Consider the following 114500-nt stretch of genomic DNA (forward strand, 5'->3'; position numbering starts at 1 on the left):
GTTTTAGTCGCGCTGTGGGCTGCGCTGGCTTTCAGGATTTAAAACTAAAGTTAGCGCAAAGCCTGGCTTCAGGGGCGAGCTTTGGTCAGTTTGAAATTAAAGAGTCAGATGCGGTTACTGATTTTTCGTTAAAAATTTTCGATACTACATTGCACACTTTGATGGAGGTACGTGAATCGCTCAATGTCGACGCCTTAGAGCGGGCGATTAAAGTAATGGCACAAGCACAACGGGTAGAGTTTTATGGTTTTGGTGCTTCAGGTGCAGTCGCCGCTGATGCCCAGCATAAGTTTTTCCGCTTATTGCTCACCGCTGCGGCTTACAGTGATCCGCATATGCAGGCCATGTCGGCGGTCACTTTAAAGCCAACCGATGTTGCCATTTGTATTTCGCAATCAGGTCGCTCGAAAGACTTGTTAACCACCGCTAACTTGGTGCGTGAAACAGGGGCGATTTTGATAACGCTATGTCCGAGTGAAACACCGCTGGCAGAGTTAGCCACAATTAACTTAGCGATTGACGTGCAAGAAGATACCGAAATCTATACACCGCTGACCTCACGGATTGCTCATCTAGTGGTGATTGATGTGCTAGCGATGGGCGTTGCCATGGCACGTGGGCCTGATTTAGTTAATCATTTGAAAAGCGTTAAACGCAGCTTGCGTAGTCTGCGTTTGTCGAATAAAACCAAGTAGAGTCGATATGTGTAAGGTTTCCCTGTGCTAAGAGCACAGGGAGTTAAGCGATTAGTCGTTCTTATTAATTTCGCGGTAGCGTTCATTCAGCTCTAGGCGAATTTGTCGACGTTGTTCTCCATTTTTAAAGCGGCGAATTTGCTCTGGAGTCTGTGGATTTAACGGTGGAACGGCCACGGGTTTGCGATCTTCACCCATGGCGACCATAGTAAAGAAACAGCTATTGGTATGGCGCACGTGTTTTTGTTGAATATTTTCCGTAATCACTTTGATACCAATCTCCATTGAGGTGCGGCCAGTGTAGTTAACTGAGGCTAAAAAAGTGACTAGCTCACCGACATGAATCGGTTGACGAAAAACCACCTGATCCACTGATAAGGTTACTACGTAACTTCCGGCATAGCGGCTAGCACAGGCGTAAGCAACTTCATCAAGGTATTTAAGTAAGGTGCCGCCGTGCACGTTACCTGAAAAGTTGGCTTTATCAGGGGTCATTAACACGGTCATGCTTAGGGTTGAAGCTCCAGGTGTCATCATCATCTCAGTTTTACAAAAGTAGTTAACAAATAAGCTCAAATTTAAGCATTGAGCCAGACTTCACTGCACCAGTCCCAGATCGACTCCCATTCTTCATCGGTGAGTTCTTGGGTGGCATAATCCCATGCATAAATAATCCCGTCAGGATCACTGGCATAAATTAGACTACCGGTGTCACAGACAGGCACTAAATAACGGGGTAAGCCTTGCTCCCAAGCTAAGGCAGTGACCTCAGGTAAATAGGTGTGGGAGTTGGGATCGCTGGCGGTGACTGGCTCAATCGAGCCATACACCACATCACTGACAGTGAGTAAGAATTGACGTAGATCATAAGGGATATGCAGTAAAATTTCCTCTTGAATTTCCACCAAAACTTCTTCATCAGGGAGTTCAAGGGGAACCGGTGTTGCTTCACAGCGCTCTCTGAGCAGCTCGATTACTTCTTCCATTACAGGGCCTCTAAGCACCACGGCAAATATTGCATGTGGTGTGTAATTAATCGGAAATTAGCTGAGGATTTTGCCTTTCTTTTTCAGCGCCCGTTGCCGCATGGTGATATTGAGCGCCTCAACGGCTAAGGAGAAGGCCATCGCAAAGTAGATATAACCCTTAGGCACATGCACATCAAAACTTTCTGCAATCAGTAAAGTGCCGACCACGATTAAAAATGATAAGGCTAATACCTTAAGTGATGGGTGTTGATCAATAAAATTACTAATCGGTGCAGCAGCTAACATCATTACCAATACGGAGCACATAATAGCTGCCACCATGACTGGTACATGCTGCACCAAGCCAACTGCGGTGATGACAGAGTCGAGGGAGAATACAATATCAATCAGTGCAATCTGTAGCATCAGCCCCATAAAGCCGCCAGTTGACGGTTTGGCCGTTTGTTCAGCGTTTTCGCCTTCAACGCTATGCCATACCTCGGTGGTACTTTTAAACAGTAAAAATAGGCCACCGAAGAATAAAATCAAATCGCGGCCAGAAATACTTTGTTCAAAGACGACAAAGAGCTCTTTGGTTAAGCCCATCACCCAAGAAATGGATAGTAATAATAAAATTCGCGTGATCATGGCTAATCCCAACCCTAGGGTACGCCCTAACTTTTGTTGGGTTTTGGGCAGGCGCGCGACCAAAATCGAGATAAAAATAATATTATCAATTCCCAACACAATTTCTAAGGCGGCTAGGGTAATGAACGCGACCCAAATTTCGGGATTAGTTAGCCATTCCATTTCAGGTTACTCATTGTCAGCTAAGGGAAGCGGACCGTTGGCACCACGCCAGCGGCGAATAATTTTTTGAAAAAATAAGCTATTAGGAATTTGCAGTAAGGCACCAGCATTACCTTCGGAAATATCTTCTAGGGTGGTGTAGAGCATATTAATAGCTACCACGCGCCCTTTAACGCCAGGCTTTTCTGCACTTTCTAAGACTTCCACATAGTCGCCAATCCGAAACGGGCCAACGGTAAAAATTAGTGCTGCACAGAGTAAATTCGAGAGCACACTCCAAGCGGCAAAAAAAGCAATGGCAGCAACGGCGACAAATCCGGTGAGTGCGGTCCAGAGCGCGTTGGCAGAAACCCCTAAGCGTTCCAAAATGAGCATAAAGGCACTACCGAGAATCAGCCAGCGAATGGCCCCACGCAGTGGCAGTAGCATGCTGGGTGGCATGTGATAACGCTCGGCTATGCGAGTGAAGGCGCGAGTTAAAATTCGTTGAATCAACCACGCCATCAGAATAATAAATAAAATTCTGCCACCAGGAATTAAAATGCCTAGCCAATCATTAGCCCAGACTTGAAAAGTCTCATTCATTCAGCTGTCTCCAATTGTTGCTGTAGCTCCTCTAATTGCTCAAGGCATTCGAGCCACGCCAGTTCGAGTTGTTCCGCTTCAGCTTTAAATTTAGCCTGCTCAGCGAGGCAGGTTTTAAGTTGATCCTTGGCTGCAGTTTCGTAGATTGATGGATTAGCTAATTGCTGCTCAATTCGCTGGAGGTGATTTTGGGTTTGATCCAGCTGCTGTTCTAACTTATCGGCTTGCTTGCGATAAGGCGCTAGTTGTTGGCGTAACGCAGCAGCTGCTTGACGTTGGGCTTTTCGATCAATTTTATTGCTTGCCTCAGTGGAGGCCACACTCGCTGGACTGAGCTGCTGTTGTCTGAACTCTGCCAGCCAGCGACTGTAGTCGTCTAAATCACCGTCGAAGGCTTGAACTCTACCATTAGCCACTAAGTACAGCTCATCGATGGTACTTTTGAGTAAATGACGATCGTGGGAAACCAGTAATAGCGCGCCTTCAAAAACTTGCAAAGCCATACTGAGGGCTTGGCGCATTTCTAAGTCAAGGTGGTTAGTTGGCTCATCTAGCAGTAGTAAATTAGGTTTGCCCCAAGCAATTAAAGCGAGGGCTAAACGGGCTTTTTCACCACCAGAAAAGTTGTGAATTGCCTGATCGCAGCGTTCGCCCCTAAAATCAAAACCACCTAAAAAGTCTCTAAGGGTTTGTTCGCGCTCACTGGGTGCGAGACGCTGTAAATGCAATAGCGGGCTAGCCTGCATATCTAAGGCATCCAGCTGGTGTTGAGCAAAGTAGCCAATTACCAGGTTTTCACCCAGCGTGAGTTCACCGCTTAATAGCGGCAGCTCTTGCACCAGGGTTTTAATCAGGGTGGATTTACCTGCACCATTAGGACCTAACAGGGCAATGCGTGCTCCAGGCACTAACTGTAATTGAATTTGCTGCAAAATAGTCTGCTGACCATGCCCCAGATCGGCATGCTTGAGACTTAGCAGCGGCATTGAGATTTTATCAGCTTCACGAAAACGAAAGTTAAACGGAGAGTCTAAGTGTGCGGGAGCTAAGGCCTCCATACGCTCTAGGGCTTTGACGCGGCTTTGGGCTTGCTTGGCTTTGCTGGCTTTGGCTTTAAAGCGGCGAATAAAATCTTCCATGTGCGCGCGCTGGGCTTGCTGTTTTTCAAAGGCTTGCTGTTGTTGCACGATGCGTTCGGCACGGGCACGCTCAAAGGCCGTATAGCCACCGCGGTACAAAATCAGCTTTTGTCGTTCAAAATGCACGATGTGATTGACTACGGCATCTAAAAAATCGCGGTCGTGGGAAATCAACAATAAGGTGCCAGGGTAACTTTGCAGCCAGCTTTCTAACCATAAAATAGCGTCTAGATCTAGGTGGTTAGTAGGCTCATCAAGTAGCAGCAAATCTGAGGGGCACATCAAAGCCTGGGCTAAGTTTAAGCGCATTCGCCAGCCCCCTGAAAAACTACTAACTGGGCGTTCCATTTGCGCCTCAGTAAAACCTAAGCCAGCCAGTAGTTTGCGGGCTCTAGAGTCAGCGGTGTAGCCTTGCAAGGCGTCAAAGCTGGCATGCAGCCCAGCGAGGGCTAAGCCATCGGCATTTGCCTCTGCGACTTGCAGTTGCTGTTGCACTTGGCGCAGCTCAGTATCACCGTCTAACACATAATCAATAGCACTACGCTCAAGGGTATCGACTTCTTGCTTCATATGAGCAATCCGCCAGTCAGCGGGTAAATCACAATGGCCAGCATCAGCCTGTAATTGACCACGCAGCAAAGCAAAGAGACTGGATTTTCCCGCCCCATTGGCTCCAATCAGGCCTAGTTTATGACCGGGATGGACGGTCAGTGAGGCGTCTTCTAGTAAGCGCAGTGGTCCGCGCTGTAGCGTCAGCTGATCAATTCGAATCATGAAAATACTCGTCGTAGAGTCAACCAAAGGCACCTAAGGGTGCCTTGGTAAAACTGAATTTTATCGAAAAAATAAATCCTGAGCTACAGGCGTAACCCCGTAGTTAGGCGAGTGACTAAGCTTTACGCAGAATCAGTAAGAGACTGAAAAGAGCGATTAAGCAGAAACTAAAAAAGCTTAGTTGAGCGAGGTTAAAGCCAAAAAAAGTCCAATCAATTTTGGCGCAGTCAGCTGTGCCATGTAAGGTTTTGTTAATCACATCAATTAAAGGAAATGCTTGAATCATATAGTCCATGGAGGGCAGGCAAGCAGGTAACTCATCAGCTGGTAAGGTTTGCAGCCACATTTGTCGTCCAGCAGTTGCCATACCTAAAGCACTAACCACTAATGTGCCCGCAGCATAGAGTTTACGACCTAAGGCTGCGGGATTATGCAGCGCTGCAATGAAAAAAATCAGACCTAAGGTAAATACTTCAATTCGTTGCACATAACATAATGGGCAAGGCTCTAAACCCACCACATATTGCAAATAATAGGCCCCAGCGATCAGGCCGCAGCAGCCTAGAAGACCAAGGATAAATAACGGGCGAAACGATGTGCTCATAAGGATAACCAGCAGGGATATAAGCGCCTTATCCTAGCGGTAAGAATAAGGCGCTGACAAGTTATTAAGAATCGGAGGGGGCCGGTAGTTGTTGGCTGCCTGCAGTAAGCTGCAAGCCTTCGCTGAACAGCTGATTACTGCGCTGAGTTTCACCTAGCTCACCGAGCAACTGTGCTAGCTCGACACAGGTCTGTGCTTGACGGGCATGCTGTAGGCTACGTTCAAAATAGTCTTTAGCTTTACCCCATAACTGATTTTTTACACATAAGCGGGCTAAGCAGCGTAATAAAATAGGATTGTTCGGTTGTTGTGGTAACCAGCTTTCTGCTAACTGTAGTTGTTTAGCGAGATCCGAGCCTGGAATACGGCCATAGAGTTCGATTAAACGATTATTTAATGACTGTTTAAGGGCTTGGCGTAGTAGCTGTTCAGCTTCGTTACTGGAGCCTAAACGATGTAGCTCAAAGCTGTAAGCCGCTAAGATTGCAGGATCATGACGTAACGAGTTAGAGAGCTGTTTCCATGCCTGTTGCAGTTTTTCGCGCGCAAGTTGTTGATCACTTTCTAACTCACAGCTTTGCTCAATCCGCCCAATCCAGGCTTTGCGCTCTAGCTCATCGAGCTGCTCTGGGGTCATGGTTTTAGCTTTACGTAGCGCTGGCAGTAAAGATAAAACCGTTGGCCAATCTTCTTGGATTTGCAGGACATGCTGCAATCGCTCTAAGACTTCTTTGTTGGTAGGGTAATTATGTTGCATGGCCATTAGCGTTTCCTGGGCAGCAAAACGATCATCCCTATACCATTGCAGCTCAGCATGGGTGAGTGCTACTGCTAGTTCGGCTTTTGGCTGGCGAGCGAGGGCTTGCTCTAAATAGCTTTCAGCCTCTTCAGAGTGACCTAGGCGCTCAGCGGCTTGGGCCGCGCCAAGTAGATAGACTAAAGGCTGTGGGTTATCACGGGCTGCTAGTTTTAAGTGGCGGAGAGCCGTTTCCCAACGACCTTCAGCTAGTTCAAGCATACCTTTTTCGGCCGCAATGCGAGCGCGACGACGGCGATTGAGGCTCGACCAAGGGTTTAAAACACCAGCAGAAATTAGCAACATAGTGAGTAACAGTCGTATGGCATATAGCGCTACACCAATAACCGCTAAAATAGCTAAAAAGACCCACAAACTGGACTCAAAACGATAACCTTTCCAAGCCAGCAGAACATAACCGGTGTGTTGGGTCATCATCACGCCAACGGCTGCGGCAATCACGATGGCGAGTAAAATAAATAAATAGGCGCGCTTCATAATTAATTAGCCTCTTGTTCAGTGGCTGCTTTAGGTTGTGCCCGTTGCTGAATATAGGTTTGCAGTGTGTGGATTGCGGCAGAAAGGTCAGGCATTTTCTGATTGACAGGTTGTTGGCTAAGTTCTTGTACCTGATTGCGTAAGGCTTGAGCAGGTTGATCTTCAGCGCTAAAAAACTCATCAATAATAGCTGCGGTTTGCTTGAGAGCGCCCTGATAGACCTCGGTTTCACCGTTTAGAGCGGCCCATTGCGCTTGTTCCAGCGCTAAGCTAAGGGATAGACGAACCTCAGTTAAACTTTTGCCGGCCAGCAGCGGCTTCAATACTTCACCGGTTTCAGTGCTGATGCGCACATATTTAGCCATTTCATCTTGCCATTCTTCCCAGCGTGTCGGTTGCTTAGTGGCTGATTTGGGGGCATCGGCTTGAAATTCAGGCAGAGCTGAAACCAAACTTTTAGCTTGGTCGCGTAGTGCACCTAAGCGCACAAATAAACCGGTACGATCCAATTTAGCTAGGCTATCTAGCTGGGTTAGATTTTTTGCTAGCGCTTCACGGGCGGCAAAGGCAGCAGGATCATTTTGGCTGTAGAGGATTTGATCTGCACCATCAATCAACACTCGAGCACTGCTAACATCTTGGAGGGCAGACAAACGTAAGCTGGCCATCCGTAATAAGTGCTCAGCTTCAGCTAAGCGCCAGTCTTGGCGACTTGAGCCTAATGCTAACTCGACCCGTTCCGCTAGTTTTTGCTGATCAGCTTGTAAGTGCGCCACTAGTTGACGCTCTTTGGCTAGCGCGTCGGCTTTAGGTAATGCGGCTAAGCGTTGCTCGAGCAGGCTCTGCTGCTCTGCTAATTGATTGTTTAATCCATCAATCGCTGTTAGCGCACTGTGTAACTCTGACTGTAGTTGTACAGTGCTGTCTGCTGGGTTTGATTGGCTTAAGCCCCAAGCCCCCAAGCCTAGACCTAAAATCGCGATGACTAAAGCGGCGCTGGCGAGGCCTTTAGCTGACTTTTCCGTGCTCTGAGTGGTTGCAGCGCTAGGTGCAGTATGAGCAGTGGTTGATTGCGAGCCAGTTGCATCTTTGCTGGAATGATTCGAGGCCGTCGCTGCAGTAGGCGCTTGAGCTGGCTTGGTTTCAGAATTAGGTGCTTGGCTCATGGCTTAATCCTTGTTCTTTAATAAAGATGAAGAGTGGTGCAGTGCGGCAATTAGTTTTTGGTTGCTTGCACCCTGACAATTAATAACCTGCTGCGCGCCTGCGTGTTTGGCGGTTGTCGCAACACGTGCACTGGGCACAAAAAGTGGCATGGCTTGCAGGAGGTTCCATTTATCTGCTGCTAACTTTAGCAAATTTAGTAGGCTTTGCTCACTACTAACGGCAATTCCATTGAGTTGCTCTTGGTTGATACGTTGAATTAACTCATCGGCTGCATAGTCAGGCAGATAGCGCTGATAAATCGGTAAAAAATCCACCTGTACTTGCTGCGCTTTTAACGTATTAGCTAAAAACTCACGCCCCGTACTACCGCGTACAATCAGTACCCGTGGCTGTACTGCTTGGGTTAGCGACTGTTGAAAGCTAGGTAGGGCCAGCAACGCTTCACTGTCATCCCCGTCATGGGGATCAGGCCAGTGCGTGACAAGTCCTTGTTGTTGCAGAATCTTTCCCGAAGCCGCGCCTACGGTAAACCAAGTTGGGTGTAGCGGTGGCTGCACCCAATAACGATCTAAGCGCTCAAGAATTAAGCGAGCAGCGGGTTTGCTGACCACCACAATGGCGTGATATTGATCTAGATTTAGCAATAGCGCGCGCTGCGCGGCTGTTTCAGCCAGTTCGCGCATGGCCAATAACGGCAAGCTGCTGCTATAAATTTGCTGCTCAGCCAGCTGCGCTGCTAGCAGAGCGCAGTCGGCAGCGGGCCGAGTGATCAATAAGCGCCATGCACTCATGGTGTTTCAGCGTCCTGATAAACTGCGGCTAAAATCTCGCCTGCGCCTTGGCTGAGTAAGTCTTCAGCGACCTGCACCCCCAATTGACTGGCTTGGGTGCGTGGAGCACGGGCTTGGGCCATCAGTAACTGACTGCCATCGGGCTGACCGACCATACCACGCAACCATAGTTGATCTTGTTCGAGTACGGCATAGCAAGCGATAGGCACTTGGCAGCCACCATTAAGATGCGTGTTTAGGGCACGTTCGGCGGTGACTCGATCAGCAGTATCGGGATCATGTAGCACAGCTAATAGTTGATGCAGTTCGTCATCATCGACGCGGCACTCAATACCTACCGCACCTTGGCCGCCAGCTGGAAGGCTATCTTCAACCGATAAATAGCTGCGAATCCGCTCAGCAAAGCCTAAACGCAGTAGACCCGCTGCAGCTAAAATAATGGCGTCGTACTCTCCCGCATCCAATTTGGCGAGACGGGTATTCACGTTGCCACGTAAAAAATTAATGGTTAGATCGGGGCGAAGTTTTAGTAGTTGGGCTTGGCGGCGTAAGCTGGAGGTGCCGACAATACTGCCTTGGGGCAGCTCGTCTAATGAAGAAAAATTATTGGAAACAAAGGCGTCGCGTGGATCTTCGCGCTCACAGATGCAAAATAACCCCAAGCCTTCAGGAAAATGCATAGGTACATCTTTCATTGAGTGCACAGCAATATCTGCCCGGTCTTCGAGTAACGCCAGCTCTAACTCTTTAACAAATAAGCCTTTACCGCCAATTTTCGCCAGCGGTGAGTCCAGTAGTTGGTCACCGCGACTAACCATAGGGACTAAGCTAACTTTAAGATTCGGGTGAGCTTTTTCTAACTCACTTTTAACAAATTCGGCTTGCCACAAAGCAAGCGCACTTTTACGAGTAGCAATACGAATTTCACGAGATGACATAGTTAAACATCCAATCCAAACAGTTCGGTGCGGCACAGCATGACACTCAAGGTCACACAACTAAATAAAGGATACAAGAATCACGAATGATAACAGGCAGCGCCAACGAATGCCGGATTCTTGTTTAACTGCCGTGCTCTTCAATGGCTTTACGGACTGCGCTGGCATGTCGGCGGCTAACATTTAATGGGTGGTCTAGCCCTTTAAGGTGAATTTGTAAGGCGTTACTGCTGGTTCGCTCTAGACGTTGAGCAGCATCTAAGTTAATCAGTGCATTGCGATGGATGCGTAAAAATTGATCACCCAGTTCTTCTTCTAAGAACTTTAAAGAGTCTTCGATCAGGACTTCTCCTTGGGTATGAATGACTGATACATACTTATTATCGGCAATAAAACAAATAACTGACTTAATGGGAACTAATTCATTGCCTTTGTGGGTTCTAGCTGAGATGTGAGTTCGTCCATGTTCTGTTGTAGTTTTGTTCTGTTTATTGAGTCGTAGTCGAATAAATTTAGCCGCGTTATCTAACGCCTTGTTTAGTTGCTCTAACCGGATAGGGGTAACTAGATAGCCTTCAGCGCAGGCATCAAAGGCTTGTAAGGCATACTCATCATGCGCTGTATAGAAAATAACAGCAGGGGGAGGGTTCAATTGTTTAAGTTGCGCGGCTGTTTCTAGTCCAGAAAGTCCTGAAATGTTGAAGTCTAACAAGACAACTTCAGGCACATATTGTTTAGCGAGATCAATGGTTTCTTGGCTGTTTCTAGCCTCTTTAGTCAAAACGTTATAGCTGTTGAACTGCTTTAAAAGGCGCAATAACCGCTCTTTTGCTAGAGGGGCGTCGAGAGCAATTAATACATTCATCATGATTGGATTCTCAGTCGGTTAAGGCATGGCTTGGTCTTTTTGAGCAGGCTTAATTTATGCACGAATCAAAAGGATTATTAGTAGCTAGCAGCATGTATAAGTAGCATTAAGCAAGGCTATTGCTCACACAAACTGGTTAATCACAGGTCAAAATATTGGCGCTTAAAGCCTGTAGGTGTCTTGCTTGAGACTTCCTTTTTGTTGGCTACGATGAGATAGCTTTAGCAATATAATCTTTGTTTTTGTTGATCGTTAAGTGTGCATTTAAACGATGCTGTTCAATAGTAGATAGCTTTAAGTCAGTGAGAGTTCCTGAGGCCTAGGAATAGAAGAACTGAGCAATAACACTTTTGAGTGTAGGGCCTAAGTTTTTTTAGGCTGTTTGAAAGCGTTATAGCGAGGCTAGCTATAGAAGGTTACACTCGAAATGGTTTGTACGTAAGGTAGAATGTGCTATCCAATTTAGGTGACTTGCATGCATAAAGATACAGCTCCTATTGACCCCGTTATTGGCGAGCTAACTACTCGTGAACTAGCTGATATAGGGCCTGGTCTATCCTCCAAGTGGTCTAGAGGTGGGACTAAGAAGAGGGGAGTGTACTGGCTTGCTGGGGGCCTTATACTGATAAGTGTTTGCATTGGGTTTTATTGGCAGCAACAAAGCATTAAACAGTTAAAGCAGTATTTACTTAAGGCAGAAAAAATAACACAGCAGAGACATGCGGTTGATGAAGAGCAATTCGCGTTGACTATTCAACAAGCTACGGCAAAACTGCAGTTATTGACATCACATTTAAAACAATTGAAACAGCAATTTGTAATGCAAGGGCAACAATATACCGTCATGCAGCGAGAGTTAACCTTGCTTAAAAATCAACAAGCGGAACATGCCTCTTTGGGGATTAGTCTTTCTAAGTTAAAGCAGCCATTTGCAGAGCTGAAAGCTGAGCAGTTAGAAATACAAAAAAAATTAGCTCAGTTGCAGCAGTTATATGAGCAGCAACAAACTGAGCAAAAGAGTAAACAGGAAGCGATGCAAGAGTTAGCAGACTCTTTGAGCAGGCAACAGTTGTTTCTATCAGAGCTCAAGAGGCAGCAGACAACACTTAGCGTAGATATAGCAGACTTCTCGTCGTCTCATGTCGAGCAGCAAGCTTTAGTGAATCGTATTTTAAAGATAGAGCAGCAGCTAGAAAAAGCATTGCAAGAGTCGCAAAGTCATGCTGATTTAGCCTCATTAAAAGCGGATAATTTGTGGCTTAAAATGGAGTTTGAGCAGTTACAGGCTCAGCATAAAAAAAGCTTGGACTTAGAAAAAGTAATCATGAAACAAGAGTTTGATGCTTATAAGACGCAGTTCAATCGACGCTTGTCTGAGCTTGAGCGCAATCAGTGATTGAGCGGATTTACTTTGCCACGGCATTCCGACATCACACGTTCAATACAGTGTATTAGTACGTTTATTTCTTGATTAATCTCGCCGCCCGGTTTTTTAAGTAAAGCTTCACAGAGTTTGCATTGCGCGCGCAACTGAGGGACTCCACAATATTTGGTAGCGCCATGTAAACGATGTATACGTTCCAGTAAATTGTCGCGCTCGCCTTCAGCTAGAGCTTGTTGAATATAATCACGATCAGCAGGCAATGAATCTAGTAATAACTCTAATAAGTCCAAAGCTAACTTTTTACGCCCCCCAGCTAGTTGAATGCTTTCTGAGAAATCAAACACAGCAAGTTGTGGCGTATGATTGGTTGCTGCAGTTTTTGATAGTGCGATATCGGTTTGAGCTGTGTGTGGCTGAGTGATTAGATGGCCTGTCCAGGTTAAAATAATTTGAATTAATGTTTGTTCATTTACAGGCTTAGTAATAAAGTCATTAAAGCCACGTTGTTTTAAGTCTCGGCGTTCTTCAATAAATGCATGGGCGGTGACTGCCACAATAGGAGTCGGTGAGCGGTTTGCTTCTGTTTCCCAAACGCGCATTTTGTGCATAGTTTGTTTGCCATCCAAGCCAGGCATTTTAATATCCATGAGGACTAAATCTGGAGTATTACTCTTGAAGGCTTCAAATGCTGACCAGCCATCACTAAAGCTGAGGACGTTAAGATGCATTTCTTGTAGCAGTGTGCTAATAAAAGTTAAGTTGGCTGCATTGTCATCGACACACATTATAGTGATAGCGTTAGTGGTTAACGGCTTTATTTGACGGCTTGTTAACTTGTGAGTTAAGAGCGGACTGGAGTGTTGATGAAACAGCTGCTGGATCTGACGTAAGGCAACAGGTTTATGAAAAATTTGTGCCGTATAGTCTGATAAATGCTGTTGATAGACCTCTAACTCAGTAGTTGAGCAAATGAGTAGGGTAAAACAATGCTCTGCTTTTAACGTGTCTAAATAATCTTTTAATAGATATGGAGAATGCCGACGCGTATTGACTGATAAAATTGCGTAGCGGATGGGAGAGGTACTCTTTTTAGAGTCTTGAACCTGTTGCACAAGATGTTTTAAATCATCAGCAACCATAGGTGTTAGTCCCAGCTCTTTTAGCTGTAAATGAAGGCTCTGTCGCGCTAATAAATGCTCTTCGAAAGTAATCACACAATCGTTCTCTAAGTGTGAGAGAAGAGTAGGTTCTGCGTCTGATAAAGACTTTTTAAGTGGTAAGGTAAACCAGAACTCTGAACCAATATTCGCTTGGCTTTTAACCCCAATAGCGCCTCCCATTTGCTCAATGAGATGCTTTGAAATGCTTAAGCCTAATCCTGAGCCCTGCGCATGATGGGGCATGTTGCTATGTACCTGCTTAAAGGCTTCAAATAAGCTTTTTAGCTCGCTTTCTTGCAGGCCAATACCCGTATCTTGTATACAAAAGCGGATTAATGAGGTGTCCCCTTGTTCCTCTTCTAGCATGACGCGTATTGCTACATGCCCCTCATGGGTAAACTTAATAGCATTACTGATTAGGTTAGTCAGTACTTGCTGGAGTCGTAGGGGGTCACCAATAAAACTATTAGGTGTGTCTTGATAAATGAGCTGAATGAGTTCTAATTGTTTCTCATGAGCGCTGGTGGAAAGTAGCATCAAAGTGTCATGTAAAATATCTCTTAAACTAAAGGGCATATTTTCAAAAATAACTTTGCCTGCTTCAAGACGTGAAAGATCTAGTACCTGATTTAGAATGCCTAGTAAGTTTTCGGCTGAGGTCTGAATGGTATCCAGGTAGTTCATCTGTCGACTAGATAGCTCACTTTTTTTCAAGAGGCTAGTAAAGCCTAAAATACCATTGAGCGGGGTGCGAATTTCATGGCTAATACTGGTTAAAAATTCGGTTTTAATGCGACTGGTCTCTACGGCTTCTTTACGCGCTTTATTCAACTCAATATTTTGTATTTCAATGGTTTCAAGGTTGTGGCGAATATCTAAGGTTGACTGTTCAATGCTATTTAGCATGTCTTCTTGCGCATCTTGAATTGCAATAAACATTTGATTGAGCTTTTTAGCTAGTTGGTCTAAGTCAGGGCACCCCACAGGAGCAATACGCGTACTAAGGTCTCCAGCACTAATTTGTGAGATGTTATGAGTAATAGCGCGTAATGGCTTAATCATTTTTTCGGCAAAGCGTGCAGCAAGAAAGCCTGAAATGGCAAGGCCTAGCAAAATGATAATTAAAGTAATTAGGCCAATACGATAGCTATCTAGCAAAGTAGCTATATGTGAAACTTCGAGCTCTAGCCAGCCTAGAGGTTGGTCTATAGGAGCTGCGCTTAAAGGTTCGGTGTGGAGTGGGTAAATCGGTAAAATCAGCATTGAATATTGATAGCCGCTTACAATTTGTAGGCTACTACTGTAATAGCTGGTTTTATGCTGAGTGGCTGGACCTACTTTAACAATGGGGTTTCCATGGGCATCATGAAAGTGAACAGCGCGCACATCATGATTACCTAATATCTGTTGGGCTAAGATATGTAAGGTTTCAGTATCTTTCTGGGCTAATGCTACATTGCTTAATCGAGCGGTTTGCTCAGCAATAATGTAGGAGCGCTGCATTAATTGGGCTTCTGCTTGATTAACCAGCATCCAAATAAAGCCAACACCTAGGCTCATAGCTAGTAAAGCAGCAGGGAGTAAAGTGAAATACAGTACACGACTTTTGAGATTCAAGCGGCTGAGCACAGACTTATTCCTAGTTGCGACTAAATGAGATAAAATCAAGGTGTTTATACGGTTTGGTTATAAGTGGCCGATAAGTGACATTATCAGTTAAAGCAATTAGGCGGTATTATGCCTGAATTATTTATTAGCAGATTTAGAAATCGACCATGAAAACTACCTATCCTACCGTAGCCGACTATGTGGGACAGACCCCTTTAGTGCGTTTGCAGCGCTTGCCAGGTCAAACCAGCAACACCTTATTAGTAAAGTTAGAAGGTAACAATCCTGCAGGATCAGTTAAAGATCGTCCTGCGTTGTCGATGATTGAGCATGCAGAGCGTGCGGGTAACATTGCACCGGGGGATACCTTAATTGAAGCCACCTCAGGCAATACAGGGATTGCCCTAGCAATGGTGGCGGCAATTAAAGGTTATCGTATGGTGTTAATCATGCCGGATAACTCCACTGCCGAGCGCAAAGCTTCAATGAGTGCCTACGGTGCTGAGTTGATCTTGGTTGAAAGTATGGAAGCAGCGCGGGACTTAGCCCTAGAGATGCAAGCTAAAGGGCAGGGTAAGGTGTTAAATCAATTTGCCAATCCGGATAATCCATGCGCGCATTATCTGAGTACTGGCCCTGAAATTTGGCAGCAAACCGACGGGCAGATTACCCACTTTATTAGCTCGATGGGCACCACTGGCACCATTATGGGGGTGTCGCGCTATTTAAAAGAACAAAATCCACAAGTACAGATTGTGGGTTTGCAACCCACCGAAGGGGCTTCTATTCCAGGTATTCGCCGCTGGGCTCCAGAGTATTTGCCAGAAATTTTTGAGCCAGCACGGGTAGATCAAGTGGTCGATATGAGCCAAGAGCGTGCTGAAGAGTGTATGCGTCGTTTAGCTCGTGAAGAAGGCATCTTCTGTGGCGTATCTTCTGGTGGTGCGGTTGCTGCTATGCTCGACTTATCCGAACAGCTAGAAAATGCAGTGTTGGTGGCGATTATTTGTGATCGTGGTGACCGTTATCTATCCAGCGGTTTATTTGCATGAGTCAGGGTAAAGGCGGTTTACGCTTTCAGCCAGCAGGTGGCGCTAGGCAGGCCAAAATACCCGTGGGGAAAAAACAAACGTTGCGCATTGAGCGCTTAGCCCACGATGGCCGCGGAATCGCTTTTGAGCAAGGGCGTACGTGGTTTGTAGCTGGCGCTTTGCCAGAAGAGCAGGTGCGAGCTGAGGTCTTAGCGGTGCGCAGTAAGGTTGTTGAGGCCAGAGCGGATCAAGTGTTAGCGGCTAGCCCGCAGCGTCAGGCTGCTTTTTGTCCACACTATGGCGTCTGTGGCGGCTGTACCTTGCAGCATTTATCCAGTGAGCAGCAGCTCATCTTTAAACAGCAAGCAGTACAGGAGTTATTGGCGAAAGAAGGGCTACAGCATTTGCCTTGGCAGCCAGCTATTACTGGGGCGGCTCAAGGCTATCGACGAAGAGCGCGGATAGCCTTGTATTTTTCACGTAAAACGCGTCAGCTTCAGGTTGGGTTTCGTGCTCTAGGCAGCACGCAGATTATCGCGATTGATAATTGCTCGATCTTAGAGCCAGCACTGCAGCAGCTATATCAAGCCTTGCTGCCGATATTACAGCAGCTAAAACAGCCAGAAGTATTAGGTCATTTAGAGCTATTTAGCGGTGATCAGCTGGCATTCTTTTTACGTTTAGTTAAGCCCTTAGCTACTGCTGATCAGCAGCAACTAGAGCAGTTCGCTAAGCAGCAGCGCGTGCAGTTTTGGTGGCAGCTTGAGGCTGAACCAGTACTAGCTGCAGAGAGTGGATCCAGTCCTGATTTAAGCTTTGCTGTAGAGCCAGGCAACCTACATTTGCAGTGGCGTCCGGGGGATTTTATCCAAGTGAATGCCGAAGTGAATCAGCAGATGATTCAGCAGGCGCTGGAGTGGTTAGAGTTAACGCCTAACAGTAAGGTTTTAGATTTGTTTTGTGGGCTGGGTAACTTTTCATTGTCCTTGGCGCAGCGGGCAAAACAGGTGCTAGGTATTGAAGGGGCAGCGGCCATGGTGGCGCGTGCAGCAGACAATGCTGTACGCAATGGATTGACGAATGTTGAGTTTATTCAGGCAGATTTAACGCAGCCATTATCTGTGCAATTACATCGAGCCGACTTTGATCGCATCTTACTTGATCCGCCGCGAGAAGGGGCTTATGAGTTGGTGCAGTCGTTAGCCGAGTTTAAGGCAGCCAACATTGTCTATGTGTCTTGTAATCCAGCCACTTTAGCCCGAGATGCAGCAGTCTTAGTGCAGCACGGGTATACTTTGCACAAAATTAGCGTGATGAATATGTTCCCGCAAACGGGGCACATTGAAACCATGGTGTCCTTTCGCTTGTCCGAGCACACCTAGGGTTTATTTACTGAAAGACGAAACAGGATTGCACAGCTATGGTACAGGTGCGCGCAGATCAGCCTTTGTTGGCTAACGGGCGAATTGATTTATCCCGTTGGGTAGAGCAACTTTGCGAGTTTGATGACACTCTTGATCATCAAGCCTTGCTAGAGGCATGCGAGTTTGCCGAGCAAGTTGAGCATAAACAAGGCGCCAGTGATAAAAAGTGGAGTGAAGATAGCTCGAGCCTAAAAACTGGCTTAGAAATTGCGCAGATTTTAGTTGATCTCAAACTGGATCAAGAAACCTTAGTTGCTGGGATCTTGTACCGTGCGGTGCGTGAGGGCCAAGTGCAGCTAGCTGAAATTACCAGTCAGTTTGGCCCGGTAGTGGCTAAGTTGATTGATGGCGTATTGCGCATGGCAGCGATTAGCAACAGCATGAATCCGAAGGACTCAGTGGTACTAAATGCCCAGACTCAAGTCGAGAATCTGCGCAAAATGTTAGTCGCCATGGTGGATGATGTACGGGTAGCCCTGATTAAACTGGCAGAGCGTACCTGTGCGATTCGAGCGGTAAAAAATGCGCCAGAAGAAAAACGCTATCGAGTTGCCCGCGAAGTATTTGATATTTATGCGCCACTGGCCCATCGGTTGGGCATCGGTCATATCAAGTGGGAGCTGGAAGATCTTTCATTTCGTTACCTAGAGCCGGTGCAATATAAGCATATTGCCGGTCTCTTGCATGAGCGCCGAATTGACCGCGAGCAGTACATCAACGCGGTGATGGACGAGTTAAAGCAAGAGTTAGATAGCGCCGGCATTGAGGCTGAAATTAGCGGCCGAGTAAAGCATATCTACTCAATTTGGCGCAAAATGCAGAAAAAAGGGCTGCGTTTTAACGAAATTTATGATGTGCGGGCGGTACGGATTTTAGTCCCACAGGTACGTGACTGCTACACCGCGCTGGGCATTGTGCATAGTTTATGGCGCCATATTGCCCGCGAGTTTGATGATTACATTGCCAACCCTAAAGAAAATGGTTATCGCTCCTTACATACCGCTGTGATCGGGCCAGAAGGTAAGGTGCTTGAAGTGCAAATCCGTACCCAAGCCATGCATGAAGAAGCAGAGCTTGGTGTTTGTGCTCACTGGCGCTACAAAGGCACCGATGTGAAGGGCAATTCGGATCATTATGAAGAAAAAATTGCTTGGCTGCGTCAGGTGCTGGAATGGCATGAAGAGTTGGGTGACATTGGCGGTCTAGCTGAACAGCTGCGCGTAGATATTGAGCCGGACCGAGTGTATGTGTTTACGCCCGATGGTCATGCGATTGATTTGCCGAAGGGTTCTACTCCGCTAGATTTTGCGTACCGGGTACATACCGAAATTGGTCATAATTGCCGAGGGGCTAAGGTTAATGGGCGAATTGTACCGCTGACCTATAACCTGCAAACCGGTGAGCAGGTAGAGATTATTACCGGCAAAAATGGCTCTCCTAGCCGTGATTGGCTCAACAGTAACTTGGGCTATGTCAATACCAGCCGTGCTCGGGCAAAAATTGTCCACTGGTTTAAATTGCAAGATCGCGATCAAAACGTAGTGGAAGGTAAGCAAATGCTTGAGCGTGAGTTAACGCGATTGGCTTTGCTACCCGTTAACTTTGAGCGATTAGCTGAGCGCTGCAATTTAAAAAACAGTGAAGACCTGTTTGCCGCTATTGGTGCCGGTGATGTGCGGTTAACCCATGCGGTCAACTTAGCGCAGCAGTTAGTTGAGCCAAAAACGCCGACTGAGCCAGCGGTGCCTTTAATCCCACGTAAACCAACCCAGCATGCCGGTAGTAAAGATGAGGTGCGAATTGAAGGGGTTGGCAACCTGATGACGCAAATGGCGGGTTGTTGTCAGCCGCTGCCGGGGGATGGCATTGTTGGCTATATCACCTTAGGACGCGGCGTTACTATTCACCGCCAAGATTGCGCTACCGCTTTGTTACTTGCCAGTAAAGAACCTGAACGCATGATTCAAGTGAGCTGGGGCAGTGAGCCGGTACAAACCTATCCGGTGGATATTCAGATTCGTGCTTATGATCGTTCGGGCCTGCTGCGTGATGTGACGCAGATTTTACTCAATGAAAAAGTGAACGTATTGGCGATGCAAACCCACGTCAATAAAGAAGAAAACCGCGTGCAAATTCAATTAACCATTGAAGTATCAGGGTTAGATAGCTTGGCGCGCTTGTTGGTGCAAATAGATGGCTTGCCGAACGTGATCGAGGCTCGTCGTCAGCGTTCATCCTAGTATTTGATGAGTGAGAGAAAATAACCATGGCTTGTTTGTCTGCAGCCGAGCAGCGTTACCAGTTACAGGATTTGTTATATTTAATGCAGCGTTTACGGGATCCTGAGCACGGTTGCCCGTGGGATCTTAGGCAAGACTACGCCAGTATTGTGCCGCATACCTTAGAAGAGGCCTATGAGGTAGCAGATGTCATCGAGCGAGAGGCATGGAGTGAGTTGCCAGGCGAGCTAGGCGATTTGTTGTTTCAAGTGGTGTATTACGCCCAGTTTGCTAAAGAGCAACGGCGCTTTGAGTTTGCCGATGTGGTGCATAGCGTGACGGCAAAATTAGTACGCCGCCATCCCCATGTGTTTCCTGCAGGTACGCTGTATGGCGCGCAGGATGCGCCGCGTCTGAGCGAACGACAAATTAAGCAGCGCTGGGAGCAAATTAAAGCCGAAGAGCGTGCTGAGCGCGAAGCGCAGGCCGGCGAAAGAATTCCACAGCAGTTGTCCTTATTAGATGATATTCCTCAGGGGTTGCCTGCGCTTACTCGCGCGGTAAAATTACAAAAGCGTGCGGCCAGTGGTGGATTTGACTGGGACCAATTGCCCCCGGTATTTGCCAAGCTGCAAGAAGAAATCGCCGAGGTTGAGCAAGCAGTAAGAGCGCAGGATGCGACGGCAATTCAGGATGAAATCGGTGATGTACTTTTTAGTGTGGTTAACTTGGCTCGGCATTTATCGGTAGATCCTGAACAAGCCTTGCGTCAAGCGGGGAAAAAATTCGAGCAGCGTTTTCGTTCGGTTGAGCAGCAAGCAGAGGCGACAGGTAAACGCCTGAGTGATTTTTCTTTAGTTGAATTAGAGGCGTTTTGGCAGTTAGCCAAGCAAGCGCAGTAATACTATTTTTGGGTTGAGACAACGTTTATGAGTTCTTTGCGTGATCAGTTATTAAAAGCCGGTTTAGTGAATCAAAAACAGGCGAAACAGGCAGAAAAACAGCAGCGCAAACAGCAGCGCTTAGTTAAAAAAGGGCAGGCTGAAGCGGATGTAACAGCACAAGAAATGGCACGTAAAGTTCAAGAAGAAAAAGCCTTGCGCGATCAAGAATTAAACCGCGAGCAGCAAGAAAAAGCCGAATTAAAAGCACGGCGTGCACAAATTAAGCAGCTGATCGAAAGTGCGCGTTTGCCTAAGTTTGAAGGGGATGATTTTTACAACTTTGTGGATAACAAAAAAGTAAAACGCATTGCAGTAAATGAGCTGGTGCGCAATAAGCTCAGTAATGGCAGCTTAGCCATTGTGAGTCATGGCGGTGGTTATGAAATTATTCCCCGTGAGGCGGCCGAGAAAATCGAGCAGCGTGACCCGCGGCGTATCCTATTACTCAATACCGCCACCAACGAAGTAGAGGCGGATGATCCTTACGCTGACTATCAAATCCCCGATGATCTTATGTGGTAATCAGTGTGAATTGCCAAGGCAGCTAACAGTTGATCTAAGCCCGCATGGAGTATAAGGAAATAGCTTATTATTAATTAAGTTCTGCACGCTAGCTGCAGGCGAATAATGATAATGAGGAAAAAGGAGTGGTACGGATGAAGGTGAAAAGTCAATTAACGACTGCCTTTGCAGCCCTGTTTTTAAGTATTACTGCTGCCCATGGACTTGAGGGTGACGCTAAAGCTGGGGAGCAAACTGCGGCAGTGTGTGTCGCTTGCCACCAAGCAGATGGCTCGGGAATGAATATTTCCGGTGGTGAGTCTTGGCCAAAGCTTGCTGGCGTCAATGCCAATTATCTGTACAAACAACTGGTGGATATTAAGGCGGGTAAACGCCAAAGTCCGACCATGATGCCGTTTGTTGGCATGTTTGATGAGCAGCAGTTAAAAAATGTTTCTCTTTACTATAGCCAGCTGGCGCCTACTGCAGGTAAAGGTGGAGAAGATGCTAGCGATGAGCAGTTAGCCTTAGGTGAAAAGCTTGCAACCCAGGGCGACTGGGATCGTTATATTGTGCCCTGCAGTAGCTGTCATGGCCCCGATAACTTAGGAGCAGGCGATCACTTTCCTGCTATTGCTGGCCAGCATGCAGGCTATATTTCCGATCAGTTACGGGCTTGGAAAAGTGGTAAGCGCGATAATGATCCGCAGCATTTAATGCTCGCCATTGCTGAGCGGATGACTGATGCCGATATTGATGCCGTTGCCAAATGGTTGTCACGTCAACCAGCACAGTCAGCTAAGTAAGGGGGAATAACACGATGAGTAATGTATTGATTAAGCGCAGCTTACCCTTAGCCATTGCGGCCAGTGTTTTTAGTTTAGGGGTGTATGCCGCTGAAGCAGAGCCACGGATGCCGCTCAATATTCCGCAGCCTAAAGAAGGGGAATATGTACATGTACCGCCGACTATGGAAGATTTAGAAAAAGCGGATATGCACCCAGAGCTAAAGCGTGTCATTAAGCGTGGGCATGACTTATTTGTTAATACGCAACAGCTACGTGGCAAAAATGTATTTAACAATATGAACTGTAACAGTTGCCACATGGGAGAAGGTCGTTTGCCTTTCGCAGGACCCGTTTGGCCAGCGGCAGTGGTACTACCAAACTATCGTCCGAAAAATGACCATGTGAATAATTTAGAGGAGCGTATCGCGGGCTGCTTCTCCTACTCAATGAACGGTAAACCACCCGAGTACGGCAGTGACGATATGGTGGCGCTGGCGACCTATCATCAGTGGCTAGCCAAGGGGGTGCCGATTTATCAAGACGGTAAAACAATGTATGGTCGCGGCTACCCTAAGCTGCCTGAGCCAGAACAAAAAATGGATTATGAGCGCGGTAAACAGGTTTACCAAGAAAACTGCAGCATTTGCCATGCTGAAAATGGTGAAGGCTTGGTCCAGAATGAGAAAGTAATCTTCCCTGCGGTTTGGGGAGATGGCTCTTATAACTGGGGGGCAGGCATTGCGCGACATTTTACCCTGTCTTCTTTTGTGAAGCACAATATGCCTTTGGGGCGTCCTAATAGCTTGACTGATCAGCAGGCGTGGGATGTGGCTTATTACATTAATAGCCAAGAACGTCCTCAAGAGCCACGTTACACAGGGGATGTTAAAGAAACCCGTCAGAAGTACCTAGACACCTTCCATACTCATACCAATTATGGGCTAGAGGTCAATGGCAAGCTGCTAGGGGATCATGATAACGTGGGCGAGAAGGATTTCTTAAAACCTGATGCATTACGAGCACGTACTTATACTGCAGAATAAGTACTGATTTTACCGATAGCCTCTACTGGAAACAGTAGGGGCTTTTTTATTAAGTCTGAACAGCCTATTACACGAGGGTATTGCCCAAACGTTAAGCACAAAAAAGCCGACTTTAAAAGTCGGCTTTTTAGGAGTCACTTGAATTAAGCGGCTGCTTGAGCGAGCTGCTTAACGCGCTCGTTCAGACGGCTCTTATGACGAGCTGCTTTATTCTTGTGCAGAATGCCTTTATCGGCCATACGGTCGATAACTGGAACGGCTTTTTTATAAGCGTCCTGGGCTTTCTCTAAATCTTTAGCATCGATGGCTTTGATTACATTTTTGATGTAGGTGCGCACCATTGAGCGTAAGCTGGCGTTGTGGCTGTTACGCTTCTCAGCCTGTTTGGCGCGTTTTCTGGCGGAAGGGCTGTTGGCCACAGTCGAACTCCTCGAAAAACAATTGGAATAAAATTAGGTCGCAAATGATGCCTATAGTTTTACGGCAAGTCAAGCAACTAACTGGTTTTAGCGATAAAAGCGCTGGAGGCGAACTTTTATAGCGGCTGCATTGTACCTGAAACCTTGGCTGAATAAACACGTGCATGTGCTTATTTATCGATTTTTAGTGCACTTCGCCCTACAAGGGGCTGGTCGCTCTGCTAGCAAATGACTAAACTGACGCACTTCCGAGGAGGCGAGATTCAGCATGAGTGAAGCAATAATAAAGCAGCCAGCTAGCAGCGCAAAGGGCAGCGGTTTACTACGATCCAGTGCCATTGTCAGTGTGATGACCTTATTGTCACGGGTACTGGGCATGGTGCGTGACATGGTAGTGGCTGGCTATTTTGGTTCAAGTGCGGCGGCCGATGCCTTTTTTGTTGCTTTTCGGATTCCAAACTTTTTACGTCGTTTATTTGCCGAAGGTGCATTTGCTCAAGCCTTTGTTCCGGTGCTGTCCGAGTATCGCACTAAGCGTAGTTTGGCTGAGGTTAAACAGTTAGTTGATCGTACTGCAGGAACTCTGGGGTTGATTCTCACGGCACTGACTGCCTTGGGCGTGGTGTTGTCGCCCTATATTATTATGCTATTTGCTCCTGGATTTCGGGGCGAACCGGCCAAGATGCAGTTGGCTGGAGAGTTACTGCAGATCACCTTTCCTTATTTAATGCTGATTTCGCTCACAGCGTTTTGTGGTGGTATTTTAAATAGCTACGGCCGTTTTGCGGTGCCGGCGGTAACCCCAGTGCTACTTAATATCAGCATGATAGGTTCCACCCTGTTTTTAACCCCTTATTTTGCCGAGCCAATTATGGCACTGGCTTGGGGGGTGTTTATTGCTGGGGTGGCACAACTCTTATTTCAGATGCCTTTTTTATGGAAAATTCGCCTACTGCCCTCGCCTAAGGTGGTGCGTAAGGATGAAGGGGTAAAACGTATTCTGAGGCTGATGCTACCCGCACTATTTGGAGTAGGCGTCAGTCAAATTAACTTATTGCTCGATACGGTTCTGGCTTCGTTTTTAGAAACGGGCAGTGTTTCTTGGTTGTATTACGCTGATCGTCTTTCAGAGTTACCGCTCGGCGCCTTTGGCATTGCGGTCGGTACTGTAATTTTACCCGCCCTGTCGCGGCATCATGCCAGTGATAATCCTAAAGAGTTCTCGGCTACCATCGATTGGGCGTTGCGTATGGTGTTATTGGTGGGGGTGCCAGCCGCTTTGGCGTTAGGCTTTTTGGCTGAACCCTTAATTGCTACTTTATTTTTATACGGCGCCATGACACCAGGTGCAGTGACCCAGTCTGCGTTAGCTCTACAGGCCTATTCCTTAGGGGTGCTGACTTTTATGCTGATTAAAGTATTGGCCCCTGGTTTTTTTGCTCGCCAAGATATGAAAACCCCGGTACGGATTGCGATTATTTGCATGGTGGCCAATATGGTCTTTAACTTGATTTTGATTTGGCCGTTAAAGCACGTGGGGTTAGCAATGGCGACCTCGATGTCATCGGTGTTGAACACCGGCTTATTATTGTGGGGCTTATATAAAGCCAAGGTATTTATCCCACAGCCAGGTTGGAGTAAGTTTGTGCTGCAACTTATAGTTGCTTGTGCTGCGATGTTGGCCGTGATTCTTTGGTTAAATCAACCGTCAGCCCAGTGGTTTGCTTGGGGCTGGCAGCAGCGAACAGTGCAAGTCAGTATTTTAGTCGTCGCCGGAATCACCACCTTTGTTATTGCTCTTGCACTGATGGGGTTACGCCCACGGGATCTGCGACGTTAATGTTGCTGAGTGTTACTTAGCAGATTCTTGGCGGCAGATAGCTGCGAAAGGGCAGGGATTGTGGTTATAATCGAACATTTTTAGAGTTAAGTAGCCGTTATGCAGCTGATTCGCGGACTTCATAATTTACCGTCTTTTGCACAGGGCACTGTTGTCACTATTGGTGACTTTGACGGTGTGCATCGTGGGCATCAAGCGATATTGCAGCGGCTCAAGCAAACGGCACAGCAGTTGCAAGCACCTACTTGTGTATTGATTTTCGAACCCCAGCCACGGGAATACTTTGCGCCAGAGTCAGCCCCAGCCAGACTAACGCCCTTAGCTGATAAGCTACAGTTACTGGAGCAAGCGGGGGTCGACTATGTGGTGTGTATCGCCTTTAATGAACGTTTTCGTCAACTCAGTGCCGAGCAGTTTGTTGAGCAAGTATTAGTAACCGGCTTGCATGTACGCCATTTACAAATTGGTGATGATTTCCGTTTTGGCTGTGATCGAAGTGGCGATTATGCTTTTTTATTGCAGGCAGGTCAGCATTATCAGTTTAGTGTAGAGCCGACAGCGACAGTGCAGCATGCGCAGTTAAGAATTAGCAGCACCCGGGTGCGCGAAGCATTGGCCGCAGGCGATTTGGCTTTGACTGAGCAGTTGCTAGGGCATAAATACTGGATTAAAGGGCGGGTGCTACACGGTAAAAAACTAGGACGCACATTAAATGCGCCTACTGCTAACGTACAGCTCAAGCGTAAAAAAGCCCCATTACAAGGGGTGTTTTTAGTTAAAGCAACGCTAGATAATGGCCAGCATTGGCCAGCGGTAGCTAATATTGGCGTTAGGCCTAGCGTGGAGACTGATGGCTTGCCACACTTAGAAGTGCATCTGCTAGGATTTCAAGGCGATCTCTATGGTCAACGCTTACGTGTTGAGTTTGTACACAAAATACGCGATGAGCAAAAATTTGCTTCACTTGATGCTTTGCAGGCAGCCATTGCCTCAGATATTAAAACTGCAAAAGATTATTGGCAAAAATTTCATACTCTTTGATTGAATGACTTGGAAACAACATGACCGACTATAAAGCGACACTTAATTTGCCAGCCACCGCTTTCCCGATGAAAGCTGGCTTGCCAACACGTGAACCCAAAATGTTGGAGCACTGGGACAGTATTAATCTGTACCAAAAAATGCGTAAAGTTGGTGAAGGTCGCCCTCGTTTTATTCTGCACGATGGCCCTCCCTATGCCAACGGCAGTATTCATATTGGTCATGCAGTCAACAAAATTATTAAAGATATGATTGTGCGCAGTAAAACCCTTTCAGGATTTGATGCGCCCTATATTCCAGGTTGGGATTGCCACGGTCTGCCAATTGAGCACAAGGTTGAAGTCACCCACGGTAAAAATTTACCGGCAGATAAAACCCGTGAGTTATGCCGTGAATATGCCGCTGAGCAAATTGAAGGGCAAAAGCAAGACTTTATTCGTCTGGGTGTATTAGGTGACTGGGATAATCCCTACTTAACCATGGATTACGCTAACGAAGCTGGTGAAGTGCGAGCGTTGGCGAAAATGGTTGAAGGCGGCTTTGTCTTTAAAGGTTTAAAGCCAGTGAACTGGTGCTTTGATTGCCGCTCTGCATTGGCTGAAGCAGAGATTGAGTACCAAGACAAACAGTCTGATGCAATTGACGTGGGCTTTATCTGTGAAGACCAGGACCTACTAGCCAATGCTTTTGGCTTAAGTCAGTTAGACAAGCCAGCGCAAGTAGTAATCTGGACCACGACACCTTGGACCATTCCTGCTAACCAAGCGTTAAATATTCATCCAGAAGCTGAATATGCACTGGTGGATGTGGGTGATAAGTATTTATTACTGGCCGATGCGTTGGTTGAGCATAACTTAGAGCGCTACGGTTTAACTGGCACTGTGGTGGCGCGGGCTAAAGGTGAAGCCTTAGAAAATATTCGCTTTAAGCATCCTCTGTATGAGCGCTTTTCGCCAGCCTATCTTGCGGATTACGTTGAGTTAGATGCCGGTACCGGTATTGTGCACTCAGCGCCGGCTTATGGTGAAGATGACTTCTATACCTGCAAAAAGTACGGCATGACTAATGACGATATCCTCAACCCGGTGCAAAGCAATGGGGTTTATGTGGATGATCTGCCGTTCTTTGGTGGGCAGTTCATTTGGAAGGCCAATGCGAGCATTATTGAAAAGCTGCAAGAAAACGGTGCGCTACTTAAGCATCAACCGATTCAGCACAGCTATATGCATTGCTGGCGCCACAAAACCCCTTTAATTTATCGTGCCACGGCTCAGTGGTTTGTCGGCATGGATAAGCAGCCCAATGCAGGTGAAACGCTGCGCGAGCGTGCACTTGAAGGTATTGAGCAAACCGTATTTACACCTGCTTGGGGTAAGGCGCGTTTGCACAATATGATTGCAGGGCGTCCAGACTGGTGTATCTCCCGTCAACGTAATTGGGGGGTACCGATCCCATTCTTCCTGCATAAAGCCACCGGTGAGTTACACCCGCGTACGGTTGAGCTAATGGAAGCAGTGGCAGAGCGTATTGAGCAACAAGGGATTGAAGCCTGGTTTAAGCTTGAGGCAGAAGAGTTACTGGGGGCAGAAGCGGCGGATTACGACAAAGTGACCGATACGCTGGATGTATGGTTTGACTCGGGTACCACTCACTGGCATGTGCTACGTGGTTCGCATCCGTTAGGTCATGCCGAAGGCCCACGGGCTGACTTGTACTTAGAAGGTTCGGATCAACACCGTGGCTGGTTCCACTCATCATTATTAACGGGTTGTGCCATTGATGGCCATCCACCCTATCGTGGCTTATTAACCCACGGTTTCACTGTGGATGAGAAAGGCCACAAAATGTCCAAGTCATTGGGCAACGTGATTATTCCGCAGCAAGTGATTGATCGTTTAGGTGCTGATATTTTACGTTTGTGGGTGTCATCGGCTGACTACTCCGGCGAAATGGCAGTATCTGACACCATTTTACAGCGCAGTGCTGATGCTTATCGCCGTATCCGTAACACCGCACGTTTCTTGCTTTCTAACCTTAACGGTTTTGATCCCGCAACCGACTTGGTGCCGTTTGAACAAATGGTGGATTTAGATCGTTGGGTAGTGGACGCTGCAGCACGTTTGCAAGATGAAATTATCGAAGCTTATGAAGAGTATCGCTTCCATAATGTTTATCAAAAAGTGCATAACTTCTGTGTGCAAGAACTGGGTGGTTTTTACTTAGATATTATTAAAGACCGTCAGTACACCACGGGGGCCGATAGCTTGCCGCGTCGCTCGTGCCAGACCGCGATGTACCTTATTGCTGAAGCTTTAGTGCGCTGGATTGCCCCAGTCTTGGCCTTTACTGCAGAAGAAATTTGGCAGAATCTGCCAGGCGAGCATAACGAGTCCGTGATGCTCAGTACTTGGTTCGAAGGCTTAGCCCGTTTACCAGAAGGCGCTGAGCTAGACCAAGGTTACTGGCAGCAGTTGATGCAAGTTAAAACTGCAGTTAACAAAGAGCTAGAAAATCAGCGAAATGCCAAGGTTATTGGCGGTAACTTACAAGCAGAAGTCACGCTGTATGCAGCGCCTGAATTAGCAGAGCAGTTAACTAAACTGAGCGATGAGCTGCGTTTTGTGCTGATTACTTCAACTGCCAGCGTTGCATCGTTAGCCGAGGCACCGACGGAAGCTGTGGAGACAGAGGTTGAAGGGCTTAAGCTGCTAGTGAAAAAGTCTGAGCAGCCAAAATGTGGTCGTTGTTGGCATCACCGTGCTGATGTGGGAGTTAATGCAGCACACCCAGAGATTTGTGGGCGCTGTGTGGATAACCTCGAAGGCGAGGGTGAGGTACGTCACTATGCATAACCTAGGCACTGGGTTAAGCACCGTTCAAGGTGGCTCGTTATGAGTCGCCTTGGGCAGCTGGGCTGGTTATGGCTCACTATACTGGTGATTGCACTAGACCAAGTCAGTAAGCATTGGTTTGTGGCAAATCTTAGTCTTTACCAGCAGATTCCGGTGATTGATGATCTGTTTAGCTGGACTTTAGCCTATAACCGTGGCGCAGCTTTTAGTTTCTTAGCCGCGGAATCTGGTTGGCAGCGTTGGCTATTTGCTTTAATTGCGGTGGTTGTCAGCGGTGTCTTGCTGGTGTGGCTAAAGCGCTTAAAAAGTAATGAACGCTGGACAGCCATTGCCTTAGCCTTAGTGTTAGGTGGGGCCTTAGGTAATTTATATGATCGCGTGTTTTTAGGGCACGTGGTGGATTTTATTTTGGTCCACTGGAAAAACCAGTGGTATTTCCCCGCGTTTAATGTGGCCGATAGTGCAATTACCGTGGGAGCCTTGATGCTGATTGTGGATATCTTTAAAAAGCCACAGCCAGCTAACGAATTGGAGCAGCCATGAGCGAGCAACGTATTGGTCACGACAGTCAGGTGACGTTGCATTTTGCGTTAAAAATTGATGAAGGTAATGTGGTTGACAGCACCTTTGATAAAGACCCAGCAACCTTTAACGTTGGTGATGGCAGCTTGTTACCCGGTTTTGAGCAAGTATTATTTGGCTTGAAAGCAGGGGATAAACGTAGTTTCACTATTTTGCCCGAGCAAGGATTTGGCCAGCCCAATCCCCAAAACGTACAAGTTATGCCCCGTAGCCAGTTTACTGATATGGAGCTAGATTACGGCGTGTTGGTTATTTTCCAGGATGCCGCCCAAGGCGAGTTGCCAGGGGTGATTAAAGCGTTTGATGAGCAGCAAGTGACAGTAGATTTTAATCATCCATTGGCCGGTAAAGACATTACTTTTGATGTTGAAATTATTCATGTAGGTTCTAAAACTGCGTAAGGCGCAGGGTGAATTATGCAAATTAAATTAGCCAATCCACGGGGTTTTTGTGCAGGCGTGGATCGAGCCATTGAAATTGTTAATCGTGCGCTTGAAGTATTTGAGCCACCGATTTATGTACGTCACGAAGTGGTACATAACAAGTTTGTAGTCGAGGACTTACGTGAGCGTGGCGCCGTATTTGTAGATGAGCTGGATCAGGTGCCTGATGATCAAATCGTGATATTCAGTGCTCACGGTGTTTCAAAAGCGGTACAAGATGAAGCGATTCGCCGCGGTTTAAAAGTGTTTGACGCCACTTGCCCGCTAGTGACGAAGGTCCACTTAGAAGTGGTGCGCTATAGTCGTGATGGCCGTGAGTGTGTGCTTATAGGTCATGAGGGGCATCCTGAGGTCGAAGGAACTATGGGCCAGTATGATGCCAGTAATGGTGGCCGGATTTACTTAGTCGAAGATGAGGCCGATGTGGCCAAACTTGAGGTGGAGAATCCGGAGTCTTTGTGCTTTGTAACCCAAACCACCTTGTCAATGGATGACGCTAGTCGTGTGATTAATGCCTTACGTGAAAAGTTTCCAAGTATCACCGGGCCGCGTAAAGATGATATTTGTTATGCCACACAAAACCGTCAAGATGCAGTAAAGCAGTTGGCTGCTGAGTGTGACGTGGTGTTAGTAGTAGGTAGCCCCAATAGCTCAAACTCCAATCGTTTACGTGAGTTAGCCGAGCGTATGGGTACCCCAGCTTATTTAGTGGATGGTGCTGAAGACTTGGCCCAAGACTGGTTTGCAGATAAACAAAGTGTTGGTGTGACTGCTGGTGCCTCGGCCCCTGAAGTGTTAGTGCAAGGGGTGATTCAGCAATTACAGGCATGGGGCGCAAACATGGCGCAAGAGTTAGAAGGACGGCCTGAAAACGTTACCTTCTCGATGCCGAAAGGGTTACGTATCGTTGCTGTAGACTAGTGGCAATAGACTAATTGATTAAGGATTGAGCCGAAACTCACTTTATAGTGAAGCGATAAAGGTGCTGCTTAGGTGCCGGTTCAGTTCAGCAAAATGAGGAAGGGTTGTGAAGAAAGTCGTTATTAGCGGAACTGGTTTATATACACCAGAACAGAGCATTTCCAATGATGAACTGGTAGCAGCGTTTAATCAGTGGGTTAATTTATATAATCAAGAGCATGCTGAAGCCATTGAAAAAGGTGAGCTAGAGTCGGCTCGTGAGTCAAGCTCGGAATTTATTGAAAAAGCTTCAGGAATTAAAAGCCGCTTTGTGATCGACAAAAAAGGTATTTTAGATCCGCAGCGGATGAAGCCTTATATTCCAGAGCGCAGTAATGATCAGCCAAGTATTATGTGCGAAATGGCAGTAAAAGCCGCGCAGGAGGCCTTGGCTGCAGCGGGAAAAACCGCGGCTGATATTGATGCAGTAATTGTGGCTTGCTCTAATATGCAGCGTCCTTACCCGGCAATTGCCATTGAAGTGCAAACCGCATTGGGTATTAATGGTTTTGCCTATGATATGAACGTAGCTTGTTCTTCGGCAACCTTCGGAATTCAGGCCGCAGTCAATGCTATTCAAACTGGGCAAGCCCGTGCCGTATTAATGGTAAACCCAGAAATCTGTACTGGGCACTTAAATTTCCGTGACCGTGATAGCCACTTTATTTTTGGTGATGCTTGCACCGCTGTCGTGTTAGAAGCAGCAGATACAGCCACTGCTGAGCATCAGTGGCAAGTGCTTTCAACTAAGCTGGTCACTCAGTTTTCAAATAATATTCGCAACAATGCAGGCTATTTAAATCGCTGCGATGAGTCAGGTATTGGCGCTGCTGATAAGTTGTTTGTGCAAGAGGGGCGTAAGGTGTTCCGTGAGGTTTGCCCAATGGTGGCGCAAATTATTGGCGAGCACTTAGCGGACAATCAGCTTGATGCACAGCAAGTCCAGCGTTTTTGGTTACACCAAGCTAATTTGAATATGAATCATCTAATTATTCGTCGCTTATTGGGACGTGATGCCAGCGAATCTGAAGCACCGGTGATTTTAGATACTTATGCCAACACCAGTTCAGCAGGTTCAATCATTGCATTCCATAAATACCAAGCGGATCTGCCAAGTAACAGCCTAGGTGTAGTGAGTTCCTTTGGTGCTGGTTATTCTGTGGGTAGTGTAATTTTGCAGAAAGTTTAAGTACGTTTTAAGCGCGTTGCAGATAGATAAAAAATGGGACTTTAAGTCCCATTTTTTATGGTTGTTTGACTAGTTTGCCCACTAGTTTTTGAATTCGTGGTGCACCGATGATCACTAATACAAAAGCAATTGGCCAAGCAATCAGGGCAGCATTTAACCAGCGCTCAGCGAAGCCGGCAGACAGGCCGGTATTAGCCCAAGTCACCACAAAGGTCATTCCAGTGACCATATACAAGGACATCAGCAAGGCAAAGAGTAAACGGGCAAAACGAGCAGGTATCATAGAGTCTCCACAACAGTCGCATTAAACGCTCGTTAGTATACCCGATGGAGTATTTGTATGTATCAGTTATGTGTTTATGTACCTGAGTCGCACTTAGCAGCCGTTAAACAGGCGCTCTTTGCAGCAGGGGCGGGTACCTTAGGTGAGTACAGTCAGTGCTGCTGGCAAACCTTAGGTACTGGGCAGTTTCAGCCATCAAGTGCGAGCCAACCCTTTATTGGCGAGCCCCAGCAATTAACGCAAGTGGCAGAGTGGAAACTTGAGCTAGTCGTGGAGCGGGCTTTGATTAAGCCTGTGCTCGAAGCCTTAGTGGCCGCTCATCCTTATGAGGAGCCGGCTTATCATGTGTTGCCGATCTTAACCTTGGCTGACTTTTAAGCCGGTCAAAGGATAAATGTCATGTAACTGTCATGGATTAGCCGCTAATTCGTCATATTAGCCGCGCAAGATACTCCCCAGCAGCCGAACTTAAGAGGCTGATTTATTTGCCAAGCCTTAGGGGAGTTACTCCATGTATAGCAAGCCACGTCTTGTTGCTTTAAGTAGTTTTTCAGCCAGTTTATTATCACTGTTTGTTGCCGCCCAAGCGGTAGCCGGTACGGTAACCACCGATGGCCCAGATATCACCATTAAAACCAAAGGTGGGTTTGAGGCAGCGACCAGTGATAAGGCTTTTTCTTTTAAGTTGGGCGGCCGTTTACAAGCCGACTATGACCACTTTGATGGTATTTATACTAAAAATGGTAAAACCGCCAACGAAGCTTATTTTCGCCGGGCAATTTTAGAGTTATCAGGTACGGTCTACCAGGATTGGAAATACGTGATGAACATCGACTTTAATGAGTCGGGTTCTAGTAAGTGGGACGAAGCCTCGATTGCCTATACCGGCTTTAAGCCAGTAAATATCAAGGTGGGTCGTTTTGACCCAGACTTTGGTTTAGAAAAAGCCACCAGCTCCAAATGGATTAGTACCATTGAGCGCTCCATGCTGTACGACGTAGCTGACTGGGTCAATGATAAGCGCGATGGTATGGGGATTCAGGTAAGTGGCACCCATGATATGTTCTACGGTTCGGCCGGAATTAATCGCCCCGATGGTGAGGAAGATAAAAACGGCAAAAACAAAAACACCTATAACCTGCGTGCAGTAGTAGCACCGATGGCCGAAGCAGGCAACGTACTGCACTTTGGGGTGAACTACGCTAAGCGTAATGTGGATGAGTTTGATGGTCGTATTCGCTCACGAATGGGTGTTCGTGGTACCACTGAAGACAGTAAGAATGGCCATCGTCCAACCTTCTCTAGCGCTCAAGATGGCCAGTTTGATGGTGATTCTGCCTGGGGCTTAGAAGCGGCTTATGCGGTGGGCCCATTCTCGGTGCAGGGTGAGTACTTACGTCGTGCGATTGATGCGAAAAGCGGCTCGGCCTATAAAGACCGTAAAGTGGACGCCTATAACGTGCAGCTTGCCTATACCTTAACTGGCGAACCCCGTGGCTATAAGTTAGATGGTGGTAAGTTCGATAGCATTAAGCCCAATGACAAAGACTTAGGTGCGTGGGAGTTAGTCTATCGCTATGATCACGCTAAGGTGACTGACGCTGATATGGATCAGTCTGGCAGCTTCTACGATACCAAAGGTAAGGTGCACACCTTAGGCGTGAACTGGTATGCCAACGAGTCGATTAAAGTGTCAGCTAACTACTTGAAAGCGAAAACCACGAAAGTAACTAACGGTAATGACGATACTAAAGGTGATGGTGTGAGCCTGCGCGTACAGTACGCGTTTTAATTAAGCACACTGGCTTCAGCTTCTACTGGTTTGCCCCGCTTGATGCGGGGCTTTTTTTATCTTGAGGATAAATTTTTGCCCTCTTCGCAGATACCGTACAATAGGGCAAAACCAGTGATTGAGTTAAAGAGGTTGTTATGCAGCATCCTGCTGAGTTATCGCCGTTAGGCAAGCACAGTGCTTATGTGAGTCATTATGATGCAAGTTTACTGTATCCTATTGCTCGTGAAATTAAATGGGCGGCAATGGGGTTGGAGGCCGAGCAGTTGCCCTATGTGGGCGAAGATATTTGGAACTGCTATGAATTGTCTTGGTTAATGCCAACTGGTAAACCCTGTGTGGCGATGATGAGTGTACGGGTGCCGGCTAACTCACCCAATATTATTGAGTCTAAGTCATTTAAGCTGTATTTAAATTCATTCAATCAAAGCGTATTTTCCAGTACTGAACAGTTGCAGCAAGTGCTTGAGCAAGATTTATCTGCTACTGTAGGTGCTCCGGTTCAGGTTACGATCAGCTCATTAAGTGAAGCGGCAGCAGCCGGTCTGCAACAATTGGCGGGAGAATGCATTGATCGGTTAGATATCACCGTAGCTGACTATCATGCGCCAGCCCCTGAATTACTACGTTGCCAGTCAGAGGCACAGGTTGAGGCGGCTTTGCATAGCCACTTACTCAAATCCAATTGTCCTGTAACCGGTCAGCCGGATTGGGGCAGTGTAGAGGTAGTGTATCGTGGCAAAGAGTTAGATCAGGCCAGTTTTTTGGCGTATTTGGTCAGTTATCGCCAGTGTCAGGACTTTCATGAACAGTGCGCTGAGCGAATTTTTATTGATTTGTACCGATTATTACAGCCGGAGTATCTACGGGTAACCGCGCGTTATTTACGTCGTGGGGGGATTGATATTAATCCGGTGCGCTGTACCCATGCCGAAGCCTTTGCTAATCCACGCTTGGTGAGGCAGTAAGTTATGCGTCAACGCCCAGTACAATTAGAAGACAGCTGGAAGGCAGTGCTTGAGGGTGAGTTTACGCAGCCCTATATGGTGCAGATTTCGCAGTTTTTGCGCGATGAAATAGCTCAGGGTAAGCAAATTTATCCACCAGGGCCTTTAATGTTTAATGCCTTTACTTTAACGCCCTTGCCGCAAGTGAAGGTGGTTATTCTTGGGCAGGATCCTTATCACGGCGAAGGCCAAGCCCATGGTTTAAGCTTTTCGGTGCCTGAAGGCATCGCTATTCCGCCATCGTTATTGAATATCTATAAAGAGTTGCAGCGTGATTTAGGCTTGGCGATTCCGAATCATGGAGACCTCACCGCTTGGGCTCAACAGGGCGTATTGTTGCTTAATACCAGCTTGAGTGTTGAGCGGGCGAATGCTGGGTCCCACGCAAAGTTGGGTTGGCAGCAGTTTACCGATAAGGTAATTGCTGCAGTCAGTGCCCAGCAACAGCACGTGGTCTTTATGCTGTGGGGGGCTCATGCTAAAAGTAAGATCGGCTTAATTGATCGCACTAAGCATCTGGTGCTGACCTCAGTCCATCCTTCACCGCTATCGGCTTACCGTGGCTTTATCGGTTGTGGGCATTTTAGCCGCTGTAATCAATTTCTCCAGCAGTCAGGTTTAACACCAATCGATTGGCAGTTAAGTTAACTCAGCCTATGAGTATCGCATTCGCCGCTGGGTATGCAGCGGCGAATGGGCGTCTGTATTACTTGAAGCGATCAAGTAATTTGCTGGCAGCCGAAGTGGCCGCTTCAGCTGGGTTTTCACGCAGATAAGCTTCTTTATCACCCAATACCTTAAATAAGCCATCTAGGGCTTGATCGGTAATGTAGCCCTCTAGCGAGGTATCTTGTTGTTTAACCAGGCCTAAGCTTGAAGCTTGTGCTGCTAAGGCATTGTATTGCTGTAGCGCGCCGGTTTGATTGGTGGCTTGCTGAATTTTTGGCAATAGCTGTTGCTTAAGCTGGCTGCGGCTGGTTTTTTCTAAATACAAAGTGGCCGAGTTATTGGCGCCACTTAAGATTTGCTTAGAATCCGCTATAGTTAACTGATTAATGGACTGCATCAATAATTGTTTGACGGCTGGAATAGAGGCTTCGGCGGCTTGGTTAATTCCTTGTTCTAGGGTATTAATTTGCTTGCCTAAGCCCATGTTTTTTAAGGTTTTTGCCGCTTTTCCTATGTTGCCCGGAATTTCAATGCGAACCTCGGGGTTATTGTTATAGCCGCCGGGTTGGCTTAGCTGTTTAATGGCCATGTCGGCACCTTGTTCTAGTACGGCATTAATTCCAGCTCCGGCGGTATTTTGGGTGAGGTCGCCTAAGGTCAGGGCATGGGCTTGCCAGCTAAACAGTAAACTGGCGCTTAAAAGCAGAGCTTTCTTCATCATATAGATTTCCTTGAGTTAAATTGCGGCAATGGCTTACTGGCGTTGCAGTCCAGGATAAGCACAGCCTTGCAGTTGTTGAGCCTGAGCAAATTGCACCTTGGCTTGCCAAGCACTGGTAGTGCCAGACATGGAGTCAATACATTGCGTAGGGGTAAGGAGTAATTGAAAATTAATTTGTGGGTCACTGCTGCTAATACTGATAGCGCCGCTGGGCAGGGTGGTTTCGATAAAAGGAATGGCTTCTGCCGGCTGATTAAACTGCTCAAACAGTAAGCCATTTTTTTCTAGGGTAATCATCCAGCCTGGCTCATTGCCGTAAGCGCGGAAAAATAGCTGTTTAAACTTAGGGTCAGTACAGTCATGACCTTCGGCTTGTAGGCGGTGCAAGGTGCTAGGAATGAATTGCTGTTGTTCGATGCGGCCGCTGCTGTCGAAAAAGCTGCCTGAGCGAATAATTTCCTCAGGTGCACCTTGGCTGATAGCTTGTAAATCAGCATTACTGAGCGTTAGGGGTGGCTGATCCCAACACGAGTTGAGTTGCCAGCTACCATCACTTTTTTGCTCTAGCATGCCCTGTACCCGTGATTGATGATCAGTTGCTGGGCGAGAGGAGGGTGTTAATAAATTACAACCGCTTAATAGGGTAATGGATAACCAAGTAATGAGAGAGAGCTTAACAGGCTTCATGAATGACCCAATAAATATAGGAAAGAGAAGAGTATAACCCTGATCTAGACCAGTACTGCTGTAGATAGTTTAAGTTGGAATTATCTACTGTGGTTAACACAGCTGCTGTAGATCATGCAGAAACTGAAACGATATTTTTAATCAGGCATAAAAAAAGCCCTTAAGATATTTAATCTTAAGGGCTTTTGTTTGGAGGCCGAGGTCGGAATCGAACCGGCGTTGACGGATTTGCAATCCGCTGCATCACCACTCTGCCACCCGGCCTAAAACTAAAACGCCGCCATTATTATAGCGGCGCTTACAAAACTTGGAGCGGGAAACGAGACTCGAACTCGCGACCCCAACCTTGGCAAGGTTGTGCTCTACCAACTGAGCTATTCCCGCATGTCTTGGTAACAGGACGACATTATAGAGGCTAAAATTAATTCGTCAAGTCTTTGATTTAAAAAAGTTACTTTTCTAAATCAGTAGCCAATTGCTCAAGGCTATGGGCTTGGGTGGTGTGCTCATCACCGCGCCAGATACGGTATTGCAGCTCAATATCTTGTGGTGTGTAAACCACTACCGGCAGTTTGCTGTTATAGCGAACTAAGCCAAGCCCCGTATTGACTTGAACAAAGGCTGGTTTTTTTTCTTGATCAGGTGGACAAGCCATTAAGGTTGAAGCAGGACCCTTCACTTCGGATAATACATAGTAGCTATAACCCCAGCCTTGCAGATCTTTTTCTTCTAGGTCGCCACCAAAAAACTGGCGATTGCAGTCAACTTCAAGGGTTTTGCCAGGAATTAGCTCCAGCTTTAACAATTCTTCTTGCTCAGCTTGTGGGAGTTGAATCACATGCCGAGTCATTCCAGGCTCTGCATTGGGAAAGGCATTTAATTGCTTTTTAAAATCAGACTCAGCCATCACTGCACTACTCGCAACTAATAAGGATAAGGCTAAAATACGTTGCATGGACATTCTCCAGTATCGGTCTTGATTAAATAACAGTGGCTTAGACCAAGGACTTGGTTAAAGGTTTATTTTTTATTTGGCGCTGTAGGCTTTAAGTGGGGACCCGCAGCAATGAGGTACACCAGCATCGACCACAGGGTTAAGATTGCTGAAATCACTAATAACCCATAACCCAGTTTCACCCAAAGGGTAGGTTTGGGAGGATTGGCCAATAATACGAATAAAGCGGCCATTTGTGCTGCAGTTTTCCATTTGCCAATATTAGAAACAGCTACTTGGGCGCGGGCGCCTAACTCAGCCATCCATTCTCGTAGGGCCGAGACCACAATTTCACGGCTAATAATAATCGCCGCCGGAATCGTCAGCCACAACGTCGAGTGATGTGCAACTAACAGCACCAGAGCAACCGCAACCAGTAATTTATCGGCAACGGGGTCTAAAAAAGCGCCAAAGGGGGTGTTTTGCTTCCAGCGCCTAGCTAAATAACCATCGAGCCAGTCGGTAATACTGGCTAAGCCAAAAATAGCCGCTGCCGTCCAATAGCTCCAGCTAAAGGGTAGGCAATAAAAGAGCACTAAAAAGGGAATTAGCAGTACTCTCAGCGAGGTTAAAATATTTGGGATATTCATAGAGAAAGTGATTAAGACCAAACTAGTGACTATGAAGGGCTGCGTAGATAGTTTCCGCTAGTGTACGACTTATCCCCGGTGTTTTGGAAATTTCTTCAATACTGGCGCGGGACAACTCTTGCAAACCACCAAATTGTTTTAACAGTTCACGCCGTCGCTTTGGCCCCACATTAGGAATGCCTTCTAAAGGTGAAGTGCGTCGTGCTTTACCACGTCGTGCGCGGTGTCCAGTAATAGCAAAGCGGTGCGCTTCATCACGAATATGTTGGATTAAGTGCAAAGCAGGTGAGTGGCTAGGCAGGGTGAACTCATGCTCAATTGAGTTAAGGTACAAAGTTTCAAGGCCAGGTTTACGGGTCACACCTTTAGCAATGCCAAGTAATGTAATGTCATTTAAAGCCAGTTCGTTAAGTACCGCTTTGGCCATTTGCAATTGACCTTTACCACCATCAATAATCAACAAGTCCGGCAATTTAGCGTCAGCTTGCTTACTAGCTTTAGCTAAACGGCGCTCTAAGGCTTGTTGCATAGCAGCATAATCATCACCGGCGGTTACACCTGCAATATTGTATAGACGGTAGTCTGACTTCAGTGGCCCATCTGGGCCAAATACGACACAAGAGGCCACGGTTGCTTCGCCACTGGAGTGACTAATATCAAAGCATTCTAAACGCTCGGGTGTGCTGTCTAGCTGCAGTGCTTGGGTGAGCTTATCAAAGCGATCGGCGATTTGTGATTTGTCGGCGAGCTGAGTTTGTAGGGCATGTTCGGCATTGGTTTGGGCCAGTTGTAGCCAGCGCAGGCGATTGCCGCGAACCGTATGCAGTAACTCAATTTTTTTCTGGTGCTCGGCTGATAATGCCTCGGTCAGGGCGGTACGGTCGTCCAGAGCTAAGTTAGTGATTAAGGTATTGGGTAGGTCACGTTCAGCGCCTGTTAGGTAGAGCTGGGCAATAAAGGCCGTAAGAATTTCGCTATCAGTTGATTCTAAAGCAAGTTTTGGATAGTAATTTTTACTGCCTAAGACTCGACCATCGCGTACCTTAATCAGGTGTACTGAAGCAACGCCGGCATTGCTGGCTAAGGCAATCACATCGACATTGCCATGGCCGCCTTCCATCGATTGCTGATCTTGCACACGTCTAAGGGCTGAAATTTGGTCACGAATCACCGCTGCCTGCTCGAAATCTAGCTGCTTTGCCGCTTGCTCCATATGGGTTTTTAACTCATCAGTTAGGGCATGACTGCGACCGGTCAAAAATAATTTAGAGTGCCTTACATCTTGAGCATATTCATCGGCCTCGACTAAGCCGACACAGGGTGCTTTGCAGCGTTTAATTTGATACTGCAGGCAGGGGCGGCTGCGATTTTTAAAAAAAGTGTTATCGCACTGGCGAACCTGAAAGGTTTTTTGTAGTAAGTTTAAACTTTCGCGAATGGCTACGCGGCTTGGGTATGGCCCAAAAATTTCACCTTGGGGTTTTTTCTTGCCTAGATGGATACTGAGACGGGGAAAAGGGTCATTAGAGAGCAAGACATAGGGATAAGACTTATCATCGCGCAGCAAAATATTATAGGGCGGGCGAGATTGCTTAATCAGCGTTTGTTCAAGTAATAGCGCTTCGGTTTCATTATGAGTGAGTGTGACTGCAATGCGCGCTATTTTTTTGACTAAGGCTGCGGTCTTCGGCGCTAGCTGTTGGGTTTTAAAGTAACTGCTGAGCCGGTTTTTCAGGTTTTTGGCTTTGCCGACATAGAGAAGTTGGTCATTTGCATCAAACATTCGATAGACGCCAGGGTGCTGGCTGCAACTGGCAAGAAAAGCTGAGACATCAAATACAGTCATAATTTTATGATTGGACTTCAATAAGCCCATGCTTAATCGCCAGATGAGTTAGCTTAACATCACTGTCGATAGCTAGTTTTTCAAAGGCGCGATAGCGATAGGTGTTAATCGTCTTGGGCGAGACACAAAATAAGTCGGATAATTCTTGTGCCTTATGACCTTGAGCAATCATTAAACAGACTTCTAGTTCACGACTGGACAAGGTTGAAAATGGACATTCAGGAGCACTCTTTAAATGATTTAAGGCTAAACGATGGGAGTGCTCAGGGCTCAGATAGTACTCATTTTTTATCACTTTGTTAATCGCAGAGATTAGCTCTTCTGGCGGCGCGCCTTTAGTCAGAAAACCTTTGGCGCCAATCTCAAATAAGCGTTCGAGATAAGTTTGATCATCGCAGGCAGTGACCGCGATAATCTTGGTATCAGGTAAGCGCTCCATGATTTTACGGGTCGCTTCTAAACCGCCCATACCCGGCATGCGAATATCCATCAAGATAACATGGGGCTGCAATTGACTGGCCAGCGTGTAAGCCTGCTCACCGCTGTTGGCAGTTCCAACCACATTAAATGTTGGAATACCTTCTAGCATACTGGTAATTCCAAGACACACCAGATCATGGTCATCAACGACTAAAACTTTTATCACTAACCACCTCGCAAATAGGATAGAGATTGCTAGAAAGTGAGCGAGTTACTTAGAAAACATAACGACCTGAGTGGGCTAAACTAAGATGCGCTTTTCATTATTTGGCAAGACTAACCAAATCTCTCAAAGACCGCTCTTCAACTAAATACTAAGTCTGTAGTGACTACTTTTGTAAAGTTGGTCATGCATTGTAACAAAATCCTAGCTGAATCCTAGCTGAACGTCAGTTAGACGCGGACCAAAGCTATTAGGGCACTTAGCTGCTGGAAGAACTACGTATTTAGCTCGAGATAGGTATAATCGGCGGCCTATTAGAGGAGTGAAATCAGTGTCTATAGATATTCAATGGGTGACTAGCGATCAAGAGCTAAGTGAGAAGTGTGCGCAATGGGCAAAATTAAGCTACTTAGCCGTCGACACTGAGTTTATTCGAGTGAGTACCTTTTATCCTATTGCTGGCTTAATTCAACTCAGTGATGGGCAGAGTGTTTTTCTGATTGACCCTTTGTTAATTACAGACTGGCAGCCTTTTAAAGAGCTATTAGAAAGCAAGCAGGTGATCAAGGTGTTACATGCTTGCGGTGAAGATTTGGAAGTCTTTGCTAGGTTAATGGAGGCAAGGCCACAGCGTCTTTTTGATACTCAGATTGCGGCTGGGTTATTAAATATTGGCTTTTCTATGGGCTACTCACGGCTGGTGCAGGCATTGTTACATATTGAACTGCCCAAGGGAGAAACCCGTTCTGACTGGCTCCAGCGTCCACTGAGTGAGACCCAAGTGCTGTATGCAGCTCAAGATACGTTGTACTTAGTCCAGGTTTATTTGCAGTTAGCTGAGCGCTTATCAGCAGAAAAGCTACAGTGGCTATTTGAAGATGGTGATACCTTGGTGCAGCTACATACAGCCAAGTCAGAGCCCGAGCTGCGCTGGCAACTGATTAAGCAGGCTTGGAAGCTAAATCGTCAGCAGCTAGGAGTGCTGCAGCATTTAACGGCGTGGCGTGAAGAGCAGGCGATGAGCCGTGACGTGCCGCGTAGTCGCGTACTGAAAGATAGCTCGTTATATGCTTTAGCTGAACAGCAGCCGACTAGCCTCTATCAGCTATCAGACATTGTAGATATGCATCCTAATACCATACGCCGTGAAGGGGCTAAGGTTTTAAGCTTGATTCAGCAAGCGCTAAAAAAGCCCGCCGAGCAGTGGCCAGAGTCACTGCCACAGCCGTTAACAGTGACCGAGGCTAAGCAGCTGAAGAAGCTTCATCGTTGGGCAAAACTACAGGCGCAGCAGTTAGACATTGCGCCAGAAATGATGGTGAAAAAGAAATGCCTAGAGGCATTGCTAAGAAGTGGCTTGGAAACAGGATACTATCAGTTACCCGAAAGTTTATCGGGTTGGAGAAGACAGCAGCTAGGTGATTTACTCCTAGACCGTTTGCAGGAAAACGTCTGATGAAAATTATTTGTTCGATTTATCAAAGCACTAAAAAACCAGGGATGTATTTATATGTGCCCAAAGCGGATGAACTTAATAAAGTGCCGGAGGCTTTATTAAGCTTATTTGGTCGGCCAAAATTCTGCTTTAGTTTACTGCTTACGCCAGAGAAACAGTTAGCACGAGAAGACATCTCCCAAGTATTAGAAAATTTACAGCAGCAAGGTTTTCATTTACAGATGCCTCCCCCGGAAGAAGAATACATTGAGCATCTACCGGAGGAGTTATTGCGTCGCAATGACCCTATTTAGTTGAAGGAGAGTTAGAGCGATAATTTATCGCGATTTTTTTCCAGTGTGGCGTTATCGATACCTTTGACCCCGGAGCGCGACAAGCCCCGTCATTCAGGGCGGGGAAGGATAGCACGGACGGCAGCCGTCCTTAGGTCTCAGTGTGGAGTCTGCTGCTGTTCGATGTACTGACGCACGATGGAAGTCGGCGCGCCACCACAGGATGATGTGAAATAGGACGGCGACCAAAGAGCGCCTTTCCAGTAGCGTTTCTGGATGTCGGGCCGGCTCCTTGCGTAGCAGGCGGCTGGACACGCCTTTGAGGCTGTTCACGAGGTTGAAAACAGCCACCTTGGGCGGATACTTCACCAGCAGGTGGACGTGATCGTCTTCGCCGTCCATTTCGATCAGTTGCGCCTCGAAGTCGGCGCAGGTCTTGGCGAAGATGGTGCGCAGCCGACAGAGGACGTCGCCATCGAACACTCCGCGGCGGTATTTCGCCACAAAGACCAAATGGACGTGCATCTTAAAAGCACAGTGCCGTCCTTATCGAATATCGGTGTCATTGCTCATGGACCAAGAGTATAATTGGGTATGCGACGACTTCAAGCCTACAAATACGAATTGCGGCCAGACGGCCAGCAAGAGCGACAAATGCGCCGCTTCGCTGGCTCTTGTCGGTTCGTGTTCAACCAGGCGCTGGCGTTGCAGAAGGAACGCTACGAGCAGGGCGAGAAGAAGCTCGGCTATGCGGGCTTGTGCAAGTTGCTTACCGAGTGGCGCAACAGCTCAGAGACGGCTTGGCTGGCCGATGCGCCCGTTCACCCGTTACAGCAGACGCTCAAGGACTTGGAGCGGGCCTATAGCAACTTCTTCGCCAAGCGGGCCGACTTCCCGCGCTTCAAGAAGAAAGGCCAATCGGATAGTTTCCGCTATCCCGACCCGAAGCAAGTCAAGCTCGATCAGGCGAACAGCCGCGTATTCCTGCCCAAACTGGGCTGGCTACGCTACCGCAACAGCCGCGAGGTGCTGGGCGCGGTGAAGAACATCACCGTCAGCCAGTCTTGCGGCAAGTGGTTCGTGTCGATTCAGACCGAGAGAGAGGTTGAGCAACCGCTACCGCAAGGCGGCGCGGTCGGCATCGACATGGGTATCACCCGCTTCGCCACGCTCTCGGACGGCACGTGCTATTCGCCGCTCAACAGCTTCAAACGGCATGAAACCGCCTTGCGCCGCGCGCAGCAGTCGATGAGCCGCAAGACCAAATTCAGCAACAACTGGAAGAAGGCGAAGGCCCGCGTCCAGCGTATCCATTCCCGCATCGGCAACGCCCGCCGCGACTACCTGCACAACGCCACGACCACGATCAGCCAAAACCACGCGATGGTGTGTATCGAGGATTTGCAGGTACGGAACATGTCCAAGTCGGCGGCGGGTACCACCGAAAAGCCGGGTAAGAAGGTTCGGGCCAAGTCCGGCCTAAATAAGTCCATCCTCGATCAAGGCTGGTTCGAGTTCCGCCGCCAACTGGATTACAAGCTGGCCTGGAGTGGCGGCTATCTGATTGTCGTGCCGCCACAGAACACCAGCCGCACCTGTCCGGCTTGCGGGCATGTGTCGGCGGAGAACCGCACCAGTCAGGCAAAGTTCGCCTGCGTGGAATGCGGCTTCGAGGAAAACGCCGATCTGGTCGGCGCGATCAATATCTTAAGGGCGGGACACGCCCGGTTCGCCTGTGAAGTGAGCGATGCGGTAAGGTCGCCAGCAGCAGGAACCCACCGAAGCGACTCAGAGGCGGTTCAATGCCGCACCTGAGCGCCGTAGGAATCTCCGGCCTTCAGGCCGGGGAGGATGTCAATTCTAGTAACTCATCAATGTGCTCCAAGGGCCCGTTAGCTTCTCGATAAGCAATAATGGCTTGGGCTTTGGCCATACCAATGCCAGATAAGTGTTTGGCTAAGGTTTCTGCATCAGCTTGATTTAGGTTAATAGTTTGAGTTTGTTGTTGAGTGTTAGCTACAGCAGGAGCAGGCTCCTCGGCAAGTACTAATGCAGGGGGTAAACCTAGTAGAGTGCTGCAGAGCAGAGCTTGGATTAATCGTTTCATAGTTTACCGTCCTTAGATCAGATTCGAGTTGCAACAGAAGTGTAGGTGGGGAATGATCGGCCGTAAGTTTTTTGATAAAAGAGGTGCGTATGGATCAGGAGTTTTGGTTAGAACGCTGGGAGAACAACCAAATCGGTTTTCATTTACGGGATCGAGCAAATCCTTGTCTAGATAAGTATTGGCACCTCACCAAACTAACGCCAGGGGCTACGGTATTTGTGCCGTTGTGCGGTAAGAGCTTAGATTTGCTGTGGTTCGCTGAACAAGGCTATAAAGTAATAGGGGTAGAGCTGGCGGAAAAAGCCGTGCAAGATTTTTTTAAAGAGCACCAGCTCACGCCTAGCCTAGTTGAAACGGCAGAGTTTAAGTGCTACCAAGCGGCGAATATCACGCTGTATAGCGGAGATTTTTTTGCTTTAACTAAAGCTCACTTAGCACAGTGCAATGCAGTTTATGATCGGGCAGCTTTAGTGGCTTGGCCACCTGAGTTGCAAGCACGCTACGCTGCGCATTTGTTCAGTATTTTGCCCCAAGCATCCACTGGTTTAGTGGTGGTGATGGATTACTTGCAAAGTGAAATGGCTGGGCCCCCCTTTGCTGTAAGTGAGGCGCAATTAAATAGTTTTTTAACGAATGACTATCAGATACAGAGAGTTGGACAACGCGATATTTTACGCTACGAGCCTAAATTTGTTGAACGTGGGCTTACCAGTTTAACGGAGAATGTATTTTTACTTAGTGCTCAAACACAAACTGCAAGTGCAAACTAAGCCTTGTGTTTATAACGAATAAAGGTACAATAAGCGCCGCCCCAAGGTCTTTGGGGCGCGTGTTATGGTGGCCCTACCGGTCCCCTCGCAACGATTACCTGTTAACCTGGTCAGGCCCGGAAGGGAGCAGCCATAGCAGGGACATTGTGTGCCGGGGTGTGGCTGGTAGTGGTCACCTCCAATCTTTGCAGTTATCTGCGCCTTTTCTATATCTCGTTTAATTGTTTAGCTAATGCCTTAATCTGTGGCTAAGGCAGTGCATTTTTGTCTCTGCTCCGTTAGCATACCTACGTATTTTTAATCCCTTGAAACAGTAGGTGACGATGAGTTATCAAGTGCTGGCGCGTAAATGGCGTCCTAAAAATTTTGCAGAAATGGTCGGGCAAGCCCATGTGCTCAAGGCCTTAATTAATGCACTTGATAGTCAGCGCTTACACCATGCCTATTTATTCACCGGCACCCGTGGCGTAGGAAAAACTACCATTGCGCGGATTATGGCCAAGTGCTTGAACTGTGAGCAAGGCGTCAGTTCAACGCCCTGTGGGCAGTGTTCAATTTGCCGCGAGGTAGATGAAGGGCGCTTTGTTGATTTAATCGAGGTGGATGCGGCCAGTAAAACCAAGGTCGAGGATACCCGTGAGTTACTCGATAATGTGCAGTATATGCCCAGCCGTGGGCGTTATAAGGTATACCTCATTGACGAGGTGCACATGCTATCGACCAGCTCATTTAATGCGTTGCTAAAAACCTTAGAAGAGCCACCGAGTTACGTTAAGTTTCTATTGGCTACCACTGATCCACAGAAGCTACCCCCTACGATTTTATCGCGCTGCTTGCAGTTTTCTCTAAAAAATATGCAGCCTGAGCCTATTGTTGGGCATTTGTCTGATGTGTTAAGCGCTGAGCAAATCCCCTTTGATACCGACGCTTTATGGTTGCTTGGGCGCGCGGCTAACGGCTCTATGCGTGATGCGATGAGTCTAACTGATCAGGCGGTAGCTTTTGGTCAGGGACAGATACGTGCTGAAGATGTGCGAGCAATGCTTGGTTCGATTGATCAGGGCCATACTTACAGCATTTTACAGGCGTTATTACAAGGTGATGGCGCGCAATTATTGCAGGCGATTGGCCTGCTGGCTGACCAAGGTCCAGATTGGGCAATGGCGCTCAGCGAGTTATTAAGTATTTTGCACCGTGCCGCGGTAGCGCAATTGGTCCCTGATGCGATTGATAATGGCCAAGGTGATCGTGAGCAAGTTTTAGCGATTGCGCAAACGGTAACGGCTGAAGATTTACAGTTCTACTATCAAGTTGGGTTAATTGGGCAGCGAGATTTACCGTTAGCTCCTGATGGGCGCAGTGGTTTTGAGATGGTTTTGCTGCGTATGTTAGCGTTTCGTCCGGCTGCTCTAGCGCATCAGCCAAGTGTGACTTTAGTCACTGCTGCAGATAGGGTTGATCCCAGCGCAGAAAAAAAAACTGAAAAAAACACCCTAGGCGTTAGCCTTTCTTCGCAACCGCAACCGCAACCGCAACCGCAACCGCAACCGCAACCGCAACCGCAAGCAGAAATCAGTGGGGAACCGGCGCCTTGGGAAGATGTACCTCAGCCTTCTGCAGCGCCAGCGGCTGAACCTGTAGCGGCCACTTTAGTAGCGCCTGAGCCACTCGCTCAGTTAGAGTCAGAGGACACAGAGGCTGACTCAGAAACTGATGAGATCGATGACGGCGCTCTCGATTCCTATGCCTATTTAATGGATATCCACCAGCATTATGCTGACTTACAGCAGTCTGAGGCCCAGCAAGCACCGGTGGGAGCAGTGGCTGATGAAGTCTTAGCTGAAGATTTACGGTTACAGATTCCAAGTGCCAGTGGGGTGGCTGCGGAGTGGCTCGAGATTTATCCACAACTCGAGTTAGCAGGAATGACTGCTAGCATTGCCGCGAACTGTGCGTTGATCGAAAAAACGGCAGAGCAGCATTGGTTAATGCATATTGAACAAGGACGTAGCTCATTACTGAATGCTAATCAGCAGCAGAGAATTGAGCAGGCAATCAGCGACTGGCTAGGGCAAAAAATTCAATTGGTAATCGAAAAACAGCCAGAGCAAGAGGTGGAGACCCCGGCTTTAGCCGAGTTACGGCGTAAAGCCCAAGCTCAGCATCAAGCGCATCAAGAAATTTTAAAAGATCCTATTGTAGTGCAGCTAATGGAGCAGTTTGGCGCTACAATTGTCCCCCAAACCGTTGAGCCAATTTAACAAGCAACTCAGAGGAAAAAGTTATGTTTAAAGGTGGAATGGCGGGCTTGATGAAGCAAGCTCAAGAAATGCAGGAAAAAATGCAAAAAGCTCAAGAAGAGCTAGCCAATGCAGAAGTTACGGGTGAGTCAGGTGCTGGTTTAGTCAGTATTGTGATGACCGGTCGACATGATGTACGTCGGGTTAATATTGATGCCAGCTTACTGGAAGAAGACAAAGAGATTTTAGAAGACTTAATCGCTGCTGCAGTTAATGATGCGGTGCGTAAAGTAGAGCAAAATACCCAAGAAAGCATGGCCGGCATGACCGCAGGTATGCAATTACCGCCAGGCTTTAAAATGCCTTTCTAAGCGTTAGTTAAGGTTCACGCCTGCACCTTGCTGCAGGCTTTTTTTTGTAGATTGATTATGTCTTTTAGTCCTTTAGTTCGACAGTTGTTGGATGCATTACGTGTATTGCCAGGCGTGGGACAAAAAACCGCCCAACGCATGGCTTTACAACTATTAGAGCGGGATCGAGGCGGTGCTTTACGTTTGGCAGAAGCCTTACAAGCAGCGATGCAGGGCGTTGGGTATTGCCAGCAATGCCGTGCGCTCAGTGAAGCAGATATTTGTGCTATTTGTGCCGATCCGAAACGTGAACAGCAGTTGCTGTGTGTAGTGCAAAGCCCAGTGGATGTGCATTTGGTAGAGCAAACCGGTTATCGCGGCTTGTATTTTGTCCTCAAGGGGCATCTCTCTCCATTAGATGGACTGGGGCCAGACTCCGTAGGTATTCCTGATTTGATCGAGCGTATTGAGCAAGGTCAGTTTAGTGAAGTGATCCTCGCCACCAACCCCACCGTAGAAGGTGAAGCAACCGCCCATTACATTGCCCAATTGTTACTCGGTGAGTCGCTTGTGGTATCGCGCTTAGCCCATGGCGTGCCACTGGGTGGAGAGTTAGAGCTAGTGGACGGCAGCACCTTAGCCCACGCTTTTGCCGGTAGAAAGCCTCTACTTCGTTAAATTCTGTGATAAAACCCAGTGATAAAAAACAGTGGGGAGTGTTGATGAGAGGACGCGCTTAACCAAATTTGTGACTAAGGTGTTGCTAGATTTATCGCTCAAACAAGTGTTTTAATGGGCTCATCAAACTTCATATTGTCAGCAGGTTGGGTTGGGTATGCCGTATCGTTTTTCTCTTATACTTGGGCTTATCAGTAGCGTCTGGCTGGTAGGTTGTCAGCAAGAGCCAGAACCAGCGGCGGTAGTGCGGCCGGTACTGGTCGCGCAACCTCAGGTAGGAGTTAGTCATAACGAAAGCTTTCCCGGTGAAGTCAGAGCCCGCTTTGAGCCTGAGCTGGCATTTCGTATCGGTGGTAAAGTCACCGAGCGCTTAGTCGATGTGGGGGCACGCGTTAAACAAGGCCAGCCGCTAGCTAAACTAGATGCTCAAGACGTTAATTTACAGTTGCAGTCAGCGCAAGCACAGGTCAGTGCCGCCCAGTCAAATCTTGCCTTAGTGAAAGCCGAGCGCGATCGTTATTTAAAGCTTAAGCAGCGTCAACTCGCTAGCCAGTCGCATTTTGACAATGCCGATACCCAGTATAAAACTGCGCTAGCCTCATTAAAGCAGGCGCAGGCACAATACGATGTGGCGAAAAACCAAAGCAGCTATAGCACCTTGTATGCACCGGCAGACGGGGTCATTAGCATGGCCCGCCTAGAGGTTGGGCAAGTGGTAGCCGCAGGGCAAACCGTCTTTGTGCTAGCAGCGGATGGTGAGCGAGAGGTGGTGATTGGTTTACCCGAGCAGACTGCGGCTCAGTTTAAAGTCGGTAATGCGGTCAAGGTTGAGCTGTGGAGTCATCCCGAGCAAAAGTATGAAGGCAGTATTCGTGAAATTTCACCGGCTGCTGATCCCCGTTCGCGCACCTTTGCAGCCCGAGTGAGTTTCGCCGCTGATAATAGCATGGCGGAAATCGGGCAAAGTGCCAGAGTCTATGCCTATAAAACTACGCGGCCGATGCTCAAACTTCCGCTCAGTGCAGTTACCGCAGAAAACAATCAGCCCTATGTGTGGCGTGTGGTGGCTCATTCAGAAGCAAATGAACAACTGATAACTGAGCGAGTTGATATTGAAACCGGTGCTTTTAGTGAGACCGAGGTGACGGTACTTTCAGGTTTGCAGAGCAGTGACTGGGTGGTGACGGGTGGCGTGCAGCTGCTACAAGCTGGGCAAGTGGTGACTGCGGTTGATCGAGATAACCGCCCAGTGCACCTAGGAGAGCAGGAGTCAGCAGATGCGCTTTAATCTCTCCGAGTGGTCGCTCAATAATCGCCCATTAATTTTATTTTTAATGATTATGCTGGGGTTGGCCGGTTTTTTTTCCTATAGCCAGCTTGGGCAAAGTGAAGATCCGCCGTTTACGTTTAAAGCCATGGTAATTCAAACCCTCTGGCCAGGTGCGACGGCGGAAGAAGTTTCACAGCAAGTAACGGAGCGGATTGAAAAGAAGCTGATGGAAACGGGGGAGTTCGAGCGAATTGTCTCGTTCTCGCGGCCAGGTGAATCCCAGGTAACTTTTCTGGCCAGTGATGATTTTAAATCTAAAGACATTCCTGAGTTGTGGTATCAGTTGCGTAAGAAAATCGGTGACATTCAATACAGCTTACCGCAAGGCATCATAGGCCCTTTTTTCAATGATGAGTTTGGGACTACGTTTGGCAATATCTACACCTTAACCGGCGACGGCTTTGATTACGCGACGTTGAAAGACTATGCCGATCGTTTACAGCTGCAACTACAGCGAGTTAAAAATGTGGGTAAGGTCGAGATCTTGGGCTTGCAAGAAGAGCGGATTTGGGTCGAAATCTCCAATACACGCTTAGCCACCATGGGTGTGCCTTGGCAAACGGTCCAGCAAGCGCTAGAAGAGCAAAATACCGTTACTGCGACAGGTTTTTTTGAAACTGCCAGTGATCGGGTGCAAATTCGGGTTAGCGGTCAGTTTGAAAATCTTGAACAAATTCGCGCTTTTCCGATTCGTGCGGGAGATCAAACCTTTCGTTTAGGTGATATCGCCACGGTATACCGCGGCTTCCAAGATCCCGCCGCACCTAAGGTGCGCTACCAGGGACAAGAGGCCTTAGCGATTGCAGTGGCGATGCGCGAGGGCGGCGATATTTTAGTCTTAGGCAAAGCCTTAGAGCAGGAGTTTGCGCGGCTTGAGCAAACCTTGCCCATTGGTATGACCTTAACTAAGGTCTCCGATCAGCCCGCAGCGGTTAAAACCAGTGTTGGTGAATTTGTTCAGGTACTGATTGAAGCTCTAGCGATTGTTTTGCTGGTGAGTTTTTTCTCACTGGGTTTTCGTACTGGCTTAGTCGTGGCGATTTCGATTCCGATTGTATTAGCCATGACCTTTACGGTGATGCATTACCTTAACATTGGGCTGCACAAAATCTCTTTAGGCTCTTTGGTATTGGCATTGGGCTTAATGGTTGATGATGCCATTATTGCCGTGGAAATGATGGCGATTAAAATGGAGCAAGGTTATAACCGGATCAAAGCGGCGAGCTTTGCTTGGACCAGTACCGCCTTTCCGATGCTGACCGGTACCTTAATTACTGCCGCCGGATTTTTACCGATTGCCACGGCTGCTTCTAGCGTGGGGGAATATACCCGCTCGATTTTCCAGGTAGTGGGTATTTCTTTGGTGGTGTCTTGGATTGCTGCGGTTATGTTTGTGCCGTATTTAGGGTATTACCTGTTACCAGATAATAAGCATCAGCAAGCCGCAGAAGCTCATGATCCCTATGACACACGCTTTTATCGTGCTGTTCGAGCGTTGGTTAATTGGTGTGTTGGCCATCGCTGGCTAGTGATTGGCGTGACCTTATTAGTCTTTAGCGGGGCAGTGGCTTTATTTAAGTTTGTACCGAAGCAGTTTTTCCCAGAATCGACTCGTTTAGAGATGATGGTTGATTTAAAACTGACTGAAGGGGCGTCACTGAGCGCCACCGAGCAACAGGTGCAACGTCTAGAAAAGCTCTTAGCCGAGCGTCAGGATATTGATAATTATGTGGCTTATGTTGGCACCGGTGCGCCACGCTTCTATTTGCCATTGGATCAACAATTACCGGCTACCAGCTTTGCCCAGTTTGTGATTGTGAGTAAAAGTTTAGCAGCACGGGCTGAACTGCGAACTTGGCTGATTGAGCGTTTACATCAAGATTTTCCTGAAGTACGGGCTAGGGTCACGTTATTAGAAAATGGGCCACCGGTGGGCTATCCCGTGCAGTTTCGCGTCTCGGGTGAACATATTGAAGAGGTACGCGCCCAAGCACGTAAGGTGGCTGAGGTGGTGCGGAGCAATAGTCATGTATCCAATGTGCATCTCGATTGGGAAGAGCCAAGTAAGGTAGTTAAGTTAACCATTGATCAAGACCGTGCGCGGGCCTTGGGGGTGAGCACGGCTGGCGTGTCACGCTTTTTGCAAAGTGCTCTATCTGGGATTGCCGTGGCCCAGTACCGTGAAGGCGATGAGTTAATTCAAATTCAGCAGCGTGGAGTGTTGAGCGATCGCACCGATCTTGCTGGGCTGGGTAACTTGGCGATTCCGACGGAAAATGGCACCAGCATCAGTTTATCCCAGGTCGCCACCCTGAGTTACGGTTTTGAAGAGGGAGTCATCTGGCGCCGCAACCGTTTACCTACGGTAACAGTGCGCGGTGATATTTATGGCAGTGCGCAGGCAGTAGATGTGGTGCAACAAATTTTGCCGCAATTAGCCGCTGTCCGTGAGCAGCTACCTGCCGGCTATCTGTTAGAAACAGGAGGTACGGTAGAGGATTCTAGTCGTGGCCAGAACTCAGTGGTGGTGGGTTTACCATTATTTTTAGTGGTGGTACTGAGTTTGTTGATGATCCAGCTACGCAGTTTTTCGCGCTCAGTGCTGGTATTTTTAACGGCACCCTTAGGCATGATTGGCGTCACGACGTTCTTGCTGCTCTTTGCCCAGCCCTTTGGCTTTGTAGCAATGTTGGGCACCATCGCCTTATCGGGCATGATTATGCGTAACTCGGTCATTTTGGTCGATCAAATAGAGCATGATATTGCTGCAGGGCATGGGCGCTGGCAGGCCATTGTCGATGCTACGGTGCGTCGCTTCCGACCCATAGTGCTGACTGCGATGGCTGCGGTGCTGGCGATGATTCCTTTGTCGCGCAGCGTATTTTTTGGTCCGATGGCTGTGGCTATCATGGGCGGCTTGGTATTTGCCACCGCGCTGACGTTATTATTCTTGCCGGCCCTTTACGCCGCTTGGTTTAAAGTCACAGCCGATGAGGATAAACCCAGTCCAGAGGCTACTGCTTAGCCCGCCAGTGCACTAGACAGTGTGCTTGAGTAAGGATTACTGAGGATACAGTGGCGGTAAATTATGTTGGCTAGCGTCGCTGCTTTGTTGTTGGTTTTGCAGGGCCAACAACACCTTAAGTAAGGCTGTTCCCTGCCATTCGCCGGCTTCTGGGCTATATAAGCAGCGATTGAGATCATCAAGGGCGCTGGCCAATTCAGGAAAGCGTTGACTGAGCTCATGCAGGGTTTCTGGATGAAAGGTAATCCACTGATCTAATGCTTGTCGTGCTTGCTGCGGCTGATGGTTTTCACAGGCGCGCAGCACGGCTTTAAAGGCACTTTCACTTTCGGTGTGGACGGTGTGCATAATCACTGCTGGTTGCCTACGGGCACGGCGCCAGAGATAAAAGTTTACAGCGGCCAGGATTAAGCTAAATCCGCTGAATAGCTGCCAGAATAGCAGCCAATTCAGCGAGTTATCAGTGATAGGAGCGGCTTTAGTGTTGGGTAAGGGCGCATTCAACGGGCGCTGGCTAACATTCACTGCTAATGGCGGGAGTTGGGTGCGCATTACCTGTTGTGTTTCAGTGTTCCACCAAGTGATGGCCGGCGTGGGAATGCTAAATTGTCCCTGTGGATTGATCACGAGTGCCGCGCGTAAACGTTTTTCACTGATTAAGCCTTGGGGTTGTTTATGCTCGAGGGTTTGTGGTGGCTCTGGATAGAGGTTAAAGCCTTCAGGGAGATTCATCGATAGATTTGGCAGTAAGCTACTGGGTAGTCCTTCTGCGGTAAATTTGACTTGATAGGTAAGTGGACTGCCTTGCAGCACATTACCGTTATCGGGCAGTACCTGATGCTCAATCTCTAGTTTACGTGCTGGAATCCAAGGCGCGTCGCTGGGGTACTCGTTAGGAATAGGCAGCACTTGCAAGAGCAGGGGCTGTGAACTGGTCTCAATCCGTGTCGGTTGCTCACCGGCAGTCGTAGCGGAAAAAGACAGTGCTGGGATTTCCAGCAAACCTGTTTGCTGAGGAAAAATGGCGTAATTTAGTTCAATCACACCAAAGCGTTGCTGATCTTGATTGACTTGGTACACCTTGGGCGGCCCAAGAGCCTCTACTCGTGCGCTACTGAGCTGTAAGGGGCTAAGTGTGGCATCTGGAAACAAGGGCATACGATGTAACAGGCGTACAGTTAAGCGGGCTTGGGCTTGTAGATACACGGTAGAACGTTCGAGCTGTGCTTGTAGCAGGAGCGGACGGTCTAACTGGGGCAGTGGTTGGTTGTTAACAACCTCAAGGGTGAGTGGCCTTGAGCTATAAGCACCGAGGGTTAATGCTGGAATAGCCAGTTGGCCTATACGTTTAGGTCTTAGTTGCAGACGCCATTGTTGTTTAGGGCTTGTTTGTTGCTGAGTTGAAAGTAGTTCAAAGTCCTGCTGTAGGCTGGAGAAATCTGGCTGAAAAACCTGCTCAGGGCCTTGATAGCTGAGCGTTAACTCAACTTGTTCACCCAGAATCAGTCGTTGTTTATCTAGATTGACTTCAAGCTCGGCGGCGCTAACTAACTGACTGAAAAGTATAGACAAGGTGATCAGTAAAGCAGATAAACGAGACATTTAGCGAGCTTCCTCAGATTGCAGTTCTAGCCGAAATTTCTTTTTTAATAGGGCGCTGGGATTATCTGGAATTTGTTCCAGCCATAGCTCTAAGGCAAAGGCTGACAGTTCAGTGGTGAGCGGTGTCTGCAGGCCCTTAACTGACGCGTTTTCGGCAGTCTGCTGGCTAAAAGGTAGTTGCTCTACAGCAATGTTTTCCACAGCAGTAGGTGCTTCTACAGCAGGTTTTGGCTTCGCTGGGGAGGGGTTTAGTTGGGCAATGGCTTGCTCGGTGAGTTGTAAGTTATGGCGTGCGGCGCTTAAGTCGGGTTGACGCTCTAAGGCCTTAGCAAAGGCTGCAGCAGCGGCTTCAAGTTCTCCGGCCATAAATAGCGCCAATCCTTGGTTATACATATCTTCAGCCAAACTGCCTGCAGCAAACAACTCTGCGGCCAGTAGATATTGGCCGGCCTGAAAGTGCGCCACCGCTTTCCAACGGCGGTCAACAAATAACTCGGCCGCTTGTGCTGGGTCTGACTCAAGCAAGCGATAGGCCTGCTGATCGGCTCGTAGCCAGAGTTGTTCTGGGTAACTGGCTTCACTGTGAGGAAGGTCAATCCATAGTAACAGCACCAGCAGCCAGCCTTGGCGAGCACCCAGAGCGATTAATAAGACAATACAGAGCAATAGCCAACTAATCACCGGCAGTGGTTGTGGCTGTAGTTTCTGTTGACTGGCTTGCTTAGCTAATTGCTCAAATAGTAAGGGTAGTTGTTGTAAGTATATCAGTTGTACGGACGGCTGCTTGGCTAGTGTTTGTAGGGAGGCAAGTTGTAACTTAGCCAGTAATATTTGATCTTCGGCATCGCGTGCCAGTTGCCCGTCTTTTAGGTAGGGAGAGCCTTGTTCGGTGCCGATCGGTACTAGATACAGTGGATTGGCTTGAATGTCTAGCCGTTGGATAATGGCTTGCTGCTCGGCAGCAGTGAGTCGGTCGGTAAAGAGAATAATGGGATTGTGTGGCGTCTTGCTCAGTAGTTGTTGAGCTGCGGCAACGCCTAAATCAGCCTGTTGTCCGGCTTTGGGCATAATGCTTGGGCTAAGGCTGCGTAGCAGGTGGCGGCTGAGGGTGAGGTCTTGCGTGGGGGGCAATAGAACATGAGCGCTACCGGCGTACACCACCCAGCCTAAACTGATCGAGGACTGGGGCAGTTGTTGAATCAGCTGTTCCCGCAAATACTGTAAGCGATTGGGACTCCAGTCGGTGGCCAGCATGGCATCTGAAAGCGGAAATACCATGACTGCCGGAAACTCTTCGGCGGCATCACTGGCAATTACCCGATAGGGACCGGCTAACGCAATACAGGTCAGACTTAAAGTAAGGCTAATCAGCAGCCATTTGATTTTTTCATTGGCGTGCTTGGGTTGGGTCAATAATGCTTTATGTAAAGCGCTAGGCAGTTTCTTTTGCCAGTGACTGGGGGTACGTGGTTGGCGAGCAATCCAGACAATTGCTGCTAATAAGAGCGGCAAGAGTATCAGCCAGAGCGGTCTAACCCAGATAATCCCCACTGTTTCTAAATTCATGTTGCTGACCTCTTACGGGTGATAGGCCAGCTGTGCCGCCAATAACGACGGGAATAAAATCCAATAAATAACACCAAACCCAGGCTCAACGGCCAGTGATATAAGGGTTGTGCCTGATACCACGAGCGATTTAGGCTCGTAGGGATAAGTTGTTCAAGGGCATCTAGTAGGTGATCAAGGGAGGTTTGATCCTGCAAGTGAAAAAACTGTCCTTGGGTGCTTTGCGCCAATTGCTCTAGGGCAGCAAGGTGCGCATTCGCAGCAGGCTGTTCTGCATTATTGCCAACCGCAATGGCATAAATTTTAATACCGGCTAAAGCTGCTAGCTGCGCTGCAGCTTGGGGAGCCATGACGCCAGTGGTGTTTTCTCCATCACTGATCAATAACAGCGTTTTTTCCGAGTCAAATTCGCGTAAGGTTTTAATCGATAAACCAATGGCATCGCCAATGGCAGTTTGCTCGCCGGCTAAACCTATTTGAGCCTCTAGTAGCCAGCGTTGTAAAGCATGATGTTCTAAGGTGAGTGGGGCATATAAAAAAGCTTGGTCAGCAAAAAACACCAAGCCAAAGCGATCACGTGGTCGCTGAGCAATTAATTGCTTAATAAGTTGCTGTACTAAAGCTAAGCGTGTGACTGCTGTTTGCTCTAGCTCTACATCAACGATCTCCATTGAGCTAGATAAATCAATGGCGAGTAACAGATCACGTCCGGAAAAAGGCAGAGTTTGCGGTTGTTGTTTTAGTTGCGGCTGAGCGGCAGCAGTCAAAAAACAGAGCCACAGTAGGCTATAAAACAACCCACGTTTAAGGGTGGCGGGGCTAAATTTGTTGGGTTTCTGAGCTAAGGCTTGTAAGTTAGCCAGCCAAGGAACCTGTAGATAGTGAGTCGCCCTAGGGGCACTGGGTAAGAGCCAGTAGCAGAGTAAGGGCAGAGGTAATAATAGCCATACCCATGGCCAAGCAAACTCAAACATGCTTATTAATCCAGTGGGTCACTGACTGATACAAAGCCTGCTGCGCGGTGAGTGACAGCTGACAATTGGCTTTATAGGGCCCCTCTACCAGAATCATCCAGCGCGTCAGCCCTGCTGAAGGGCAGCGACTATCTAAGAAAGCCAGCCATTCACGACCGGTTAACGTGTGCGGCTGTTGTTCTGCATAGCGGGTCATGGCCACTCGCTTCAGTAATTGATTCAGTTGTTGTAACCATTGGGCGGTGGATAAGTTAGCCACCGGCGGGGCCAGTAATTGCAGTTGCTGCAAGGTGCTTAGCTTAAGGCTGTGTTGGGCATCGATGACTGTTGCTGTAGTAGGTTTTCTTTGTTGTTGACGCTGATAGAACGTATAACTAGCAACCAGCAGGCTAGCGAATAATAAACCTAATAACCACCAGCCAATGGCTAACGGCCAATAGCTGATGGGTTCTGGCAGTATTAAGGGGGCTAGGCCTTGGGGCAAAGTAACGTTGGTCATAAGCGAGCAGGTACGGTGCGGGCTAAAAAACGGGTCAATTGCGCAAGTACATCTTCAGCCGTATTAATTGGCAATAGCGGCGCGGCAGTCAAGACCGCTAGTTGCTGCCAGCGGGCTTGTTGTTGCAAATAATTGTCTTGCCAAGCCGCTTGCAGTGCACGTTGTTGCTCCAGGTCTAGCTGTAATGAGGTGGAACCTTGGCTGAGCGCTAGCAGTTCGACTTCAGGTAATTTCGCCTCAAGGGGATCGCTGAGAGGCAATAAAATTAGCTCATGCTTTTCGGCAAGGCGCAGCAATTGATAGTGGGCGGCTTGGCTGAGCGCTTGCTGATCACAGATTAAAACCAGCGTACAGCTACCGAGCAATTGTGCCTGTAAGGCGAGTAATACCTGTTCTAAACTCAATTCGGCCGTTTGGGTTGCGGGTTTGAGTGCTTGATTAAAGCTGACAATTTGCTGCAGTAAATGCAATAAACCCGAGCGTTCACGGGTTGGCTTAGTCATTTGCCAGTGCTGATTATTAAATACTATGCCGCCGACCCGATCCTGATGTTGCATCGCTGACCAGCCAAATAAACTGGCTAAAATAGCGGCCTGGCTAGATTTTAAAAAGCAGGTAGAAGAAAAAAATAATTGTGGGCTTTGCTCTACTAGCAGAAATACGGGGCGCTCACGTTCTTCTTGAAACACGCGACTATGGGTTTCACCACTGCGTGCGGTTACGCGCCAATCAATACTGCGCACATCATCGCCAGCTTGATAACGACGCACTTGATCAAAGTCCATGCCGCGACCGCGTAAGCGCGTTTGATATTTACCGGAGGTATGGTTTTTGGGCCAATGTACGTTCAGTACATCCAGCTGGGTAACGGCATGTCGTGTAGCCAGTAAATCACTTAAGCTGATGTGGGCAGTGGCTTGGCTTAACATGTTAAATAATCGGTACGATATCAATCAGGTGCTGTAATACGGCATCATGTTCAATACCCGTCGCCTCAGCTTCAAAGGACAGTAAGATACGATGCCTTAAGCAGTCGAACAGCACGGCCTGAATATCATCAGGACTGACAAAATCACGGCCGGCTAACCAGGCATGGGCCCGTGCGCAACGATCTAGGGCAATGGAGCCGCGGGGGCTGGCACCATAACGAATCCAACTGGCCAATTGCGCATCAAATTTAGCTGGGGTGCGAGTGGCAACCACTAGCTGCACTAAATACTCTTCCACCGCATCGGCCATATGCAATTGCAAAATTTCCTGGCGTGCAGCAAACACGGCCGCTTCATCTACGCGCTGTAAACTCGTTAGATTGGGCTCTAAAATTTCTTGGCGAGCTTGCTGTAAGATTTTTCGCTCGACGCTGACATCGGGAAAATCCAGCTGCACATGCATTAAAAAACGGTCTAGCTGAGCTTCGGGTAAAGGGTAAGTGCCTTCTTGCTCTAAGGGGTTTTGGGTGGCCATAACCAAAAATAATTCAGGCAAGGGATAGGTTTGGTTACCAATACTGACTTGACGTTCGGCCATCGCCTCTAAGAGTGCGGACTGTACTTTAGCTGGTGCACGGTTAATTTCATCGGCCAAAATCAGGTTATGAAATACCGGCCCTGGTTGAAACTCAAAGGCTTGGTTTTCTGGACGATAAATATCACTGCCGGTGATATCAGCAGGTAATAAATCAGGGGTGAACTGAATTCTTTGAAACTGGGTAGCTAAGCCTTTAGCTAATTCTTTAATTGAGCGAGTTTTTGCCAGGCCCGGTGCGCCTTCGACCAGTAAATGGCCATCGGCTAACAAGGCAATCAGCAGTCGATCAATTAACTGTTCTTGACCTAAAATTTGCTGCTGCAGGTGTTGGCGTAAACGAGTTAAGTCAGTGCGGTGGCCCATAGCATGTCATCACAGAATAAAAAGAGTATTTACTCTACTTGAGTTAGCGAAAAAAAGCTTTGAATTTGCACACAGTGGTAGGTACGTAAACTACTGTGGTTTAAAAGGGTGCAGGGCAGTGAAAGTTTAGCTGTTCGCCGCTACTAGGATGGGTGAAACCAAGATCGGTTGCATGCAAGCACAGCCGTTCATGGGCCGCGATCGCAGCGGGATTGGCATAAAGCTTGTCGCCTAAAATCGGGTGGCCGAGTGCTTGCATATGCAGGCGTAATTGGTGTGAGCGCCCAGTGTAAGGAATCAGTTCCATACGACAAAAAGTTGGTTGTTGCTCTAAGCAGCGCCAGAACGTCAGCGCCCGCTTACCTAATATTAAATCAATAATTTGCCGTGGTTTATTCGGTGGATCATAACGCATGGCTAGATCAATATTGCCGGCATTCGATTGGGGCTGGCCCCAACACAAAGCTTCGTAGCGTTTTAGTGTCTGTCGGTTTTGAAATTGCAGTGACAGTGCACGATGCGCTTCGGGAGTGCGAGCGAGCACCATCAAGCCAGTGGTTTCCCAGTCTAAACGGTGCACAATTAAGGCTTCGGGGTAACCATTTTGCTGTAAGCGTAAAATTACGCTGTCTTTATTGTCTTCGGCTCGGCCCGGAACGGAGAGCAGCAAAGTGGGTTTATTAACCACCATCAACTGTGAGTCGAGATAAACAATAGGTAGATTAGAGAGCGGCATTCGGCATGACCAGTGCCGCTAAGCAGCACTGGACTTCTCTTTTAACGATCAGGCAAGGTAACGTTTAGCTCAAGTACTGAGTAATTTTCTTGAGTATCTAAAATCACGTTCATTTGATCATCATCGATGTGCACGTATTTGCGAATTACAGTCAGCAACTCATCGCGTAATGCTGGCAAATAATCAGGCTGTTCACGTTGCCCACGTTCATGGGCAACGATAATTTGTAAGCGTTCTTTAGCAATACTAGCTGTAGCAGGCTTTTTTCTGGAACGAAAGAAATTTAGGATGCTCACTCTTTACCTCCAAATAGACGCTGGAGGAAGCCTTTCTTTTCAACTTCCAAGAAACGATGGGGAACTTCTTTACCCAGTAAACGCTCAACGGCATCGCTATAAGCTTGGCCAGCGTCACTGTCTTCATCAAGAATAACCGGCACCCCTTGGTTAGACGCTTTAAGTACTGCCTGTGACTCAGGAATAACGCCGATCATGCGGATCGAGAGAATTTCTTCAACGTCTTCTACACTCAGCATCTCGCCTCTGGCAACCCGCTCAGGGCTGTAGCGAGTGAGTAGTAAGTGCTCGGCAATTGGCTCTAGACCTTCTTTAGCGCGGCGTGATTTGCTTGAGAGCAAACCAAGCATACGATCAGAGTCACGTACTGAAGAAACTTCAGGGTTGGTGACTACAATCGCCTCATCAGCGAGGTACATTGCCATTTCTGCGCCTTTTTCAATCCCAGCGGGTGAGTCGCAGATGACATAATCAAATTGCTCGGCGAGCTCAGTGATTACTTTTTCTACACCTTCAGCGGTTAACGCATCTTTATCACGGGTTTGGCTGGCTGCTAGCACAAAAAGATTTTCTAAGCGTTTATCTTTGATTAAGGCTTGGTTTAGCGTCGCGTCGCCATTAATCACGTTAATAAAGTCGTAAACTACTCGACGCTCACAGCCCATGATTAAGTCGAGGTTACGTAAACCCACATCAAAGTCGACAATAACGGTTTTGTGTCCGCGAAGCGCCAAGCCTGTGCCGATCGCTGCGCTAGTAGTAGTTTTACCTACACCGCCTTTACCAGAGGTCACAACGAGAATTTTGCCCAAGCGAGTCACCTTTTAAAAAATAAATAAAAACAAAAATAAGGACTTAAGAATAATAAATCTGTAATAGGTTCCCAGCTTTACTCTTTAGCCACCTACACCAAAATAAGGCTAGTTATAGAACAGAAAACAACAAATAAGTCAAACTAGCCGCGCAAGTATGCGTTAAAGAGCCTGTATTTTCAACAAATTCTCAGCTAAAGCAATGCTGCAAGACTCGCCCCATAACGGATCATTTTTTAGGTCTTCTGCTACTTTGTAGTGACCAGCAATTGATAGCAGCTCGGCTGCCATTTGTTGGCAGAAAATCATGCTACGAGTATCGCCTTTAACACCAGCCAATGCACGCCCACGTAAAGGGCCATAGACATGAATATGACCATCGGCCAAAATTTCGGCTCCAGCACTGACTGCCGCCAGTACAATCAGATCCGCGCCTTCAGCGTAAATTTGCTGGCCGCTACGGATTGGCTGGGTAATTAGCTTGGTTGGACGACAGTTGTCACTGGTTTCTGCAGGCTCTGGTTCAGCTATCGGCGCAGGGGGTTCGGCTTTGGTTTCTGTCGTGTGTTCAGCGCCCGGTTGATTTATGATAGCCACACCCAATTGTTTGGCTTGTTGTTGAATTTGCGGTTGTTGTGCTTTAACTCCGATAACTTGCAGGCCATGGTTGTGGCATAGGGTTATCAGGTTTTGCAGCCTAAAGTCGGTGGCGAGGTTTTCCAACAGGTTTAGATTCAGCACAATGGGGGCATCAACAAAAAACTGCGGTGCTTGGCTGATATGTGCAGCCAGTTGTGTTTCCAGCTTAGTGAGATCGTACTCTGTTAGTTCAAGTACCGTAAGAGAAAGCATGCTGCCTTTCAGTTGGAATAGGGCAGGCTCTGAATGACTAGAAGACGGGCTCATGGGATGTATATCGATCCAAACAGATAGAGAGAAAACTAGGGCATCTAGTAGATAGTGGGCACATGCTACTGTATTTTCGTGACAAATTGCAGTCACCCACGGGATAAATATCGAGTCAACTATTGAGGCTAAAATGCAGCATTGGTTGCAAGTAACAGTAAGATTTAGCGTCGATAGAGATTAAAGAGAGAGTGAAAAATATGGAAACCTTAAGGTTTCAGCGGGCATTTTTGCACCCCAAGTATTGGTTGCTGTGGTTAGGGTTAGGTTTGCTCTGGCTGACGGTGCAGTTGCCTTATGCGTTGCTGCGACACTTGGCTAAAGTGGTTGGCTGGGTATTGTATTTAATAGCAGGTAAGCGGCGGCGAATTATTCAGCGCAATCTTGCGTTGTGCTTTCCGGAGTTGAGCTTTGCCGAGCGGCAGCGCTTAGTGCGGCAAAACTTTAGCGAAATGGGTATGGCCTTATTTGAAATGGCCATGAGTTGGTGGTGGCCAAAACCCCGTTTGGCTAAGTTATTGACGGTGCAAGGGCTAGAACATTTACAGCAAGCGGCAGCTAATCAGCAAGGGGTAATTTTAATGGCTGCGCATCGCACCAGTTTAGAAATAGGTGCCGCGTTACTGGGACAGTTGCATACTATTGATGGCATGTATCGACAGCATAAGAATCCGCTGTTTGATTATGTGCAGCGTCAGGGGCGCGAGCGACATAATGCTGATGCCACCGCAATTGAGCGTGATGATGTGCGCGGTATGCTCAAAGTGTTACGTAAAGGTCGTGCGATCTGGTATGCACCGGATCAAGATTATGGCCGTAAACAAAGTCTGTTTGTGCCGTTATTTGGTATTCCCGCAGCGACTGTGACGGCTACCAGCAAGTTTGCTAAGTTAGGCAAAGCCATCGTCATTCCTATGCGTCAGGCACGTACTGAGCATGGCTACAGTATAACGATAGAGCCACCGCTAACAGACTTTCCAGGAGCTGATGATTACGCTGATTGTCTGCGGATTAACCAGTGGGTAGAGTCAGTGATTAAAGAGCATCCTGAGCAGTATTTATGGGCTCACCGCCGCTTTAAAACACGCCCAGCGGGAGAAGCCAAGCTGTATTAATTTAGCTGATGTAAACGCTAAGGAGGCTGTGATGAACTGTACAGGAAGTACCTTACACACCAAACAAGGGGTCACTGCGCTAATTCTCTCGGGTGGGGGTGCTCGAGCGGCTTATCAAGTTGGCGTGTTGCAGGCGATTGCGCAGTGGTTAAGGCAACCTGAGCAGAATCCTTTCCCAGTGATTTTAGGTACCTCAGCCGGAGCGATTAATGCCTTAGGACTGGCTTGTAATGCTCAGCACTTTAGTCAAGGCGTGGCCAAGTTGAGCGAGGTTTGGCAGCAACTGGCTTCGCAGCAGATTTATCGTACCGACTGGCTTGGGGTGTTGTCACAGGCAACAAGCTTTATCTGGCAACACCTGTTGGGACGTGGTGATCAGCGTTGTGGCATGGCACTACTGGATAATCGTCCGTTAATGGATTTTCTGCAGCAGCAGTTAGATTTATCAAAAATTGAAGGAGCGCTAACATCTAAGGCATTGTTAGCGGTTGGCGTAACTGCCTTTGCGTATGGCGCTGGGCAATCGGTGACTTTCTATCAGAGCCAGCAGATCAGTAAAAGCTGGCAGCGCCATCGACGTATTGGTACTCCGCAGTCGCTTACTTATCAGCACTTAATGGCCAGCACTGCCATTCCTTTATTTTTTGCCCCGGTGGCCTTAGCCGGTGATCATTATGGCGATGGTGCACTGCGTCAAGTAGCGCCGATAAGTCCTGCATTACATTTAGGGGCCAATCGGGTGTTAGTCATTGGGGTGGGAAATCCTGAAGAACTGAGTGATCAGCTAACCAAACCACCGTCGTTAGCCCAGGTAGCCGGCCAGCTACTTAACAGCACCTTTACTGACAATCTGGAAAATGATTTAGAGAGTTTGTTACGGGTTAATCAGTTTGCACAGTTGTTTTCAAGCTCAAAGGTTGCACAACAGCAAGCACCGGGCTGGGAATTGGCGGCGCAGCCGGTTGATGTGTGTGTGATTAGTCCCAGTCAAAACCTAGATGCGATCGCAATTCAATATCGTCGACATTTGCCGGCAGCTTTGCGTCCATTCTTAAGTGGAACAGGGGCCAGCCAGGCCGGAGGCGGAGGGATTTTAAGTTATCTATTGTTTGAAGCTGAATATTGTCGTCAGCTGATGGCATTGGGCTATGCCGATGCCCAAGCACAGCAGCAGACGATTAAGGCTTTTTTGTATTGCTAAAGCGTGCTACTCGGCAATTTGCAGCTCACGGGCTTTGGTGTATACATAGCGAATTTGCTCGTACTCAAAGGGTGAGTTGAGCTGACCGTAGCGCATATTGGTGGTGTAGCGTTTGTCCACGCCTTCTAAAACATAAATTTCTGGGTGTCGCTTGGATTCTTTGGCGACATTGAGCGCATTGACATAGTTTTCAAGGCTATAGTCAGAGACTAACCCAGTGGTATCACGCAGGTTAGAAGGGCCTAAAAATGGCAACATTAAATAAGGGCCATGGGGTACGCCATAAAAGCCAAGGGTTTGGCCAAAGTCTTCTTTTTGTTTTGGCAGTCCCATTTTGCTCGCAGGATCCCATAAGCCGCCAATCCCAAAGGTGGTATTAAATAAAAAGCGTGCGGTAGAGTTCATGGCTCGCTTGCCTTTGAACTGCAGCAAACTGTTGACTAAGGTGGGAATCTCACCCAAGTTACTAAAGAAATTACTCACCCCTGAGCGTACCGGTTTAGGGGTAATAAACACGTAACCCTTCATAATTGGCAAATAGACCCACTGATCAAAACGATAGTTAAAGTGGTAAATTCTCCGGTTAATCCCCTCCAGAGGGTCTGAGACATACTCCAGTGCAGCAAAGGTTGAGCGTTCGAACTCATCTTGCTCGGTGCTGTTATTAAAGGTTAGATGCTGCAGGGGATCAATAAAACCATCTTCATCAACTTGTAAAGGCTGGGCATAACTTAGGTTAACACCGCAGCTAAGCGCTAGGCTGAGTGAGAAGGCTAGGGTAAGTGAATGATTACTTGGCATAGCCCAAAAACTCCAGCATATGGTTAGCATTGACTTTATAGGTGAGGTTACCAAGGTGCCCGCCATTGGGGTACAGGTATAATCGTTCGTTAAACGTTTGGCGTAAAAAGCCTAGATCACCTTTGGTTAAAATGGGGTCATTGGCGTTGTGCATCACGGCAATATGCGAGCTGTTGGCCAAATAATCTTGTAGCGCTGGCAAGCTGGCTTGGGCGATTAAGTCGTCAAGGTTGCTGCCATTGTGTTTAATTTGCCAAAACGGTAGTAACTGTTGGTGCAAATAACATTCAAAGTTACACACAATCGCTTTCTTAAGAAAGGGGGTCAGGCTAGTGCTGTCGGTGATACGGGCATTCAGTGGAGTTATAAGGCCGCGGCGATTAATTAGGTCTGAAGTAAAGCTAATGTCGGCGGCAAATAAGCGAAACTGACTGCCAATGAGCATTGCCATATCGGCATTGCTGAGGCGTTGCGATGACTTTTGAAAATCATACAAAACTGCCTGGCTAAAATCTAAGTGGCCACGGTTTTGAAAGAATTGCGTCAGCTTTTCTAGCAGTAGGTCATAAAAGCTTTGGGATTGATCATTTTTCTCTAGCTTCACCTCAACCATACGGTCAAGGTTATGCACCGATGCATACAGGTTGACTGGCGGATTAATCAGCAGAGTGCGCTTGAAGTTAAACAATTGTTTACGCTGATCTAATTTATCCACAAAGGCGGCTTCTAGTGCGCCAAGACTATAGCCGGTCAAGTAGTAGTCGGTGACGGGTAAATCTTCTTGTTGCCACTGAATATGCTGCATTACCCGATAAATATCTTTGGCGTCTAAAGGGGTGAAGCCAGGAGTGGCATATTCTGCAGCGCTAGCAATAAAGTCATAGCTAGTAGGTGATGAAATTTGTACCACATGGAAGCCAGCGCCATAGAACAGCATTTTTAAATATTCCATGGAGGTGGCACTAAAGTGTGCCCCGGTCCCTGCAATAACAAAAATCAGTGGTGCTGGATGGTCTTGTTTGGCTAGTCGATAGGTAAAGTTCTTCACAGGCCAAAAGTTTTTCGGCAGCTTGTTTTCTCGTTCAGGCTGCAAGCGGAGGGTGTAATCTTTTTGCTTAATCGACACGTAATCAGGCAATTCTGGCATTAGCTGGGTCGGTGTCCCGGCAATGGTGGCGCTAAACGGATTCATCAGCGGAAAGCCATAGCTTTGCGCATCTAATTCTTTAACTGCCGCGCATAGCGACAAGCTAGTTAAGCTGAGAACTAGGCTCAAGCAGATAGAAAGCAATTGGGGCATAACATTCCCTGATTAAGAGTCATTAAAACGTGGCTAAGCATAAGGTGCATGCAGGGTAAAACCAAGTGGCCAGCGGGGATTTTCTGAGCATAAAAGTGGTTAAGAGTTCAAAAAAATGGCGCTCTGAAAAGAGCGCCATGATTGTTCGACTGTTGCTTACATCACCCGTTGACCAGGAATTGCACCAGCATCTGGGCTAAGTAGGTAAATTTCTTTACCACCAGGGCCGGCTGCTAACACCATACCTTCCGATACCCCAAACTTCATTTTACGTGGTGCAAGGTTAGCCACATACAGCGTGAGGCGGCCTTCAAGGGCTTTAGGGTCAGGGTAGGCACTTTTGATACCAGAGAATACATTGCGCTTAACGCCGCCTAAATCCAGTGTCAGTTGCAGTAGCTTATCAGCGCCTTCGACAAAATCAGCACGCTCAATTAGGGCAATTCGCAAGTCCACCGCGGCAAAAGCATCAAAGTTGATTTCTGCAGCTAACGGCTCTTTTTCTAGCTCACCGTTACCAGCGACTTGTAGATCAATATCGGTGCTGGTTTCGAGTAAGTCTTCTTTAGAAGACTGAATTAAGGCATCAATATCTTTTTGTTCCATACGAGTTAACAGCGGCTTAAATGGATTGAGCTGATGGTTAACCAAGGTGGTTGAGTAATCATTCCAGCTTAAGGGGGCTACGTTTAAGAAAATTTCAGCGTCGCTGGCCAATTGCGGCAGTACCGGTTTTAGCAGAATAATCAGCTGGCGGAATAGGTTAATTCCCAGTGAGCAAATCGCCTGCACTTCATCCTGTTTGCCTTCTTGCTTATTAAGTGCCCAAGGTGCTTTGTCTGCAATATAGGCGTTGGCCTGGTCAGCCAGTGCCATAATTTCCCGCATGGCTTTAGAAAAATCACGGGCTTCATAGCAAGCTGCTACTGAATCAGCTGCTTTGGCAAAATTGGCACTGAGTTCAGGCTGATCGGCGCCAAGTGATAGAACGCCTTGATTGCCTTTGTGGATAAAGCCGGCACAACGGCTGGCAATATTGACTACCTTGCCGACCAAGTCGGAGTTAACTTTTTGAATAAAGTCTTCAAGATTTAAGTCTAGATCTTCCACGCCGCGGGTTAGTTTAGAGGCATAGTAGTAGCGTAAATACTCAGGTTGTAAGTGTTTAAGGTAAGTGCGTGCCTTGATAAAAGTACCGCGGGATTTAGACATTTTAGCGCCGTTCACGGTTAGGTAGCCGTGTACGTTAATTGCGGTTGGTTTACGGTATCCAGCACCTTCAAGCATCGCTGGCCAAAATAAAGCGTGGAAGTTAACAATGTCTTTACCGATAAAGTGGTACAGCTCAGCGGTTGAATCTGGATTCCAGTAGCTATCAAAGTCTAGGCTTGGCGTGCGAGCGCACAGGTTTTTAAAGCTGGCCATATAGCCAATGGGGGCATCTAACCAGACATAGAAAAACTTATTTGGCGCACCTGGAATTTCAAAGCCAAAATACGGAGCATCGCGAGAAATATCCCACTCCTGTAGGCCACTATCTAGCCACTCGGCTAATTTGTTAGCTACTGAGTCTTGCAATGTGCCACTGCGGGTCCAACTTTTTAGCATGGCTTCAAAGTCAGGCAGCTTAAAGAAAAAGTGCTCAGAGTCTTTTAGTACCGGGGTGGCGCCAGAAATAGCTGAATACGGATCTTTTAAGTCAGTGGGGTGGTAAGTGGCGCCACATTTTTCACAGTTATCCCCGTACTGATCGGGAGTCGCACATTTAGGGCAAGTACCTTTAATAAAGCGGTCAGCCAAAAACATGCCCTTATCGGGATCAAAATACTGGGTGACATTACGGCTGGCAATATGGCCATTGGCTTTTAGCTTGCCGTAAATGAGCTCGGACAGCTCTTTGTTTTCAGGGCTGTGAGTGGTGTAGAAATTATCAAACTTAATTAAAAAGTCAGAAAAATCGGCTTCATGCTCGGCATGCATAGCATCGATCAGTTGTTGTGGGGTAATGCCTTCTTTTTCTGCCCGCAACATAATCGCAGAGCCATGGGCGTCATCGGCGCAAATATACATGCACTCGTGACCACGCATTTTCTGGAAACGAACCCAGATGTCAGTTTGGATATATTCCAACATGTGACCGAGGTGAATCGAACCGTTGGCGTAAGGCAGGGCACTAGTAACAAGGATTTTGCGAGTTTCGCTCATAGCTTATCTTCAATAAAAACGGTGAATGGAAACGAGTCACTATATAGTTAACCGGTGGTTTTTGCATCTTTGTCGAGCACCCTGCCGTGAGAGGCTTGGCTTAAATGCCAGACTTAACAGCTAATCAAGTTTGTACAATAGCAGGCAGCTTACTGGGTTATTTGCGTTACCATAGAGCCAGTGTATTTTACCAATGAGAGGTGCTTATGAGTATTACGCGTGAACAGATCGAGCAAGCGCTTAGTCAGCTGACTGACCCTAATACCGGGCTAGATCCAATCACTAGCGGCAGTGTTAAGCAAATTGAGCTCCAGGGAGCAAGGGTAAACGTTGAGATTGAGCTTAACTACGCGGCTGATTTGTTTCGTCCCGGTTGGGCGCAAATGCTGCAAATGAGTTTAGAGGCAGTTGATGGTGTGGAGCAGGCAGAGGTTAGCGTCAACTCAGTGATTCCACGTTTTCAGGCGGCGAAAGAAAATCCTGCGTTAGCTTCGGTAAAAAATATTATTGCTGTGGCTTCTGGTAAAGGTGGTGTGGGGAAATCAACGACTGCAGCTAACTTGGCGTTAGCTTTAGCCCGTGAAGGGGCTAAGGTTGGTATCTTAGATGCCGATATTTATGGGCCAAGCTTAGGTTTAATGTTTGGGGTAAAGCCCAATACTCGACCAGAAACCATTGAGCAGAAGTTTTTTGTGCCCATTACCGCCCATGGCGTAAAAGTTATGTCGATGGCATTTTTAACTACCGATGACACGCCTATGGTATGGCGAGGGCCAATGGCCTCAGGCGCATTACTGCAGCTAATTACTCAAACAGCGTGGGGTGAGCTGGATTATTTAGTGGTGGATATGCCACCGGGTACCGGAGATATTCAGTTGACCTTAGCGCAACAGGTGCCAGTAGCCGGTGCAGTGATTGTCACTACGCCGCAAGATATTGCCTTAATTGATGCCCGTAAAGGGATTGAAATGTTTGCTAAGGTCAATATTCCAGTACTGGGTGTGGTAGAAAATATGGCCATGCATGTGTGCTCTAACTGTGGGCATATTGAGCATTTATTTGGCGAGGGGGGCGGAGTTAAGCTGGCCGAAGGGTATAACGTTGAATTGCTGGCCTCGTTACCTTTATCTGCAGCGATTCGTTTGCAAGGCGATGCAGGGCAACCGATTGCTGGCGCTGATAGCGAAAGCCAAATCGCCATGATTTATCAGCAATTAGCACGCCGAGTTGGCGCAGAAGTGGCGCGTAAAGAGATTAAGTTTCCCGAAATTACTATTGCTTAAGCAAATTTTAGGCAAGAAAAAACCCGCTAAAAAGCGGGTTTTTTCACAGCTATCGAATTAAGCGATAACTTGTACTTCTTCAGCTTGCATGCCTTTTTGGCCGCGCGCTGCAACGAAAGAAACCTGTTGGCCTTCTTTCAGAGTTTTGAAACCATCCGCTTGAATAGCGCGGAAGTGAACGAATAAATCTTCACCACTTTCTGGAGTGATAAAGCCGAAACCTTTCTCATCGTTAAACCATTTTACAACGCCAGTTTGACGGTTAGACATCTTATGTCTCCTTGTTACAAGTAAATTTAAGCTTGGGCTCTTGCCCTAAAGTTACTGAGCGCAAGGAGTTACAAGAGTCGTTGCAATGGTTAGTTTTATATCTAAGCATTTTTGATTCACGTTACACATGCAGCAGCAGTGGTGCCTACTCTACCTGTTTTTCGCAGTTGTGCCACTCTTATTTTCGATTAAATGCGCTTTTTCATACTTTTTGATTATTTTTCACTGCTTTCATAAACTTTTAAAGAAACCTAGATATGAAGCCTAAGGCTTAGTTAGTGCGGGTTATCCTTAGGCTTCTCTAGTGTATTTAGGGGTGAGCTGCCAGTAACAGGTACCTTTGATTAAGTTTAGTTTGTTAGAATCAGTATTAACTTTTTCAATCTTCATCAAGGCAGAGCATTCATGAGCATTAAGTCAGATAAATGGATTACCCGCATGGCCCAAGAGCAGCAGATGATCGAGCCTTTTGTTCAAGGGCAGGTACGGCATCAGGGCGCTGAGCGGATTATTTCCTATGGCGTATCTAGTTACGGCTACGATGTACGCTGTGCCGATGAGTTTAAAGTGTTTACCAATATTCATTCGGCTACGGTTGACCCGAAAAATTTTGATGAGCGCAGTTTTGTCGATGTAAAAGGTCCGGTGTGCATTATCCCACCGAACTCCTTTGCCTTGGCCCGCACCGTTGAGTACTTTCGTATTCCGCGTAATGTGTTAACCATTTGCTTAGGTAAAAGTACCTATGCTCGCTGTGGGATTATTGTTAACGTCACGCCTTTGGAGCCTGAGTGGGAAGGCCACGTGACTCTAGAGTTTTCTAATACCACCACTTTGCCAGCAAAAATTTACGCGAATGAAGGGGTGGCACAGATGCTGTTTTTAGAGTCAGATGAGGAGTGCGAGGTTTCTTATAAAGACCGTGGCGGCAAATACCAAGGTCAAACTGGAGTGACCTTACCGCGCACTTAGTCCAGAAAACTAAGCGAATTGCCGACTCTTTAAGTGTTTGTTAATAAAGCGCTTGACAGGTTCGTTAGTAAACACTAGTATACGCGCCGTACTGCAGGATTAGTCTTGCAGACCCAGCGCAGTGGTAGTTCAGCTGGTTAGAATACCGGCCTGTCACGCCGGGGGTCGCGGGTTCGAGTCCCGTCCACTGCGCCAGATTACGAAAACCCGTTAAGTACTTGATACTTAACGGGTTTTTTCGTTTCTGGCTAGCAAAAACCCTGCCTTTTTCCTAAATTATCTATGCGTATTTTTACTGTGACCATTCTTGTGACCATCTGCGCCTCATTGTTGACTGATTTGAATCTTTTGTGATCGATATGGCTCGTGTTTGATTGGTTTTATATTGTTTGAGGATAGCTTTCAGCTCGTTGAGCTTGTGCGCGAGATACCTTAAAGCTGGGTAGTCAGTCACGGCGCGCCGGTAGTCATTATAAAGCGTCAGTTATCAAACTATATTAGTTAGCTGGTTTGGATTAGTGCTTTCTTACTGTACAAATCGGTGCAGTAGCCAGCTGTTATAGTAATGTGGCTCTTACATGTTAAAGTGCCACTCATTAACAACGCTAGACAGGAAGCCCAGCACCATGGCAGGTATCGACAAGTCCAAACTCACCGAAGCTGACATCATCAGTAAATTCATTCTCCCTGCCATTAAAAAATCAGGCTGGGATGATATGACGCAGATTCGTGAAGAAGTGAAACTGCGCGATGGTAAGGTGATTGTGCGCGGTCAAATGGCTGCGCGGCAAACAGTTAAATCAGCCGATATTGTCCTCTACCATAAGCCCAATTTACCGCTTGCCGTGATTGAAGCGAAAGCAAATAAGCATGAAGTTGGCAAGGGCATGCAGCAGGCGTTGGATTATGCTGGGCTGCTTGAAGTGCCTTTTGTCTTTGCTTCTAATGGCGATGGTTTTATTTTTCATGACAAAACCAATACCCTGCACATCGAAACTGAGATTGCTCTAGCGGACTTTCCATCACCCGCTTATCTATGGGGTAAGTACTGCCAGTGGAAAGGCTATACGCAGGCACAGCTGCCCATCATCACTCAGGATTATCACGATGATGGCAGCGGTAAAATGCCCCGTTACTATCAGCTGCAAGCCATTAATAAAACCATTGAAGCCATATCGAGCGGCCAAGATCGCATTCTGTTAGTGATGGCTACTGGTACAGGCAAAACCTACACGGCGTTTCAAATCATCTGGCGCTTGTGGAAAGCGCGAAATAAAAAGCGCATTTTGTTTTTAGCCGACCGCAACATTTTGGTTGATCAAACTCGTATTAATGACTTCCAGCCGTTTGGCACAGCGATGACCAAGATCGAAGGCCGTAAAGTTGATCCAGCCTTTGAAATTCACCTCGGCTTATACCAAGCCTTAACCGGTCCAGAAGAATCGCAGAAAGCCTTTAAACAAGTTGGGCCTGACTTCTTTGATTTGATTGTGATTGATGAGTGTCACCGTGGCAGTGCCGCAGAAAACAGCTCTTGGCGTGAGATTTTGGAATACTTCAGTAGTGCCACCCAAGTGGGCTTAACCGCCACGCCGAAAGAAACCGAAGATGTGTCCAATTCGGATTACTTTGGCGATCCAATTTATACTTACACCTTAAAGCAAGGTATTGAGGATGGCTTTTTAGCACCTTACAAAGTGGTGCGTGTGGACTTGGATATTGACCTGCAAGGCTGGCGTCCGACCAAAGGGCAGACTGATAAGCATGGCGAGCTGATCGATGACCGTATCTACAACCAAAAAGACTTTGACCGCACTCTAGTAATTGATGAGCGCACCGAGCTGGTAGCAAAAATCATTACCAGTTACCTGCAGCGCACCGATCCTATGGCTAAGACCATCGTATTCTGTAATGACATTGATCATGCTGAGCGTATGCGCCGTGCTCTGATTAACTGCAATCCCGAGCAAGTGCAGAAAAACGACAAATATGTGATGAAAATCACCGGTGATGATGAGCTCGGCAAAGCGCAGTTGGATAACTTTATTAATCCTAAGCGTGCCTACCCAGTAATTGCCACCACCTCTGAGTTGATGACCACCGGTGTCGATGCGCAAACCTGCAAGTTGATTGTGCTAGACCAAAACATCAAGTCGATGACCAAGTTCAAGCAGATCATCGGCCGTGGTACACGTATCAACGATAAGTACGGCAAGCTCTGGTTTACTATTCTCGACTTTAAAAAAGCCACTGAGCTCTTTGCCGATGAGCGTTTCGATGGGATTCCAGAGCGAATCATGACGGTAAAGTCAGGACAAATAAACGAAGGTGGTGATGAGCTCGAAGAACTCATCAACGGTGAGAAGGATGAAGAGCTGGATACCACTGGCGGTGAGCAACAAGCTGAAGACAGTGGCGACTACGTTAAGCCAGCAGGAGAGGGAGAGAGCGGTCCCTTTGAAACCGGCGAGGGCGGTGAGTCCGCTAAAAAATACTACGTCAAAGGTGTGCCTGTGCAAATAGTGGCGCAGCGTGTGCAGTATTATGATGCAGACGGCAAATTGGTGACTGAATCATTCCAGGATTACACCCGTAAAACCTTCACCAAGCAGTTTGCTAGTTTGGATGACTTTACTAAGCGTTGGCATGAAGCGGACCGCAAACAAACGATTATCGATGAGCTGGCCAATGCAGGCATTATCTGGGAGGCGCTGCAGGACGAAGTGGGTCAGGATATGGATCCTTTCGACCTGATCTGTCATGTGGTTTATGATCAGCCCGCTTTGACTCGCCGTGAACGTGCCAATCAAGTTAAAAAGCGTAATTACTTTACCAAGTATTCAGAGACGGCCCAGACCGTGCTCAATGCCTTGCTGGATAAGTACGCTGACGCGGGCGTGGAAGAAATCGAAAGCCTTAACGTGTTGAAAGTACAGCCACTGGATCAGCTGGGTACGCCCATGGAGATCGTTAAGCAAGGCTTTGGTACCAAGCAAGACTACCAGCAGGCCGTGAGTGAGCTGGAAGCTGAGATTTACTGGTTGCCACCCAAGCAAGCTTAAGCAAGCACGCCGGGTTTTATGTATTCAAGCCCCGTATTGGGGCTTACTTTATTTGAAACACCCATTTAAAAGAGAAACACATGTCGATCAGTTCCGTTATCAAATCTATTCAAGATATCATGCGCCAAGATGCCGGCGTGGATGGTGATGCTCAGCGATTGGGCCAATTATCGTGGCTGCTTTTTCTTAAAGTGTTTGATGCGCAAGAAGAAGCGCTAGAGTTTGAGCAAGATAACTACACCGCACCCATTCCAGAAAAGTACCTTTGGCGCAATTGGGCAGCCGATGCTGAGGGCATGACCGGTGATGAGTTACTCAGTTTTATTAATGACCAGCTGTTTACTGATCTAAAAAATCTTGTTGCGCCCATTGATACCAATCCGCGTGGCTTTGTGGTGCGTCAAGGCTTGAGCGATGCCTACAACTACATGAAAAACGGCACCTTACTGCGCCAAGTGATTAATAAGCTCAATGAAATCGACTTTACCCGCTCAGGCGAGCGTCACTTGTTTGGTGATATCTATGAGCAGTTGCTGCGTGATTTACAAAGCGCCGGTAATGCCGGTGAGTTCTATACGCCACGAGCAGTAACGCGTTTTATTGTTGATCGCGTTGATCCCAAGCTGGGCGAGCGCATTATGGACCCGGCCTGCGGTACCGGTGGCTTTTTAACTTGCTCGTTTGATCATGTTAAAAACAACTATGTGAAAACTGCTGAGGATCATAAAATCCTGCAGCAACAGATTTTAGGCTTTGAGAAAAAGCAACTGCCGCATTTGCTCTGCACCACCAATATGATGCTGCACGGTATAGAAGTGCCAGTGCAAATCCGTCATGACAACACGCTGAGCAAGCCTTTATCCAGTTGGGATAGCGATATTGATGTGATCATCACCAACCCACCTTTTGGTGGTACGGAAGAGCAGGGCATCGAAAAAAACTTCCCTGCCGATCTGCAAACCCGTGAAACTGCTGACTTATTTTTACAGCTGATTATTGAGCTGCTGGCTGATCAAGGTCGTGCTGCTGTGGTTTTACCAGACGGCACGTTATTCGGTGAGGGTGTTAAAACCAAGCTGAAAAAGATGCTCACCGAAGAGTGTAATCTGCACACCATTATTCGTTTACCCAATGGCGTGTTTAACCCTTACACCGGCATTAAAACCAACCTGTTGTTTTTCACTAAAGGCCAGCCGACGCAAGACATTTGGTTTTATGAGCATCCATACCCTGCAGGCGTGAAGAACTACAGCAAAACCAGACCGATGAAGTTTGAAGAGTTTCAAGCGGAAATCGACTGGTGGGGCAGCGAAGCCGACGGCTTTGCCAGCCGCGTTGAAAATGAGCAAGCGTGGAAAGTCAGTATTGAGGATGTAATTGCGCACAACTTCAACCTCGATATTAAAAATCCGCACCAAGGTGAAGTGATTAACCACGACCCAGATGAGTTGCTTGTCAGCTATGCCCAGCAACAGCAGAGCATCAGTCAGTTACGTGATCAGCTCAAAGATGTGTTGAGTGCTGCGCTCGCTGATAACACGGCGCAGGGCGAATAGTCATGAGCAAGGTAGAACAACTGATTACTGAGCATATTGATATTTGGACCAGTGCAATTTTAGCTAAGTCCACGGCGGGGCGAGGTAGTAATAAAAAGTACGAGTTGTATGGGATTAAAAAGCTGCGCGAGCTGATTTTAGAGTTGGCGGTGCGCGGCAAGCTGGTGCCGCAAGATCCTAGTGATGAGCCGGCTTCGGTGCTGCTAGAAAGAATAGCTGCTGAAAAAGCTAAGCTGATCAAAGAAGGCAAAGTAAAAAAAAGTAAGCCATTGCCTGAAATAGGCGAGGATGAAAAGCCGTTTGAGTTACCTCAAGGATGGGAGCTTGTTAAGTTTGGTGAAATATACTCACTAGAGTATGGGAATAACCTCCCTCAAGCTAAGCGAAGCAATACAGGAGAATATAATGTATATGGTTCTAATGGAGTCGTAGGCTCTCATAATATGAGATCTGTTAGCTCACCTTGTATTGTTGTAGGTAGAAAGGGTTCTGCAGGTGCGCTAAATATTTGTTTTGATGATGGCTGCTGGGTTACGGATGTGGCTTATAGCTGTATTCCGCCAGCAGGAATTGATTTAGAGTTTTCATTTATACAATTACATACTTTAGGTCTTGATAGCTTAGGTAAAGGGATTAAGCCAGGTCTTAATAGAAATGAAGCTTATGTAATAAATCTGGGTATTCCTCCTTTAGAAGAGCAGCAACGCATTGTCGCCAAAGTCGATGAACTGATGCTGCTATGCGACCAGCTCGAGCAGCAAACCGAAACCAGTATTGATGCTCACGCCACCTTGGTCGAAGTCCTATTAGCAACCCTAACCGATAGCGCTGACGCCAACGAGCTGGCGCAAAACTGGGCTAGGGTATCTGAGCACTTTGCTACGCTCTTCACCACCGAACAAAGCATCGAAGCACTCAAACAAACCCTACTGCAGTTAGCTGTGATGGGTAAGCTGGTACCGCAAGATCCAAACGATGAACCTGCGGCAGTATTGCTGGAAAAGATTGCTGCTGAAAAAGCGCAGTTAATTAAAGATAAAAAGATTAAAAAAGAAAAGCCATTGCCGCCGATTGGTGATGATGAAAAGCCGTTTGAGCTGCCGAAAGGCTGGGAGTTTTATCGCTTAGGTGAATTAGTTGAAAAACTAGGATCTGGTAGTACGCCAAGAGGAGGGCAAAGTGCTTATGTACCAACAGGTATACCATTTTTGCGCTCACAAAACGTCTGGAACGAAGGGCTAAATACTCATGATATTGCGTATATCACTGAGGAAACACATCAGCGCATGAGTAACACAGTTGTTTACCCAGGAGATATTCTTTTAAATATCACTGGTGCATCTCTTGGCCGCTCAGTTATTTTTCCTAATACTTTTCCTGAGGCCAACGTTAGCCAGCATGTCACTATTGCTCGACTGATAAATCCAGCTATGACCCCATTTGTACATTTATGTATACGCTCGCCACTCCTCCAGAGAACCGTTTGGGAGCGGCAAGTAGGCATGGCTATTGAGGGGTTAAGTAAAAAAGTTTTAGAGTTATTTGAAATAACCATTCCTCCATTAGCTGAACAACACAGAATTGTTGCAAAAGTCGATGAGCTAATGAGTATCTGCGACCAGCTGAAAACTAACCTACAGCAGTCCCAAGAAACCCAAGTCCATCTCACCGATGCGCTCATCGTTCAGGCTCTAGGTTAGAGGAGCAGTTATGACCCAAACATATAATGTGTACTGCGATGAATCCTGCCACCTAGAAAACGATGGCCAAAAAGCTATGGTGCTCGGAGCGGTTTGGTGTCCGCTGAGTAAGCGCCACGAAATCACCGGACGACTGCGTGAGATAAAAGCTAAGCACGGTATGGATGCTGATTTTGAGGTTAAGTGGACCAAGGTCAGCATGAGCAAGCTTGCGCTGTATATGGATTACATCGATTACTTTTTTGACGACGATGACTTACATTTTCGCGGTTTGGTGATCCCAGATAAAACCCTGCTTAATCACAACGGTTTCGCCCAGAGCCATGATGATTGGTACTACAAAATGTACTTCACCATGCTCAAAACCATTTTTGATCCGGGCAGCCAGTACCGCGTCTATATTGATATTAAAGACACGCTAGGCCACGAGAAAGTCGAGAAACTGCATGATGTGTTGTGCAATAACTCCTATGATTTTTCCCGTAAGACCATTGCTCGCATTCAACGTATTCATTCCCATGAAGCAGAGCAGTTGCAGTTGGCTGATTTGCTGATTGGAGCCTTGAGTTACTTACATCGAGACCTAGCAACCAGCGCTGCTAAGTTAAAGCTAATAGAGCGTATTAAAGAGCGCTCTGGCTATAAGCTCACATCAAATACCTTGCTGCGTGAGTCAAAATTTAACCTGATGATCTGGGCACCTAATGGTGGTCTACGATGACACCCGATTGGCTACCTGAGCAGATTTTAATGCAAGATTTTGGCGGTGATTGGCAAAAGTTTTTTGATGCAGTGTATGAGGTTTTTCATCAGCATTTTGTTGCCAATAAACCTGAGTTTCGCGGTAAGCGACTCGGCTTAAAACGCTACCCTGAGTATGATGGCAAGTCTGCTACTTTTTGGCATATGACTTCGACCGGCAATGTTGAGTCGGATCGAATACCGGATATACGCCGCTGTGAGCGCATCCGTTGGCCCAAATCCATTATTGAAAACAGCACCGATTCTGCCTTGAAAGTATGGGCAGAGCCGCAGGGCAAGAATCAGCGTATCCATATCTGGTTAGAGTCAGAAGGGTATTTGGTTGTTTTGTATGATAGGGGCGACTACGTATTGCCGTGGACTGCTTTCTACATTGAAAGAGATCATCAGCGCAGCAAATATCAAAAGCGTTGGGAAAGGTACAAGGGCAATGTGTTGCGAGGAAATTAAGCTGGCCTCGCCTTCATAAGAAGACGGGGCCGTAACTCCTTCTACACTAACGCCTAGGGCTGGTAGATGAGATGAGTTTAGTATACGGCCGAGAGCCGTATATTGCCAATTTACTTTTTAACTGAATGCTATGCTGTGATAGATTTTAGTTATAGGGCGATCTCTAATTCTGAGTGCAACACCTGACCAATTTGGTAAGGTGCTGCAGTTGGATGAAATAGCGCTTTTATTGAACAGAAGACCACGCAAACGCTTCGGTTTCAAATGCCCCGTTAGAGGTGTTAACTGAAGTTATGCTAAAAGAGGAAGGCTCTGAGCGATAATGGCCAAGCATCAATACATTAACAGTGTTGCACTCAGCCTTAGAGTCCGCAGTCAGCTCAAATATAAATAGCAGACCAAATTTACTATGCCACTATATAGCATCAATGTTAGAACCTATTGCAATTATTGAGATTTTAAAGATTCAGTGACGGATTGATCTTCTCCAGCCCTTCTTATGCTTCCCTCTTATGCCTGACTTTTCAGTGGCGGTACTAACTAGGAATGGTAGTGAGAGCAGAGCAAGCATCAAAGCTGTTCTGAATCATCCCTAATCTGGACGCCTGCACAACATTCTTCTTGTAAAAAACCAATCAAGCTCTCTAGATGCTCATACTCAGGAATACAGACAATGGTGCGGCTATGTTTTTCCTGCCGGATTAGCCCCACCTTAGCCATACGTGCAAGGTGATGCGATAACGTCGAAGCGGGAATACCCAACTCCTTCTGGATCTCCCCGACCGAAGCCCCATCATGACCTGCTTTGACCAAGAAGCGGAACACCGACAGCCGGTGACTATTCCCTAGCTCAGCTAAGCTGGCTGCAACTTTTTCGTGATTCATAAAACTCTCTACAAGATTCGATATTTCTAGAATTATAGTTGACAGGCCAAGAAAGTGCAATTAAATTGTCTTTCAATTCGACAAAACTAGAAGCGTGGAAATATAAATGTCACCTCAACTGCAAGACACTCTAGGCATGTTCGCCTTTCTCACTCTCGAGTTATCGGTTTTATTCATTGGCATTAGCTTACTAGTCGGAGTTCTTCAACGCCATATCCCGCCATCCAAGGTGGAAGCGTTACTGAGTTCCAACGGTAGCCGTGGCTATTTTTTAGCTGCCGGTCTAGGAGCTATCACGCCTTTCTGTAGCTGTTCAACTATTCCCATGTTGAAAGGTTTGATTCGCGCCCGTGCCGGGTTTGGCCCAATGATGGTATTTCTTTTCTCATCTCCGTTGTTGAACCCCATCGTTGTCGTCTTACTCGTTGCCACGTTTGGATGGACACTCACTACTATCTATGTGTTCGCCGCCTTAGTGGTCGCGGTAGGTGCCGGATGGCTGCTTCAAATGCTAGGTTTCGAGCGTTATGTCCGACACACAGCGGCACAAGAGAACAGTGGATGTAGTCCATCAGCAAGCCTGTGCGGTGCAGCACCGATCGTATCAAGTTGTGGAGACAGCAGTTGTGACACAACTTCGAAGACAGCTTCTTGCGGAGCTGACGAAAAGACAAGTACTGCGTCCAGTGGTTGCGGTGACGAACAACCTTCTGTCAGGATTGAGGAAAAAGGGAAGTATAGTGGTGTATGGCAGGAAGCCTGGTCTGACTTTGTTGACGTACTACCTTACTTGCTCATCGGTATTGCGATTGGCAGCGTGATCTATGGTTTTATGCCCACTGATCTATTGGAGCAGTATGCTGGTCCGGACAATCCATTCGCTATTCCGATCGCCGCCATCATTGGTGTGCCGTTGTATATTCGTGCCGAAGCCGTCATACCACTGGCAGCGGCTCTGATGACCAAAGGCGTAGGCGCCGGAACGGTACTAGCACTGATTATCGGCAGTGCCGGAGCCAGCCTGACCGAACTCATTCTTTTGCGCTCATTGTTCACACTAAAGCTTTTAGCGGCGTTTGTAGCAGTCATCTTTGCCATGGCAATGATTGCAGGTTATGCCACCTATCTGTTTTTCTGATCGATACGGAGATGATTAACTCCTTAAACTTCCCCGGATATCAGTTAGTGGATTCTGAAGACAAAATAGCAACATATATTCTTCTGCTGAGGCAACTACACCAATAGTCTGCAAGCAGGTACCCGACTGAACAGTTGGCACTTTTATGATTGACACTTAACTTGTCACATGCAATTATTATAATATATTAAATATTGAATGTGTTGATTTTAAGGACATACGCTGTGGATTTGATTCAGTTTTTCAAGTGCCTATCTGACCTTAATAGGCTCACCTGCCTTTGCTTAATCCATCGAGCGGGAGAGGCTTGTGTTTGTGAAATTCAAGAAGCGTTAAACCTCGAGCAACCGAAAATTTCGCAATATTTGGCGCAATTACGAAAGTGTGGCGTGCCAAGCATTTTCTAAAGACTGCACAAGACTCCGTGATATATTTCTCACCACGGAATTCTGTCTTTTAGAGACTTAGCGGCGTATATAATAGGCGGCAGCATCCCAGTGCTGCGCGCCAAAGTAAATGAGAAGCCTAAACTGCTACATCCTAGAGTAATGGCTTACCGTAGAACAACCAAAGGTAACTGTGTGTGCTCTAGCATCCTTAGGGTGTTACTGCCTAAGAAAATGCTGGCTAGCTTAGAGTGGGAAAAAGCTCCCATCACTAATAGGTCAACGTCATTCTGTGCCTTGTAATCCATCAGTGCCGTGAAAATATTACCGGTTAAAAAACTGGCATGAACGGTGAAACCTGCGGCGGCTAATTGGTTACTTACCCGTTCAAAGTTCTCTTTTAAGCCTTTTTTATTATTCTCAACGGTCACCAAGTGACAAACCATGCCGTGTAACAGTCCTCCATCAATGATGCGCCGCACTGCTTTGTCAGCGGTTTCTCGGCCATCATAAGCCAACATAAAGCTCTGAGGTTTAGTAAAGCCTTGATTAGGAATTAGAATGGGTGTTTGAACTTGGCGAATTATTTGCTCGATATTGGAACCAAGCGCTTTAAAATGCTTGCTGGCACGACCAATAACCACCAGTCGTGCATCTGCTTCTAAAGCACTTATTACATCGGTTATTGAGCCATGGCGTAACACTTGCTCAATCTGTTTGCAGCCTTGCTCTGCCGCGCATTGTTGTGCTTGAGTTAATAGATCTTTGCCTAGCTTGATAGCTACTTTGCTATGTTGTGCATCAAGTGATGCTAACTCTGCCAATAAAGAAGAGCGTGCGCCCAAGCCGATAGCTCCACTAAAATCATTAACGGTTGGCGTATTTCTCTTTTCAATAGCATGAACCAATACGAGTGGTTTGCTCAGCTTTTTGGCTGCCCAGATGCCTGCCGTGCAAACATCATTGGCGTAAATCGAGGCGTCTATACACGTTATAATTTTGTTCATTATTTTCTCCTTAATGGCCTGCCATCAGTTTTTCGACTTCTTTGGGATCATTGTGTACGCCAAACCTATCAACAATAGTGGCAGTAGCGGCTGTCATGCCGATAATCTCTACATCAGCCCCTAAGCGTTTGAACTTAATAACCACTTTGTCCAAGGACGATACAGCAGTAATATCCCAGAAATGCGCATGACTGAGATCAATAACGACCTTGTCCACGGCTTCTTTAAAATCAAATGCAGAAGCAAACTGATCGGATGAAGCAAAGAAAACCTGACCAGTAACTTGATAGACCCGTACATTGTTCTCTGTTTGCTGCGGTTTCACTACCATAAAACGACCGATTTTATTGGCAAAGAACAAGGTTGCTAGCAGCACACCCACTAACACACCTATAGCTAAGTTATGAGTGATAACGACCACTATAACGGTGGCAATCATGACAATGTTTGTAGACAGAGGGTGTTTTTTAAGATCTTTAACAGAGCTCCATGAGAAGGTGCCTATAGAGACCATTATCATAACTGCGACTAGGGCGGCCATAGGAATCAGCTTGAGCCAATCGCCTAAGAAAACGATTAAAATTAACAAAAAAACTCCGGCAGAAAAGGTAGATAAGCGCCCTTTACCGCCTGATTTAATATTAATTATAGATTGCCCAATCATAGCGCAGCCTGCCATGCCGCCCATTAGTCCTGCGCCAATATTGGCAATACCTTGACCTTTACACTCACGGTTTTTATCACTGTCGGTATCTGTTAAATCATCAACAATCGTTGCTGTCATCATGGATTCCAGTAAGCCAACTACTGCCAACCCAATGGAGTATGGCAAGATGATTAGCAGTGTTTCCCATGTTAAAGGCACTTCGGGCCATAAAAATATTGGCAAGGTGTCCGGTAATTGGCCCATATCGCCGACGGTGCGTATATCAAGTCCACTCACGATGGCGACAGTGGTTAACAGCACAATACAAACAAGCGGTGAAGGAATAGTCTTGCCAATCACGGGGAGATATGGGAACAGGTAAATAATCCCAAGGCCTGCGGCTGTCATGGCGTAAACATGCCAAGTCACATTGGTCAGTTCAGGCAGTTGCGCCATAAAAATAAGAATAGCGAGCGCGTTTACAAACCCGGTCACCACCGATCGCGACACAAAGCGCATTAAGTTACCAAGCTTGAGGTAGCCCGCGAAAATTTGAATCACCCCAGTCAGTAAAGTAGCTGCAAGTAGATACTCAAGTCCGTGGTCGCGCACCAAGGTCACCATCAGCAACGCCATGGCTCCGGTAGCAGCAGAAATCATCCCAGGCCGCCCACCGACTATAGCGATAATTACAGCAATACAAAACGAAGCATACAAACCAACTTTTGGATCAACGCCTGCAATGATTGAGAACGCAATAGCCTCTGGAATTAAGGCTAGAGCGACAACAATACCTGCAAGTAAATCACCGCGGATATTAGATAGCCATTCGAGTTTCATTTTTTCAAACATGATTAAACCTTGTAATAAGCAAACAGTAACGCAAAGGCTGGCCAAACTGAGGCACAACAAGTCCGCAACATTAATAGCGACGACCATTTAAATGGGGTTACTGAGTTTTGTGAGTTATTTTTGACGCAAAAAAACGCCTGCCGCTATTGCGGCAGTTGGTGCAGCCATCTGCAAATTGGATGACTATAGAGGAGGGGGGAGGCTAGGGTGGACTAATTCGCAAAATATGTGCCTTCATGCAGCGATAAATAAAAACAACTTCGAATCATCGCATCGATGCCCATGCAGGTCAACGGTTCATGTTTACTAAAGAACCAGTAATAAAAGCCCAGATGAATTGGTCATGGGTTTTGTAGTCGGCACTTTCATTATTGACATCTCATTCTTGGTATGCAATTATTTTAATATGTTAAATTCTTAATGTGTTGCACCGGCGGGGTATTTCAGTGGATTTGATTCAGTTCTTAAAATGCCTTTCAGACCTTAATAGGCTCACCTGCCTTTGCTTGATCCAAAGAGCGGGGGAGGCGTGTGTGTGTGAGATCCAGGTTGCACTAAATCAAGAGCAACCAAAGGTGTCGCAATATTTAGCGCAATTACGCAAGTGTGGAATTTTGCAAAGTGAGCGACGCGGAAAGTGGGTGTATTACCGCTTTTCTGCTGACTTGCCGAATTGGGCACTCAAGGTCATCACTTGCTCAATTGAAAATAATCCAGCGCTATTTGCCGATGCAATAGCTCTGTTTGACAGTATTCATAGCCGCAATGCTTGCGATAACGAGAGCAATAACAATGCAGACAAATAATCAGTTAGAAAACCTTATTACTGAGCAGATTAGTGTGCCTCACCAGGAACATTTTTCTAACCTAGACTCTAGTCATCCACCGCGTATTTTGCTGTTATACGGCTCATTGCGTCAGCGTTCATTCAGTCGTTTGGTTGTTGAAGAAAGCGCAAGATTGCTCAAACACATGGGCGCCGAGGTGCGTATTTTTAATCCTGAAGGTTTACCGCAGCCTGACACTGCAGATGAGTCGCATCCGAAAGTGCAAGAATTACGTGATTTGATGGTGTGGTCGGAAGGTCAAGTCTGGTGTTCGCCTGAACGACATGGCGCGATGACAGGTACTTTCAAGAGTCAAATCGACTGGATACCACTCAGCCTCGGTGCTGTGCGCCCCACACAAGGGAAAACCTTAGCTGTAATGCAGGTCTGTGGCGGTTCTCAATCTTTTAATGTGGTTAATCAGCTCCGGGTATTGGGTCGCTGGATGCGGATGTTCACCATCCCAAACCAATCATCGGTTGCCAAAGCCTATCTAGAGTTCGATGAAAATAACCGTATGAAACCCTCGTCTTACTACAACCGAATTGTTGATGTAATGGAGGAGCTGGTGAAATTCACTTTACTACTTCGCAACAATACACCTTACCTGACCGATCGTTATTCAGAGCGTGTCGAAAGTGCAGATGAACTCAGTCAACGCGTCAATCAACGCTCGATTTAAGGATATTATGATGACAACAGTTAAATCAGAAAATGCACCAAGCACCTCTGAGGGCATGGGGTTATTTGAGCGCTACCTTACTCTTTGGGTAGCTTTGGCTATTCTTGCTGGCGTTTTGCTAGGACAGTTTGCGCCAGTGATTCCACAAACCTTATCGCGCTTTGAATATGCACAAGTGTCAATACCGGTGGCTGTACTGATTTGGGCAATGATTTTCCCGATGATGTTACAAATCGACTTTAGCTCTATTAAAAACGTCGGAAAGCAACCTAAAGGACTGGTGATTACCACTACTGTAAACTGGCTGATCAAACCTTTTACTATGTTTGCAATAGCCTGGTTTTTCTTCATGGTGGTTTTTGAACCATTGCTACCTGCTGCCATAGCCAGCGAATACTTAGCCGGTGCCATCTTATTAGGTGCCGCACCTTGTACGGCCATGGTATTTGTATGGAGCTATCTAACCCGAGGTGATGCCGCTTATACCTTGGTGCAGGTCGCCGTGAATGACTTGCTTATGCTGGTTGCTTTTGCCCCTATCGTGGTTTTACTGCTTGGCATCTCTAACATTCAGGTGCCTTGGGACACAGTATTGTTGTCGGTGCTGCTGTATATCGTTATACCCCTAGCAGCCGGTTATTGGGTGCGAAATAGGGTTATTAAACACCGAGGTTTGGCGTGGTTTAACGATGTGTTTCTGAAGCGTGTTTCTTCGATTACACCTGTTGGATTGATCATAACCTTGGTGCTGTTATTTGCGTTTCAAGGCGATGTCATTATTGCTAATCCACTGCATATTGTACTGATTGCTATCCCACTTATTATCCAAACAGTATTGGTATTTGCTATTGCTTACGGCTGGGCTAAAGCGTGGCGTATTCCTCATAATGTGGCCGCCCCGGCTGGAATGATTGCGGCCAGTAACTTTTTTGAGTTAGCGGTGGCGGTTGCCATTGCTCTGTTCGGACTGCAATCAGGTGCTGCATTAGCCACCGTCGTCGGCGTGTTAGTTGAGGTTCCTTTAATGCTTGCGCTGGTGCGTTTTGCGAATAAAACGCGTCATCATTTTCCGGCTGTTGCCGTAACTGATCAACCTTCTTAAAGGACATATTATGCTGGTTATTTATCATAATCCCGAATGCGGCACTTCACGCAATGTACTTAAAATTATCCAGGACGCTGGCTACTCACCGATAGTGATTGAGTACCTAAAAGATGGTTGGACACGTGCGCAGCTGCTTGGGTTATTTGCTGCCGCCAACTTAACCCCCCAACAGGCCTTGCGGACCACTAAATCGCCTGCCGCCGAGCTGGGTTTGCTGGCCGATAATGTTTCTGATCAAGCAATTCTTGAGGCGATGATAAAGCATCCAATATTGGTCAATCGCCCGATTGTTTGCAGCCCCAAAGGGGTTAGATTGTGTCGGCCCAGTGAAGTAGTACTCGACTTACTAGATAGCTGGCCAAAAGGTCCTTACTACAAAGAAGATAGCGAGCAAATACTCAACGCAGACGGCACACGCACAAGCTCAGTCCAATAGTTTAAGGCTCAATCAGATGAACATACTTATTTTTTTAGGAAGCGTTCGACAAAGCACGCCGCCGGCCCCAGTCCGTCTTGGTGAACGTGTTGCTTTATCGTGCAAGCAACATATTGAGCGTCAGTTTTCAGCGCTTCAAGTTGAAGTAATTGACCCTCTTGATTTTGAGTTAGGACCTATCTTCAAGCCGCATTTTTCCTACACAAACACAGACGTTCCATTATCACTGCAAATATTGGCTGAGAAAATTGAGAAGGCAGATGGTTATGTGATGGTCAGTCCTGAGTACAACCACTCAATGAGCCCTGCGTTAGCCAACTTATTGAACCACTTTGGTAGCTCATTATTTTCTTATAAGCCTTCAATGATTGTGACCTACTCCGCAGGTCAATGGGGCGGAGCAAGAGCCGCTGTTAATATGCGCACTTTTTTATCAGAGCTTGGCTGTCTTCCTGTTTCAGCAATGATCCATATTCCTAAGGCGCAAGAAGTGCTAAACGAAAATGGAGATTTTAGCAATGAAGTCAACCCGGAAAAATGGGCAGGCTATTACCAGAGAGCATTTAGCCAGTTGCACTGGTGGGCAATGGCCGCCAAGCGCCACCATGCTAGTAAAGAGGGTGAGCAACGTCCGGTAGCCTTCAAACGAAATCCTGCGCAACGAAATGCGCCCTGAAATGACGCCTCATTGCGTTTTGAGTGCTTGGGATAGGCATGAACAAGAGCTGCGGATTTTTTTATTAAAAAAAATAGCAGACCCCTATGAGATTGATGATTTACTTCAGGAGTTGTTTTTAAAACTCATTACTCAAGGTCAGTCATTCTGTGGGGTTAAAAATCCAAGGACGTGGTTATTTAGAGTTATGCGAAATTCTCTTACTGATCGTTATCGCACTGCAAAAACGTTTATTGATTTCGATCCCGAGATAGCACAAGTGATTGATGAAAAGCCACCAATCCTTGAGTTAGAGGCGTGCATACTGCGTAACCTTGAAAATCTGTCAGATAAGGACCGTAGTGTAATCGAGCAGTGTGACTTACAGGGCTTGCGCCAAGAGATGTATGCAGAGACACAGGGTTTAACGCTTAGTGCAGTTAAGTCACGCTTACTGCGAGCTCGGCAGCGCCTTAGAGTAGAAATAGTGAATAACTGTCAGGTTAGATTTGATGAAAATGGACACGTTTGCTGTCACGTACCCCGGTAAAGTGTTTTTCTTTGCATCCTTTGGTGAACTCATTCGTCTACATATATGAGAGTGGTTTATCCAGTGATCTTTTTAGGAGTATGCATTAAATGATTAAGCAATTACGTGGGCTCTACGACAGCAATTCGCGTGAGGCCAACCTGCTGCTTTTTATGGTGGCAACTTTTCTTCTTATCTACTTTATTCCTGCCGGCACAGCGCGTTTTGATAATGCTGTTTTGGAAGGGGTACGTTTAACTCATTGGTATGCTCAAGAGCATGTAATTCTGTGTTTACTGCCAGCGTTTCTAATTGCAGGTGCCATGTCGGCATACATTAGCCAAGATACAGTTATGCGTTATTTAGGACCTGAAGCCTCAAAACCCGTGGCTTTTAGTGTTGCATCCGTATCGGGAGCTTTGCTGGCAGTTTGTTCTTGTACCGTTTTGCCTTTGTTTGGTGGTATCTACAAGCGCGGTGCGGGCTTAGGTGCAGCAATAGCTTTTCTCTATTCAGGGCCAGCTATCAATATAATGGCGGTTGTCATTACAGCTAAAGTGCTGGGTGCGGAAATGGGTATTGCACGTGCTGTGGGTGCCATCCTATTTGCTCTGGTGATAGGCATAATTATGCATCTCATTTATCGCAAGGAAGAGGCACAGCGATCAGTAAAAAACAGTCGCGGCTTTGGTGGTGACAAAACTGAAAAACCGATGAGTTCAATTGTGCCTTTCTTTGTATTAATGGTTGGCGTCTTGGTTTTTGCTAACTGGGCAGCGGCTGATAGCCCCGTTTGGATGCAGATTTATGCATGGAAATGGCAGACCACAGCCGTGCTTTCAGCGGCTTTTGCTGGGTTGTTAATCTGGCGTTGGCAATGGCCGCCTAAACAGTTATTTATACTGGCACTAGTGGTCGTTATTTCAGCTCTTCTCGTACCAACAGCCCCTGAGCTACCTTTTGCCCTAGGCATTGCAGGCTTAATGCTTATAGCAGCCTTGCGTGAACAGGACCGTGAATGGTCAGCACAAAGCTGGGATTTTGCTAAACAAATTTTACCTTTACTTTTAGGCGGGGTATTTATTGCTGGTTTCGCACTGGGTCGCCCTGGCCATGAAGGGATTATTCCTTCTGAGTGGGTCTCCATGGTTGTCGGTGGGAATACATTATCTTCAACAATAACTGCATCAGTATTGGGCGCGTTAATGTACTTTTCCACACTCACAGAAGTCCCTATCGTTGATGCGCTAATGGGTGCAGGAATGGGCAAAGGGCCAGCATTGGCTTTGTTATTAGCTGGACCCGCGCTGTCGTTACCTAACATGCTGGTAATTCGAACCATATTAGGTACCGAAAAAACGCTGGTTTATTGTGCTCTGGTGGTGGTAATGGCCACCACAACTGGGTTTGTTTATGGCAACTGGTGGTAATTTCACCTGATGCACTTATGTCAAAAATGAGGAATTAATAATGAAGTTTACTATCTATGGTAGCGGCTGTGCCAAATGCAAACAGTTAACAGCAAATGCGGAAGAGGCTGCAAGTGCGAAAGGGATTAAATACGAAATCGAGAAAATTACCGACACTAACGCCATCATTGATGCTGGTATTATGCGCACACCCGCACTGGCGATTGATGGTGAGATTGTTATTGAAGGCAAGGTAGCTAATGCGGATGAGATTCAGCATTTGCTTCCCTAGACGTCTTCAATTTGATCCGGCGCAACGGAATGCACTTTAAAGTGACTTGAGTCGCAAGACTCAGCCTATGCAATACTTTAACAGCTACTGCTCAGTGTTTTGGCGCTGAGCAGTTTACACTCAGTAATGATCATTTTAACGCAGAGCGTCCAAAGGTAGCTGATGAAATCAGAAACGGGCGGCATTTGGGCTTGAAGTTCAGCGGCGCAAAAATCCAGCCTAAGGGAATATTAAAGTCCATTCAAAAGTAACGAGCTTGAAATAAGATTGATTTCAAGAGGTCCTGCCTAAATATGTAGTGGCTCATATAGACACGTTTACAAGCAGCTTTCTATGCAACCTGGAAGAATGACAGCTTAAGAATTCAGGAATCTATAAAAACATTATCGATTACGCTTTTGGTTTCCCTTAAGTGTAGAGAGGGTATTAATGTCCGCTTTAATCAAAATCAAAGGCTGTTCAAAAACGAAGTTGGTGACTTTTAGTTTGTCTATCAATTAATTATAGCCGCTAAACGTACGCGCCCGGTAGACCTATCTTGAGCCGGGCGACAACAATTAGTCATGGAAAAGTGTTTACGATTGAGCGCTGACTTTTCTGTCTAGACATTCCACAGTCTTTTAATCGTGCTAATACTCACCCCAAGCTCTGCAGCTGCTTTGCTTTGACTTATGCCTTGCTGTTTCAGTGCCTGGACTTCAACTGAACTGGCTACAGGTGGCCGACCTAACTGCTTTCCTAGTTGCTTTGCACGTTGTAACCCTGCATTAGTTCGCTCTATGAGCTGATCGCGCTCGAATTGGGCTACTGCTGCCAACACCCCCATTGTCATTTTTCCTGCTGCGCTGGTTAGATCTGCTCCACCGAGAGCGAGGCAGTGGACGCGAATGTCTTTATCTTCAAGCCACTTAACCGTCTGCACCAGGTCAATCATATCGCGGCCCAACCTATCTAACTTTGAAACTATGAGACGGTCACCGGGTTCCATGCGCTCAAGCAGCTTATTAAATCCTTCGCGCTGACTTGCACTGGTGCTGCCGCTGACTGTTTCTTCGATCACGCGATGCGGCTCAATGCTAAAGCCTGCCGTCTGCGCTTCTATTAATTGGTTTTCTGTTTTCTGATCTGCGGTGCTGACTCTGGCATATAAGAAGGTACGCGCCATGATTATTCCCCTTTCCAGTATCATAAACGTAGGTGCATAATACATAGCGGTATCAATACTGCAAAGGCTATATTTTGATACCAGCTGAAGGGGGTGTTCTGGGGGGGGTGTCATAAACGGTCGTTTTTGAACCCGTCTTTGGAGAAGGTCACACTATTATTCTTGCGGAGCAATTTGACCGACCAGCTGGATGACGTTGAAAAGCTTAGATAATACAGAGTTCACTGCATCTATAATTCAAGCGGTTAACGGAATGCTACTCGACATGCTGGCAGCAGTAGCACGTAAAGATTACGAAGATCGGCGTAGGCGTCAGTTGCAAGGAATCGAAAAAGCGCGAGCGGACGGAAAGTACGCTGGGCGTAAACCTGATTTGAAAAAGCGTGTAAATATTGCATCGCTGCTTAAGGCTGGCCAAAGCTACTCAAGTATTCAAGTAACTCTGGGTTGCTCCCGGCATTTGATTGCTGATGTAAAGAAAGGAATGGATACGTTAGAGTCAGCTCAAATATAAATAGGTAGCCAAACTCACTACGCCACTACAGTAGTCTGAGTGAAGCTATCTGTATTTCAGACGAATTACTGGATGGCAAAGTTTGTGGCCGAATAGTGGTCGATGTGAATCGCTGATAGGTAAGTTCTCACTTAATCCATTAGAGTAGCCTTATCTGCTGGCTCATCAAACCTACTGTCACGAAAAGTGCGACGGTAATTGGAGGGCGAAGTGCCCAGCTGAGTGGAAAAGTGCTGACGCAATGACAGCGCGGTGCCGAAACCAACGTCTGCGCTGATGCGTTCAATCGATAAATCGGTGGTTTCTAGCAAGTGTTGTGCTCTGGCGACCCGTTCAGCGTTTAACCATTGACTCACCGTCGTACCCGTCATATCCCGAAAGCGTCGGGTAAAGGTACGGCGACTCATGTTCGCCTCGTCCGCCAAGGTATCGACCGATAAGGGTTGCGATAGCTTATCACGCGCCCATTCCAGTAGGCCTGGCAGGCGGTTATCGTTGGACAGTTGTTGTACGGGGCGTTCAATGTATTGGGCTTGGCCGCCTTGCCGGTGTGGTGGGGTAACCAGCATGCGGGCAAGGTGATTTGCTGTTTCAAAGCCGTGGCGTTGCCTGATCAAGTGCAGGCAGCAATCAATGGCAGCAACGGTTCCAGCCGAGGTGATAATGTTGTCATCAGCCACATACAACACATCTGGACGAAACACAGCCTGTGGAAAACGCTGCGCAAACATGTCACGTACTGCCCAGTGGGTGGTCGTTTCTCTTCCATCGAGCAGCCCAGCATCACCCAACACAAAAGCCCCCAAACACAAACCCACAATCAGTGAGCCCTGAGCATGGGCGAGTTGTAACGCTGAAATCAACTCGGCGGGCGCAGGCAACTCAGCATTTTCCCATGCAGGAATTATGATGATATCGGCCTGTTCCATGGCCTCCAACCCATCGCGCACCTCAATCATCACGCCCTGATCACTGCTAACAGAGCCAGGGGTTAGCGTGCAGTAGGTCAGATTGTAACGCGGAGAACCGGGTGGGTTTTCACTCGTACCGAACACCAGCCCCGGTACAGAAAAATGAAACAAGCTTATGCCCTCAAAAGCAAGCACGGCAATCTCTACATCACTCATAAATACCTCTGCAATTAGTTGTTGGCCCGATTGTATTGATTATTGTCATATAGGCCACTTTTGCACATACGATGTACGTTTTAGACTGAGCACTATTATTAACCAATAACGTATTTGGAGTTGTACACATGTCCATTAAGATTCTCGCGAGCTCCCTTGCTTTGGCAATCAGCCTTGCCTCCGGCGTTGCATTTGCCCAGACAACTGCGATCGATGTTTCACAAGCGGCCCAAGAAGCTGTGCAACTGCAACAGATTCGCAATGCCACAGTAAAAATCACCTACGCAGATACAACTTTCCTGATCGACCCGATGCTGTCAAAGAAAGGCTCTTACCCCGGCTTTAAAGGAAGCTACCGTAGCAAGTTACGAAATCCCTTGGTAGATCTGCCAATGTCGGAACAAGAAGTACTCGCTGGAGTCGATGCGGTCATCGTCACTCATACGCATCTGGACCACTGGGATGATGCTGCGCAGGAGTTCCTGCCCAAGGACATTCCGTTGTATACACAGCATCAGGCCGATGCCACTCTTATTCGTTCGCAGGGCTTCACCAATGTCCGAGTACTATCTGACAAGGCTGAGTTCGGCGGGGTGACCCTGAGCAAAACTGGCGGCCAGCACGGTACAGATAACATGTACGCATTGTCTGAAGTGGCAACTCTGCTAGGTGATGCCATGGGTGTGGTCTTTCAGGCCCCCGGTCACAAAACACTCTATCTTGCAGGAGATACCATCTGGCGTGATGAAGTTGATCAGGCGCTGGCTGAATACGAGCCTCAAGTAATCGTGCTAAATGCGGGTTATGCGATGCTGAACGGCTTTGACGCATCCATCATCATGGGTAAAGAAGATGTACTGCGCGCCGTTCAAGCTGCTCCGAACGCCACTATAGTTGCTACCCACATGGATGCCATCAACCATATGGCCCTGAGCCGTGAAGAGCTGAAGAAATATGTAGAAGAAAACAACATTCAAGATAAGGTTGAGATTCCCGAAGATGGTGTCTTGATAGATTTTTGATCAAACCAGTGACTTTCAAATAATAATATCTGACTAACCCCTTGTGGTAAAAAATTAACAACCATAAGGGGTTAAATATGAGCAAAGCCTACCGCTATTCAGATGTGTTTAAACAAGGTGCAGTTAACTAGATGGTTATCCATAGCTAGCCTGTCGCACGAGTTGCTACACGTTGAGATATCAGTAACGGCGGGGTATAAAAACACTGATTGCTTCCCATCATGTTGAGGATGAGAAGCTATGTGCTCTTAAGGATGCAGTTTTATATTCAGCTAACTATATTAACTATCTTCTTTTTTATCTTCTTGAATCAGTTGTTCACGTCGTAAAAATGCCCAATCGATCAATGCCTCCATTGATGGCCCTAACGCAATGCCCATTTGAGTTAAATGATACTCAACCTTCGGTGGAACTTGTGGGTAAACCGTTCGCTCTACAATGCCATCTTTCTCAAGCTGCTTCAGTTGTTGGATAAGCATTTTTTGATTTATGTTATCTATACGTCGTTCAAGCTCGGAGAAACGCAGAGGACTTTTTGCTGCAAACAGTTGGCAGATAATCACCATTTTCCACTTTCCCTCTAGGACTCTAAGCGTCTCACTCGTTGCCGCAGCCCAAACAAGCTGTTGTTCTAGTCCTCACTAGGGAACCGCGCATTCTGCGCATAAAACCTGGCTATGCTGTATATCAAAGGTATCGGCTTAGGAAAAGACAAAACCAAAGGGCTGATGTGGTTGGCAAAGGCCGCCTCCCTCGGTCACTCAATTGCCAAGCAGCAGATCGCCACCTTACATTTGCGTGACCCCCACTTATAGCCCTGCTTATACAGGTCAATTTATCAACATCTGTCAAGTTATCTGAGCATCAAAGAAGTTCTTGCAACACCAGCGAGCTGCCGCATAAGTGGCTATTGCTAACCACGCATAAAGCCAGAGTTAATGGTGTGGTAACTCCACAGACAGCCCAAAAGCGATTTATTACTTTCTATCATCGTAAGATAACAAGCGATAACTAGCAGGCAGGCATTGAATTTCCTGATAAGACAGAGCTAACAATTTCGCCGCTAACGTGGTGTGGATGAGACCTCTCACAGCCATGATTACTCATTAAAAACCAGCTCTTTAGGCTGGTTAGTGGCATTTACAGTGCCCACACCAAAGTCAGTGACTTTGCGGGTTTCATTTCCTTGGATCGCATCAATATTATGCTCGCGAGACAGTACGCGTTGGCCTTTAATGACTTCATCCATCTGCTTAACGCTTTCAAGAAGCTCGTTGAAAAATATACTCATAGTGTTATTTCTACCTCCCACACTAAACTGATAAGCAATGCAGATTTAGCCTACAACGGGAAAACATTTTGAAAATGGGCCTGAATTACATAGGTTGTAATATTTACTCATTTACTCATTTACTCAAAAAACCATCTTGTATCGAGACGTTGGGCTGATCGCCTCGACAATGTTCCTCGAGCTTGCTGAGCCGCATAGCTCATTTAAAAACGCTGTTTCTTCAGCATAATCATCCTCAGAAACAATCGTCCACCAGTGACGATTATCACCATCCCAGCGATAGCCTCGTTTCTTCACTGTAGTGGTCTAATGAAACCAGACATCTACTTAGGCGATAATGTTCGCCATAAAGAGGTGCTCTATGATAAACAAACAACGTACTTTTACTCCAGAATTCAAACAAGAAGCCGCTAGCTTGGTGCTTGATCAAGGCTACAGTCTTGCCCAAGCCTGCACATCATTAGGTGTGAGTAAGTCGGCCTTGCACCGATGGGTTAAACAGCTCTCAGAAGAGCGTCAAGGTATCACTCCAAAAGGTAAAGCAATAACCCAAGAACAACAGCGCATTCAAGAGCTTGAAGAGCGCTGCAGACGGCTTGAGATGGAGAAATCCATATTAAAAAAGGCTACAGCTCTCTTAATGTCGGACGATTGGAAACATACACGCTAATTGAGAAGTTAAGAGAGTATGCCCCTGTTGAAATCGTGTGTGCGACCTTTGAGGTTAATCGCTCTTGTTACTATGAGTATCGAAAAAGATCGCGACGAGTAGATGTCGAGCACATCAAGCTAAGAGCGCTGGTAAGTCAATTATTTAACAAGAGTCGCTACTCAGCGGGCAGTCGCACTTTGCAATGTATGCTGAGTAAACAAGGTGTCACTATAGGTCGTTTTAAGGTGCGTAAGATGATGAACGAACTCGGTCTATCATGTAAGCAGCCAGGCTCGCACGTGTACAAACAAGCCACGCTTGAACGACTTGATATACCGAACCGTTTAGACAGGAAGTTTGCTGTAACACGACCTAATCAAGTTTGGTGCGGGGATATTACTTACATCTGGACAGGTCAGCGCTGGAGTTACCTAGCAGTTGTTTTGGATCTTTATGCTCGACGGGTAGTTGGTTGGTCTATGTCTGAAACAGCTGATGCCAGCTTAATCGTAAAATCGTTAGAGCATGCATGGGAGCAGCGCGGTCGTCCGCAAGGTGTGTTATTTCACTCAGATCAAGGCTCACAGTACGCTAGCTATCAGTTTCGTCAGCGTCTATGGCAATATCGCATGGTTCAAAGTATGAGTCGCCGAGGTAACTGCTGGGATAATGCACCGGTGGAGCGACTATTTCGTAGCTTAAAAACAGAGTGGGTACCAATGTTTGGGTATAACAGTTTTATGGCTGCTCAAAAAGATATCAGTGGTTACCTGATGAAATATTATAATCAGCAACGACCACATACATTTAATCGTGGCTTGACTCCGCTAGCAGCGGAAGAAATTCTTAACAAAGTGTCTGGAATTATTTGACCACTACACACCACTTCACGGTCAGCATAGGAAACACCTTTAGCGAGAACCTTAAAACTGGCTTCCTGCGCATTGGCTAAAAGCTCCGGTAGTGCATTTGGTACGCTTTCAAATAACTGCACCATAGCAAAACAGTCCGTTGCAGCGCGGTGGCCATCATAAAAGTAGCCATTTTTCAGTAGTAAATACTCAAGCTTTGCGCTTTCAAAGCCATGTGCACGCCAATCAATATCCTTAACGCTGCATGCCCAAACCTTATTGGCCATTTCAGGGAAGCGAATATCAAAGAACGCACGATCAAACTGGGCGTTATGTGCGATCAGTACATTGGAACTGTTAACAATACGCGCCACATGAGCATCATCAATACGTTTGCCGGCAACCATCTCGTTGGTAATGCCGGTAACATCCGTGATTAACTCGCTGATTGTCTGCTTAGGACATTCTAACTGACTACTGATTTCGATGATTTCAGTAATCTTTCCCAAGCTTGGGCTGTAGGCCACCTGCACCAAACCAATCTCAATCACCTCATCCGAACCTGCTGTAAAGCCTGTCGTTTCAAAATCTAACGCTTATTTTCAGCTCGTAACTTTTTTAGCTCTTCACGCTCATCGATACTCAACGCAGCACCGCTGGCTTGAGCTTCTTGCTGCTCTTTCCACTTGTAAAGCAGGTTCGTATTGACACCCAAAGATCAAGCGGCTTCGGCCACGCTGTAGCCTTGATCAGTAACCAGGGCAACGGCTTCTTTTTTAAATTCCTGAGTGTAAGTTTTATACACGCGCTTCTGATTCATATTTCACCTCAAACTAGACAGGGTCTATTGTCTCTCATTGAAGTGTCTATTTGTATTAGGCCAGAACACTGCGACCTCAATGCCGATTCCTTTAGCAGGGAGGGTTTGAGTCAGGCCAGTAGTTTTACGGATTTCTTTTACTTGAAAGGCACCAATATGAGAGTCGCAGGATGGCGCAGGCTTGGCCTTAATGATTTCATCCATCTGTTGCACACTTTCTAAAAGATCGTCGAAGAATGTACTCATGGTGCTGCCCTTCAGGTTAAAAAGCTTTTTTAGGTTACCAAGCGTCAATTATCTTGGCTCTGTTCTTCTTCTTTGTCCCCTTCCTCATCAGGAATGTACTGCAGTAATTCTCCTGGTTCACATTCAAAATACTTACACAGCGCATTAATAGTCTCTGTCGTACAGGCATAGCCAGGAGTGTTAGCTATGCGTGTCAAAGTCGCACGACTGATTCCAGTCTGCTTACTGACCTCTGCAAGAGTGATTTTTCTTTTCTCTTTAAATGATTTGTTATCCAGTTGCTGGACAAGAAGCACTCTGATCATGGGCTTATCTGTGATTGAAATGAGTCTGCATTGTAGCAAAGGCCTCATAAAAGATGCAAAAAGATCTTGACTTGCCATTTTTGTGATGTATTCTAATCACAAATGACGCAAATCAATCACAAAGGAGTATTTGTCATGACGACTTACTTGACTACAGAAGAGCTTTCGCAGCGTATTAAATACGATACTCGCACTATTCGGCAGTGTTTGATGAACGCTGTTTTATTTGAAGGCGTTCACTACATTCGCCCTTTTGGCGGTCGAAAAATCTTATTCATTTGGGAGCAGGTCGAGGAAACGATGCTGCATGGCGCTTCAGCTAACGATTTAATCAATATGATGGAGGGGTAAGCCATGGCTACTGTTAATAGCCGTGACGGCAAACTGTATATAGATTTTCGTTATCGTGGCATTCGTTGTCGTGAGCAAACGCGTGTTGCAGATACGCCTGCAAACCGGGCGCGACTCGAGCGGCTACTTCTCATGATTGATGGGCAGATTAAAAAGGGCACTTTTAATTATGCTCATCACTTTCCTTGCAGCCCGCGTGTTGCTCAATTTGAAAAATTAGCTGATGCCGAGCGTACTGCAGGGATAAGTGGCAGTACGAAATTATTCTCATCTTTTGCTGAGCGGTGGCTCTCTGAGAAAAAGGTGGAGTGGCGTGAGAGTCAGATTGAAACAGTTGAAGGCATTTTTAATGTGCACCTCTTGCCTAAATTTGGCGCATTACAGGTCTCTGAGATTAGTAAAAGTCAGATTTTAGGCTTCAGGAAAGGACTGCATGAGCCTGATATTTTAAAAGGCCGCAAACTGTCACCCTCTAGAATTAATCACATCATGACCTACTTGCGGATGGTATTGAATGATGCTGCAGAGCGCTTCAAATACGAGTCCCAGTGGAAGAATATCAAGGCTATTCCTATACCGCGCTCTGAGGTCAAACCGTTTAGTTTGACTGAGATTATGCGCATGCTTAAGGCTGTGCGAGAAGACTATAAACCGTATTACACCGTGCGTTTTTTTACAGGTCTTCGCACGGGTGAGATTGATGGTTTGCCTTGGAAGAATGTTGATTTTGAACGCCGGGTCATACATGTCCATCAGGCTCTTGTGCGAGGCTCGATTGGACCAACTAAAAACAGCAGCTCATATCGCACACTGATGATGACTGATTCAGTTTATGAGGCAATGAAAGAACAATGGACCTTGACTGGGCATCGCAGTGAGTTTGTCTTTTGCGGACGTAATGGCCAGCCTTTAGATTATCGTAATGTTGCTAACCGGGTTTGGTATCCCTTGCTGAATTACTTATCTATGGAGCGGCGCAACCCTTATCAGACACGACACACAGCAGCTACTTTATGGCTTGCCGCAGGTGAAGCGCCTGAGTGGATTGCGCGTCAATTAGGACACTCCAATACGGGCATGTTGTTCAAGGTTTACTCGCGATACATACCAAATTTACGTGGCCGTGATGGTGCCGCATTTGAGCGTTTACTGGAGGCAGCAGATGAGTAAAAAAACACAGCATATTCTGGCATGGGTATTGAAAGTGAGTGAAGATGGTACGACAGAAACTTGGACTCTATCGAACTCTAAAGTAAATATGTTCATCACAGCTAATAAAGGTGCGATGAGCCATGTGAATGAAAATGGAGCCCTGGCTAATATTGATTTTTGTAATGGGAAGTTGGTTGGTAAGCCAATAATTGTTGACCCTCATATCACCGCAGGGTTTGCATATAAACAGTTTCAGATGGTTATGCCTGGTCATGAGGAAAGGCTGCGAGTAATGTGGACCTTGCTAGGGTTGATTGAAGACCCTGCGCTTAAGGCTTTTTATTGGTCAGTGTTAAGTGACGATAAAATTATGAGTAAATTTTATCGGGCAAAAGCTAGCGAGAGCCATCATCACTGCCATGAAGGCGGATTGTTTGAGCATAGTGTTGATGTTGCTACTGCCGCAGTTTTACATGCCCGTCAAAATGGTTTGGGAGATCGTACTGCTAATATTGCTTTTGTTTCTGGGATATTGCATGACATCGGAAAAATTGAGATGTACTACAACAACCCAGGTGCAAAAAAAGCAGAGGGTTGCCAGCATGAGGCTTTAAGTTTTATGGTTTTATCTGAGCAGTTGGAGGCATTAAAAGCAGCGGACGCTGTATTGTTTGATGCTATCTCCAGCACACTAACGGCCAAGATGGGTAGCTCGCGCAATGAGTACTTGTCAGAAACTATTGTGCGTATGTGCGATAGAATTTCAGCAGATGCGCATCGGACTCGTCAGGTTTTTGCAGGTAAACCTGCACACTATTGGTATGTGCGTTCAGCTCGAGATAAGCGAGTTTTTAAACGTCTTGATGAGGCGTAATGGCTACTAAAAGGGCATGGATGCGCGTCTTAAAGCACTGCTCAACTGCAATGGTTGAGCAGTAATACTCGCAGTTCTAATTTAAATCGCAGTCTTCACCATCTTCATGAGTCGATTCATTATTGTCGCTATTTTGCCAAGCTTGTATTTGATTCGGTGTGAAGAAAATTATAGCCAGTCGATGCAAAAGCACGTTCAGCGCCTGTGAGCTGAACTGTGATAATCCTTTCTCCATATACTTGTCTTCCTCCGCGTGACGTAAAAATAAACGTGCCAGCCCGTTAGGGTGTTGAGCAACACGCTTGAGTGGAAGTGTCTCAGTTTTCATATGTGGACTACATGCCCAGTCAGAGACTGTCTGTTCAGGGGGCATTTGTAATAAAATCTTCCACCTGTGCCAAGGGTAAAGCTGGCTTGCTATGGTCATAAAGCGTTTAAAAATCTTAGGGTTCGTAAACCTAATACCTGCACGTGAGGATGTGCTGTTTAGTAGTGCGTACTTGAGGAGCCATTTGAACTCTGTAAGTTCTAGTTGGTTTCTACGCAGGTTACGAATGGCGTGTAGGCCTTCCTCAATATCCTGTTTTTCATGACTATTATTTGGCGTTGCAGGCAAAATTTGATGTCTGCGGGCGAGCGGAAATAGTATTGATGTACCTTTGACTGTTTTGAGTTCACGTAAGGCTACTGCTGTCTGATACCAAGCTGTAATGCGCTGCTCATCACACTGATAAAATGTTGCCAATTCATCGTAGGATTGTCCGTTCTGTATTTTTGCCAGAATAGCTCCGCTTATTATGTAATGTGAGTTCTGGCGCGGTATGAGGTGTTCGGGATTCTCACCTGTAGACGGCTGCTCTTTTAATTTATTTGTATAGCGCAGCAGTTTTTTAGCTGAATATGCATAGGTTTCTCGCGGGTGCATGGCTTTGTTTTTTTTCAGCAGTGCTATGCGGTGTGGATTTAGACCAAACAGTGCTTGGCCAAGGTGATCATCGAAAGGACGCTGGTTTGCTTGTAAATGCAGTCCTACTAAGCAGTCTGTAAAATGTAAATAAGTGCTTAACGTCATAGCAGGGCTGCTGTGTCCTGCCATGACCGCTAATGCGGAATAACGGTCACGTTTACGACTCTTGCCGACGATTAGGGTGAGAATCTCATCTACTTGCTCGTCAGAGTATGGAATAAGAGCTTGTAGCACTGGTGGTAGTTCAACCAGATCACGATGCAAAATTAACTGCATGCGAGATAACGCGCTATGCCGCATGTGGTACAGGCGGTACTCGAGACCGCCGGACAGATCGTAAAGAACACTGCTAACTAAACCTGCGATGCTCGATGTATTGATCATTTCAGCACTGTTTTCAGCCGTGCAAAAAAGAAGTTCACTTAGACTTTTTTGCTCTAGCCTGCGCTCATTGATATAGGCGTTAACGGTATCTACTTCGTGCTCTGCTAGTAGCGGGAATAGTGGAACTTTACGCAGAGCAGCAGGTGTTTTGTTTTTTCCAAACCTATTATTGCGTGGGTACAAAAAACCTTCGGGTGATGGTTCGATATCTTGGATTCTGAGCTTTGCCAGCTCTCCCGGCCTTAGGCCGGTTCTGTACGCCATAATTAAGAACGTCTGTAGCAGTAGTGCTTCGCGTGTATTGGTGTCGTATAAACGTTTGACGACTGCAAGTAGCTCTAGAAATAACGGCTCATCAATAATTGCAGCGCTTATATGGATGATTGTCTTTTTGTTTTCTGCGTTAAGCGAGAAGGGCAGATGAGCAAAGCCGAGTTCAAGTACTGCAAAGCTATGCATGTCAAACAGTCTGTCGGCCTTAAATTCTCTGTTTTTATCTGATTGCCGTCTGTTGAGGATTGACAGGTATAGAGTATGAAAATCTTCACCGTCAAATGTATCAAGGGGCTCTAGATAAGCCTCTGCAATCCATTCATCGCCTATGGCTGTTAAATAGCGTTCTGCAGTAGATACTGCATTTTGCTTATGAGCTAAGTGGTCATACAGCCAGCGGCATAGGAGATCCTCGCTGGTGTCAAGATCTGGAGTAATAAGCTGTTTAATAGCATCAATGGTTGCAGACTTGCTTTCATGGCGAGCTCGGTCCTTGTGCAATATCTTTTTAAGTTTATTTACAATAGTACTGGGTTTGCTTTTAAGACGCCTAACAGGTCTTTTTTTTGCATTGCTGGCTGTCTGTATCAGGTTAATGCTTTCTGAGCTGCATCTATAAATTTGCTTAGTATAGAGGCGCTTCCAGTAACATAACGGCAGGCTAGCGCTAAGTTTTCGGCCAGTAATGTATTCAATCAGTATCTGCGGTAGATTTACGCCCGTTTGGTTTTCTGTAACTGCTGCTGCACCGTCTCTAAATAAAGTGCGCGAGATTTTAATGTCCAGTTGACTGGCTACTTTTGCCCTGTAGTGGTTAATAAAAAGTGAACTATCATCTATATGGTTAGGCTGCCACGTATCAGACTTAGTACGTAATAACTGAGAAAGCACCGATAAACTGGTTGGGTCGAGAAAGTGGTTGATTAAGCAGGTCGGCTGATCTTGTGCTGGACAGTAAAAGTTGCTCGGGTAGTTTTCGCTTGGTTCCGTTTTTAAGCTTAGAAAAAGCGTGGGAGCGCTGCCTTGTAACGGTTTGTTTTGCATAATGCTGCGGGCAAGGGCAGGCCAAAGGTGCATGCGTGTTAGGCCGCTATATAATAAAGAGCACGTCAGAAATAGAATAAAAAGCTCTTCAGTACCCATGGTTGGATTAAGCTCTGCTCGCCACTGTTTCTCTGCTGCCAGCATATCGGTAGAGCGTTTATGCCATGCATTATTGCGTGTTGGCTTAATGCGGCGAATCGTATTCCATGGCGTTGGAACATCTAATTGCCACAAGCCGTTTTCATTGCCGTCTTCTATGGCATAGCTAATGAAATTATAGGCTCGGCGATAATTGCTGGTATTACCTAGAGCTGTTTGCAATGCTTTATCAATACTGGGCCAGACCTCCGAGAATCGGGTGCTTTCCGGGTTTTCAATACACATTCCAGGCAGGTGCTGTTGAAAAATACTGATGGCCTTGCGTAGGTTTCTGTAATCTTCTTTTTTACGTTGCTCTTTACGCGTACGCCACCCGGGCAACAACTCGGTATTGAACTCTATATGAGCCAAAATAAGCTTATTTTGCGATGCTGAAGGCATCGGCGATTCATATCCATTTGTCATGAGTTAGCTCCAGCCTGCTATTGCTTGGACATCTAGTTCATTTAACAACTGCTCAATCTGATCACTGACTTGCGTAAAATCGTGTAGGGATAAACTACTGAAACTGCCCAAGCCTTCCTCACCAAACTCCTCATGACCCATCCAGCTGTTGATAAGCTCGTAATGAATATTTTTATTTTTTAAATAGGTTCTGAGGTGGTGTCTGGGCCAGTTGTACTGAAAAGGTACAGTATGTTTGAGCACTTGCCTGAGCACGCTGGGCGTTAGCCCTACTGCTTGTGCTGCTTGAGTCGATGGACTATCAATAAAAAATAGTAGATTGCTTTCTTTGTTTAAGACTTGTTGGCAGTGTAGAGAAATATTATCAGCTAAAAGGCGTGTCTTTTTTACAAGAGTTCGAATGTGCTGCAGGTACAATTCGACTTGTCGCACGGCTGTTTTAGGCAGCACCACAGTCCTAGCTGAAAGGCCATTGCGGCGCTCTTTGTCACTAATCCACCAAGTAGCATTGTGCTCGTTATAATCAGCTAGGCTCCCAAGCGGCGCATTCACGTTACGGTGTCCGGTCGAAAATACTAGGAGTAACCATACGTAGCATGTGTATTGGTTGTGAAACTCGTACATGCTGGTCAAAGATGTGCTTTTTTTAAGAGCTGGGTCGGGTTGCAGCATTTTAAATAATTGTTTCAAAGCATGGTTTTTAATTTTAATAGCACTGCCGAGAGTGTTAGGTAGTTGCTGAATAACAGGTAAGTCGTAGCTGAGCTCAGCAAAACTAAAAATATCCTTTAGGTAGTGCTGGTGATTCAGTAGGAAATTGCTTTCATTAAAATGAGTATAGGCAATGGGTGCGTATTGCTGTGCCGTTAAGCCGCGTAAAATTGCGCTTTCAGCAGGGTCAAATCCATTGCAGGAGTACCAGTGACCTAGGTAGTTGCTGATACGGCCTAGGGTTAATCGAGTTGTATATTTATTGTTGATAACTTTTAGGAGTGTGCGAGCTTGATTGATGACCTCATCATTAATCACGATCTGTTCAATTGCTAGGCTTGTTATCAGAGGCATTGGTACTCTAAAAGCGGTATGTGTAGGGCTTGATATAAGAGGCTCAATTATTGGGTCCTGTGTGCCACTAGGTACTAAGTGAGGCACTTCGTAAATCAGTAACCATTGCCTTTTTGCAGAGAACCATAAACGAATATTAGGTAGTTGCTCTATGCGCAGGCCGCTAAATAGCATAATGAGTAAAATGTCAGCCAGCACGTGCTGTTCTTCTGGTAGTTGTGCCTTGTCGGATGCGGTAAGTAAAAAATTTCGTATGTCCCATCTGCTGAGATGCTCAACTGAGCATGGTAGAGAGAGGTTGCGCATATAAATTTGCTCTGCAAATCGCTGGCTGTGAATAGCTTTTTGGGATCGAGATAGATTGTGCTGCGACTTATTAGAGGTACGCAGTGTTTTTGTATTTTTTAGCGTAAGAGACTCGTCAGTCTCATCGAGTCCATGCGTACTGGGTTTATCAAATGTTAGTTCTTCATAAGCCACGCCGCCTTCGTAAATAGTCGTTACGTTTGCAGGCGTTGACGATAGTGCATCTGTAAGAGGCCTTGCTTTCTGGGTGCGGATGATGCCGCTTTTAAACTCAATAGCGTTGCTAATTGCCACTGCTATGTAGTCAACATACCATTTTGTATTTTTATCCAGTAAGTTTTTACGAGTCTGATCAAGATCGGCGTTTAATGTTTTGAGGCATGTACTCTCATCGATTTCAGGCAGCAATTTAAAGGCTTGACGGTGTTTTTTGTTCGCAGCAAATAAGCGGATTTGTCTCAGAGCTTTTTCTATTGCATTGCTATGATTTCCAATCAGACTCAGTTGCATAGTGCTGAAAATTATTAAGCATTTATACAGTTGGTACTGTTCCTGTTCATGAGCGTCCCAATCTGGAAATGGAGTCGTTGCTAATGCAGCTGTGAAATCTAAGACGCCTAGCATGCTCGCCTGTTTGATTGCGCGAGTTAGCTCGTTTTGCTGGTTATTATTCGATGTTTGCGGGCTGGCGTTTAATGTATTGATGTATGCCTCAATGGTACTGAAGTGGTTCAGCCAGCTGTCCGGAGTCCGGTCTAGTAATGCGCTTAGCTCAGACGTAATTACACCGCGGAAACCATCGATAATATGGTGATTTGGAAATACAAATTCATTTAACTTGTCGTTCACGTTATCAGTCAGCATTGTTACCCTCTGCCTCTACACACTCATCTTTTTCTTCATTCTTATTCAGAGCATTGACGATATCTTCAAGGCTGGAATTGCCTTGCCGCTTTGTCATAATTGTTTTCGAGCGTTGCTGGTAGATTGCACGTCGTGATTGTCCTGATTGCTCAGCGAAAAAAGTATCGGTTAGCGGACCTCCAAAGAAGTTTTTAGACAGCTCCGCTGGAACGTGTTTTTTTATATTGTCGATAATCAGGCTGGATTGCCGCACATCAGCAGCTATATATAGCTGCTCTAAAAATATGGGCCATGCCATATTTTCTGCTAGCTGCTCTACATCGACGCCATACATAAGTAATGTTCCAAACTCAGGGTTCGCATTGTTCCAAAAATAAGGTGCCCAGAATGGGAAAATAACCTGAAAGCCAGTGGGTTTGTTATCCTTAGAAATCTTGTGGCTTTCTGTTTGAAACGTCATGCTGCCAACCAAGATGCGAGGTAGCGAATTTAAAAAGCGCTCCTGCTTTGGTGTTGTTTTCAGCATGAATGGTTGCTGGATCAGACATTGATAGGGCTCACGTACTGCTGGGTGAATACTGAAGGTAATGTCATGGTTTTTTGAATAGATGAGTTGAGGCATGAAAGTTACTCGCTGCAAAATTTCAGCGAAGATAGCAGTGGAAGCTGGAAGTGCTTGCACGGTTAAGTGACGTTTTTCGTAACTTAGCTGCAGAGTAGGGTTGTAGCCTTATTATTTGCAAGTGAGAGGCTGGAGTGGTTGTTAAAAATTAAGCTGAAGTGGCAGTAGGCTGCTGCTGAGTAAAGTGATTTATGCGGAGTATTAATGGACGTTGATTCGCGCATCCCGTTTGGTTTAAGCACTGATAGTGGGCAGATTGTAGATGTTGGGAGTGTCGAGCGTGGTAATGCTTGTCGATGCATTTGCCCCTCATGTAAAACACCACTAGTCGCAAGGCATGGAACTCAAAACGCATGGCACTTCGCCCACCGTAGCCAGAAGACGCATAACGAAACTCGTAATGAGTGCGATTACTCCTTCGCAGTTTCTGTCAGGCTGATGATTCGGCAGCTTGCCACTAATGGTTTGAAATTTAAGGTGCCGCGGCTGGAAGGGGTGCTTCCTGCTTATAGTGAGTTTACTCATCAAGCAAAAGATTTTGACTATTTGGTGACGGAAGAATCGCTTTTGATTCTAGAGGACGTAGAAGTAGGGGCTGCTTTTTGTGGTGAGACTGTAGATGTCCTAGGTCTTGTTAAAAGTGTTCCATTTGTGGTGCATGTCACCTATAGGGATCGAAACCTGCCTATTAGTCTCAAAGAACCCCAGGTGGCTAGGAGTGGTGTCATTGAGCTTAATGTCGATGATTTACCGCAGTTATTTGCTAAGGAAGATAGCGGACAGTATCAAGAGGTTCTTCGTCGATACATTGAGGACCGAACAGATGGTAAGACCTGGGCTTATCATCCTCGTGAGAAGAAGCTTAAAAATATTGCTATAGCGCAGCGTGATTCTTGGCTAGACCAGCAAGAAGCTGAGGTAAAACTTAATACGTCTGCTAACTTTACTTGTCGTATGTGTGGCTGGGTAGGGCCGAGCATAAAGTGTGAGCCATGCGATTCTCATTTGTACACAAGCAATAAAATATAGCAGCCTGAGTGGTCGACATATCCAGAGCGCTCTGGATCGGTAGTTGATCGAGAGCGTGCCCATCTAGAGATATATTCAGTGTCTCGTTATACCAGTTGAGTTCATAGATACCCATAACCTTTGCTGTGAAGATTAGCTGATCAGTTGTTGCATCAGGGGGAGGGGTTCGAATTTTACTTTCCAAGCGATCATGCAGGCCCACTCCCATAGATCAATATTTGAGCTATTGGCTACCGCCTAGTTGCAAAATCTAGAGTAAATCGGCGATAGGTATCAGGGTAGTAGAGGCATGCTTATGTTGCTTATCCACAGCTCTGCTCAGAGATAACTTGATGCAATTGTGGCTGCTCGGACGCTAGGGCCAAGACTGGCTTGCTGGGGATTCGCTCGCTTTTTAGTAGGGAGAGTGGGAGCATTGTTCCCGTTAAGAACAGAGGTTTCACTGCTTGTGACCAGATAACTGGTGTTAATTGACGTCGATTGAGGTTGAGTCTGCTTATTTATTTCTCTTTGTATATCAATTAGTTACAGTTAGTGTACAATGGATGTCAATTAAGGACATCTGGCTCGAACGGCCTGTCACGCCGGGGGTCGCGGGTTCGAGTCCCGTCCACTGCGCCAGATTACGAAAACCCGTTAAGCCTTGCTTAACGGGTTTTTTCGTTTCTAGTCAATTATTTATTTTGTGCGCTTGCTCTTGGTTAGAGTCGGGCATTAACACTTTGCCTCAATGCCTCTTTACAAGGTGGATGGCATACAACAAAGGTAAGGAAAGGTTATGTGTCCACCCGTATCAGTAACTGAGGCCGAGGTGATTGACGCCGTAGCGCATTGGGTAGCCACCTGTGTGGTGGGGTTGAATCTTTGCCCCTTTGCCAAACGTGAAGTAGTGAAACAGCGTGTCCGCTATGTGGTCAGCCAAGATACTAACGAGCAGGCGCTACTAGTGAGTTTGCAGGCAGAACTGGACTATCTCACTGCCCATCCTGAAGTAGAAACCACCTTGCTGATCCCCATAGGCTTGTTACAGGATTTTTATGATTACAATGATTTTCTTGATCAAGCCGACTATTTACTGCAAGTGCTGGATTTAGAAGGGGTGTATCAAATTGCTAGCTTTCATCCGGATTACCAATTTGGCGGCACGTTAGTTGGCGATGTGGAAAACTACACTAATCGCTCACCTTATCCAGTGTTGCACTTATTACGTGAAGAAAGCCTAGAGCAAGCGATTGCTGACTACCCCGATGTTGAGCAAATCCCCGAGCGTAATATTGCCCTGATGCAACAGCTAGGCGTTGAGCAGTTAACGGCGTTGCTAGCCGCTTGCCGCAAGCAGGGTTAATCGACGACTGAAAGCGGCGTGCCTCGTAACTGTTCAGCATAGTCAGCAAATAACTGCAGTAACCAGCGATAAACCGTTTCAAAGCGTTGAATTTGGCCGATTTGGCGGTGACTCAGTAACCAAATTTCGCGTTGTAATACTGGCATTGGGCTGAGACGTTTAAGGCCCGCTTGCTCAGCCAACATGCAGGGCAGTAAGGCTAGCCCTAAACCTTGCTGGCAGGCTTGGAGTAAAGTCGGTAGGTGACAACTTTTTAAGCAGATGCTGGCTTTGGGGTAATGTTGCGCTAGCCAGCGCATCTCTGGCACATGGGCTAAAGCTTGGGTGTAACTGAGCCAGGGTTGTGCTGCCCACTGTTGGGGCGTTAAATCAGCAAATTGTGGAGCCGCGTAAACGGCTAAGCCCAGCTCGCCAACTTTACGCATGAATAGCGCAGCATCTTGTTGTGGGCGGGCAAAACGAATCGCCAGATCGGTTTCGCTATGACTAAAAGAAAGATCACGATCAGCATTAATTAGCTCGAGGCAAAGCTGCGGATGTTGCTGCTGAAAGGCGGCCAACTCTCGACCAAGCCAGCTACTAAAAATAAAGTCGACGGCAGTAATACGCACTGTGCCCTGGACCGCTTGGGCTTGTTGTTGAGTTGATTCGAGCAATTGCTGCACTTGTTGGGTAATAGGCTGCGCTTGTTGCATAAATGCTAAGCCTAATTCAGTGGCTTGATAGCCTTTGGGTGTGCGAATAAATAACGTACTGTGTAAGCGTTGTTCGGCGGCAGCTAAGCGGCGACTAATGGTCGATACATCTACCTGTAGCTGCTGCGCCGTGGCACTTAAGCTGCCCGCTTGATGCAAGGTGGTCAGTAGTTTTAAGTCGTTCCAATCAAACTCTTGGGCTGGCATAGCTAAATAAATACTCAAACAGGTGATCTAGGATTAGGGCGTATTAAGGGCTGTTTGCTGCTTTGCAAAGATGCAAACTGAGTTGGCAAGTTTAGGGCTGTTCAGCCTCTGCTGTCACTTGGACAATGGCGCTAGAAAACCACGACTTCCTTCGCCAATAAAGAGACTAAAACTATGTCCACTCAGCAACTCCCTACCTTATTTCAGCTTACCGGCAGTGAGCACGGTCCAGCCAACTGGCAAGAAGCGGTACTGATTATTATTGATGCGCAAAATGAATATCGGATCGGTGATATGCGTTTGCCTAATGTCGAGCCAGCTACTGCGCAGATTAGCCTGCTGCTGGCTAAGGCACGGGCAGAACAAACACCGGTTATTCATATTCGTCATATGGGGGTGGTGGGGTATTTGTTTGATCCAGAAGGGCCGCGGGGTCAGATTTTTGATGAGCTAGCGCCGCTAGCAGGCGAGGTAATCATTGATAAACCATTGCCTAATGCCTTTGCCCAAAGTAATTTGCACAACGTCATTAAAAATACTCAGCGCAGCGCGTTGATTGTCTGCGGCTTTATGACCCACATGTGTGTTAGCGCCACGGTACGTGCTGCTAAAGATTTAGGGTATCGCTCTACAGTGGTTGCCGCAGCCTGTGCTACTCGCCCGTTACCGGGAGTAGATCAGCAAGTGGTGGATGCCGAAGCGCTACATAACATGGAGCTGGCGGCCTTGGCAGACTTTTTTGCCTGTGTCGTACCTACTGCTGAGGAGTTAGGCGCTTAAGCATAAAAGGCACTTGCGAATTTTTTTAGTGCTGGGCACTCTGAAGCAGTTAAGTTTGCGCCCTTCTTGTTGAAGGGCGACTCTGCTAAAGGAGTAACACATGCCAACAATTGATTCTCGGTTACGCGAACATGTGCACCTATTGGGTGACTTGCTAGGGCAAACCATTAAGCAAGCAGTGGGTGCCGAACTCTTTGATAAGGTAGAACGCATCCGGCTAGGAGCTAAATATGCACGGCGCGGACAAGCCCAAGCACGGCAACAGTTAACCGAGACCTTAGATGGACTGACCGATACTGAATTATTAGCAGTAGCACGGGGCTTTAACCAATTTTTAAACCTGGCCAATATTGCCGATCAATACCATTTAATGCGTCGTCGGCACGCCGATGAGGCACCGGCTTTTGAAGAGCAAATGCTGGGTCAATTGCTGCAACGGTTAACGGCTAAGGGGCATGATTTAGCTGAGCTAAAGCAACAGTTAGAAAACCTCAGTATTGAACTGGTGCTAACCGCGCATCCAACTGAAGTCACGCGGCGCACTATGATTGTCAAATACGACGCCATTGCCCAGCAGTTAGCTGCCTTGGATCATAGCGATCTAACGGATCAAGAGCGCAATCAAGCTCTGCATAAATTACGGGTATTAATCAACGAAATTTGGCATACCTCAGAAATTCGTAAACATCAGCCCACGCCATTGGATGAAGCCCGCTGGGGCTTTGCGGTAATTGAACGTTCGCTCTGGAAAGCCTTGCCCAATACTTTGCGCCATGTGGATCAGGTGTTGCAGGTGCAAGGTGCTGAGCCCTTAGCAGTGACTGCGACGCCGCTTCGTTTTGCTTCGTGGATGGGCGGCGATCGTGACGGTAACCCTAACGTCACGGCCAATATCACCCAAGAGGTTTTGCTGTGGGCGCGTTGGATTGCGGCGGATTTATTATTAAAAGACATCACTAAGCTCACGGCGGAGCTATCAATGCAGCAGGCCAACTTAACCTTGCAGCAACATGCCCAAGGCAGTGATGAGCCGTATCGCGTGGTGTTAAAAAAACTGCGCAATCAATTGCGTTATACCCGCACCACCTTACAAAAGTGCATTCAAGAGCAAAGCCCGATACCTGACGATGTGCTCAGTGATAACCAGCAGCTGCTGGAGCCTTTACTGTTGTGCTATGAGTCCTTGCATGAATCAGGGTTAGGCTTAATTGCCGATGGTGATTTATTAGACTGCATTCGTCGTGCCCAAGCCTTTGGTTTATTTTTGCTCCGCCTTGATATTCGACAAGATGCGGCGCGGCATGCAGCAGCATTAGATGAAATTACCCAGTGGTTAGGCTTGGGCAGTTATCTGGCGTGGGATGAAGAGCAAAAGCAAGCATTTTTACGTCAAGAACTGGCCAATAAACGGCCGTTACTGGCTGCTGATTTTGAGCCTTCAGCAGATACCCAAGAAGTGTTAGATACTTGCAAGGTGGTGGCTAAGACACCGGCTGCCGCCTTGGGCTCCTATGTGATTTCCATGGCCACCGCGCCGTCCGATGTGCTGGCGGTGCAGTTATTGCTCAAAGAAGCTGGACTGCGGCGCTTTATGGCTGTGGCGCCACTGTTTGAAACCGAGCAAGACCTAGATCATGCGGGGGCTGTGATTGGGCAATTACTGGCTTTACCGGATTACCGTCAGCAGTTAGCTGGGCCGCAAGAAGTGATGATCGGTTATTCAGACTCAGCCAAAGATGCCGGCACAACGGCTGCGGCCTGGGCGCAATATCGCGCCCAAGAAGAGCTGGTGGCGGTGTGTGCCAAAGCGGGAGTGGAGCTGCTGTTATTCCATGGCCGTGGCGGTACCGTAGGTCGTGGCGGTGGACCAGCCCATGAAGCTATTTTATCGCAGCCGCCAGGTTCGGTGGCAGGGCGCTTTAGAACCACCGAGCAAGGCGAAGTAATTCGCTTTAAATATGGCTTGCCTAAGGTGGCCGAGCAAAACTTAAATTTATATTTGGCCTCGGTTTTGGAGGCTACCGTGGTGCCGCCACCGGCCCCAACTCAAGCTTGGCGTGATGTGATGGAGCGAATGGCTGCGGATGGCGGGGAGGCTTATCGCGCAGTAGTGCAAGAGGCGCCAGAGTTTGTGGCGTATTTTCGTCAAGCCACACCAGAGCAAGAACTAGGCCGCTTGCCCTTAGGCAGTCGTCCGGCGAAGCGTCGTTCGGGGGGGATTGAAAGTTTACGCGCTATTCCATGGATCTTTGCCTGGACCCAGACGCGCTTAATGCTGCCGGCATGGCTCGGGTGGGAGGAGGCTTTGGCCAAAGCGCTGGAGCGTGGTGAAGCCGCCACTTTAGAAGAAATGCGTGATCACTGGCCGTTCTTTCGCGCGCGGATTGATATGCTGGAAATGGTGCTGCTAAAAGCGGATCAAGGGATCGCCAGACTATATGACGCCCGTTTAGTCGAGCCCGCGTTGCAAGGCTTTGGTGAAGCACTGTATGCCAAACTTGAGCAAGCCGTGCAGCAAGTATTGGCTTTGACCGGCGAGGAGCATTTGCTTGAGCGCCACCCCTTGGTCCGCGCCTCAATTAGCATTCGCGATACTTACTTAGATCCGCTGCATTTACTGCAGGTTGAGTTACTGGATCGCTCGCGCCGGGAGCACAGTATTGAGCACCCTGAAGTAGAGCAAGCGATGTTAGTCACCGTAGCAGGGATTGCCGCAGGGCTGCGTAACACAGGTTAAGCCAGCAACGGTTGAGGCTAATGAAGGTGGGCTTTTAGTCCACCTTCTTAGTTTTTAGCGATGGGTTTCAATGGATCAAACAGAGTGTTTTTATGCAGAGTTTAATAGCCGCTGGTTGGTTACCCGAGTATTTATCGTTATACACGCTGCTTGGTTTAGTGGCATTAGCCGGGTTGACCTCGTTTATCACTGCGTTTATCGGGATTGGCGGCGGAGCTATTTTACTGGCAGGACTTAGTTTGTTGATTCCCACTGCCGCGATTATTCCAGTACATGGCTTGGTGCAATTAGGCTCAAATGCTAATCGTGCCGCCATGACTTGGCGCTGGATAAATTGGCAAACCATTGCTTGGTTTGCCCCAGGTGTGCTGCTAGGCGCTGGATTAGCCAGTATGTTATTGGTTGAACTACCGGTTGCTGTATTGCAAACGGCCATTGCGCTCTTTATTTTGTATCTGTGCTGGGGTCCATCTTTATCTGCACTTATTTTAGGTAAGGCGGGTACTTTAGTCGCTGCCGCGCTGACCACCTTATTGAGTCATTTGGTTGGGGCGACCGGGCCTTTGGTGGGGGCTTTTGTTAAGCAGCAGCAAACTAATCGGCAAGCTACCGTGGCGACCTTTGCCGCTGCCATGACATTGCAACATGCGCCAAAAGCCATGGTATTTGGCATGGCAGGCTTTGCTTTTAAGCAATGGATTGTGCTGGTGTTGGCAATGATTGCAGCTGGCGCGCTGGGCACTAAGCTAGGATTAGGGCGTTTACAAAAAATCAGTGATCAGCACTTTAATGGGTTATTTAATCTCCTGCTGACCCTAATTGCAGCACGCTTATTGTGGCAGGCGTTGCTGCGGTAATTAACCAGTGCTGGCGCGAAATGTTTACTGAGTAGCTGAGCCGATTAGTGGGCCCGCAAATAA

At 47.0% G+C, this 114500-nt stretch carries 110 protein-coding genes, 3 tRNA genes, 1 other RNA gene and 3 pseudogenes (2 of these 117 cut by a window edge); 62 read left to right on the forward strand and 55 right to left on the reverse strand.

What is annotated here, in order from left to right:
- Window positions 1–695, forward strand: partial view of a transcriptional regulator HexR gene (gene hexR / locus AKN87_RS10700; protein ID WP_053101111.1) — the 3' portion only. It extends 157 nt beyond the left edge of the window; the window shows 695 of its 852 coding nt (coding positions 158–852); the start codon falls outside the window, past its left edge; its stop codon occupies window positions 693–695.
- A gap of 51 nt (window positions 696–746) precedes the next feature.
- Here the strand turns inward: hexR and AKN87_RS10705 are convergent, their stop codons facing one another.
- The 11 genes from AKN87_RS10705 to AKN87_RS10755 form a co-directional block, all read right to left on the reverse strand.
- On the reverse strand, window positions 747–1229 hold the full coding sequence (locus AKN87_RS10705; protein ID WP_053101987.1) for an acyl-CoA thioesterase: 483 nt from the start codon (window positions 1227–1229) through the stop codon (window positions 747–749).
- A 44-nt stretch (window positions 1230–1273) separates the two neighbouring features.
- The gene (locus AKN87_RS10710; RefSeq protein ID WP_053101112.1) at window positions 1274–1681 is read right to left on the reverse strand and encodes an SMI1/KNR4 family protein; all 408 of its coding nucleotides are present in this window, start codon (window positions 1679–1681) and stop codon (window positions 1274–1276) included.
- 57 nt (window positions 1682–1738) lie between these two features.
- Window positions 1739–2473: a TerC family protein gene (locus AKN87_RS10715; RefSeq protein WP_053101113.1), complete on the reverse strand. Its 735-nt coding sequence runs from the start codon at window positions 2471–2473 to the stop codon at window positions 1739–1741.
- A 6-nt stretch (window positions 2474–2479) separates the two neighbouring features.
- The gene (locus AKN87_RS10720; protein WP_053101114.1) at window positions 2480–3058 is read right to left on the reverse strand and encodes a mechanosensitive ion channel family protein; all 579 of its coding nucleotides are present in this window, start codon (window positions 3056–3058) and stop codon (window positions 2480–2482) included.
- The gene (locus AKN87_RS10725) at window positions 3055–4971 is read right to left on the reverse strand and encodes an ATP-binding cassette domain-containing protein (protein WP_053103413.1); all 1917 of its coding nucleotides are present in this window, start codon (window positions 4969–4971) and stop codon (window positions 3055–3057) included. The genes AKN87_RS10720 and AKN87_RS10725 overlap by 4 nt, the downstream gene beginning before the upstream one ends.
- Before the next feature lie 115 nt (window positions 4972–5086).
- The gene (locus AKN87_RS10730) at window positions 5087–5575 is read right to left on the reverse strand and encodes a disulfide bond formation protein B (protein ID WP_053101116.1); all 489 of its coding nucleotides are present in this window, start codon (window positions 5573–5575) and stop codon (window positions 5087–5089) included.
- 64 nt (window positions 5576–5639) lie between these two features.
- The gene (locus AKN87_RS10735; protein WP_053103414.1) at window positions 5640–6869 is read right to left on the reverse strand and encodes a heme biosynthesis protein HemY; all 1230 of its coding nucleotides are present in this window, start codon (window positions 6867–6869) and stop codon (window positions 5640–5642) included.
- Window positions 6870–6871: 2 nt separating this feature from the next.
- Window positions 6872–8035 (reverse strand): uroporphyrinogen-III C-methyltransferase, encoded by a 1164-nt coding sequence (locus AKN87_RS10740; protein ID WP_053103415.1) that lies wholly within the window; start codon window positions 8033–8035, stop codon window positions 6872–6874.
- Between the two features lie 3 nt (window positions 8036–8038).
- Window positions 8039–8827 carry a uroporphyrinogen-III synthase gene (locus AKN87_RS10745; RefSeq protein WP_053103416.1) on the reverse strand — a complete coding sequence of 263 codons (789 nt, stop codon included), beginning with the start codon at window positions 8825–8827 and terminating at the stop codon, window positions 8039–8041.
- Window positions 8824–9765 (reverse strand): hydroxymethylbilane synthase, encoded by a 942-nt coding sequence (gene hemC / locus AKN87_RS10750; RefSeq protein ID WP_053101121.1) that lies wholly within the window; start codon window positions 9763–9765, stop codon window positions 8824–8826. The genes AKN87_RS10745 and hemC overlap by 4 nt, the downstream gene beginning before the upstream one ends.
- Window positions 9766–9889: 124 nt before the next feature.
- Window positions 9890–10630, reverse strand: a complete 741-nt coding sequence (locus AKN87_RS10755; RefSeq protein WP_053103683.1) for a LytR/AlgR family response regulator transcription factor — start codon at window positions 10628–10630, stop codon at window positions 9890–9892.
- 478 nt (window positions 10631–11108) lie between these two features.
- Between AKN87_RS10755 and AKN87_RS10760 the strand changes: the two genes are divergently transcribed.
- The gene (locus AKN87_RS10760; RefSeq protein WP_148561500.1) at window positions 11109–12029 is read left to right on the forward strand and encodes a coiled-coil domain-containing protein; all 921 of its coding nucleotides are present in this window, start codon (window positions 11109–11111) and stop codon (window positions 12027–12029) included.
- Here the strand turns inward: AKN87_RS10760 and AKN87_RS10765 are convergent.
- Complete coding sequence (locus tag AKN87_RS10765; RefSeq protein ID WP_053103418.1) at window positions 12023–14806, reverse strand: ATP-binding protein; 2784 nt, start codon at window positions 14804–14806, stop codon at window positions 12023–12025. The genes AKN87_RS10760 and AKN87_RS10765 overlap by 7 nt on opposite strands.
- A gap of 146 nt (window positions 14807–14952) precedes the next feature.
- Between AKN87_RS10765 and cysM the strand changes: the two genes are divergently transcribed.
- The 7 genes from cysM to AKN87_RS10800 all read left to right on the forward strand — a co-directional run bounded on the left by cysM (window position 14953) and on the right by AKN87_RS10800 (window position 22735).
- A complete protein-coding gene (cysM, locus tag AKN87_RS10770; RefSeq protein ID WP_053101126.1) occupies window positions 14953–15837 on the forward strand; it encodes a cysteine synthase CysM in 885 nt (294 codons plus the stop codon).
- A complete protein-coding gene (rlmD, locus tag AKN87_RS10775; protein ID WP_053103419.1) occupies window positions 15834–17198 on the forward strand; it encodes a 23S rRNA (uracil(1939)-C(5))-methyltransferase RlmD in 1365 nt (454 codons plus the stop codon). The genes cysM and rlmD overlap by 4 nt, the downstream gene beginning before the upstream one ends.
- Before the next feature lie 38 nt (window positions 17199–17236).
- Window positions 17237–19480, forward strand: a complete 2244-nt coding sequence (relA, locus tag AKN87_RS10780) for a GTP diphosphokinase (protein WP_053101130.1) — start codon at window positions 17237–17239, stop codon at window positions 19478–19480.
- Between the two features lie 26 nt (window positions 19481–19506).
- Window positions 19507–20361 (forward strand): nucleoside triphosphate pyrophosphohydrolase, encoded by an 855-nt coding sequence (gene mazG / locus AKN87_RS10785; RefSeq protein ID WP_053103420.1) that lies wholly within the window; start codon window positions 19507–19509, stop codon window positions 20359–20361.
- A 27-nt stretch (window positions 20362–20388) separates the two neighbouring features.
- Entirely contained in the window at window positions 20389–20925 is a 537-nt protein-coding gene (locus AKN87_RS10790; protein ID WP_053103421.1) for a DUF2058 domain-containing protein, read from the forward strand.
- A 134-nt stretch (window positions 20926–21059) separates the two neighbouring features.
- Window positions 21060–21710 (forward strand): c-type cytochrome, encoded by a 651-nt coding sequence (locus tag AKN87_RS10795; protein ID WP_053103422.1) that lies wholly within the window; start codon window positions 21060–21062, stop codon window positions 21708–21710.
- Window positions 21711–21724: 14 nt separating this feature from the next.
- Window positions 21725–22735, forward strand: coding sequence for a c-type cytochrome (locus tag AKN87_RS10800; RefSeq protein WP_053103423.1), 1011 nt, complete (start codon window positions 21725–21727; stop codon window positions 22733–22735).
- Between the two features lie 143 nt (window positions 22736–22878).
- On the opposite strand, the gene rpsT is transcribed toward AKN87_RS10800, so the two are convergent.
- Window positions 22879–23154, reverse strand: a complete 276-nt coding sequence (gene rpsT, locus AKN87_RS10805) for a 30S ribosomal protein S20 (protein ID WP_053101138.1) — start codon at window positions 23152–23154, stop codon at window positions 22879–22881.
- Window positions 23155–23422: 268 nt separating this feature from the next.
- Between rpsT and murJ the strand changes: the two genes are divergently transcribed.
- From murJ to AKN87_RS10840, 7 genes are all read left to right on the forward strand, one after another.
- A complete protein-coding gene (murJ, locus tag AKN87_RS10810) occupies window positions 23423–24994 on the forward strand; it encodes a murein biosynthesis integral membrane protein MurJ (RefSeq protein ID WP_053103424.1) in 1572 nt (523 codons plus the stop codon).
- 99 nt (window positions 24995–25093) lie between these two features.
- On the forward strand, window positions 25094–26035 hold the full coding sequence (gene ribF, locus AKN87_RS10815) for a bifunctional riboflavin kinase/FAD synthetase (protein ID WP_053103425.1): 942 nt from the start codon (window positions 25094–25096) through the stop codon (window positions 26033–26035).
- Between the two features lie 20 nt (window positions 26036–26055).
- Window positions 26056–28887: an isoleucine--tRNA ligase gene (ileS, locus tag AKN87_RS10820; RefSeq protein ID WP_053103426.1), complete on the forward strand. Its 2832-nt coding sequence runs from the start codon at window positions 26056–26058 to the stop codon at window positions 28885–28887.
- A 39-nt stretch (window positions 28888–28926) separates the two neighbouring features.
- Window positions 28927–29430: a signal peptidase II gene (gene lspA, locus AKN87_RS10825; RefSeq protein ID WP_053103427.1), complete on the forward strand. Its 504-nt coding sequence runs from the start codon at window positions 28927–28929 to the stop codon at window positions 29428–29430.
- A complete protein-coding gene (gene fkpB / locus AKN87_RS10830) occupies window positions 29427–29870 on the forward strand; it encodes an FKBP-type peptidyl-prolyl cis-trans isomerase (RefSeq protein WP_053101148.1) in 444 nt (147 codons plus the stop codon). The genes lspA and fkpB overlap by 4 nt, the downstream gene beginning before the upstream one ends.
- Before the next feature lie 15 nt (window positions 29871–29885).
- Window positions 29886–30833 carry a 4-hydroxy-3-methylbut-2-enyl diphosphate reductase gene (gene ispH / locus AKN87_RS10835; protein WP_053103428.1) on the forward strand — a complete coding sequence of 316 codons (948 nt, stop codon included), beginning with the start codon at window positions 29886–29888 and terminating at the stop codon, window positions 30831–30833.
- 106 nt (window positions 30834–30939) lie between these two features.
- Window positions 30940–32061 (forward strand): beta-ketoacyl-ACP synthase III, encoded by a 1122-nt coding sequence (locus AKN87_RS10840; protein ID WP_053103429.1) that lies wholly within the window; start codon window positions 30940–30942, stop codon window positions 32059–32061.
- Between the two features lie 55 nt (window positions 32062–32116).
- Here AKN87_RS10840 and AKN87_RS10845 read toward each other — a convergent pair whose 3' ends face one another.
- Window positions 32117–32344, reverse strand: coding sequence for a DUF2798 domain-containing protein (locus tag AKN87_RS10845; protein ID WP_053103430.1), 228 nt, complete (start codon window positions 32342–32344; stop codon window positions 32117–32119).
- Window positions 32345–32401: 57 nt separating this feature from the next.
- On the opposite strand from AKN87_RS10845, the gene AKN87_RS10850 reads away from it, so the two are divergent.
- The 4 genes from AKN87_RS10850 (at window position 32402) to ung (ending at window position 35791) form a co-directional block, all read left to right on the forward strand.
- Window positions 32402–32722, forward strand: coding sequence for an NGG1p interacting factor NIF3 (locus tag AKN87_RS10850; protein ID WP_053103431.1), 321 nt, complete (start codon window positions 32402–32404; stop codon window positions 32720–32722).
- A gap of 133 nt (window positions 32723–32855) precedes the next feature.
- Window positions 32856–34136, forward strand: a complete 1281-nt coding sequence (locus AKN87_RS10855) for an OprO/OprP family phosphate-selective porin (protein WP_053103432.1) — start codon at window positions 32856–32858, stop codon at window positions 34134–34136.
- A 137-nt stretch (window positions 34137–34273) separates the two neighbouring features.
- Window positions 34274–35104 (forward strand): NADPH-dependent 7-cyano-7-deazaguanine reductase QueF, encoded by an 831-nt coding sequence (gene queF / locus AKN87_RS10860; protein WP_053103433.1) that lies wholly within the window; start codon window positions 34274–34276, stop codon window positions 35102–35104.
- A 3-nt stretch (window positions 35105–35107) separates the two neighbouring features.
- The gene (ung, locus tag AKN87_RS10865) at window positions 35108–35791 is read left to right on the forward strand and encodes a uracil-DNA glycosylase (RefSeq protein ID WP_053103434.1); all 684 of its coding nucleotides are present in this window, start codon (window positions 35108–35110) and stop codon (window positions 35789–35791) included.
- 58 nt (window positions 35792–35849) lie between these two features.
- On the opposite strand, the gene AKN87_RS10870 is transcribed toward ung, so the two are convergent.
- The 8 genes from AKN87_RS10870 to AKN87_RS10905 all read right to left on the reverse strand — a co-directional run bounded on the left by AKN87_RS10870 (window position 35850) and on the right by AKN87_RS10905 (window position 41296).
- Window positions 35850–36533, reverse strand: a complete 684-nt coding sequence (locus AKN87_RS10870; RefSeq protein WP_053103435.1) for a DUF4197 domain-containing protein — start codon at window positions 36531–36533, stop codon at window positions 35850–35852.
- A gap of 33 nt (window positions 36534–36566) precedes the next feature.
- The gene (locus tag AKN87_RS10875) at window positions 36567–37220 is read right to left on the reverse strand and encodes a COG3650 family protein (protein WP_053103436.1); all 654 of its coding nucleotides are present in this window, start codon (window positions 37218–37220) and stop codon (window positions 36567–36569) included.
- Between the two features lie 190 nt (window positions 37221–37410).
- Window positions 37411–37484 (reverse strand) — tRNA-Cys (locus AKN87_RS10880).
- 44 nt (window positions 37485–37528) lie between these two features.
- Window positions 37529–37604 (reverse strand) — tRNA-Gly (locus AKN87_RS10885).
- Between the two features lie 67 nt (window positions 37605–37671).
- Entirely contained in the window at window positions 37672–38175 is a 504-nt protein-coding gene (eco, locus tag AKN87_RS10890; RefSeq protein ID WP_053103437.1) for a serine protease inhibitor ecotin, read from the reverse strand.
- A 65-nt stretch (window positions 38176–38240) separates the two neighbouring features.
- Window positions 38241–38804 (reverse strand): CDP-diacylglycerol--glycerol-3-phosphate 3-phosphatidyltransferase, encoded by a 564-nt coding sequence (gene pgsA, locus AKN87_RS10895; protein WP_053101167.1) that lies wholly within the window; start codon window positions 38802–38804, stop codon window positions 38241–38243.
- A 22-nt stretch (window positions 38805–38826) separates the two neighbouring features.
- Entirely contained in the window at window positions 38827–40653 is a 1827-nt protein-coding gene (uvrC, locus tag AKN87_RS10900) for an excinuclease ABC subunit UvrC (RefSeq protein WP_053103684.1), read from the reverse strand.
- Between the two features lies 1 nt (window position 40654).
- Window positions 40655–41296, reverse strand: a complete 642-nt coding sequence (locus AKN87_RS10905) for a response regulator (RefSeq protein WP_053101169.1) — start codon at window positions 41294–41296, stop codon at window positions 40655–40657.
- A 328-nt stretch (window positions 41297–41624) separates the two neighbouring features.
- Between AKN87_RS10905 and rnd the strand changes: the two genes are divergently transcribed.
- Window positions 41625–42749: a ribonuclease D gene (gene rnd / locus AKN87_RS10910; protein ID WP_053103438.1), complete on the forward strand. Its 1125-nt coding sequence runs from the start codon at window positions 41625–41627 to the stop codon at window positions 42747–42749.
- Entirely contained in the window at window positions 42749–43042 is a 294-nt protein-coding gene (locus tag AKN87_RS10915) for a YcgL domain-containing protein (protein ID WP_053101173.1), read from the forward strand. The genes rnd and AKN87_RS10915 overlap by 1 nt, the downstream gene beginning before the upstream one ends.
- A gap of 137 nt (window positions 43043–43179) precedes the next feature.
- Here the strand turns inward: AKN87_RS10915 and tnpA are convergent.
- A pseudogene (tnpA, locus tag AKN87_RS12155) lies at window positions 43180–43546 on the reverse strand (IS200/IS605 family transposase).
- 69 nt (window positions 43547–43615) lie between these two features.
- Between tnpA and AKN87_RS10925 the strand changes: the two are divergent.
- Window positions 43616–44836, forward strand: coding sequence for an RNA-guided endonuclease InsQ/TnpB family protein (locus AKN87_RS10925; RefSeq protein ID WP_053103440.1), 1221 nt, complete (start codon window positions 43616–43618; stop codon window positions 44834–44836).
- Between the two features lie 22 nt (window positions 44837–44858).
- Here the strand turns inward: AKN87_RS10925 and AKN87_RS10930 are convergent, their stop codons facing one another.
- On the reverse strand, window positions 44859–45128 hold the full coding sequence (locus tag AKN87_RS10930; RefSeq protein ID WP_053103441.1) for a ComEA family DNA-binding protein: 270 nt from the start codon (window positions 45126–45128) through the stop codon (window positions 44859–44861).
- An 89-nt stretch (window positions 45129–45217) separates the two neighbouring features.
- Here AKN87_RS10930 and AKN87_RS10935 point away from each other — a divergent pair, with 89 nt between their 5' ends.
- The 7 genes from AKN87_RS10935 (at window position 45218) to AKN87_RS10960 (ending at window position 53521) form a co-directional block, all read left to right on the forward strand.
- The gene (locus tag AKN87_RS10935) at window positions 45218–45898 is read left to right on the forward strand and encodes a thiopurine S-methyltransferase (protein WP_053103442.1); all 681 of its coding nucleotides are present in this window, start codon (window positions 45218–45220) and stop codon (window positions 45896–45898) included.
- 74 nt (window positions 45899–45972) lie between these two features.
- Window positions 45973–46069: signal recognition particle sRNA small type (gene ffs / locus AKN87_RS12160), an RNA gene on the forward strand.
- A gap of 152 nt (window positions 46070–46221) precedes the next feature.
- Window positions 46222–48159: a DNA polymerase III subunit gamma/tau gene (dnaX, locus tag AKN87_RS10940; RefSeq protein WP_053103443.1), complete on the forward strand. Its 1938-nt coding sequence runs from the start codon at window positions 46222–46224 to the stop codon at window positions 48157–48159.
- 23 nt (window positions 48160–48182) lie between these two features.
- Window positions 48183–48509, forward strand: coding sequence for a YbaB/EbfC family nucleoid-associated protein (locus AKN87_RS10945; RefSeq protein ID WP_053101181.1), 327 nt, complete (start codon window positions 48183–48185; stop codon window positions 48507–48509).
- A 57-nt stretch (window positions 48510–48566) separates the two neighbouring features.
- Complete coding sequence (gene recR, locus AKN87_RS10950; protein ID WP_053101183.1) at window positions 48567–49166, forward strand: recombination mediator RecR; 600 nt, start codon at window positions 48567–48569, stop codon at window positions 49164–49166.
- A 157-nt stretch (window positions 49167–49323) separates the two neighbouring features.
- The gene (locus AKN87_RS10955; RefSeq protein ID WP_053103444.1) at window positions 49324–50454 is read left to right on the forward strand and encodes an efflux RND transporter periplasmic adaptor subunit; all 1131 of its coding nucleotides are present in this window, start codon (window positions 49324–49326) and stop codon (window positions 50452–50454) included.
- Entirely contained in the window at window positions 50444–53521 is a 3078-nt protein-coding gene (locus tag AKN87_RS10960) for an efflux RND transporter permease subunit (protein ID WP_053103445.1), read from the forward strand. The genes AKN87_RS10955 and AKN87_RS10960 overlap by 11 nt, the downstream gene beginning before the upstream one ends.
- 36 nt (window positions 53522–53557) lie before the next feature.
- Here the strand turns inward: AKN87_RS10960 and AKN87_RS10965 are convergent, their stop codons facing one another.
- From AKN87_RS10965 to minC, 10 genes are all read right to left on the reverse strand, one after another.
- Window positions 53558–55123: a BatD family protein gene (locus tag AKN87_RS10965; RefSeq protein WP_053103446.1), complete on the reverse strand. Its 1566-nt coding sequence runs from the start codon at window positions 55121–55123 to the stop codon at window positions 53558–53560.
- The gene (locus tag AKN87_RS10970; RefSeq protein ID WP_053103447.1) at window positions 55124–56689 is read right to left on the reverse strand and encodes a vWA domain-containing protein; all 1566 of its coding nucleotides are present in this window, start codon (window positions 56687–56689) and stop codon (window positions 55124–55126) included.
- Window positions 56686–57663 (reverse strand): VWA domain-containing protein, encoded by a 978-nt coding sequence (locus AKN87_RS10975; RefSeq protein ID WP_053103448.1) that lies wholly within the window; start codon window positions 57661–57663, stop codon window positions 56686–56688. The genes AKN87_RS10970 and AKN87_RS10975 overlap by 4 nt, the downstream gene beginning before the upstream one ends.
- Entirely contained in the window at window positions 57656–58162 is a 507-nt protein-coding gene (locus AKN87_RS10980) for a DUF4381 domain-containing protein (protein WP_053101195.1), read from the reverse strand. The genes AKN87_RS10975 and AKN87_RS10980 overlap by 8 nt, the downstream gene beginning before the upstream one ends.
- Window positions 58159–59091 (reverse strand): DUF58 domain-containing protein, encoded by a 933-nt coding sequence (locus AKN87_RS10985; protein WP_053103449.1) that lies wholly within the window; start codon window positions 59089–59091, stop codon window positions 58159–58161. Before AKN87_RS10985 ends, AKN87_RS10980 begins: the two co-directional genes overlap by 4 nt.
- Before the next feature lies 1 nt (window position 59092).
- Complete coding sequence (locus AKN87_RS10990) at window positions 59093–60052, reverse strand: AAA family ATPase (protein ID WP_053103450.1); 960 nt, start codon at window positions 60050–60052, stop codon at window positions 59093–59095.
- 100 nt (window positions 60053–60152) lie between these two features.
- Window positions 60153–60788, reverse strand: coding sequence for an RluA family pseudouridine synthase (locus AKN87_RS10995; protein ID WP_053101201.1), 636 nt, complete (start codon window positions 60786–60788; stop codon window positions 60153–60155).
- A gap of 41 nt (window positions 60789–60829) precedes the next feature.
- Window positions 60830–61084 carry a cell division topological specificity factor MinE gene (gene minE / locus AKN87_RS11000; RefSeq protein ID WP_053101202.1) on the reverse strand — a complete coding sequence of 85 codons (255 nt, stop codon included), beginning with the start codon at window positions 61082–61084 and terminating at the stop codon, window positions 60830–60832.
- Window positions 61081–61896, reverse strand: a complete 816-nt coding sequence (minD, locus tag AKN87_RS11005; protein ID WP_053101204.1) for a septum site-determining protein MinD — start codon at window positions 61894–61896, stop codon at window positions 61081–61083. The genes minE and minD overlap by 4 nt, the downstream gene beginning before the upstream one ends.
- A 162-nt stretch (window positions 61897–62058) precedes the next feature.
- A complete protein-coding gene (gene minC / locus AKN87_RS11010) occupies window positions 62059–62802 on the reverse strand; it encodes a septum site-determining protein MinC (RefSeq protein ID WP_053103451.1) in 744 nt (247 codons plus the stop codon).
- Window positions 62803–63002: 200 nt separating this feature from the next.
- Here minC and AKN87_RS11015 point away from each other — a divergent pair, with 200 nt between their 5' ends.
- Both AKN87_RS11015 and AKN87_RS11020 read left to right on the forward strand, forming a co-directional pair.
- Entirely contained in the window at window positions 63003–63917 is a 915-nt protein-coding gene (locus AKN87_RS11015) for a lipid A biosynthesis lauroyl acyltransferase (protein ID WP_053103452.1), read from the forward strand.
- Between the two features lie 31 nt (window positions 63918–63948).
- On the forward strand, window positions 63949–65118 hold the full coding sequence (locus tag AKN87_RS11020; protein WP_053103453.1) for a patatin-like phospholipase family protein: 1170 nt from the start codon (window positions 63949–63951) through the stop codon (window positions 65116–65118).
- Window positions 65119–65124: 6 nt separating this feature from the next.
- Here the strand turns inward: AKN87_RS11020 and AKN87_RS11025 are convergent, their stop codons facing one another.
- The 3 genes from AKN87_RS11025 to metG form a co-directional block, all read right to left on the reverse strand.
- Window positions 65125–65919: an MlaA family lipoprotein gene (locus AKN87_RS11025; RefSeq protein WP_053101213.1), complete on the reverse strand. Its 795-nt coding sequence runs from the start codon at window positions 65917–65919 to the stop codon at window positions 65125–65127.
- Window positions 65909–67219, reverse strand: coding sequence for a serine/threonine protein kinase (locus AKN87_RS11030; RefSeq protein WP_053103454.1), 1311 nt, complete (start codon window positions 67217–67219; stop codon window positions 65909–65911). The genes AKN87_RS11025 and AKN87_RS11030 overlap by 11 nt, the downstream gene beginning before the upstream one ends.
- A gap of 156 nt (window positions 67220–67375) precedes the next feature.
- Window positions 67376–69424, reverse strand: a complete 2049-nt coding sequence (gene metG, locus AKN87_RS11035) for a methionine--tRNA ligase (RefSeq protein WP_053103455.1) — start codon at window positions 69422–69424, stop codon at window positions 67376–67378.
- 206 nt (window positions 69425–69630) lie between these two features.
- On the opposite strand from metG, the gene apbC reads away from it, so the two are divergent.
- On the forward strand, window positions 69631–70707 hold the full coding sequence (gene apbC / locus AKN87_RS11040) for an iron-sulfur cluster carrier protein ApbC (protein WP_053103456.1): 1077 nt from the start codon (window positions 69631–69633) through the stop codon (window positions 70705–70707).
- Window positions 70708–70764: 57 nt separating this feature from the next.
- Here the strand turns inward: apbC and AKN87_RS11045 are convergent, their stop codons facing one another.
- A complete protein-coding gene (locus AKN87_RS11045) occupies window positions 70765–70977 on the reverse strand; it encodes a cold-shock protein (RefSeq protein ID WP_053101221.1) in 213 nt (70 codons plus the stop codon).
- A 405-nt stretch (window positions 70978–71382) separates the two neighbouring features.
- Here AKN87_RS11045 and dcd point away from each other — a divergent pair, with 405 nt between their 5' ends.
- From dcd to AKN87_RS11080, 7 genes are all read left to right on the forward strand, one after another.
- Window positions 71383–71949: a dCTP deaminase gene (gene dcd, locus AKN87_RS11050; RefSeq protein ID WP_053101222.1), complete on the forward strand. Its 567-nt coding sequence runs from the start codon at window positions 71383–71385 to the stop codon at window positions 71947–71949.
- A gap of 118 nt (window positions 71950–72067) precedes the next feature.
- A tRNA-Asp gene (locus tag AKN87_RS11055) sits at window positions 72068–72144 on the forward strand.
- Between the two features lie 440 nt (window positions 72145–72584).
- Window positions 72585–75011: an EcoAI/FtnUII family type I restriction enzme subunit R gene (gene hsdR, locus AKN87_RS11060; protein ID WP_199533084.1), complete on the forward strand. Its 2427-nt coding sequence runs from the start codon at window positions 72585–72587 to the stop codon at window positions 75009–75011.
- Window positions 75012–75091: 80 nt separating this feature from the next.
- Window positions 75092–76567, forward strand: coding sequence for an N-6 DNA methylase (locus AKN87_RS11065; RefSeq protein WP_053103458.1), 1476 nt, complete (start codon window positions 75092–75094; stop codon window positions 76565–76567).
- Between the two features lie 104 nt (window positions 76568–76671).
- Window positions 76672–78267, forward strand: a complete 1596-nt coding sequence (locus AKN87_RS11070; protein WP_456243164.1) for a restriction endonuclease subunit S — start codon at window positions 76672–76674, stop codon at window positions 78265–78267.
- A 10-nt stretch (window positions 78268–78277) separates the two neighbouring features.
- Window positions 78278–78988 carry a DUF3800 domain-containing protein gene (locus AKN87_RS11075; RefSeq protein ID WP_053103460.1) on the forward strand — a complete coding sequence of 237 codons (711 nt, stop codon included), beginning with the start codon at window positions 78278–78280 and terminating at the stop codon, window positions 78986–78988.
- Window positions 78985–79479, forward strand: a complete 495-nt coding sequence (locus AKN87_RS11080) for a hypothetical protein (protein ID WP_053103461.1) — start codon at window positions 78985–78987, stop codon at window positions 79477–79479. The genes AKN87_RS11075 and AKN87_RS11080 overlap by 4 nt, the downstream gene beginning before the upstream one ends.
- Window positions 79480–80049: 570 nt before the next feature.
- On the opposite strand, the gene AKN87_RS11085 is transcribed toward AKN87_RS11080, so the two are convergent.
- Window positions 80050–80364 carry an ArsR/SmtB family transcription factor gene (locus AKN87_RS11085; RefSeq protein WP_053103462.1) on the reverse strand — a complete coding sequence of 105 codons (315 nt, stop codon included), beginning with the start codon at window positions 80362–80364 and terminating at the stop codon, window positions 80050–80052.
- A gap of 106 nt (window positions 80365–80470) precedes the next feature.
- Between AKN87_RS11085 and AKN87_RS11090 the strand changes: the two genes are divergently transcribed.
- Both AKN87_RS11090 and AKN87_RS12165 read left to right on the forward strand, forming a co-directional pair.
- Entirely contained in the window at window positions 80471–81502 is a 1032-nt protein-coding gene (locus tag AKN87_RS11090; protein WP_053103463.1) for a permease, read from the forward strand.
- 224 nt (window positions 81503–81726) lie between these two features.
- Window positions 81727–81909: an ArsR/SmtB family transcription factor gene (locus AKN87_RS12165; protein ID WP_080995557.1), complete on the forward strand. Its 183-nt coding sequence runs from the start codon at window positions 81727–81729 to the stop codon at window positions 81907–81909.
- Window positions 81910–82055: 146 nt separating this feature from the next.
- Here the strand turns inward: AKN87_RS12165 and AKN87_RS11095 are convergent, their stop codons facing one another.
- Together AKN87_RS11095 and AKN87_RS11100 are read right to left on the reverse strand one after the other, a co-directional pair.
- The gene (locus tag AKN87_RS11095; protein ID WP_053103464.1) at window positions 82056–82895 is read right to left on the reverse strand and encodes a universal stress protein; all 840 of its coding nucleotides are present in this window, start codon (window positions 82893–82895) and stop codon (window positions 82056–82058) included.
- A 10-nt stretch (window positions 82896–82905) separates the two neighbouring features.
- Window positions 82906–84393 (reverse strand): SulP family inorganic anion transporter, encoded by a 1488-nt coding sequence (locus tag AKN87_RS11100; protein WP_053103465.1) that lies wholly within the window; start codon window positions 84391–84393, stop codon window positions 82906–82908.
- A 446-nt stretch (window positions 84394–84839) separates the two neighbouring features.
- Here AKN87_RS11100 and AKN87_RS12170 point away from each other — a divergent pair, with 446 nt between their 5' ends.
- The 8 genes from AKN87_RS12170 (at window position 84840) to AKN87_RS11140 (ending at window position 90328) form a co-directional block, all read left to right on the forward strand.
- On the forward strand, window positions 84840–85199 hold the full coding sequence (locus AKN87_RS12170; protein WP_080995558.1) for an ArsR/SmtB family transcription factor: 360 nt from the start codon (window positions 84840–84842) through the stop codon (window positions 85197–85199).
- A complete protein-coding gene (gene arsH / locus AKN87_RS11110; RefSeq protein WP_053103466.1) occupies window positions 85186–85902 on the forward strand; it encodes an arsenical resistance protein ArsH in 717 nt (238 codons plus the stop codon). The genes AKN87_RS12170 and arsH overlap by 14 nt, the downstream gene beginning before the upstream one ends.
- A 10-nt stretch (window positions 85903–85912) precedes the next feature.
- Window positions 85913–87004 carry an ACR3 family arsenite efflux transporter gene (gene arsB / locus AKN87_RS11115; RefSeq protein WP_053103467.1) on the forward strand — a complete coding sequence of 364 codons (1092 nt, stop codon included), beginning with the start codon at window positions 85913–85915 and terminating at the stop codon, window positions 87002–87004.
- A 10-nt stretch (window positions 87005–87014) separates the two neighbouring features.
- Window positions 87015–87443 carry an arsenate reductase (glutaredoxin) gene (arsC, locus tag AKN87_RS11120; protein WP_053103468.1) on the forward strand — a complete coding sequence of 143 codons (429 nt, stop codon included), beginning with the start codon at window positions 87015–87017 and terminating at the stop codon, window positions 87441–87443.
- A gap of 16 nt (window positions 87444–87459) precedes the next feature.
- On the forward strand, window positions 87460–88119 hold the full coding sequence (locus tag AKN87_RS11125) for an NADPH-dependent FMN reductase (protein ID WP_048768317.1): 660 nt from the start codon (window positions 87460–87462) through the stop codon (window positions 88117–88119).
- Window positions 88109–88648, forward strand: coding sequence for a sigma-70 family RNA polymerase sigma factor (locus tag AKN87_RS11130; protein ID WP_053103469.1), 540 nt, complete (start codon window positions 88109–88111; stop codon window positions 88646–88648). The genes AKN87_RS11125 and AKN87_RS11130 overlap by 11 nt, the downstream gene beginning before the upstream one ends.
- An 89-nt stretch (window positions 88649–88737) precedes the next feature.
- Window positions 88738–90057 (forward strand): permease, encoded by a 1320-nt coding sequence (locus tag AKN87_RS11135; RefSeq protein WP_053103470.1) that lies wholly within the window; start codon window positions 88738–88740, stop codon window positions 90055–90057.
- A 40-nt stretch (window positions 90058–90097) separates the two neighbouring features.
- Window positions 90098–90328, forward strand: a complete 231-nt coding sequence (locus AKN87_RS11140; protein WP_048768322.1) for a thioredoxin family protein — start codon at window positions 90098–90100, stop codon at window positions 90326–90328.
- Window positions 90329–90929: 601 nt separating this feature from the next.
- Here AKN87_RS11140 and AKN87_RS11145 read toward each other — a convergent pair.
- On the reverse strand, window positions 90930–91493 hold the full coding sequence (locus AKN87_RS11145; protein ID WP_053103471.1) for a recombinase family protein: 564 nt from the start codon (window positions 91491–91493) through the stop codon (window positions 90930–90932).
- A 196-nt stretch (window positions 91494–91689) separates the two neighbouring features.
- Between AKN87_RS11145 and AKN87_RS11150 the strand changes: the two genes are divergently transcribed.
- A complete protein-coding gene (locus AKN87_RS11150; protein WP_199533069.1) occupies window positions 91690–92007 on the forward strand; it encodes a recombinase family protein in 318 nt (105 codons plus the stop codon).
- Window positions 92008–92138: 131 nt separating this feature from the next.
- Here the strand turns inward: AKN87_RS11150 and AKN87_RS11155 are convergent, their stop codons facing one another.
- Window positions 92139–93134, reverse strand: a complete 996-nt coding sequence (locus AKN87_RS11155) for a GlxA family transcriptional regulator (protein ID WP_053103472.1) — start codon at window positions 93132–93134, stop codon at window positions 92139–92141.
- Between the two features lie 128 nt (window positions 93135–93262).
- Here AKN87_RS11155 and AKN87_RS11160 point away from each other — a divergent pair, with 128 nt between their 5' ends.
- On the forward strand, window positions 93263–94156 hold the full coding sequence (locus tag AKN87_RS11160; protein WP_053103473.1) for an MBL fold metallo-hydrolase: 894 nt from the start codon (window positions 93263–93265) through the stop codon (window positions 94154–94156).
- 281 nt (window positions 94157–94437) lie between these two features.
- Here AKN87_RS11160 and AKN87_RS11165 read toward each other — a convergent pair.
- A pseudogene (locus AKN87_RS11165) lies at window positions 94438–94773 on the reverse strand (winged helix-turn-helix transcriptional regulator); the annotation flags it as partial.
- 60 nt (window positions 94774–94833) lie between these two features.
- Here AKN87_RS11165 and AKN87_RS12255 point away from each other — a divergent pair.
- A complete protein-coding gene (locus AKN87_RS12255) occupies window positions 94834–94971 on the forward strand; it encodes an SEL1-like repeat protein (protein ID WP_148561502.1) in 138 nt (45 codons plus the stop codon).
- Between the two features lie 284 nt (window positions 94972–95255).
- On the opposite strand, the gene AKN87_RS12260 is transcribed toward AKN87_RS12255, so the two are convergent.
- A complete protein-coding gene (locus tag AKN87_RS12260; RefSeq protein WP_148561503.1) occupies window positions 95256–95447 on the reverse strand; it encodes a hypothetical protein in 192 nt (63 codons plus the stop codon).
- Between the two features lie 361 nt (window positions 95448–95808).
- Between AKN87_RS12260 and AKN87_RS12175 the strand changes: the two genes are divergently transcribed.
- A protein-coding gene (locus AKN87_RS12175) for an IS3 family transposase (protein ID WP_096334862.1) occupies window positions 95809–96971 on the forward strand; the annotation gives its coding sequence in 2 pieces (ribosomal slippage) (window positions 95809–96064 and window positions 96064–96971; 1164 coding nt in all).
- On the opposite strand, the pseudogene AKN87_RS11175 reads toward AKN87_RS12175, so the two are convergent.
- The 5 genes and pseudogenes from AKN87_RS11175 to AKN87_RS11190 all read right to left on the reverse strand — a co-directional run.
- Window positions 96887–97531, reverse strand: a pseudogene (locus tag AKN87_RS11175) (3'-5' exonuclease); the annotation flags it as partial. The gene AKN87_RS12175 and the pseudogene AKN87_RS11175 sit on opposite strands and share 85 nt — an antisense overlap.
- 8 nt (window positions 97532–97539) lie before the next feature.
- Window positions 97540–97665 carry a hypothetical protein gene (locus AKN87_RS12595; protein ID WP_408033266.1) on the reverse strand — a complete coding sequence of 42 codons (126 nt, stop codon included), beginning with the start codon at window positions 97663–97665 and terminating at the stop codon, window positions 97540–97542.
- 3 nt (window positions 97666–97668) lie between these two features.
- A complete protein-coding gene (locus AKN87_RS12390) occupies window positions 97669–97770 on the reverse strand; it encodes a transposase (protein WP_148561504.1) in 102 nt (33 codons plus the stop codon).
- 24 nt (window positions 97771–97794) lie between these two features.
- Window positions 97795–98016: a hypothetical protein gene (locus AKN87_RS11185; protein ID WP_148561505.1), complete on the reverse strand. Its 222-nt coding sequence runs from the start codon at window positions 98014–98016 to the stop codon at window positions 97795–97797.
- A gap of 44 nt (window positions 98017–98060) precedes the next feature.
- Complete coding sequence (locus AKN87_RS11190) at window positions 98061–98399, reverse strand: helix-turn-helix domain-containing protein (RefSeq protein WP_199533070.1); 339 nt, start codon at window positions 98397–98399, stop codon at window positions 98061–98063.
- 57 nt (window positions 98400–98456) lie between these two features.
- On the opposite strand from AKN87_RS11190, the gene AKN87_RS11195 reads away from it, so the two are divergent.
- The 3 genes from AKN87_RS11195 to AKN87_RS11205 are packed head-to-tail and all read left to right on the forward strand — an operon-like array spanning window position 98457 to window position 100698.
- Window positions 98457–98672: a hypothetical protein gene (locus AKN87_RS11195; protein ID WP_053103477.1), complete on the forward strand. Its 216-nt coding sequence runs from the start codon at window positions 98457–98459 to the stop codon at window positions 98670–98672.
- 3 nt (window positions 98673–98675) lie between these two features.
- A complete protein-coding gene (locus AKN87_RS11200; RefSeq protein ID WP_053103478.1) occupies window positions 98676–99842 on the forward strand; it encodes a site-specific integrase in 1167 nt (388 codons plus the stop codon).
- Window positions 99835–100698: an HD domain-containing protein gene (locus AKN87_RS11205; protein ID WP_053103479.1), complete on the forward strand. Its 864-nt coding sequence runs from the start codon at window positions 99835–99837 to the stop codon at window positions 100696–100698. The genes AKN87_RS11200 and AKN87_RS11205 overlap by 8 nt, the downstream gene beginning before the upstream one ends.
- Window positions 100699–100774: 76 nt before the next feature.
- Here AKN87_RS11205 and AKN87_RS11210 read toward each other — a convergent pair whose 3' ends face one another.
- The 3 genes from AKN87_RS11210 to AKN87_RS11220 are packed head-to-tail and all read right to left on the reverse strand — an operon-like array spanning window position 100775 to window position 106847.
- Complete coding sequence (locus tag AKN87_RS11210; RefSeq protein ID WP_053103480.1) at window positions 100775–103930, reverse strand: tyrosine-type recombinase/integrase; 3156 nt, start codon at window positions 103928–103930, stop codon at window positions 100775–100777.
- Window positions 103931–103933: 3 nt separating this feature from the next.
- Entirely contained in the window at window positions 103934–106165 is a 2232-nt protein-coding gene (locus AKN87_RS11215) for a hypothetical protein (RefSeq protein ID WP_053103481.1), read from the reverse strand.
- Window positions 106155–106847: a hypothetical protein gene (locus tag AKN87_RS11220; protein ID WP_148561506.1), complete on the reverse strand. Its 693-nt coding sequence runs from the start codon at window positions 106845–106847 to the stop codon at window positions 106155–106157. Before AKN87_RS11220 ends, AKN87_RS11215 begins: the two co-directional genes overlap by 11 nt.
- Window positions 106848–106991: 144 nt before the next feature.
- On the opposite strand from AKN87_RS11220, the gene AKN87_RS11225 reads away from it, so the two are divergent.
- Window positions 106992–107816, forward strand: coding sequence for a competence protein CoiA family protein (locus tag AKN87_RS11225; RefSeq protein ID WP_053103483.1), 825 nt, complete (start codon window positions 106992–106994; stop codon window positions 107814–107816).
- Window positions 107817–108594: 778 nt separating this feature from the next.
- Complete coding sequence (locus tag AKN87_RS11230; RefSeq protein ID WP_053103484.1) at window positions 108595–109161, forward strand: DUF1415 domain-containing protein; 567 nt, start codon at window positions 108595–108597, stop codon at window positions 109159–109161.
- On the opposite strand, the gene AKN87_RS11235 is transcribed toward AKN87_RS11230, so the two are convergent.
- A complete protein-coding gene (locus tag AKN87_RS11235; protein WP_199532933.1) occupies window positions 109158–110081 on the reverse strand; it encodes a LysR family transcriptional regulator in 924 nt (307 codons plus the stop codon). The genes AKN87_RS11230 and AKN87_RS11235 overlap by 4 nt on opposite strands.
- A 156-nt stretch (window positions 110082–110237) precedes the next feature.
- Between AKN87_RS11235 and AKN87_RS11240 the strand changes: the two genes are divergently transcribed.
- The 3 genes from AKN87_RS11240 (at window position 110238) to AKN87_RS11250 (ending at window position 114437) form a co-directional block, all read left to right on the forward strand.
- On the forward strand, window positions 110238–110843 hold the full coding sequence (locus AKN87_RS11240; protein ID WP_053103486.1) for a cysteine hydrolase family protein: 606 nt from the start codon (window positions 110238–110240) through the stop codon (window positions 110841–110843).
- 100 nt (window positions 110844–110943) lie between these two features.
- Window positions 110944–113580 (forward strand): phosphoenolpyruvate carboxylase, encoded by a 2637-nt coding sequence (ppc, locus tag AKN87_RS11245; RefSeq protein ID WP_053103487.1) that lies wholly within the window; start codon window positions 110944–110946, stop codon window positions 113578–113580.
- 92 nt (window positions 113581–113672) lie between these two features.
- On the forward strand, window positions 113673–114437 hold the full coding sequence (locus AKN87_RS11250; RefSeq protein WP_053103488.1) for a sulfite exporter TauE/SafE family protein: 765 nt from the start codon (window positions 113673–113675) through the stop codon (window positions 114435–114437).
- A gap of 44 nt (window positions 114438–114481) precedes the next feature.
- On the opposite strand, the gene AKN87_RS11255 is transcribed toward AKN87_RS11250, so the two are convergent.
- Window positions 114482–114500 carry the end of a hypothetical protein gene (locus AKN87_RS11255; protein WP_053103489.1) on the reverse strand. 374 nt of this gene lie beyond the right edge of the window, so only the last 19 of its 393 coding nucleotides appear in the window; its start codon lies beyond the right edge, outside the window; the stop codon is at window positions 114482–114484.

This window comes from Thiopseudomonas alkaliphila (genome assembly GCF_001267175.1).
Classification (GTDB): domain Bacteria; phylum Pseudomonadota; class Gammaproteobacteria; order Pseudomonadales; family Pseudomonadaceae; genus Oblitimonas; species Oblitimonas alkaliphila.

Coding starts and splice junctions, on each gene's coding strand:
- AKN87_RS11190 (WP_199533070.1), bottom strand. CDS start 98,399: ATGGCAAGTCAAGATCTTTTTGCATCTTTTATGAGGCCTTTGCTACAA.
- AKN87_RS10735 (WP_053103414.1), bottom strand. CDS start 6,869: ATGAAGCGCGCCTATTTATTTATTTTACTCGCCATCGTGATTGCCGCA.
- AKN87_RS10725 (WP_053103413.1), bottom strand. CDS start 4,971: ATGATTCGAATTGATCAGCTGACGCTACAGCGCGGACCACTGCGCTTA.
- AKN87_RS11095 (WP_053103464.1), bottom strand. CDS start 82,895: ATGAACAAAATTATAACGTGTATAGACGCCTCGATTTACGCCAATGAT.
- minC (WP_053103451.1), bottom strand. CDS start 62,802: ATGAGCCCGTCTTCTAGTCATTCAGAGCCTGCCCTATTCCAACTGAAA.
- AKN87_RS10960 (WP_053103445.1), top strand. CDS start 50,444: ATGCGCTTTAATCTCTCCGAGTGGTCGCTCAATAATCGCCCATTAATT.
- lspA (WP_053103427.1), top strand. CDS start 28,927: ATGAGTCGCCTTGGGCAGCTGGGCTGGTTATGGCTCACTATACTGGTG.
- AKN87_RS10800 (WP_053103423.1), top strand. CDS start 21,725: ATGAGTAATGTATTGATTAAGCGCAGCTTACCCTTAGCCATTGCGGCC.
- metG (WP_053103455.1), bottom strand. CDS start 69,424: ATGAGCGAAACTCGCAAAATCCTTGTTACTAGTGCCCTGCCTTACGCC.
- AKN87_RS10855 (WP_053103432.1), top strand. CDS start 32,856: ATGTATAGCAAGCCACGTCTTGTTGCTTTAAGTAGTTTTTCAGCCAGT.
- AKN87_RS10795 (WP_053103422.1), top strand. CDS start 21,060: ATGAAGGTGAAAAGTCAATTAACGACTGCCTTTGCAGCCCTGTTTTTA.
- relA (WP_053101130.1), top strand. CDS start 17,237: ATGGTACAGGTGCGCGCAGATCAGCCTTTGTTGGCTAACGGGCGAATT.
- dcd (WP_053101222.1), top strand. CDS start 71,383: ATGAGCATTAAGTCAGATAAATGGATTACCCGCATGGCCCAAGAGCAG.
- AKN87_RS11225 (WP_053103483.1), top strand. CDS start 106,992: ATGGACGTTGATTCGCGCATCCCGTTTGGTTTAAGCACTGATAGTGGG.
- ppc (WP_053103487.1), top strand. CDS start 110,944: ATGCCAACAATTGATTCTCGGTTACGCGAACATGTGCACCTATTGGGT.
- AKN87_RS10720 (WP_053101114.1), bottom strand. CDS start 3,058: ATGAATGAGACTTTTCAAGTCTGGGCTAATGATTGGCTAGGCATTTTA.
- AKN87_RS11155 (WP_053103472.1), bottom strand. CDS start 93,134: ATGAGTGATGTAGAGATTGCCGTGCTTGCTTTTGAGGGCATAAGCTTG.
- AKN87_RS11185 (WP_148561505.1), bottom strand. CDS start 98,016: ATGAGTACATTCTTCGACGATCTTTTAGAAAGTGTGCAACAGATGGAT.
- AKN87_RS10870 (WP_053103435.1), bottom strand. CDS start 36,533: ATGATGAAGAAAGCTCTGCTTTTAAGCGCCAGTTTACTGTTTAGCTGG.
- AKN87_RS10975 (WP_053103448.1), bottom strand. CDS start 57,663: ATGTTTGAGTTTGCTTGGCCATGGGTATGGCTATTATTACCTCTGCCC.
- AKN87_RS11100 (WP_053103465.1), bottom strand. CDS start 84,393: ATGTTTGAAAAAATGAAACTCGAATGGCTATCTAATATCCGCGGTGAT.
- eco (WP_053103437.1), bottom strand. CDS start 38,175: ATGCAACGTATTTTAGCCTTATCCTTATTAGTTGCGAGTAGTGCAGTG.
- AKN87_RS10970 (WP_053103447.1), bottom strand. CDS start 56,689: ATGAATTTAGAAACAGTGGGGATTATCTGGGTTAGACCGCTCTGGCTG.
- AKN87_RS11085 (WP_053103462.1), bottom strand. CDS start 80,364: ATGAATCACGAAAAAGTTGCAGCCAGCTTAGCTGAGCTAGGGAATAGT.
- ispH (WP_053103428.1), top strand. CDS start 29,886: ATGCAAATTAAATTAGCCAATCCACGGGGTTTTTGTGCAGGCGTGGAT.
- AKN87_RS11045 (WP_053101221.1), bottom strand. CDS start 70,977: ATGTCTAACCGTCAAACTGGCGTTGTAAAATGGTTTAACGATGAGAAA.
- AKN87_RS11130 (WP_053103469.1), top strand. CDS start 88,109: ATGCGCCCTGAAATGACGCCTCATTGCGTTTTGAGTGCTTGGGATAGG.
- AKN87_RS10935 (WP_053103442.1), top strand. CDS start 45,218: ATGGATCAGGAGTTTTGGTTAGAACGCTGGGAGAACAACCAAATCGGT.
- AKN87_RS12255 (WP_148561502.1), top strand. CDS start 94,834: ATGCTGTATATCAAAGGTATCGGCTTAGGAAAAGACAAAACCAAAGGG.
- AKN87_RS11145 (WP_053103471.1), bottom strand. CDS start 91,493: ATGGCGCGTACCTTCTTATATGCCAGAGTCAGCACCGCAGATCAGAAA.
- AKN87_RS10705 (WP_053101987.1), bottom strand. CDS start 1,229: ATGACACCTGGAGCTTCAACCCTAAGCATGACCGTGTTAATGACCCCT.
- AKN87_RS11160 (WP_053103473.1), top strand. CDS start 93,263: ATGTCCATTAAGATTCTCGCGAGCTCCCTTGCTTTGGCAATCAGCCTT.
- AKN87_RS10925 (WP_053103440.1), top strand. CDS start 43,616: ATGCGACGACTTCAAGCCTACAAATACGAATTGCGGCCAGACGGCCAG.
- pgsA (WP_053101167.1), bottom strand. CDS start 38,804: ATGAATATCCCAAATATTTTAACCTCGCTGAGAGTACTGCTAATTCCC.
- rlmD (WP_053103419.1), top strand. CDS start 15,834: ATGAGTCAGGGTAAAGGCGGTTTACGCTTTCAGCCAGCAGGTGGCGCT.
- AKN87_RS10730 (WP_053101116.1), bottom strand. CDS start 5,575: ATGAGCACATCGTTTCGCCCGTTATTTATCCTTGGTCTTCTAGGCTGC.
- AKN87_RS10745 (WP_053103416.1), bottom strand. CDS start 8,827: ATGAGTGCATGGCGCTTATTGATCACTCGGCCCGCTGCCGACTGCGCT.
- AKN87_RS11135 (WP_053103470.1), top strand. CDS start 88,738: ATGATTAAGCAATTACGTGGGCTCTACGACAGCAATTCGCGTGAGGCC.
- AKN87_RS10790 (WP_053103421.1), top strand. CDS start 20,389: ATGAGTTCTTTGCGTGATCAGTTATTAAAAGCCGGTTTAGTGAATCAA.
- AKN87_RS11090 (WP_053103463.1), top strand. CDS start 80,471: ATGTCACCTCAACTGCAAGACACTCTAGGCATGTTCGCCTTTCTCACT.
- AKN87_RS10915 (WP_053101173.1), top strand. CDS start 42,749: ATGAAAATTATTTGTTCGATTTATCAAAGCACTAAAAAACCAGGGATG.
- AKN87_RS10760 (WP_148561500.1), top strand. CDS start 11,109: ATGCATAAAGATACAGCTCCTATTGACCCCGTTATTGGCGAGCTAACT.
- AKN87_RS11205 (WP_053103479.1), top strand. CDS start 99,835: ATGAGTAAAAAAACACAGCATATTCTGGCATGGGTATTGAAAGTGAGT.
- AKN87_RS11250 (WP_053103488.1), top strand. CDS start 113,673: ATGCAGAGTTTAATAGCCGCTGGTTGGTTACCCGAGTATTTATCGTTA.
- AKN87_RS10995 (WP_053101201.1), bottom strand. CDS start 60,788: ATGCCGCTCTCTAATCTACCTATTGTTTATCTCGACTCACAGTTGATG.
- arsC (WP_053103468.1), top strand. CDS start 87,015: ATGCTGGTTATTTATCATAATCCCGAATGCGGCACTTCACGCAATGTA.
- AKN87_RS11020 (WP_053103453.1), top strand. CDS start 63,949: ATGAACTGTACAGGAAGTACCTTACACACCAAACAAGGGGTCACTGCG.
- AKN87_RS10845 (WP_053103430.1), bottom strand. CDS start 32,344: ATGATACCTGCTCGTTTTGCCCGTTTACTCTTTGCCTTGCTGATGTCC.
- arsH (WP_053103466.1), top strand. CDS start 85,186: ATGCAGACAAATAATCAGTTAGAAAACCTTATTACTGAGCAGATTAGT.
- AKN87_RS11065 (WP_053103458.1), top strand. CDS start 75,092: ATGTCGATCAGTTCCGTTATCAAATCTATTCAAGATATCATGCGCCAA.
- AKN87_RS11215 (WP_053103481.1), bottom strand. CDS start 106,165: ATGCTGACTGATAACGTGAACGACAAGTTAAATGAATTTGTATTTCCA.
- queF (WP_053103433.1), top strand. CDS start 34,274: ATGCAGCATCCTGCTGAGTTATCGCCGTTAGGCAAGCACAGTGCTTAT.
- AKN87_RS10985 (WP_053103449.1), bottom strand. CDS start 59,091: ATGTTAAGCCAAGCCACTGCCCACATCAGCTTAAGTGATTTACTGGCT.
- cysM (WP_053101126.1), top strand. CDS start 14,953: ATGAAAACTACCTATCCTACCGTAGCCGACTATGTGGGACAGACCCCT.
- apbC (WP_053103456.1), top strand. CDS start 69,631: ATGAGTATTACGCGTGAACAGATCGAGCAAGCGCTTAGTCAGCTGACT.
- AKN87_RS11140 (WP_048768322.1), top strand. CDS start 90,098: ATGAAGTTTACTATCTATGGTAGCGGCTGTGCCAAATGCAAACAGTTA.
- AKN87_RS10930 (WP_053103441.1), bottom strand. CDS start 45,128: ATGAAACGATTAATCCAAGCTCTGCTCTGCAGCACTCTACTAGGTTTA.
- mazG (WP_053103420.1), top strand. CDS start 19,507: ATGGCTTGTTTGTCTGCAGCCGAGCAGCGTTACCAGTTACAGGATTTG.
- AKN87_RS11030 (WP_053103454.1), bottom strand. CDS start 67,219: ATGCCCCAATTGCTTTCTATCTGCTTGAGCCTAGTTCTCAGCTTAACT.
- AKN87_RS10955 (WP_053103444.1), top strand. CDS start 49,324: ATGCCGTATCGTTTTTCTCTTATACTTGGGCTTATCAGTAGCGTCTGG.
- AKN87_RS11125 (WP_048768317.1), top strand. CDS start 87,460: ATGAACATACTTATTTTTTTAGGAAGCGTTCGACAAAGCACGCCGCCG.
- AKN87_RS10875 (WP_053103436.1), bottom strand. CDS start 37,220: ATGAAGCCTGTTAAGCTCTCTCTCATTACTTGGTTATCCATTACCCTA.
- AKN87_RS11240 (WP_053103486.1), top strand. CDS start 110,238: ATGTCCACTCAGCAACTCCCTACCTTATTTCAGCTTACCGGCAGTGAG.
- AKN87_RS10715 (WP_053101113.1), bottom strand. CDS start 2,473: ATGGAATGGCTAACTAATCCCGAAATTTGGGTCGCGTTCATTACCCTA.
- AKN87_RS11210 (WP_053103480.1), bottom strand. CDS start 103,930: ATGACAAATGGATATGAATCGCCGATGCCTTCAGCATCGCAAAATAAG.
- AKN87_RS11200 (WP_053103478.1), top strand. CDS start 98,676: ATGGCTACTGTTAATAGCCGTGACGGCAAACTGTATATAGATTTTCGT.
- AKN87_RS12260 (WP_148561503.1), bottom strand. CDS start 95,447: ATGAGTATATTTTTCAACGAGCTTCTTGAAAGCGTTAAGCAGATGGAT.
- AKN87_RS10980 (WP_053101195.1), bottom strand. CDS start 58,162: ATGACCAACGTTACTTTGCCCCAAGGCCTAGCCCCCTTAATACTGCCA.
- AKN87_RS11075 (WP_053103460.1), top strand. CDS start 78,278: ATGACCCAAACATATAATGTGTACTGCGATGAATCCTGCCACCTAGAA.
- AKN87_RS10755 (WP_053103683.1), bottom strand. CDS start 10,630: ATGAATGTATTAATTGCTCTCGACGCCCCTCTAGCAAAAGAGCGGTTA.
- ung (WP_053103434.1), top strand. CDS start 35,108: ATGCGTCAACGCCCAGTACAATTAGAAGACAGCTGGAAGGCAGTGCTT.
- ribF (WP_053103425.1), top strand. CDS start 25,094: ATGCAGCTGATTCGCGGACTTCATAATTTACCGTCTTTTGCACAGGGC.
- AKN87_RS10740 (WP_053103415.1), bottom strand. CDS start 8,035: ATGAGCCAAGCACCTAATTCTGAAACCAAGCCAGCTCAAGCGCCTACT.
- AKN87_RS10990 (WP_053103450.1), bottom strand. CDS start 60,052: ATGGGCCACCGCACTGACTTAACTCGTTTACGCCAACACCTGCAGCAG.
- hemC (WP_053101121.1), bottom strand. CDS start 9,765: ATGTCATCTCGTGAAATTCGTATTGCTACTCGTAAAAGTGCGCTTGCT.
- AKN87_RS11025 (WP_053101213.1), bottom strand. CDS start 65,919: ATGCCAAGTAATCATTCACTTACCCTAGCCTTCTCACTCAGCCTAGCG.
- fkpB (WP_053101148.1), top strand. CDS start 29,427: ATGAGCGAGCAACGTATTGGTCACGACAGTCAGGTGACGTTGCATTTT.
- ileS (WP_053103426.1), top strand. CDS start 26,056: ATGACCGACTATAAAGCGACACTTAATTTGCCAGCCACCGCTTTCCCG.
- AKN87_RS11080 (WP_053103461.1), top strand. CDS start 78,985: ATGACACCCGATTGGCTACCTGAGCAGATTTTAATGCAAGATTTTGGC.
- AKN87_RS10710 (WP_053101112.1), bottom strand. CDS start 1,681: ATGGAAGAAGTAATCGAGCTGCTCAGAGAGCGCTGTGAAGCAACACCG.
- AKN87_RS11230 (WP_053103484.1), top strand. CDS start 108,595: ATGTGTCCACCCGTATCAGTAACTGAGGCCGAGGTGATTGACGCCGTA.
- AKN87_RS12390 (WP_148561504.1), bottom strand. CDS start 97,770: ATGAATCAGAAGCGCGTGTATAAAACTTACACTCAGGAATTTAAAAAA.
- AKN87_RS10965 (WP_053103446.1), bottom strand. CDS start 55,123: ATGTCTCGTTTATCTGCTTTACTGATCACCTTGTCTATACTTTTCAGT.
- dnaX (WP_053103443.1), top strand. CDS start 46,222: ATGAGTTATCAAGTGCTGGCGCGTAAATGGCGTCCTAAAAATTTTGCA.
- AKN87_RS11015 (WP_053103452.1), top strand. CDS start 63,003: ATGGAAACCTTAAGGTTTCAGCGGGCATTTTTGCACCCCAAGTATTGG.
- murJ (WP_053103424.1), top strand. CDS start 23,423: ATGAGTGAAGCAATAATAAAGCAGCCAGCTAGCAGCGCAAAGGGCAGC.
- AKN87_RS10945 (WP_053101181.1), top strand. CDS start 48,183: ATGTTTAAAGGTGGAATGGCGGGCTTGATGAAGCAAGCTCAAGAAATG.
- AKN87_RS10850 (WP_053103431.1), top strand. CDS start 32,402: ATGTATCAGTTATGTGTTTATGTACCTGAGTCGCACTTAGCAGCCGTT.
- AKN87_RS11195 (WP_053103477.1), top strand. CDS start 98,457: ATGACGACTTACTTGACTACAGAAGAGCTTTCGCAGCGTATTAAATAC.
- arsB (WP_053103467.1), top strand. CDS start 85,913: ATGACAACAGTTAAATCAGAAAATGCACCAAGCACCTCTGAGGGCATG.
- recR (WP_053101183.1), top strand. CDS start 48,567: ATGTCTTTTAGTCCTTTAGTTCGACAGTTGTTGGATGCATTACGTGTA.